The organism is Mycolicibacter terrae, from assembly GCF_010727125.1.
GTDB classification, from domain to species: domain Bacteria; phylum Actinomycetota; class Actinomycetes; order Mycobacteriales; family Mycobacteriaceae; genus Mycobacterium; species Mycobacterium terrae.
The window spans coordinates 286,869-402,211 of record NZ_AP022564.1 but is presented as its reverse complement, the minus strand read 5'-3'; the positions used below and the strand labels follow the sequence as shown (position 1 = coordinate 402,211).

Sequence of the window (115,343 nt, the reverse complement as noted above, 5' to 3'; positions counted from 1 at the left end):
GGCAACGTGGTGAGCAGTGCGTTGAACGTGTCCGCGATCGGGAGCAGGGTTGCGTAGTCGTTCGACACGTTGGCGATGAGGGCGTTGAAGATGTCTATGGGTGGGGAATCAATCGTCACACCCGAAATCGATCCCGGCACAGCGTTGTTGAGCAGACTCAACCCCACCTGCACCATGTCACCCCAGGTCGGTGTGGGGTTGCCGACGGTGCCCCCGACAATCCGGTACGCGGTCTCCAGCAGACCCTGCAGCGCCGGGGTGTCGAGGACCGACGTGGGCTGGTAGGTCGCCGGGTCTTGCAGATCCCTGAGGGCATCGGCAATCCCCTGCTGCACGCCGTTGCCCAGTGCGGTGGCGACCTCAGCCCAGTCCAGGTTGGTGGGGAACAGGCCGAAAGTGGTTGGCGCACTGGCATCGGTGACCTCGCACCAGGCGTCGGTGATACAGCCGTAGCCCAAATTCACCAGTACCGAGGTTGCTGGTTCCAAGAGGTCGTAGAGAGGTTTTCCTATCACCGGCAGAAACTGCAGCGGGGCCAGCAGGGGCAGGCTCTCGGCGGGAATCATGTAGTAGTCGGTCAGACTGTCGGCCGCCGCCGGCAGTTGAATCGCATCCTGGATCTGCTCGGCCGTGAGCCCCAGGTACGCACCGTGCGAGAAGCCCATGCCAAGAAAGGCGTTCAGGTCGGCGAGGAAGTTGATCGGGTAACGCGGAAAGTTGGCGAAGCCGTCGTATTCGATCGTGTAGATGTTCGTCGCATAGAGGTCTGCCGGTGTCGCGCCGCTGAACGTAAGTCCGAAGCTGGGAATGGTGGGGCTGACGCCGTCGATCGGCACATTGAAACGCTCCAGGATGCCCCCGTCGGGATTGGCGGGGTTTCCGAGCATGACGAAGTGCACGTAGTCGCTGGGCACCCCTTGTTCGGCGAGCAGTTTCATCGCTTCCGTCTCGACAACAGCGCCCTGGGAGTAGCCGAACACCACGACGGGGTTTGCCGCATCGACTTGTCCGCCGGCGATCTGCTGCGTAATCGCGTTCGCCAGGATCTGTCCGCCCTGGGCGAAGGACTCGTCGGTGGTCAGGTTCTTGACGCCGGTCAGCGGCCACAGCGACTCGGGGGTGACGACCGCCTGCGTGGTCCCGCCGAACCCGCGCGGCGCCAGGTAGTAGGTTTCGGCGGCGTCCACGTAGCCGGCGGGCGGCACGGGCAGGCCGCTGGCGCCCACGATCAACGCGGTGCCGTTGCCGAGTGGCGAATCCGCGGTGTTACCGCTGGTGAGTAGAACCGCGTGCATCTGCAGGTCCAGCGCCGCCGGACACGCCAGCGGGGCGCCGACCAGACCGGCGCCCGCGATCATGAGACCGGTGGTGAGGCAGCTGCCCAATAACCGGATCATCGCGACCTCCTCGCGGGAGCACTTCGCCTACGGATCACCATCGAATAGAACGGCACCGTAGCATTGCGGGCCACGCGAATGCAACGGTGGCGTAAACTTTGGATCCTATGGACTCGACTCGGCAGCGGCGTAAATACGCGCCACGCCTGACGCGGGACGAGCGCCGCGCGCAGGCGCTGGACGCGGCATTGGAGGTCCTGGGCGGATGCGCGCTGCACGAGCTGAGCATGGAGGCGGTCGCCGCCGCCGCCGGCGTCGCAAAACCGGTGCTGTACACAGCATTCAGTACCCGAGCCGAGCTGGTCGAGGCGTTATTGGAACGCGAACGCGAACGCGGCATCGCCGAGGTTCGTGCGGCGATGCCCGACGACCTCAGCACGCTGGGCCCGACCGGCGCCTACACCGCGACTATCGGGGCATTCCTGAAGGCCGTGCTGAACAATCCGACCGGCTGGCGGCTGATCCTCACCGTTCCCGACAGCGCGCCCCGCGACTACCGCGACTCGCTGCGCAGCGCCCGCTCAGCCGTCCTGCGGCAGTCCGAGGAACTCGCCCGTGCCGGGGCCGCCCTCATGCCGCAGTTGGCCCGTCTGGATCCGGTCCTGCTGGGCCACACCATGTTGTCGTTCGCCGAGATGCTGGGACGGCTGACCGCACGCGACCCGCAGACCTACCCGCGCGAACGCCTCGAGGACTTTATCTCCACCATGCTGTCGATGGTGGCCGACGAAGCACCGCGTCCTAGCCCAGGATCAGACCCGAGGTAGGCACCCCGGTGCCGGCGGTGACCAGCACGTGCTCGACGCCCGCTACCTGGTTGACCGAGGTGCCGCGCAGCTGGCGCACCCCCTCGGCGATGCCGTTCATCCCGTGTACATAGGCCTCGCCGAGCTGACCGCCGTGGGTGTTGATCGGCAGCCGGCCACCCAACTCGATGGCGCCCCCGGCGATGAAGTCCTTGGCTTCGCCCTTGCCGCAGAACCCCAACTCCTCCAACTGGATCAGCGTGTAGGGGGTGAAGTGGTCGTAGAGCACCGCGGTCTGGATGTCGGCCGGCGTCAGGCCGGACTGCGCCCACAACTGCTTGCCCACCAAACCCATCTCGGGCAGCCCGAGTTCCTCGCGGTAGTAGGAGTACATGGTGAACTGGTCGGCCCCGGCTCCTTGGGCCGCCGCTTCGATGACCGCCGGCCGATGCTTGAGGTCGCGAGCCCGCTCGGGTGTGGTGACCACGATCGCCACCCCGCCGTCGGTCTCCTGACAGCAGTCCAGCAGCCGCAACGGCTCGGCGATCCACCGCGAGTTCTGGTGATCCTCGATGGTGATCGGCTTGCCGTAGAAATGCGCCTTGGGGTTGGTCGCCGCATGCTTGCGATCGGCCACCGACACCACCCCGAAATCGGCGCTGGTGGCGCCATATTCATGCATGTAGCGCTGGGCGATCATCGCCACCGACGCGGCCGGGGTGCTCAGGCCGTGCGGGTAGGACCAGCTGTACTCCACACCGCGGGAATCAGCGTTGACCGTCAGCGCGGTCATCACCTGGCCGAACCGGAACTCCGAGCGCTCGTTGAAGGCCCGGTACGCCACCACCACTTCGGCCACCCCGGTCGCCACCGCCAGGGCCGCCTGCTGCACCGTCGCCGCGGCGGCGCCTCCGCCGTAACCGATCTGGGAGAAGAACTTCAGCTCACCGATGCCGGTGGCACGCGCGACGGCGGTCTCCAGGTTGGAATCCATGGTGAAGGTGACCAGACCGTCGACGTCGGCCGGGGTCAGGCCCGCATCGTCGAGGGCGTCGAGCACCGCTTCGGCGGCCAGGCGCAGTTCGCTGCGCCCGGATTCCTTGGAGAAGTCGGTCGCGCCGATTCCGGCGATCGCCGCCTTACCGGACAGCATCATGCCTCCCCGAGGGTGAGAGTGGCGGTGGCGATGACGTGGTCGCCAAGACTGTTGTTGCCCACGACTTTCACGGTGACCAGGCCATCTTCCACCGCCGTCACTTCACCGGAGAAGGTGACGGTGTCGTAGGCATACCACGGGACGCCCAGTCGTAGTGCGATCGAGCCGATCACCGCGTTGGAACCCGCCCAGTCGGTCAGGTAGCGCTGAACCAGGCCGGTGTCGGTGAGGATATTGACGAAGATGTCCTTGGACCCCTTGGCCTGGGCCTTGTCCCGGTCGTGGTGCACGTCCTGGTAATCGCGGGTGGCGATCGCCGTGGAGACGATGAATGTCGGATCACCGTAGATCTTCAGCTCGGGCAGTTTGCTGCCCACTTGCACGGTCGGAGCGCTCATGCCCCGCCTCCTTCCACAGGCTCCCACGCGTACAAGCTCCACGCCGGACCGGCGTCGCTGGCGGGAAAGTCGAGATAGGTTGCTCGGACCGGCATTCCGATCTGCACCGTAGCGGAGTCGATGCCGCGCAGTTCACCGAGCATCCGCACGCCCTCTTCGAGCTCAACCAACGCGATGACGAACGGACATGCGCGGCCGGGAACTTTGGGGGCATGGTGAACCACGTAGCTGAATACCGTTCCCCTACCGCTGGAAACGACGTAGTCGGTGGTCTCGGTCTTGTCCTTCCAGACCGCTGGCACCGGGGGATGCTGCAGGCTGCCGTCCGGGCGGCGCTGGATGCGCAGTTCGTGCGAGGCCACCCCGTCCCAGAAGTACGCCGAATCCCGCGACCACGACGGGCGCATCATCTTGTCGGGGTCGAGATCCTCGGGCACTGCAGCCGGGGCCGGGCCTTGACTTCCCTTTTCGCCGGGCAGGAACTTCAGGATGCGCCAGATCATGTCGGCGACGTTCTCTTCGCCTACCCACCAACGGATCTTCTGGGTGATGAAGTATCCCTCCCCCAGGCCGGTCTGCTTGGGGCCGACGATGTCGGTCACCTCGGCGGTGACGCTGACGTCCTCGCCAGGGCGCAGGTAGCGGTGGTAGGTCTGCTCACAGTTGGTGGCCACTACGCCCACATAGCCTGCGCCGTCGAACAATTCCATGACCTTGCCGAGCGGGTCGTCGGCGGGACGCTCCCCACCCAGCCCCATCATCGTCCACACCTGGATCATCGCCGGAGGAGCGACAATCCCCGGGTGCCCCGCCGCACGCGCGGCCGCCTCGTCCACATAGATCGGGTTGGCGTCGCCGATCGCATCGACCCAGTGCCGAATCATCGGCTGGTTCACCGGATCCCGGCCGGTCCGCGGCTTGCTTCGGCCCGACGCCAGTATCTGCTCGATACCGGAGGAAATGTCGCTCATCTGTCTCCTCGACTCATCGTGGCACCCGCGGAACCTTCAGGCCGGAGGCGGCGATCATCTCGCGCATCACCTCGTTGACGCCGCCGCCGAAGGTGATGACCAGGTTGCGCTTGGTCTGCACGTCCAGCCAGCGCAGCAGCTCGGCGGTGGCCGGGTCGGCCGGGTTGCCGTAGCAGCCCACGATCTCCTCGGCCAACCGCCCGGCGTACTGGATCCGTTCAGTACCGAAGACCTTGGTGGCCGCGGCGTCGGCCACGTCGATGATCTCGCCGGCCGCGGCGACCTGCCAGTTGAGCAGCTCGTTGATCCGGAACATGGCGTGGATCTCGCCCAGCCCGCGCTTGACCGCGTCATGGCTGATCGGTGACACCCCGTCGCCGCCGGGCTTGGTAGCCCAGGCATACACCTTGTCGTAGATGGCGCCGAACCGGCCGGCCGGCCCCAGCATCACCCGCTCGTTGTTGAGCTGAGTGGTGATCAGCCGCCAGCCGCCGTTCTCCTCGCCCACCAGCATGTCGACGGGCACCCGAACATCGTTGTAGTAGGTCGCGTTGGTGTGGTGCGCACCGTCGGACAGGATCATCGGAGTCCACGAGTAACCCGGGTCCTTGGTGTCGACAATCAGGATCGAGATCCCCTTGTGCTTCACCGCGGTCGGGTCGGTGCGCACCGCCAGCCAGATGTAGTCGGCGTCATGCGCGCCGGTGGTGAACACCTTCTGGCCGTTCACGATGTAATGGTCGCCATCACGAACCGCGGTGGTGCGCAACGACGCCAGGTCGGTACCGGCTTCGGGCTCGGTGTAGCCGATCGCGAAATGCACTTCGCCGGCCAGGATCGCGGGCAGGAACTTCTGCTTCTGCGCCTCGTTGCCGTACACCTGCAGGGTCGGGCCGACCGTCTGCAGCGTCACGGCGGGAAGTGGGATGTCGGCGCGCTGCGCCTCGTTGACGAAGATCTGCTGCTCGATCGGGCCGAAGCCCAGGCCGCCGAACTCCTTGGGCCAACCGACACCGAGTTTGCCGTCGCGGCCCATCCGGCGGATCACGTCACGGTAGGCGTGGTTGTGCCGGTCGGCGGCCATCGCCTTTTCCTCGTCGGGGGTGATCAGGTTGGCGAAGTACTCCCGCAGTTCGCTCTGCAGCTTGCGCTGCTCCGGGGTCAGATCGACGAACATTGCGCTCCAAGGGTCTCGAGGCGATTCGACCGTCCGCCCAGCAGGCGGTTGAGGTCCTTGATCGTGGAGTAGTAGCGGTCCATCGGGTAGTCGACGTCCATGCCCATCCCGCCGTGCAGGTGATGGCAGAGTTGCATCACCGGGGGCGCCTGCGAGGTGATCCAGTATCCGAGCACCCCGAGGTCGTCGGTGGCGTCGAGGCCGTTGGCCAGCCGCCAGACCACCGACGTCGCCGCCAGGGTGATGGTGCGCGAGACGATGTAGACCTCGGAGAGCTGGGCCGCCACCGTCTGAAAGGTCGACAGCGGCCGGCCGAATTGTTCACGGCTGCCGACGTAGTCGGCGGTCAGCCGCAGCGCACCGGCCACCAGTCCCGACGCGTAGGCGCCGATCATGGCCAGCACCAATTGATTCACTCGGTGAACCGAAGCACCGTCCAGCACGGCGTCGACCTCGGCGCCGTCGAAGACGACTACGTATTCGTCGCTGTGATTGGCGGTCGGGGTCGTAATCAGCTGCACCCCGGCCGCCTTCGGCGAGATCACCGCGACACCGGCATCAGCGGTGACCACCATCCACTCGGCACGATCGGCGAAGGGCACACCGATCTTGGTGCCGGACAACCGGTTACCGGCCAGCGTGACCCCGGGTTGCTCCGGCAGAGCGGCGGCCGGCTCGCTGAGCGCGGCGGTCAACACCGCACCCTTGGCCACACCGGCCAGGTAGCGGTCCTGCTGGGCCTCGGCCGCCAGATCCAGCAACGGCACCAAGCCGAACCCGAGCGTGGACAGTGCGGGGCTGACGTTCCCGTGCCGACCGATCTCGGTGAGCGCCGTGGCCACTTCCGACAGGCCGACACCGTCACCGCCGAGCCGCTCCGGCACTGCCAGCGCCGTCACGCCACCTGCGGCCAGCGCCTCCCAGGTGTTCTCCCGGTCGAGCACCGACGTGACGACGTCGGCGACCGCCTGCTGTTCCGGATCTGGACTGAAGTCCACCCGAATCTCCTTAAAACTAGTGGGCCACCGGACATTTGCCGGTGTAGTCCATCTGCCAATGCTTGATGCCGTTCAGCCACCCCGACCGCAGCCGTTCCGGCTCGGTCAGCGGCGCGAGGTCCGGCACGTGGTCGGCTACCGCGTTGAAGATCAGGTCGATCGTCAGTCGGGCCAAGTGGGTGCCGATGCAGTAGTGCGCCCCGGTGCCGCCGAACCCGACGTGCGGGTTGGGATCACGCAGGATGTTGAAGCTGAACGGGTCGTCGAAGGCGTCCTCGTCGAAGTTGGCCGAGCGGTAGAACATCACCACCCGCTGTCCCTTCTTGATCTGCGCTCCGGACAATTCGTAATCCTCCAACGCGGTGCGCTGGAAGCAGATCACCGGGGAGGCCCACCGCACGATCTCGTCGGCGGTGGTTGCCGGGCGTTCCTTCTTGAACAACTCCCACTGCTCGGGGTGCTCAGAGAACGCGATCATGCCGTGGGTGATCGAGTTGCGGGTGGTCTCGTTGCCGGCCACCGCCAGCATCACCACGAAGAAGCCGAACTCGTCATCGGAAAGCTTTTCGCCATCGATCTCAGCGTTGATCAACGTGGTGACGATGTCTTCGCCCGGGTTTTCCGCCTTGACCGCAGCCAGTTGCATGGCGTATTGGATCAACTCGACCGACGAGGCCTGCGAGTCGATGTCGGCGTATTCCGGGTCCTCGCCACCGGTCATCTCATTGGACCAGCGGAACAGCTTGTCGCGGTCCTCCTGCGGCACCCCGAGCAGACCGGCGATCGCCTGTAGCGGCAGTTCGCAGGAGACCTGTTCGACGAAGTCCCCGGAGCCGGCCTCGGCGGCAGCTTTGACGATCGCCTGCGCCCGTTCGTGGAGTTCGTCGCGCAGCCGCCCGATCGTGCGCGGTGTAAAGCCTCGGGAGATGATCCGGCGCAGCCGGGTGTGATGCGGTGCATCCATGTTGAGCATCACGAACCGCTGAACCTCGATGTTCTCCCGCTGCATGTCGTTGGGGAAGCGCGGGATCACACAGTTCTCGAAGCTGGAGAAGACGTCGCTGCGCAGCGACACCTCTTTGACGTCCTCGAGCTTGGTGACCGCCCAGTACCCGCCGTCGTTGAAGCCGCCGCCCTTGCCGGGGGCCTGCTCGATCCAACAGACCGGCGCCGTCTTGCGTAGGTGCGCGAATTCCTCCTCGGGTATGCCCTTGACGATGACGTCGGGGTCGAGGAAGTCGAATCCAGGGGGAAGTGTGGACATGGTGGAACTAGCCTCCAGTGTTGGTTGGGTGGTTCAGGCAGACTTGCCGGTGTAGTCGACCTGCCAGTGCTTGATCCCGTTGAGCCAGCCCGAACGCAGGCGTTCCGGAGCCGCCAGCGGCTTGAGGTCGGGGATCTGGTCGGCGATGGCGTTGAACATCAGGTTCACCGACATTCGGGCCAGATGGGTGCCGATGCAGTAGTGCGCACCGGTGCCGCCGAACCCGACGTGCGGGTTGGGGTCACGCAGGATGTTGAACTGGTACGGGTTGTCGAAGACCTCGGGGTCGAAGTTCGCGGAGCGGTAGAACATCACCACCCGCTGACCTTCCTTGATCTTCACCCCGGACAGCTCGTAATCGCGAGTGGCGGTGCGCTGGAACGACGTCACCGGGGTGGCCCAGCGCACCACCTCGTCGGCGGTGGTCTCCGGGCGTTCGGACTTGAACAGCTCCCACTGCTCGGGGAATTCGGTGAACGCCATCATGCCCTGGGTGATCGAGTTACGCGTCGTCTCGCTACCGGCCACCGCCAACAGGATGATGAAGAACCCGAGCTCGTCGTCGTTGAGCTTCTCGCCGTCGATGTCGGCCTCGATCAGCGTGGTCACGATGTCGTTGCCCGGGTTCTGCCGCTTCATCTCGGCCAGTTGCAGCCCGTAGGAGATGATCTCCATCGACGAGGTGGCCGGGTCGAAGTGCGAGTACTCGGGGTCGTCGTACGAGGTCATCTGGTTGGTCCAGTTGAACAGCTTGCCGCGGTCCTCCTGGGGAACGCCCATCAGGCCGGCGATCGCCTGCAGCGGCAGTTCGGAGGCCACTTCCACCACGAAGTCGCCGGTGCCCTTGGCGGCAGCCTCCTTGGCGATACCCTGGGCGCGCTGTTGCAGCTCGTCGTGCAGCGGCAGGATGTGGCGCGGGGTGAAGCCCCGCGAGACGATCCGGCGCAGCCGGGTGTGCCGCGGCGCATCCTGGTTCAGCATCAGCAGCCGGCCGACGTCGATGTTCTCTCGCTCGATGTCATCGTTGTAGCGCGGGATGGCCCCGTTGATCTCGCTGGAGAAGACATCGTCGAGCCGGGACACCTCTTTGACGTCGTGGTGGCTGGTGATCGCCCAGTAGCCGCCGTCTTTGAAACCGCCACTCTTGTCGTCCGGCTGGTCGATCCAGGTGATCGGTGCGCCGGCCCGCAATTCGGCGAACTCCGCGTCCGGGAGTCGCTCGGCGTAGATCGCCGGGTCGGTGAGGTCGAACCCGGGCGGCAGTTTGACACTCGACATCGGCAGACTCCTAATTGCAACGCGTTCTAGTAGCAGTAAAACATGGCCTCACCATAGAACAAAGGGGTCTTCACATCGTCGCTTGTCAGACTAATGAAACGTGTTCTAGCCTGGCCCCATGGGTAAACCTGTCATCGTCGAAGCCACTCGCAGCCCCATCGGTAAACGTAACGGCTGGCTGTCCGGCCTGCACGCCACCGAACTTCTCGGCGCGGTCCAGAAGGCACTGATCACCAAAGCCGGGATTGACGCGGGCAGCGTCGAGCAGGTCATCGGCGGCTGTGTCACCCAGTTCGGCGAGCAGGGCAACAACGTCACCCGGCAGTCCTGGCTGGTGGCCGGGCTGCCCGAGCACGTCGGCGCCACCAGCATCGACTGCCAGTGCGGCAGCGCGCAGCAGGCCAACCACCTGGTCGCCGGCCTCATCGCCACCGGCGCCATCGACATCGGCATCGCCTGCGGCATCGAGGCGATGAGCCGGGTGCCGCTCGGCGCCAACGGCGGCGGCGCCCGCGCAGCATCGTGGGACATCGACCTGCCCAACCAGTTCGAGGCCGCCGAACGGATCGCCAAGCGCCGGGGCATCACCCGCGCCGGCGTCGACGCATTCGGGCTGCGCTCCCAGCAGCGTGCCAAGCAGGCCTGGACCGAGGGCCGGTTCGACCGGGAGATCTCCCCGATCGAGGCCCCGGTCATCGACGAGAACAAGCAGCCCACCTCCGAGTGGAACACCGTCAGCCGCGACCAGGGCCTGCGCGACACCACGGCCGAAGGCCTTGCGGCACTGAACCCCGTCATAGAGGGCGGTATCCACACCGCCGGCACCTCGTCGCAGATTTCCGACGGCGCCGCCGCGGTGCTGTGGATGGACGAAGACAAGGCCAAGGCCTTGGGCCTCAAGCCGCGGGCCCGGATCATCAGCCAGGCCAACGTCGGCGCCGAGACCTACTACCACCTGGACGGCCCGGTGCAGTCCACCGCGAAGGTGCTGGAGAAGGCCGGGATGAAGATGGGCGACATCGACCTGGTCGAGATCAACGAGGCCTTCGCCTCGGTGGTGCTGTCCTGGGCTGCGGTGCACAGCCCCGACATGGACCGGGTCAACGTCAACGGCGGGGCGATCGCGCTGGGTCACCCGGTGGGCTCCACCGGCAGTCGGCTGATCACCACCGCGCTGCACGAGCTGGAGCGCACCGACTCCTCGACCGCGTTGATCACCATGTGCGCCGGCGGTGCGCTGTCCACCGGCACCATCATCGAGCGGATTTAGTGGCCCTGGTGGCGAAGCCTGTTTCGGAAGCCGACCGCATCGCGGCGGCCCAGGCCTACATCGACGCGCTGGTCAGCCACGACGCCTCGGCGGTCCGGTTCTCCCCCGACTGTGTCCGCATCGAAGTCGGACTCAAGACCGGGTTCTCCGGAAAACACTTGCGGCGCAGCTTGAATCGGGGGCCGCAGTTCCGGTTGATCTCGGGCGCCACCCTGCCGAAGTACGCCGTCGACGGCGACGAGGTGCGGGCGGTCTTCGACATCATCACCAAGCCGTCGCTGTTCGGCCGGCGGGTCTGCGCCCACGTCGACGAGGTTTTCGTCATTCCCGCCGACAGCCCGGACGGCACCGCGACGATCCACCACATCCGGGCCGGGATCAAGCCGTTCATTCAGTAGGGTTGCGGACGTGAGCACACCGGAGAAGCCGAAGTCACTGGACTCGCCCGTCACCGGCACCATCATCAAGTGGATGTCGCGGGCCAACACGCTTGCCTACAAGGCGACCGGCGGCCGGGTCGGCGGCAAGTGGCGGCTGGGCACCAAACATTTCGGGGAGGTCCCCGAAGTCGGGATCCTGACCACCACCGGGCGCAAAACCGGTCAGCCGCGCGAATCCCCGTTGCTGTTCCTGCGCGAAGGCGACCGGGTGATCCTGGTGGCGTCCCAGGGCGGTCGCGCCACCAACCCGATGTGGTACCTGAATCTGAAGGCCAATCCGCAGGTGTCGTTCCGGATCCGTAACGAGGTGTTGAGCTTGCGGGCCCGCGACGCCAGCGAGTCGGAGCGGGCCGCCTACTGGCCGAAGCTCGACGCGATGTATCCCGACTTCGTCAACTACCGCGCCTGGACCGAGCGGGAGATCCCGATCGTCATCTGCGAGTCTTGACCGCGTAGCTCAAGGGGTTCCGCTTTCACGCGGGCCCCGTCATCGCGTGTCCGGGAACACCAAGCTGATATCCCGGATGGGAACGCCACGACTCGTCGGCACTACATCCCAGATGGCTGAGTGGCCGCCGGCTTCAAAGCCGACGGCCACTCAGCCATCTTGCTGACCTGGACGGCGTTATCCGACGTTGGCGCCGGGTGTTCCGTCGACGCCATTGACACCGTTGGGCTGCCCGTCGGTGCCGTCCGTTCCGTTGCCGCCGACGTTACCGACCCCGGTACCGTTTCCGCCGGCGCCGCCATCACCGCCTGATCCGGAATCGGCCCCGCCGGTGGCATAACCAATGACGTTGCCGCCGTTGCCGCCGTTACCGCCGGTACCCCCGGCTGCGCCGGTGCCGCCGTCGCCGCCGTTGCCGCCGCTACCTGTCCCGTTATTGCCTCCGGAACTCAAACCGCCACGGCCACCGTCTCCACCAGTGCTGCCGGCGCCGATACCGTCACCGCCGTTGCCCCCGCTACCACCATGAGCGCCGACGTCGAGCCCGTTGCTGCCGTGACCGCCGTTGCCTCCTACGCCACCGTCGATGCCGTCGCCACCGATGCCGCCGTTCCCGGCGATTCCAAAGGTGGCTGCGCCGCCACCGCCACCGCCACCGCCGATGCCGCCGCCAGTGCTGGTACCGCCGGCAGCACCCAGGCCACCGATGCCGCCGGCCCCGATGAGGGTGTCCCCGCCGTCCCCACCGTGGCCACCGGTGCTACCAGAGCCGCCGTTACCTCCCAAGCCACTGTTCGAGCCACCGCTACCGCCATCACCGCCATTGCCACCGGTGCCGGCAGTGCCGGTGCCAGACAGGGACAGACCGCCGTTGCCACCGTTGCCGCCGCCGCCGCCGTTAGAACTGAAGGAGCCGCTAGCAGTACTCGTGGCGTTTCCACCGGTTCCACCGTTACCGCCGTCTCCGCCGTTACCGGAGATGGTGCCACCGTTACCACCAGCGCCGCCGCTACCGGCACCCCCGCCTTGTGTGGTTCCGTTTGTTCCGCTGCCGCCGTTGCCGCCGTTACCGCCGTTGCCCAGTGCGCTGCCGTTACCGCCGGCACCACCACTTCCGGCGGAAGTGCTCGCGGGGGCCCCCGGGATACCGGCGGGGTTATACCCGTCGCCGCCGTTACCGCCGTTACCCTGGGCGCCCAGGACCGTCGAATCGTTGCCGGCTGTTCCAGTGGTACCCGTAGTCAATCCAGTACCCCCGGTCCCGGCGACGCCACCGGTGCCCAGAGCGCCACCGTCACCGCCCCTGCCACCGTTCGGATTGGCAGCGGTGCCAGCAGCGCCCGCGCCACCGTCACCAGCCTTAGCGGCGTTACCGCCGTTGCCGCCGTTGCCCCCGGTGCCTTCAGTACCCGCCGTACCGACGGTGTTGTTCAGCGCACCCGCGGCCCCGCCAGTGCCACCATTGCCGCCCGCACCACCGTTGCCGGCGGCACCACCGTCGCCGCCGGCACTGTTGACCCCCGCCACACCGGCCGTGCCGGTGGCGCCATTGCCGCCGTTGCCGCCGTCGGCACCGTTGCCGGCATTTCCGCCGTTGCCGGCATTTCCACCCAGGCTGCCGCTGCTCCCGCCGGCACCGCCGTTACCGCCGGAGCCGCCGGTACCACCACTGCCGCCGTTCTCACCGGAGTCCGCGGCACCGTCAGCGCCGTCGCCTCCGAACACCCCGCTGCCGCCGGCCCCGCCGTTGCCGCCGTTGCCGTACTCCCCGCCGTTACCACCGGCGCCACCGCTGCCGCCGATCGCACCGGCCAACGCGTTGGCATCGGCGGCCGCGTCATACCCGTCACCGCCGTCACCGCCGTTACCGCCACCAACGAGGGCGCCGGCCACGCCGTTGCCGCTGCCGCCGGTACCGCCCTGACCACCGGTGCCCGGGGCCGCACCATTGCCACCCGCGCCGCCGTTGATGTTCACAGCAGTGCCGGTCGCTCCCGCACCGCCGTTGCCGGCCACACCGCCTGCGCCACCGTTGCCGCCGATACCCAGGATCGACGAGCCGGCGCCACCGTTGCCGCCGTTACCGCCGTTGGTGCCGTTGGTGCCGGCGCCGTCGCCGCCGTTGACGAACGACCCGGCTACCCCATTCCAGCCCGCGCCACCGACACCGCCGTCACCGCCGTTACCGAGCGCGCCCATCCCGAAGAAGTCCTGCGCCTGACCCGAGGACCCACCATTGCCACCGTTACCGGCAGCCAGCGTCGCCGTGGCCGCACCGCCGGCGCCACCATCGCCGCCGTTGCCCCACATCTCCCCGCCATGACCACCATTGCCGCCATCTGCACCCAGGCCACCGATACCACCGTCGCCGCCATTGCCGATACCACCGGCATGCCCACCGCTACCGCCGGCCACACCCTCGATGGTCGAGGCCCAACCGTCACCACCATCGCCGAACCACAGCCCACCGCTACCACCGTCGGGGTCGGCCTCGGTGCCATCGACACCGTTACAGATCACCCCGCAAAAGCCCTCGGTGAACGGCGCGAACATCTGGTTGATCACACCATCGACCTGCTGGCCGAAGTCAGAATTGATCCAGCCCTGCAAACTGTCATGCAACGGCATGTAGAAAGAGGTGTCCCACATCTGCGCGATATCAGGCGCATCGGCCGAACCCGGCACATCCCAATTCGACGCACTGAAAAGGCCGTCGAAGTCATTCGACAAGTTCCCCCATGCCGAGGGGTCGAACAGATCAGTCAGCAAATCGTCGAAATCAGCATTGGCCGCCGGCGCCGACGCCAACGGCGCCAACCCGAACGCCAAAAACGCCGCCACCGCGCTACCCGCACCGGTGATCCTCCTCCGCGGCGCCGCGCCTCCCGAGCGGGTCGACTTAGCACCCGTGTGACGACGATTCATTTCAGATCCTCTCCCCGTGCAACCCGTTACAAAACACGCCAACCGCCGGCACCGGTATGCCAACGGTCGGCAGGCCACTCTCGACCCGCCGACCCGAGCGTCGGACACAACCTGGTCTGAGCGCATCGGCGGAAATACGTAAGTACACTTATGGTGATTCACAGCCACTCAGTGGAAACTCCCAGACGCCAGGTGGCGATTTGACCTTTGACCAGCAGCGCAGCGACTCGTCACCACCGTCGATGGTGGCCACGGTGGGCCCAAAAACAGCGGTCGTAGCTGAGAGCGGGCGGCCTGCTGCACTACGGCCGATCGCCCCAGTGTGGCCGTTGACTGCCGTGACGAGTCCTCATCCCCGCCACCAGGCCGCGCCGACCCAAACGGCAGAGGCCCCGGAGAGGCTCGACGAGTGGGAACACCCACGCAGGGATCGCCACCTTCCCGTCATCCCACCAACCCAACGTGACCGTCCCGGGTTTGATCCACACTCGGCAACTGGCGTAAATGGAGGTAAAGGGTGGTTCACGCCGGTGGAGTCGCGACAGAAGACAGGCCCGAATCCGGCTTCTCGTTTCGCGCTTCCATCCTGCCCACTGCAGAGCATCGGTGAATTACCTGAATCCTGTTAACGTGCACGTGATAATGGTGGTGAAAGTACCTAAGGGAGGGGCAATTTGGTGCAGGTTCGCACGGCTGGGGAAACCCCCAAATTTGACGGTCAGAGGCCGCACAATGCAGTTCCCCCACAATGGATGCACCAATGCTGACGCCGGTCGACGGCACCCGGCTGCCGGTGTCGCTGACCAGTTTCGTGGGCCGCACTAAGGAGCTAGCCGCCCTGCGAAGGCTCGTCGACGAGCACCGGATGGTGACGTTGACCGGGACCGGCGGCGTGGGAAAGACTCGGCTGGCACAACAGCTCGCCGGCGAGACCGCCAGCCGTTTCGACGGCGGGACATGGTGGGTGGACCTGGCCTCGACCACCGACCCACACCTGGTTGCCGATCGAGTCGCGCACGCGCTGGGGTTGCCCGACCAACTCTGCCGCCCGACCGCCGGCACACTGGTCGGCTTCCTCGCCGAGCGCCGGGCGCTGTTGGTTCTGGACAACTGCGAGCAACTGCTGGGCGGATGCCCGTGCTGTGCGGAGTTGTTAGCCGAGCTGTTGACCGGCTGCCCAGAGCTGCGCATTGTGGTAACCAGCCGAGAACCGATCAGGGTGAGCGGCGAAGTGAGCTGGCCGACTCCCCCGCTCTCGCTCGACGATGAGGCTGTGGAGTTGTTCATCCAGCGGGTCCGGCTGGTCCGCCCCACGTTCGGCGGTACCGGCGACGACGCCGCACTGGTGGCGGAGATCTGTGCGCGCCTGGACGGGGTACCGCTCGCGATCGAACTCGCGGCGACCCGAGTACGGGCGCTATCACTGGCCGAAATCGCCAACGGTCTGGGCGCGGGCCTGCACCTGTTAAGCGATGGCGTCCATGCGGCCGACTCACGCCAGCGGACCCTGCGCGCCTCGATGGACTGGTCGCACAACCTGCTGAGCGAACCCCAGCAGGTGATGTTTCGGCGATTGGCGGTATTTTTGCGCGGATTCGACCTGGCTGCCGCCCACGCGGTTGCCGGCAGCACCGCCGCCGCTGCCGCAGTGCCCGGCGACCCCGTGCTAGACACCCTGACTCAATTGGTGGACAAGTCACTGCTGATCGCCGACAGTACTGGGCAAAGCACGCGGTATCGGATGCTCGAAACCGTGCAGCACTACGCACTCGAGAAACTCGATGAGTCCGGCGAAACCGCCACGGTATGCAGCGCCCACCGCGACCACTACGCGTCCGCGTTCAAACGCGCCGGTTCGACCCTTTCCGGCCGGCAAGTCGCACAAGCCGAAATCGAGATCGACAACCTGCGTACCGCTTTTGCCTGGAGTCGAGAGCATGGACAGGCCGAGGTCGCCGCCAGCCTGGCATCGTCGTTGCTACCGTTGTGGATTCACCGCCGGCCCCGCGAAGGGCTGGCCTGGCTGGAGTCCGTCCACGGTGCCGACATTGCTCCGGCCACCCGGGCGGCTAAGTTGGCCGACGAGGTCATCCTCGCCGGTTTGATCGGAGATCATTCTCGGCTGGATCAGGCCGACGAAGCACTGACCATCGCCCGCGATCTCAACAACCCGGGTCTGCTGGCTTGGGCGCTGACCGCCGCCGGCTTCGCCCGCAGCTTCCGCCCGCCGGCCGGCGCACCGTACTTTCGGGAGGCACTCAACCTGGCTTCCACGTTCGACGACGATTGGCGCTTGTGCCAGATCTACAACGTGCAGGCCCATTCCGCCTATATCTCCGGAGATCCGACTACGCTTCGTGAGTCCGCCGAAGAAGGGCTGGCCCTCGCCCGCGCGCTCGGCGACCGCCTGACGCAGCGGCAGTGCAGCTATTATCTCGGGATAGCGCACCTGTTGCGCGGCGACCTCGCGGCGGCAGCGGCGCAGGGTGCAGCGATAACAACCGAGGCCACTGCCGCACACGACCTCCTGTTCATCGCGAGAGGCTCGCTGATCACGGCCGAATGCCTGACCCGCCAAGGCGAAACCGCCCGTGGGTACGCCACAGCTCAAGCGGGGCTCACCGCTATTGCCGGGTTCCCCGACTTCCACCGCTCCATCAGTCTCGTGACCCTGGTGCATGCCGCCTTGGGCACCGGAGACATCGCGACCGCCGCAGCTAGCGCCGCCGCAGCGCACCAAGCATGCCCGCTGCCCCAGTTGTGGGCGATCAACACCAATCCGGTGGCGCGAACCGCATTGGCCGAGGGTAACGTGGCCGGGGCACGCCACTGGATCGATGAATCCCTCACAATGGCAGTCGGCGCTCATCGAATTCCACTGCTGGAGATCAGCATGCGGGTCGCAATCGCCGAGTATCGGACTGAGCGAGCACGGCAAGATGCCATCCAGGCGTTGACGATCGGCGCGGAAACCGGAGCATACCTCTGGATTCCGGACGTAATCGAATGCTTGGCGGCACTGACCACCGAATCCGGTCAGCACCGGGACGCCGCCCTGCTGTTCGGCTCGGCGGCCGGCATTCGGGAACGCACCGGTGCAGTTCGATTTAAAATCTACGATGCTGACCACTTCGCGACGGTCGATAGGTTACGGGACCTGCTGGGGCAGCCCGATTTCGACGACCAGTGGAGTCGAGGCACGGCACTGGCGACGCCGGAGGCGATCGACCACGCGCGCGTCAGCCGTATCGAATGTTACCGCCCGGCAAGCGGATGGGCGTCGCTGACTCCTGCCGAACGCAACGTGGCCCACCTCATCGCGGAGGGACTGCGCAACAAGGACATCGCCGCGAAACTGGTCGTCTCGACACGAACCGTGGAATCACACCTGAGCCACATCTACACAAAACTCGACCTATCTTCGCGGGTGCAATTGGCCCAGGAGGCGGTGCGCAACAGCTGAGGCCGCAAGGCCGCGGAGGGCGGTCCAGTCGTGTGGGATGGTGACGATGCGTCGCAGCGTTGTTCGCTTCGGTGTCGGGGTCGCGTAGTGCGCCGGGTGCTGATCGTGGGTGATCAACGGGGACCAGCCCCGGCGCAGCATCTGCTGGACCGGACGCAGTCGTCGCAGCGGCGCCTACCCGTCGGCGGATCAGGCCCCGTAGACCGGCACCGGCGTCCGCGCCTGGGCCAACAGGTCGGTGACGACCGGGCCCAATTCGGCCGGATCCCATTGAGCGCCCTTGTCGGCGTGCGGCCCGTGCGGCCAGCCCTCGGCGACGCGGATCTTGCCGCACCGAGTTAACCGGCTCACTCGGCGGCCAGGGTGGCGGTCAGGCTCTCCACACCGGCCTTGGCCGCGGTGCCCGGCGACGGCCGATGGCCGATGGCCGATACCCGTCACGCGCGATGCCGGCGTTGTTGACCAGCACATCCAGCGATTCCCCTTGACAGTCCCGAATCAGCCAAGGCAATCTTTATGTAAGTATGTAGCTACTTACTTCACTTCTTGTCCAGAAAGTACGCAATGAATTTGAAACTCAGCGCCGAGGAGCGCGCCTTCCGCGATGAAATGCGCGCGTTCTTCACTACAGCGGTACCCGCAGAGATTCGGGCACGCGTCGCTAGCGGCGACGAACTGGGCCGCGAAGACTTCGTCACGTCCCAACAGATCCTCAATGCACATGGCTTGGCCGTTCCACGCTGGCCGATGGAATGGGGCGGCAAAGACTGGACGCCGGTGCAAGAGCACATTTGGCGTGACGAGATGCAGTTGGCCTCGGTGCTGGACCCGCTGTCGTTCAACACCGACATGGTCGGACCGGTGATCGCGGCATTCGGCTCGCAAGACCAGAAGCAGCGATTCCTGCCCGCCACCGCGAACCTTGACATCTGGTGGTGCCAAGGCTTTTCCGAGCCGGAAGCCGGTTCCGATCTGGCCTCGCTCAAGACCCGCGCGGACCGCGACGGGCAGGACTACGTCGTCAACGGCCAGAAGACCTGGACCACGTTGGGTCAGCACGCCGACTGGATTTTCTGCCTGGTCCGCACCGACCCGAACGCCCCGAAGCGCCAAGCCGGCATCTCGTTTCTGCTGATCGACATGGACACCCCCGGCATCACCGTGCGCCCGATCAAGTTGGTCGACGGCAGCTACGAGGTCAACGAGGTCTGGTTCGAGGACGTGCGGGTGCCGACCGACAACCTCGTCGGCGAGGAGAACGCCGGATGGAGCTACGCGAAGTTCCTGCTCGGAAACGAGCGCACCGGCGTCAGCCGCGTCAGCACAACCAAAGTATTGGTGTCACAGGCAAAGAAACGCGCCGCCGAAATCCGGATCGGCGGTGGCCGCTTGGTCGACGACCCACTGTTCGCGGCCCGGCTGGCCAGGATGGAGAACGAGCTGCTGGCTTTGGAGTTGACTCAGCTGCGGGTGGTGGCCGGCTCCGCGAACGGGAAGCCCAACCCGGCGTCCTCATTGCTCAAGCTGCGCGGGTCCGAGCTGCAGCAGGCGGCGACGGAGATCCTGATGGAGATCGCCGGCCCCGATGCGCTCCCCTGCCTCGCCGGCGACATCGCTTCACCGACGTGGGCGCAGCGCACCGCTCCCCGCTACCTGAACTATCGCAAGGTGTCGATCTACAGCGGATCCAGCGAAGTCCAGCGCAATATCATCTCCTCCTCGATCCTCGGACTGTGAGCGTCTAGCACCCATGAATTTTGAACTGAACGACGAACGGGCCATGTTGCGCGACACTGTGCGCGAACTTCTTTCTCGCGCCTACGACATCGAGACGCGCAATGCCATCAGCATCACCGCCCGGGGATGGAACCCGGCGGTGTGGAAGCAGTTCGCCGAGCTCGGACTCCTCGGTCTGCCGTTCTCGGAGGCGGACGGCGGGATGGGAGCCGGACCGGTCGAGACCATGACCGTGATGACCGAGATCGGTCGCGCGCTGGCACCGGAGCCCTTCCTGGACACCGTCGTGATCTGCGGCGGACTCATCGCCGACGCCGGCTCCCCGGCGCAGCGCGCCCACTATCTGCCCCGCATAGCCGAAGGCACCACGCTGCTGGCTTTCGCTCACAGCGAGCCCGGCAGTCGCTGGCCCTACCAAGACGTGGCCACCTGCGCCACCCGCACCAGCGAGGGCTGGGTGATCACCGGTACCAAGAACCCGGTGCTACGTGGGGACTGCGCAGATGACCTGATCGTTACTGCCACACTCCCGGACGGTGGGATCGGACTGTTTCTGACTGCCGCCGAGGATGCCGGTGTTTCCCGGCACAGCTACGCGACCCACGATGGATTGGGAGGCGCCGAGATCACCTTCGCAGCCACACCGGCAGTACCGCTCGGAAACGGTGGTGACGCGTCCGCATTGGTCACCGGTGCGCAGGTCCGCGCCCAGACCGGATTGTGCGCTGAGGCGATCGGCGCGATGACCGAGACATTGCGGCTGACAGTCGAATACCTAAAGCAGCGCAGGCAGTTCGGCGTCCCGATCGCCAAGTTCCAGGCCCTCACGCAACGCGCCGCCGACATGTATGTGTCGCTGGAGTTGGCGTCCAGCATGAGCTTCTACGCGACCATGTCGCTGGCCGACGGCGGGGTCGACCCACGCGTCGCCTCGCGCGCCAAGCTGCAGATCAGCGGCGCCGCACAGCACATCGGTCAGGAAGCCATCCAGATGCACGGCGGCATCGGGATCACTGCCGAATATCCGGTGGGCCACTATGTCTCACGCCTCACCGCGATCGGGCACACTTTGGGCGGTGAGGACGACCACCTGCGCTACCTCGCAGCTGATCTCAGCAGCCACGACATGATCACCGTCACCGGGTGATCATTTGCCCCTACCCCGTCGCACTCGATCCCCGGCGCCGCATTCCCCGAATGGCTTGACGCTGCGGGGTAAGCTCATACCTGTGAAGTATTCACTTACCACGCCGCGATCCGATGGCGCCTAAGCCAGCCGGGGGCCGCGCTTCGTACCCGAATCCGCAACCCCGCCTATCCGCAGACCAGCGCAGGGAACAGATCATCGATGCGGCACGCCAGGTCTTTGAGCAATCAGGCTTCGACGGTGCTCGTACCCGCGACCTGGCGGCTGCGGCGGGCGTCAACGAGGCGTTGCTTTACCGCCATTTCGGGTCAAAGGAAGAGTTGTTCGAAGCCGCGGTTGCGGCACCGCTCGAAGAGGCGGTCGGCAAGTTGGTCGAATTGTCAGGTGACCCACCGGAGTCGTTCGACGTCAGTGGCGCCGTGATGTACGAACGCACCTACCAGTTTCTGTACGACTTGCTGGGGGTCATGGACGAGATCGGACCACTGCTGGGGGTGATGCTGTTCGGGCAGGCGGACCGCGCCGGGGAATACTTCCGGAACCGTATCGACCCCTCGCTGAAAGAAGTCGAGCATGTCGTCGAGGCCAACCTTTCGGCGTGGCGGCACAAGGACTTCGACGTCGACCTACTGGTGCGGTCGACAATGGGGATGACGTGGTTTCTCAGTACCGCTGACCGGCTGTGCGGGCAGACCCGCGACCGAGCCGAGACGGCGAGGGCGATCACCTCGATGATCCTCGAGGGCGTGGGCGCAGGTGATGCGTGAACCACGCGCCGGCCGAATACGGCTGGCGCTCCCGGTGAAGGGACCGAACATGAGACAGCAGGTACGACCGGCACGGGCCTGGATTCTCGTTGCGGCTGTGATGTCGGCGCAGCTGTCGCCGGCCTTGTCGGCACGGGCCGACGACCAGGGCTGGGTATTCAACGGTTACCTGACCGCCGAGGAAGCCAACTATCTGGCGCGGCTACGACAAGAGCGAGTCTCAATACCCCTACCCGCCGGAGCGGTGGTGCACGACGGGCAGATGATCTGCGACTCCCTGCATCGCGGCCTCAGCCCCGAAGACACGGCGTACCGCTACCTGCCGTCGAGTCACCTGCCCCAGGTGATTGCCGCCGCGCAGGCCGAACTGTGCCCCGACACGCTAGGTCGAGGTGCGGCCTGAAATCAACTGGGCCAGGCCGACTGACGCCGAACGCTGTCAATTCACCAGTCCGGAAGACAGGACCCATACGCATTACAAGCCTGAGACCGCCGGTCATCCCACCCCTTGAACCAGGTCCCCTGCGGCGTGACCATGAACTTGTTCGCACCGTGCTCGCAATAGGTGTTCCCGCTGGGCGTGACCGCGCAGGTGGTCGACTCGAACGTCACGTAACTGCGGGGTGGCAGCACCCGCACCGCCTGTCCGGCAGGAAACTGCATGGCGGCCGTCCAGCCATGGTGCACCGATCGGTTGCCGTTGAACCACGCGATGTGATTGTCACCCGCAGGCGCGCCAGGGATATCACCTCGGCAGCCGAAGCTTCCCCAAACCCAGATCCCGCAATTGAGTCCATCCGGTGACAGGAACCAGATCCCGGGCCGACCGGCAATGACGAAATCCTCCGCTGCCAAGTGGTCATACCACGCGGTGATGTGCTCGATCTCCGGAAAGGGGCTCGCCAAAGCGTCACCGGCCGGTTCGGCCGGTACGGGTATCGCCGTGCCGAACAGTAGGCCGATCACACCCGCCCCCACCGACCACCACCGAGCCCTGCACATCGCGATCACCGCCATCTCCCCAAGACCTCCCGCCGTCGCTCAGACCCAACAGTCACGATTTAAAGGATGTGCTGCCGTAGCATGCCGCGTTACCGACATCCAAAGTGTTCTCGCAGCGCAGCTGATTTCCGATGTAGATGCGGACCGTGACCCACTTGCCCGGTCGCCACACCGGGGCCGCGATGCTGCTGCGCCAGTCCGCCCGAATCTCTGCGCCGTCCGTGGCCCAGCTACGCGGATTGGCCATGGCCACCTCGGTCCGCCACGGTAGCGGCACACCTTCCAGTGACCTGCGCGTTGTTCCATCGAAGTACTCCAGGTTCGCCGTGGTGACGGAGTCTGAAACGACCTCGTATGTCACGCTGTCGTCGGCGCGTGCGACTGGATTCTGCGCGACGACGGAGATGCCGGCCATCAGCACAGCCACGAGCAAGGGGCTCTGGGCCATTGGTCCTCCTCCAGATCAGCAATGTCGGATCGGCCAACCGATCCGATCGCGTGAAAGTACTAGGGCGCGGCCAAGATCACCGCAGCCAGGTTGTAGCCGGTCCGTTCGTTGTAACGCATGCTCACGCCGAAGTCGGTGTAAGAGCAGTCGTCGAACTTGCCGGCGGCGTATCCCTGCAGCATTGCGGCCTTGATTGCGGATGCGTCGTCGTGGTGGGCACCCTGAATCAGGTATGCCTTGGTGGCGGGATAGCCGAGATCCTTCAGCCCCGGTACGGGGTCCGGAATCGAACCGGGCCGCGTGTCCTTGTTCTGCACTCGGGTTGCGGTGTGATCGAGATAATCGTCCGTCATTCGATTGAAAACCTCGGTTGCCTGCTCAACAGTCGGGTCATACCGCAAAGGCGCGCAGGATGTTTCATTGCGCGCCGATACGACTGCCTCCTTGACGGTCGCCATCGAACCCGCTTGGGCCGGCGGCGCGAGGGCCAGACATACGAAGCAAGCCGTCATCGCGCCCAGCCGACCCGGCCCACGGCATATCGGGGCACGGATACGAGAGGCGCCGGCGTCAGCTGTGCGGGTAAGCAGCACTTTTCTCTCCTGTGTTGGGCTTCCGGTCTAGTCGCACACATGCGAACGGCTGATTCTGGTACCCCAGCGCTTGACCCTGAGGACGGACGGGCCGGTGAACCAGTCGGGTTGATGGGCCTTGATGCCATCGTTCACGTTGGAAAGGTGCTGCCACAGTAGGTAGAAGCTCTCCCCTTCGTAGATCGGGAAATAGGTGTCGCCGGTGGCGTCGTGACTCTGGGTAAGCGCCTGCGCCCGGGGGGCGAGGAACTCGACCGCCTGGTCGATGTTTGCCGTGACGATGTCCACCTGCCGTTGAATGCCGCGGACGCTGTAGTCCCAGTCACTGCCCGAGCCGCTGATGACACCCGGTCCGTTGGGGGTGATCCGATTGAACTGCACCCGGTCGATCTGACGTCTCAGCGTTTCGTACTGGGCGGTGTACCACTGACACATCTCCCGCTGTGCGTTGATGTCGGCGTCGGTGACGTTTCCCCTGGTTTGGTCGTAGGGGAAAGGAAATTTCGGCTGCCATTTCGAGGGCCCGGGGGTGATCACCGGTAGGGGCCGAATGAGTTCGTCATCGGACGGTGGATCAGCATGAGACGTGGGCCCAGCGAGAATCACCACCGCCGACAGCACCGTCGTTGCGCACGCGGCGACGGCCAAGCGAGCCCCCACACTCGTCGGATGGAAACGGCTACGGGGCATCGGCATCTCCCTCGTTCGCGTGCTACGCCAGGCCTACTTCTGCTCCACCACGGTGCCGATCCCGCCGACATCGCTGATCTGCCAGTCATTGTTGCTGTCGATGGTGACGCTGTATGTCGCGGTTGACTGCAACGGTTCCCGACCTTGGACCGTCTTCGTCAGGACACTGACGAAACAGTCGACGACATAGATACCACCGGTGGCCGACCGAACCTTGGCGGCGAGCGGACGCGCCGTCGAGGTCCATTCGAGGGGAGCGAGGATCTGTTCCATTTCCTGACCCGCTTTGGTGAGCTTCTCCTTGAGTTCGGGTCCGGTACGCGCGGTGAGTCTCACCCTCCACGCACCCAGATCTTGGAAATCGATCTCCGCCGCGTCGACGGCGTAGTCGAGAGCGATCTTCTCGGCCTGCGCATGACCCTGAGCCTGGCGAGCCTGAGCATCGAGTTCGCGCTGCGCCCCAACGTATAACCACATCAGTGCGCCAATTGCACCAACCAGCGCAACAATCGCAGCGGCGGACCGCAGGCTACGCACGGAGATTGACAATCGCAGTTGCCGGACCGGTTTCGCATCGGCCGGTGGGTCCGCGATCTCCGCGTTCGCTGGGCCGTCCCCGGACAAGTCTGATTCATCCACGGCGGATTCCCTAACTATCGTCATGGCCCCTTCTCCACTTCCCTCGACAACTTTGTTTCCAGACCGTCCCTCGCGGCCCCGCTAATTCCCCGGAAGATTGACATGCAGGGTGACGGAGCCGTCCTCGGGAACACTGGCCAGGACGTTGGCCAGCATCTGACCGGTGTCGAAGTTCAACAGCGCACCGGCTATGCCCTTGATGTGCGGAAGGAATCTATCGCCTATCACCTGGAAGTCGCCGCCGTTGTCGTCCAACATCTTCTGAATGCGCGCGAGGAACGCATTGAACTTCACGAGCGGCTCGGGGGCGCCGACCGCGATAAGCGGTGGAACGGTGCTGAACAATGTTCGGAGGTGGGGGCTGTAGCTGTCGATCTGAAAGGTGAGGTCAGCGAGCACCGGACCGAGCCACCCGGAATTACCCAGCAGTGTCTGGAAGTTGGCAAGCAGTTCACGTCCGCGGCCGTTCATGTCTGCCGCGGTGTTCCTCAGCAGCCTGCTCGTGCGTGACAGATTGGGCAACACCGCGTTGGTATCGGGCAGTGCGGTATCGACCTCACCGATGATGCGTTCGAGCGCACCGGGATCCAGTTGGTTGAGAACCCGCACAACACTTGTCGCTAGTTCCGATATCGACGGTGGCGCTGTTATGGATTCCGTAGCGATACGGTGCCCGTTGCGTATCATCGGCCCGTCTTGCGTGCGGGGAACCAGGCTCACGTAGGTCTCCCCCAACGCGGACAGGTTTTCGAGTCGGACATCACTGCCCACCGGAACGTGAAATCCTTCGCCTATGTAGAACCCGACGACGGCCCCGTCCGCAACAGCCTCGATCCGATTGACCGCACCTATCGGCGCGCCCCGGAGCAGGACTTTGGACCCAACAACCAGACCATTGACGTCTGCCACCATCATCGAGACTTCAGTGCGGTCCGAAGGCAGTCCGATCCGGACGCCGAGCGCGCCCATGTAGCTGACACCGAACGCGATCATCGCCCCGAAGGCAATAAACGACAACATGTCTCGGGCTCTCATGGCGCTGCCCCTATGATCCGCAACACGTCTTGCACGTTCCCGGACAGTTCACGCCCGTCGGGACCCAGGATCGACGTGATGTTCATCGCCGGATACTTGTCTTGCGCAAGGAAGCTCTCGTAGAACAGTCGCCGCCATGCCGGCACTTCTGCTTCGAACGCCCGCTTGTCGCGCTGCATCGCGCCCATGGCATCGGCGACCGATTCCAGCAGTGGCACCAGCCAGTAGCCGTTGGCGTAGATGCTGCCGACAGAAGGCAGCAGCTTGCCGACGTATCCAGCAGTGACCGTGAGCCGGTCGAAGCCAGTCATCCCCTTCGGCGAGAACCAGTCCTGAAACGTCGGGATCCGGTTGTGCAGTACCTCAGCGGTCCCGGCCACTCCGGTTAGCCATTGGTCGACCGTGTCGATACCGTTCGATAGGTCGGCGAGGTCAGCGGCAACACGAGAGGCAATCTGGCGCACCGTTTCTGCCCGCGGCGTCACCCGATTGATGCCGATGATCGTGTTCTGCGCCCGCTGGATGGATCCGCTGGACACGAAGTTGGCAAGGCTTGCAATGGTGTCTTCCACCTGTGGTGGCGAGTCGGTCTGAACCAGTGGAACTCTGGAGTCCGGCCCCAACGGAGGTGACGCCGACTGGTCGGTTTGAGGCGGATCGAGCGCGACGTAGATGTCGCCGAGCACCGTGGCCTGCTGCAGTGAGGCGCGGATGTCTGCCGGCACCACTACGCTGGGGTCGATGCGCGCGATGACATCGACGCGATTGCTCTGCAGCGTCACCTTGGTGACGACCCCGACAGTCGTGCCCTCCAACACCACCTTTGCCCGGTCCGGGAGGTTGAGCACGCTTTCGAATTCAAGGACGAGGTTATAACCGTTGCCGTAGGAGGCTCCGGGCTGGGGCAGCGCGTCGACGTTGACGGCCGCACACGACGACACTGCAACAGCACTCGCGGCCAACAGAGCTGCCGCATGAATCCGCCCGTTCATCGGTTCGCCGCCGCATTGAGCACGTACTGGAGCAGCGCAACGTCAACGGCGAACGGCTGCCCCTGGACGTTGGCGCAGCTGCCGGCCATAGACGAGTTCATGATGTTGCACAGGGCAACACCGTCCGGGGTGTGGATGCGATACAGCGGCGGCCGATAGCGCAGAGTGCTGATAGGTCGACTATTGAAATGGTTGGCAGCAGTGTTGATCCACCAGGGAATTGGATTCAGCAGGTTCGCGGTGCGGGGCGCGTGCTCACTCAACTTCCTCAGCGCCACCTCGGTCGCATCGAGGGTGAATTGGATCTCCTGTCCGAGATTGACTTCCAGATCCTCGACAAGCGGGGTGACCCAGACGACTCCTTCGACGATCCGTCGGCCGCCCTCGGAGGCCTCGTCGATGTAAGGCATGGTCTGTACCGCGTCGTGCAAAATCTCCTTCAGCGGCGCCCGGAGGTCCTTGAGTACGGAGGTCAGTTGCCCGAGGTTGGCGATGATCGATCCGATGTCGTTGATCGCTCGGTCCGGACTGTCCAGTACCGCCGACGACGTGGTCAGCAGCGCATTGACACCGACGCCGTTGTTGTGGATCGCTTGGTCGAGCCCGCGCACGATATCGCCGATGTTCGTCGATCCGTTCGGATTGACCGTGTTGATGAAGTTGGTCGCCGAGCCGATAACTTCAGACAGACTCATGGGGGTGGACGCCCGTTGCAGCGGAATGCATTCTCCCGCGCGGAGTCGCGGTCCCGATTCATAGTTGCCGACCAGTTCCAGCGACCGGTCCGCGAGGATCGATGTCGACCTGATGATCGCTCTCACATCGTGCGGAAACAGCCGGCGCTCCGTCACCGTGAAATCGACGCGGACATCGAGGGCGCCGGGGGTGATGGTCTTGATCTTGCCGATCCGATAACCCATCTGCGTCACCGGGTTGTCGGCATACAGTCCCACACTGTCGGGCAAGATCGCGCAATAAGTGGTGTGCTGACTCGCGGGGCGCACAGCGTACGACGCACCGACGGCGGCCAGCGACGCCGCCGCGACGGCGATCGCGGCGGCCTGGTAGACCCGGCGCAGACCCGGCGCGGCCATCAGCACGCACCCCCCGGCACCGGCATGCACAAGTCAGTGGCCAGTAGTTCGGGCGGCGCGGTCTCCGCCTCTAGGACCTGTTCGATCTTCCTGCGCACCAGACGAATCGCCCGAACTATGACACCACTGCGTTCGGCCCAGTACCGCGCTGTTTCTTGATAGTGGCGGACCTTTTCGAGAAAGTCGTCCCGATGGTTCTCGTAGAAGACACCGACCGGTGCCAGCGCATCGAAGACATCGGCGATGCCCTTGAGTGCACTTCCGAAACGCTCGCCGTACAGCACCAGTGTCTGTTCGACAATCGACGCTTTGCGGACGAGCTCCCTGAGGCCCTCACTGAAATTGCTGAGGGACTGAATGTATTCGTCTGACAGGTCGAGAATGGCCGACACCTGGCCGCGTTGTTTGTCGATCGTGGCCATGAGACCGTTCCCGGCATCGACGATTGCCGAGAGTGACTCGAGGTTGCCTCCGGTCAGCGCCTGCTGGACCTGGTCCAGTGACTGGTTGATGGGATCGGGATTCACCTGGTCGGTGATCTTCGGCGCGTCGGCGAGGGTTTGCATCAGGTTGTAGGGCATCGTCACGCGCTCTGCCGGAACGGGCTTATCGCCCAGCGGGGACTCGCCCAGCGACACGAGGTCGACGTAGTAGCCACCGACCACGGTGAGCATGCGGACCTGGATCTGTGATCGGTCTCCGACAAACGCGTCCTTGTCGACCTGCGTCCTGACCCGCACCTGATGGGGCTCCAGGGCCAGGTCCTTCACCTTGCCGACGGTGATTCCGGCGATGCGGACCTGGTCACCGGGGCGGACCGACGCGGCGTCCTCGGTGTAGAAGGTGACGATCTTCTCGCCCGGCGGGTTGACATAGAGCATGGCCGCGACCAGTGCCACAACGGTCGCTAGGCCCAGTGCACCAACACCCCACACCATCGGGTCCCGCAGGAGCTTCATCGATTGCACAGGACCACCTTCTGGCCGTTCACCAGAACATCCATCGGCGTCGGCAGCTCAAAGCGGCCACGCGTGCACGCCAACGGCGCCCCGGACTCCGGCGGCTCCGGGATGCTCTCTGCCACAACTGGAACCAGCTTGAACGCGTCGATGTAGTTGTCGACATTGCTGATCGCACGGTCGAGCGCCAGATCGATGTCACTGGGGGCATCGACTGCGCCTTCGGGTCCGAGCCGCCAACGCGTGGCAGCGTTGAAGACCGGCGGGAACCCCAGGTTCGTCATCAATCGGACCACGGTGTCGGTGAACTCGGGGCCGTACAGCTCGGATTTCCGGAATTCGTCGATGGCGTCGAGGGCTCCGTCCAGCGGCCGATTGATCCAATCCAATATCTGCACCAGGTCCTGTGAATGACCGCCTATGGCACCAGCGACGTCGGACAGGTTGCGCATCAATGCCGCCACCACGTGCTGGCGGTCCGAGACGAACCTCGTCAGCCGGTGGATGCTGTCGAGCATCGGCGCCAGTCCACCGCCATCGCCGGACAGGTATGACACGGCATTACTGGCGAAGGTGTTGATCTCCTCGGGACTGAGCGTCGCGATGACCGGTTGCAACCCATTGAACAATGCGGTGATGTCGAATGACGGCTGGGTCATAGCGGTGGGCACCCGAGCCACGAGATCGGCCGTCGCGTACTCCTCTGCCGGATTGACGACATCGAGATAACGCAATCCGGTCAACGCCTGATACTTGATGGCAAGGCGACTTGCGGGCACGACTCCGTAACGCTTGTCGAGCGTGAACCCAATTACGGCAATGCTGTGCCCGCCCTGCCGCTCGAGTTGAACGGAGCGCACCTTTCCCACCCGTACTCCGCGTACCCGCACGTCGGCATCCAGATGTAGCCCGGATACATCTGTGAACTCGGCAATATACGTGCGTTCCGGCGCGGCTACCGGCTGTCGAATGACATTGACCATCAACAAGAACAGGATGGCCGCGACGACACCACTGATCGCAAGCCGCCACAACGCCGCCGTTGCCGACATCACGGACCCCCCATCGCGTCGAGGGGCGCGGCCACACCGGGAAGACTGTCGAGGACGATCTGGATCTGGACCGTGCGTTGTTCGGGGGTTCCGCCATACATCCGTTCGAACCGGGTCCGCAACTCCGCCAGCATCTCCGCGAAGCCTTCGGGCCTGATCAACGGCGGAACCACGTCGGTCAATGCCTTGACCATGTCAGTTACCGGGAGCAACTGACCCAGGTGGCTCGACTCCAGCTTGCCGATGTCGGCGAAGAGCCCACCGGACGCCAATTCGAGCGTCGGAATGAACAGGTGTTGCCATTCCTCCTCGGTATAGTCCGAGTGCATGCGGCCCTGGATGTTGGCGTCGTCGTGGATGAGATTGTGGCCTGCGCCCATCAGGGCATCGACGGCTGGCGGGAACACCACACTGACCCCCGTCGCGTTGGCAAGAAGCCGCTCGGTGCTCACGGTCTGCACCTGGGCGACGGAATCGGCTGCGATCAGCGCGGTTTCGATCAGCGGATCGAGCGCATCGGTGTAGCGGGTGGCCCGGTCGATCACCTGGATGAGCTGAGGTGTCAGCACTCCGGTGGACACCTCACCAAGGCGCGACAGCAACGCCTGGAGGGTGAAGTTGCCCTCTGGCACCGTGGTCAGCCGCATACCGTCCCGAAGTACTTGACCACCGGCGCCGGCCATGAGGTTGACACCGGTGACACCGAAATAGTTGACGGGCCGGAAGTCGATACGCAGCGCGTCGGTCAACCCCACCACCGGTTTCCGCTGCAGGTCCGCATCGAGCCGGACACCTCCGCCGGGCCGGCTGGTGATGGCCGTAACTTCCCCAACTGTCACCCCGTGCATGACCACCGCGGTACCGCGCACGACGCCCTGACCCGCGTACGTCGTGTCGATCGTCACCGAGATCGTGTCGGCCGGTCGGCCCCCGAACGGATTCGCCACGACCAGAAGACCGGCCACCGCAGCACACAGCATCACCGCCATTCCGGCAGCGGTCAACATTCGCCTCTGGTACTCCGCCGAGCCATGTATCAACACCGTTGCGTACCTACCCCTTGAACACGAAGTCGGGCCGAATGCCCCAGAGCATCACGGTGGTTGCGAAATCCAGGACCATGATCGCGACCAGGCTCGCACGCACCGCGCGTCCCGAGGCCAGGCCGACGCCCACCGGTCCCCCACTGACGAAATACCCGTAATAGCAATGGATCACCGTCGCGGCCACGCAGTACACCGCTACTTTGATCACCGAGTAGGCCAGGTCGGTTGGATTGAGGAACTCGACGAAGTAGTGGCTGTAGGTGCCGCCGGGCACATTGTGGAACACCCGGATCACAACGTCCATGACGTAGAACGTGGTCACCAGGGTTACGAGGTAGCCGGGGACGATACACAGCAACCCGCCGATCAGCCGGGTTCCGACCACGTAGGGTATCGGGCGCAGTCCCATCGATTCGACGGCATCGATCTCATCGGCGATGCGCATGGAGCCGATCTCGGCGGTCATCCGGCACCCGGTCTGGCAGGCGAACGCGATGCCCCCCACCAGCGGTCCGATCACGCGAACCGCCCCCACTCCGGCGACGATCCCCGACAGCGAACCGAAGCCGATGATGTTCAAGACGGCGAACGCCTCTACAGCCAGCGAGGCACCCACCGCGACACCAAGGATCAGCAGCACACTCACGACGCCGCCGTCGACGATCAACGAACCCCGGCCCCAGGCAAGACTGTTCATCTGTTGCAGCGTTTCCCGGCGGTATTTCCGAAGGGTCAGTGGCAGCAGACCGAACGTCTTCCCGATGAATATTGCCCACTGCCCGGCCGTGCGGACTACTTGACCGGTGTGCCGAATGGGCGGTGCCATCCACCGGGTACTGAGGTGCCCTGAGGGCGCTGCCGTCCTGGCGGCGGTCATCAGGCCACCTCCATCGGAAAGAACATGGTCTGCAGCTGCGTGATCGCCAGGTTGGCGAAGACGATGCAGACCACATTGAGCACGACCGACGAGTTCACGGCGTCTGCGACGCCGCGCGGGCCTCCTTTGGCCTCCATGCCGCGAAGCGATGACACGATCGCCACAATCACCGCGAAGACCGCGGTTTTGCCGACGGCAAACCAGATGTCGGTCACCTTCGCGAAGGTGCCGAAGGACTGCCAGAAGCTGCCCGGCGACATTCCGCTCGCCGACACCGCCAGGATGAAGGCGGCGCCGGTCCCGGCCGCAATGATGAAGATGCACAGCATCGGGGCCAACATGAGTAGGCCCAGGAACCGCGGCACCACCAGGCGGCGGACCGGGTCGACCCCCATCACCCGCATTGCCTCGAGTTCCTCTCGAACCGCGCGCGCCCCGAAATCCGAAGCGATGGCCGACGCCGCCGCCCCACCCATCAATAACCCTGCCGTGATCGGGGCCCCCTGCCGCACCACGCCGACGCCGCTCGCCGCACCGAGCAAGGACGTGGCGCCCACCTGATTGACAAGGCCCGACGTCACAACCGTCACCATCGCCCCGAATGGAATCGCCATCAGCAGCCCGGGGATCGCCGTCACTTTGAGCAACGTCCAGGCCTGCACGACGAGCTCGCGAGTAGGGAGCCGCAATGAAAGAGCGTCGGTGACCGTGTAGCGCAGCACGTCCGCGAGCAGTTGCGCGGCGCGCCCGGTCGTGGCGGCGCTACGCCCGGGGATCTTGCCCACGTGCGACATGCTTCGCCGCGCCGTGACGAACGCCCGAGTCGAGACCCCCTGCAATCCCTGCTCGTTGACGCGCGAAGTCATGGTTGACCATCAGACCGAGGCACCAGACCCACCCCCCACTCAGGCAGACACATCCTGTGACCCATGGCACACACCTTACGACAGTAACCACTTACTTTGTCAACCGCTTGTGCGACGCTCCCGACCGATCATGCGGTCCGCAACCCCGGCTTCAATAAGTAGATATATACTTACTATGTTGGGGGTCGGAGCGCAACCAGATCAGCTATGGTCCGCTCGACCGCCGCCGCGGGAGCGCACGGCGGCGCGGACCTCGCGGATGATCGGCTGCCAGAACCCCTCGGGTACCGGATAGGGGGCATAGCAGCCGGTGCGGGTGAAGACATCGCCGTACTTGGCGAGTATCTGCTCGGCGACTCGCCGGGGTGGAGCAACGATCGCGAACTCATGCAACATCTCATCGGTGACGCGACGGCCCATTTCCTGCCAGGCGCCGCGCTTGGAGAGCACGGTCAGTTCGTCGCCCAGGTCACCCCAGCCGTGTGCGTCCAACACCGGCCGGTATGCCGGGGTGGAGGCGTAGAAGGCGATCTGGTTGCGCACCGCCGAGTCGGCCACCCGCACGGCGGCCCGGTCGGCCCCGGTGACGATGAAAGGCAGGCCGCTGACCTCAAATCCGTCGAGGGTGTCGTGGCCGGCGGCCGTGCGTCCCGTGCGCAGCGCGGGGAGGGTCGTCTCACGTAGGTAGCGCGCAGTAGTGAAGGCGTGCACGAAGAATCCGTCGGCGACCTCGCCGGCCACCTCGGTCATCCGCGTACCGACGCCGGCCAGCATGATCGGCGGGTTTCCGTACGGGTTCGGTCCCGGACTGAAGAACGGCGTCATCAGGGTGTGTGTGTAGTAGGCGCCGGTGAACCGCAGCGGCTCTCCGGTTGCCCAGCTGCGCCAGATCGCTCGCACGGCCAGCAGGTACTCCCGCATCCGCGAGGCGGGGGCCGACCACGGCATGGAGAACCGCCTGGTGATGTGCGGCTTGACCTGCGACCCTACGCCGAGCACGAACCGCCCGCCCGAGTACAGCTGCAGATCGTTGGCAATCATCGCCAGAGACATCGGGTTGCGGGCAAAGGCCAGCGCGATCGAGGTGCCCAGCTGCACCGTCTTGGTGCGAGTGGCGGCAACCGCGAGCAGGGGGAACGGGTCATGGGTTACCTCGGGCAGCCACACCCCGTCATAGCCCTGTTGCTCGGCCCATACCGCCCGCTCCCAGTCCCCTGCTTCGCCGCCAACGAAGTAGTCGACCTTCATGCGCAAGTCCCTCCCGCCGCAACGTCGTCGTTGATTCTCAGGGGATCAGCGGCCGAGCCGGCGCCGCCAGTCCCGGGCTTGAAGCAGCCGCGCCACCGCGGACATGATCCTGCCCTTACGCGGAGTGTGGGGATACCAGAACGGCTCCCGCTTCATCGCGACCCGGTCGGCGGCGATGCCCTTGGTGCGGCAGTACTTTCGGATGCCGTGTGCTCCGCCCGCGCGCGAGCCCGGCCCCGAGTCCTTCCAGCCCTGCATCGGCAGCGGGTACTGGAAGACGGACAAGATCGCGTTGTTGATGTTCACCGATCCGGTGTTCATGAGTTTGGCCAATGCCATCCCCTTGGACTTGTCGCGGGTCCACACGCTGCCGGACAAGCCGTAGTTCGAGTCGTTGGCCTTGGTTATCGCTTCCAGCGCGTCGCGCACCTTCATCACCGGCAGGGTCGGCCCGAAGGTCTCCGCACGCATGCAGTCCATATCGTGGTCGACGTCGACCAATACGGTCGGTTCGTAGAACAGCCCGGCGGCGCGAGCCTTGCCGCCGATGAGCACCTTGGCTCCTTTGCTCACCGCGTCGTCGACATGCCCGGCGACGACGGTCAGCTGCGCCTCATTGGCCATGGCCCCGACATCGCACGAATAGTCATGGCCGGCGTCCATGCCCTGCCGCAGGGTGGCTGTCTTGGCCACCAGTTTCTCGACGAATTCGTCGTAGACGGGCTCCTCCACATACACCCGTTCGACCGAGACACACGTCTGGCCGGCGTTGAAGAAGCCGGCCCACGCCGCGCCGTCGACTGCCCGGTCGATGTCGGCGTCCGCGCAGACGATCATGGCATCCTTGCCGCCCAGTTCAAGGCTGCACGGGATCAGCCGTTGCGCGGCGGCGACCGCCACCCGGCGGCCGGTGTTCACCGATCCGGTGAACATCACGTAGTCGACGACATCGGTTACCGCCGAGCCGATGTCGCCGGCACCGAAGACGACGTCCAGCACATCGGGTGCACCGATCTGCTTCCAGCCGAAGGCCGCGGCCCGCCAGGCCAGCGGGGTGACTTCCGATGGTTTGGACAGCACCGCGCAACCGGCCAGCAGTGCCGGCGCGATATCGCTCAGCGGCATCGCCAGCGGATAGTTCCAGGGTGTGATCACCGCGACCAGCGGGTACGGCTCATAGCAGATGGTAAGCCGCTTGGCGATGTTCGCCGGTCCGGCCGGCCGGACATGCTCATCCGCTAGGAAAGCGGCAGCGTGCTCAATCCAATAGTTGACGACATCGGTCGCCATCGTCTCGATGTTCGCATCACCCCAGGACTTACCGGACTCCCGTTGCACCAGTCCCACCAGCTCGTCGGCGTGGTCGAGGATCCAGTCCCGCCACTTGGCCACCCAGCCGGCCCGGGCATCGACTCCCATTGCCTGCCAAGCGGGCTGGCCCGCACGCAATCGGGCGGCGACGGCATCGACCTCGGCTCGCCGGGTGACCGGCACGCTGCCGACCATTTCACCGGTGGCCGGGCAGGTGACGACGATCGCAGGGGCTTCCTGGTCTATCGGTGCCATTGACGCCTCCGAGTCCTGTTGCATGAGAGCACCTCCTGGATGGTGTGGCCGTCAGAACCGGATCACGCCGCGCAGGTTGAGGCCCGCATGCATGTCGGCATAGCCCTGGTTGATGTCCTCCAGCGCGTATTCGCGCGTGATCAACTCATCGAGCTTCAGTTGACCGCTGGAGTACAGACCTAGAATCCGGGATATGTCGTAGTGCGGGTTCGACGAGCCGAAAAGCGAGCCGCGGACCTGCTTCTCGAACAGAATCAAGTCGACGAGCGACATCGCCACGGTGGTGTCGGCGAGGTGCGGTGTCGCGGTCATCACCACCCGGCCACGCTTGCCGATCAGGCTCAGCGCCTGCGCGACATAGCTGCCTTCGGCGCAGTCGGTGGTGACGACGCAGACGTCGGCCATCTGTCCACCGGTGAGCTGCATGACCAGCCCGAAGGCTTCCCCGACGGTGGCCGCAGTGTGGGTGGCACCGAACTCGGGGGCGCGGGTGCGCTTGTATTCGACGGGGTCCAGCGCCACGATGTGACGGGCACCGGCGATCCGGGCGCCCTGCACAGCGTTGATGCCGATGCCACCGACTCCCATCACCACCACGGTGTCGCCGTCGCGGGTCTCACCGGTCCGCACGGCGCTGCCGTAGCCGGTGGTGACCCCGCATCCGACCAGGGCCGCCTTGTCCAGCGGGATCGCCGGATCGATCTTGACCACCGATGACGTGGGGACCACCGTGTACTCGGAAAAGGTTCCGAGCAGGCACATCTGGCCCAGGTTCTGACCGCGGGCATGGAATCGGTGGGTGCCGTCGAGTTGCGGGCCGGCGATGAGTCCAGCCCCCAGCACGCACAAATTGGCCATGCCTTTCGCGCACGGTGTGCAGCGACCGCAGGACGGGACGAAGCTGAACACCACCGGGTCGCCCACGGCGACCTCGGACACCCCCGGGCCGACCTCGACGACGACGCCGGCCCCTTCGTGTCCACCGATCGCGGGTAGCACCAAAGGCATGTCCCCGGTGACGATGTGATCGTCGGAGTGACAGAGCCCGCTGGCAGTGAGTTCAATCATGACCTCGGCCTGCTTAGGACCGTCGAGCTCGACTTCTTCGACTTCCCATTTCTGGTTTCGGTCCCACAACACAGCCGCAGTGGTTCTCATCGTCGGCGCCTTCCGGTTGTTCGGGCTGTCAGCCAGTTCGGCTACGGGGTGGTGTCACTCGGCGCCGGCATCGCGATCGCCTTGCAGGCCGCTGAAGATCAGGGACGTCAGCTGCTTGCCGGCGGCCTCCACGTCGAGCGTTTCGCCACGCATGTTGCTGTCCAGTGCGGTGAACCAGCACATTCCGAACACCGCGACCGTCGTCCGGCGCGGGTCGAACTCGTTGTGCCGCCAGTTGGGCAGGCCGCGATCGATGAGGTTGACGATCCCGCTCAGCGTGGGTTCCAGACGGTCCCGGTAGAAAGTCCGGCCGACTTCACGGTCACCGAACAGCACCGTCCCGAACAGCGGGCCCAACTCGACCATGATCCGCAACACCTCGCGCACGAACTCTTCGGTCGTCCGCTCGTGGATGTTGTCCGCCCCGTTGACCAGCATGCGGGTCTGCTGTTCCGTGCGCGCCAGCAGCTGCTCCAGCGGATACACCACAGCCTCGCTGAAAAGCTCTTCCTTGGAATTGAAGTGCTGGTACATCAGTGCCGTGTTGATTCCGGCAACGTCGGCGATGTCGGCGACACGGGTCGCTCCTACACCGTGGCTGAGGAATGCCTCTCGAGCCGCCTCCAGAATCAGCGCGCGCCGTTCAGCCTTGGGCAGCCGGCGCCGTAGCGGACCTGACATTTCCTTACCACCGATCTTCGCAGTTACGTGATGCCCGTGACTCAACCACGCCCGCCACCGCTGGGCGAGATTGACACCACCCGGAGAGCGTTGTAAGTATATCATTACTTATAACAGTGAGGGAGGTGCGATGTCCGAGCGGGTTGCGTTGGTCACCGGAGCCGGTGCAGGTGTCGGTAGGGCGGTCGCGTTGCGGCTGGCCCGGGACCGGACGGTCGGCACCGTCCTGGTCAACGACATCAACGGCGAGGCGGCGGAGAAGGTGGCCGGCGAGGTGTCGGAACTGGGCTCCCACGGGGTCGCCGCGACGGCCGACGTCACGTCGTGGGATGCGGTTGCCGACCTGGTCGACCGGCACGGCCCCGTCGACGTACTGGTGAACAACGCCGGCGTGCCGCTTGTCGGCGCCGAGCCGATCCCGTTCGTGGCGACCGAGCCGCCGCAGTGGGAGCCGTGGTTGGCACTCAACCTGCAGGCGGTCATGTACTGCACCCGCGCGGTGCTACCCGGGATGTTGGAACGTCGCTCGGGCCGGGTGATCACGGTGGTGTCGGACGCAGCACGCGTCGGCGAGGCCGGCCTGGCTGTCTATTCTGCGGCGAAAGCTGGTGCGGCCGGCTTCATGAGGGCCACGGCCAGGGAGGTGGGGCCCGCGGGGATCACCTGCAACTGTGTTGCGCTCGGCACGATCAAACACGGCCGGGTCGCCGAGTACATCACCGAGGACCTGGAACGCAAAATCGTGCGGGCATACCCGTTGGCGCGCCTCGGCACGCCGGACGACGCCGCGGGGATGATCGTGTTCTTGGCCGGCGCCGACGCCGGCTGGATCACCGGCCAGACCTACCCGGTCAACGGCGGATTCTCGATGGTGGTGTGAACATGTCCGCATCGAGCGAACCGGTCATCGTCACCGAGCACGACCGCACCTTGTACATCCGCCTCAACCGGCCGGCCGCCGGCAATGCCTTGGACTGGGCCACGCTGGAGGGCCTGAACCGGGCTTTCGGGGTGCTCAACGATGACGAGCGACTGTGGGCCGGGGTCTTGACCGCGGCGGGCGACACCACGTTCTGCGCCGGGGCGGATCTGAAAACCCTGCCGCAAGAGGTCGCCGAAAAGCAGAAGCAGGGCATACCGCTACCCCAGACCATCATGCATGGCCTGCGGGTACGCAAGCCCCTGCTGTGCGCCCTCAACGGTGATGCCTACGGCGGCGGGCTGGAACTCGCGCTGGCATGCGACATGCGGGTGTCGTCCGACCACGTCCGGCTCGCGCTGCCGGAAGCCCGCGTCGGCATGATCCCTGCCGGTGGGGCGACGTATCGACTGCCGCAACTGATCGGCAAAGGAAACGCCTTACGCATGATGCTCACAGGTGAGCCCGTCACCGCCGCCCAGGCGTCGGCATGGGGATTGGTGGACCGCGTGGTGCCGAAGGACGAGCTTGCCACAGCCATCGATGAGTGGATCGACATGATTGCGCGCAGCGCACCGTTGGCGGTCCAAGCCATCAAAGAACTCGTGGACGCGTCATCGGCGGCCGACGCCACCGAGGCCATGCAGGCCGAAGCGGTTGCGATCGCCCGCATTCAGCGCACCGCGGACGCCGCGGAGGGCCCGCGCGCATTCCGCGAACGTCGGGCGCCCACTTGGTGTGGCCGATGAATCCGTCGTTTGATCCCGCGATCCTGGTGACCGACGGACCCACCATGCACCTGATTTCGGGCTTATGCCCGGACTGCGGCGCGGTGGCGTTCCCCCGGCGGCGGCACTGCCCACGGTGCAGCGCACCGACCCATGAACACCCGCTGCCGACCGTCGGTGTGGTCCGAAGCTATTGCCGCATTGCCCTTCCGCTGCCGGGCGCCGAGCCGCCGGTGACTCTGGTGCGGGTAGAGCTGAGTCCCCAGTGCACGGTCCAAGGTGTCATGGACGGGGCGGTGGACATCGGTGATCGGGTGGCACTGGTGCCGCGACAGATCGATGGGACGGACAACCACACCGGATTCGGCTTCGCCGGGTGCGCGTCATGAGCGCCCATCCGGCGGCGGCGCGCCGTCCGGTCTATGTCACCGGGATCGGGATGACCCCGTTTGCCCGTACCCATGAGGCCAGGACCGGCGGACTGGGCGCAACCGCCATCCGAGCTGCCTTGGCCGACGCCGAGATCGCTTGGCCGGAAGTCGAACTCCTTGTCGCCGGTGTCGTTGGCGGCGACCTGGGAGCAGCACCGGCGATCGTTCACGAGCTGGGGTACACCGGAGTGCCTGCACACGTGGTGGAGAACGCCTCTGCGACCGGTTCGGCCGCATTCAACAGCGCGTATCACGCCGTGGCCGCGGGGTACGTCGGCTGCGCGGTTGCGGCCGGATGTGGCAGCCTCGCCAACGCCCTCGGGCATGGGGCCGTTTCGCAACAGCGACTCGATCTCGCGGCAGTATCCGGTGCGAACCTTCCACCGACGGCGTTTGCCATGCTCAAACGGCAGCGCATGCACGATTACGGCGAACCCGACGACGCAGCGCTGGCGGTGGTAGCAAAGAATCGGCGAAACGCGAGCCGTAATCCACTGGCACAGCGACGCACTGCGCCGTCGGTGGCCGAACTCAAAGACTCGCCCATGTTCGCCGACCCGCTGCGCAGGAGCGAGTGCTGCCCGATCGGCGACGGCGCCGCCGCCGTCGTGTTGTCCGCCCAACCCCCGCGCAACGGTGGACCGGCGATACGGGTCGCTGCGGCGATCTCGGCAACCGACCAATGGCATCCGGCAGCAGCGTGTGCGCCCGATCCCGGGATAACCCGCCGGGTTGCTGACGCTGCCTATCGGACCGCGGGGATCACCGCTGCCGATCTGGACCTTGTCGAAGTTCACGACGCCTTCAGTGTCGAGGAATTACAGTATCTCGAAGATATCGGCCTGTGTCCGCCCGGACAGGCGGGAAAGCAACTGATCGACGGTCAGTTCGATATCGGCGGCAGGGTCGCAGTCAGCCCGAGCGGCGGGTTGATCGGCCGCGGCCACCCCGGCGGCGCAACCGGTCTGGCCCAGATCGTAGAACTGGCGACGCAGTTGCGGGGTACCGCCGGAGAGCGTCAGCACGCCCAACGACGAAACGCCCTGGCACACATGATCGGTGCCGGCGGTTCCTGTTATATCCAAATTCTCCAGTGTGAGGAGCCGCCCCGGTGACACCCTTCCCCGCCACCCTGCAGAACGAGACATACCCCGCGTTGATCGCGACGTTCGCCGACCGTCCGGCCACCGCGGTGGCAATCCGTGACGAAGAGACGACACTGACCTACCGCAGCCTCTATGGCCGCATCGGGGCACTGGCGGACTGGCTCGCCGAACTCGGAGTGGCGCCCGGCGACACCGTCGCGATCATGGTCGCCAACAGTGCGGATCTGGTCATCACTGAACTCGCCACCCAGGCTGTCGGGGCGGTAGGCGCATTGATCAACACCAATCTCGAGGGGCAGGCGCTGCGCCATGTCGTCGAACTCGCCGGACCCACAACCATTATTGGCGACCCGCAATCCGTGGTGCGGCTGCGAAATGAGTTGCTGATATCTCACAGCACGCACGATCCCGATCTGGCGGCTGCGCTGCGCGGCGACCGCGATCCCACTCACTGGCTGCACCAGCGGGAGTGCTCGGCGCAGGACCCGGCCTTCATCAACTTCACCTCGGGCACCACCGGGTATCCCAAAGGGGTGGTACTGGACCAGCGAACGAGCTCCCGGGCGATGATGCTCGGCGCCGCACTGGGCCTTCGTGACGGCGAGGAATCGTTCTACATCCCCACACCGGCCTACCACGCCATGGGTTTGGTGTGGGCGTCGCTCGGCTTACGGCTGGGCGCAACGCTTATCCTGCGCCGGCACTTCAGCGCCAGTCGCTACTGGCCGGATATCCGGGAAAACCATTGCACGCTGGCGTATTACGTGGGAACCATACCGCGGATGGTCTTCAACCAACCGCCCGATCCGCTGGACGGCGACCACCATCTGAAGGCCTTCCTGGGCGGTGGAATGCCGGCCGACATCTGGGAAGAATTCGCCACCCGATTCGGCGTCACCATCATCGAGTCGTATTCGGGCAGTGACACTATCGGCACCATCGTCAACTTCGGCAACGCCCCCGCCGGTTCGATCGGACGGCCCAGCCCCGATATCGAAGCGCGGCTCGTCGGCGCCGACGGCGCTGAGGTCGCGGTCGGGGTGCCCGGCGAACTACTCGTCCGGCCGAGGCAGCCCACCGAGAGTCCCGCGGTAGTCTACTACGGCGACCCGGAAGCGACCGCAGCCAAGAACGAAGGCGGCTGGGTGCACACCGGTGACCTACTGCGGGCCGACGCCGACGGCAATTACTACTTTGTCGACCGGCTGCGCCACATGATTCGCCGCCGCGGAGTCAACATCGCTTCCGCTGAACTGGAGAACATCCTCTCGACGCACCGTGCCATCGCCGAATGCGCCGCCATCGCGGTACCTGCCCAGCTGGGCGAAGACGACATCAAGCTCGTGGTGCGCCCTGCCGTTCCATCGCTCAGCGAAAGCGAGGTCGCCGAGATCGCAGCCACGTTGCTACCGGAGTATATGTACCCGCGCTACATCGAACTGGTCACCGCGTTGCCACTCACCATTACACAGCGGGTGAAGCAGTTCGAGCTCAAGAAGGACTGGGACAACTCCGGCACGTGGGACGTCAAGCTACAGCGCTACCCGTTCAGACCGGCGGACGCATGAGTGGCGTGCTGTCCCGCGAGCAGTGCCAGCTTCGCGACTCGATCGAGAAGTTCGTTGACACCGAGCTGATCCCGAATGAACGCGAGCCGATGTCCCCCGACGTCGAGAAGCGTATCCACGCTGGGCTACACCGGCTGGGAATCTGGGCCCTCGGCGTACCCGAACACGCCGGCGGGGCGGGCGGCAGCCAGCTCGACCGGATTGTGATGATCGAGCAGTTGTCCCGCTCATTGTTGGGTCCCGACCTGATCGGCCGGATGGGTGAGCCGCTATCCGTACTCTACGCGGCAAACCCTGACCAGCAGCTGCGCTACCTGCATCCCGTCGTCCGAGGCGAGAAGCTGGGCGCATTTGCGCTGACCGAAGCGACCGGCGGCACCGACCCGGTGGGCAATATGGCCACAACGGCGGTGCGCAACGGCAGCGGCTGGACCGTGTCCGGCCGAAAATGCTTTGTCAGTTTGGGCGATATCGCCGACTACGTCGTCGTTTTCGCACGAACCGACCGCAGCGCGGGCGTCAAAGGCATCACCGCATTCATCGTCGACGCCGACACCCCCGGCTTCAGCGTTGTGCGCCGCATCCCGACCATGGGATCGATGGCGCCCGCCGAGATCGACCTTCGAGACTGCTTCGTGCCTGACGGCAACAGACTCGGTGAGCCCGGCCAGGGATTCATGCTGGCACAACAACTGCTCGGTACCGCACGCTTGGAGATCGGCGCACGCGCCGCCGGGGCCTGCGAAAGACTCATCGATCTCGCGATCGACCAGGTGAACAACCGCGAGTCGTTCGGGGCCACTCTCGCCACCCAGCAGGGCGTCCAGTGGATCCTGGCCGATTGCGCACTGGATCTGGAAATCGTTCGCAACCTCACCTACAGCGCCGCCAGTCGCGAAGGCGACGCCGTCGCGGCCCAGCGCATGCGTCACTCGATCACCAAAGTGGTGGCTTCCGAGGCGGTCTGCCGCATCGCCGATCGCGTCTTACAGCTCTTCGGCGGCTGGGGATACAGCACTGATCTTCCAGTCGAACGCTTCTACCGCGAGGCACGGCTGTGGCGCATTGTTGAGGGCCCCAACGAGATACACCGATCTCTGATCGGTCGATTACTGGCTCAGAACGGTGCCCGAGTCCTTCGGCCCTGAGGCCACCGATTCGCAAACATCAACCTGGAGAAGCGGATGCTAGAGGTCCTCGACGTCGGCGAATCGACCGCCACACACGAGACACCGCTGTTGTTCATCCACGGCACCTCCCATGCCGCATGGTGTTGGGATGAGCATTTCCTGCACTACTTCGCCGAACTCGGATACCGCGCCCTCGCGCTGAATCTGCGAGGTCACGGCCGCAGTCCCGTCCAGGGGTCGATACGTAGGGTCACGCTGTCCGCTTTCGCCAAAGACCTGCACACGGCTGTTTGCGCCCTGGAGACCCCGCCGGTTCTGATCGGGCACTCGCTGGGCGGGTTCGTCATCGCGAAGTACCTGGAACGCTACGACGCGAGTGGCGCGGTCCTGGTCGCCTCCGCACCGCCACACGGTTCGTGGGGGACGTTGGCGCGAGCCCTGCGTCACCATCCCGGTGTGATGCTGAGGGGGCTGCTACGCGGAAGGCTGGGGCCGGACTTCGCTGATCCGGGGCTCGCACGAAGTTGGTTCTTTTCGCCGGATATGCCTGAGGAGTTGGTGGTCCGCTACGCGAAGCGTCTGCAACAGGAGAGCGACCGCGCCTTGGTCGATTGCCTGTTTCGCGCTCCGGTGCGGGCGCGAAGTCCCATCCCGATGTTGGTTCTCGCCGCAGAACGCGATTTCGTGTTCAGTGCACGCGCAACCGCTTCCACGGCATGCGCGTACGGCGGCGACTGGCAGCTGATCCCGGACCTCGCACACGACGTGATGCTGGACACGCGATGGCGGGCTGCGGCCGATGCGGTTCGGCTCTGGCTGGAGCGGCAGCAATTCTGAGGTGGCTCAGTGCACCGGCGTGGTGGCCGCGTGACTGATCGGCTCGTACGATTCGACGTCGAAGGTGCGTAACCGCCTGGTCAGCGAGTACATCGTGCCCGGCCAAGGCAATGACACCCGCCGATGACCGTCGGCAAGGTAGTAGCTGTTGCAGCCACCGAGCGCGAATGTCGATTTGTTCAACATCTGGTCGGCTTCGGCGACGAAGCCGTCCTGCGCCACAGCAGTCACGTCGAGGGCGGCCACACCCAGCCGGTTGGCCGCCTGGATGGCGCCGACGATGTATCTGACCTGCGCCTCGGCCATGGTGAACCCGGACAGGGTTCCGACGTTGGGACCGAACATCATGTACGCGTTGGGAAATCCATTGATAGTGGTACCCATGTGAGCTTTGGGATCGCCCTTCCACACTTGGGCGAGAGTCTCACCGGAGCGGCCGCGGACGCGCTCGGTGACCGGATGGTGCTGTAGGGTCTGGAATCCGGTGCCGTAGACGATGGTGTCCGCAGGCAGTTCGCGCCCGTCGGCGGTCACCACGGAATGCTCACGCACTTCGACAGCCGGCGAGGTCACCAGATCGATGTTGGGTTGGGCCAGCGCCCGGTAGTAGTCGTTGGAGAAACACAAGCGCTTGCAAGTCGGTGCGTACTGCGGTGTCAGCGCTCGCCGCCGCCACGCGTCCTTGATGTGCCGGCGGATGTGCAGTCGACCGAGCAGGCCCATCGCCCGGGCGAACCGCGGCGAACGGACCGCGGCAGTCAGGAACGTGTCCATGATCAACCAGGTGACTGCCCGGAGCACCTTCATCAAGATCGGCATTCTCGCCATGAGCCGCTTCGACGTCTCGGTGATGTCCCAGTCGGGCTTGGGCAGTACCCACGACGGCGTGCGTTGCACCACGGTCAGCCGGGCCACCTGCGGTTGGACCGCCGGAACGAACTGGATGGCCGAAGCACCGGTTCCGATCGCCACGACGTTGCGTCCGGTGAGGTCGAGGTCGGAGGGCCAAAGCGAAGAGTGAAACGCCTCACCTTGGAAACTGTCTCGCCCAGGTAGTTCGGGAATGATCGGCTCGTGCAGCGGACCGGCAGCGATCACGAAGAACCGCGCCGATACGACACCGCGATCGGTGGTGATCCGCCAGCGGCAGGCATCGGCGTCCCACTGCGCATCGAGTAGTTCCGTGTGGGTGCGCACCATGGAGCGCACCCCGAAGTCATCGACCACACTCGCGATGTACTCCTCGAGCTCGGCCTGTTTCCCGTAGACGCGTGACCAGTCGGGCTTGAGCGCGAAGGAGAATGAATACACGTGAGACGGGATGTCGACGGCACACCCCGGATAGGTGTTGTGATGCCAGGTCCCGCCGACGTCGTCTGAACGCTCGACGATGACGACATCGTCGATTCCGGCCTGTTTCAGTCCGATCGCGGCAGCAACGCCACACAATCCTGCGCCGAGGATCAGTACCTCGACGCGCTCAATGCCAGCTCCGGCGTCCGTCTCTGCCATCCCTGCCCCTGCCGTTGCGAAATGTGACCTGGACAACTACCGTAGCGAGTACTTACTTACCTAGCAAGTACTTACTTAGATTGCGAGGAACCCGCCGTGAAGATTCCCCCGGCAGTCCTTCGGGTCGGACTTCGGTCACTGCGACCGGTGTTCAACTCCGGTCGTATGTCGATGACCCGCAAGCGAAAGGTCGTCGACCTCATCGCCGGGGCTTCGAAGACTCCCGCCGGCGTCGCCGCGGAAAGCGATTCGCTGGACGGGGTAGCCGTCGAGCGTCTGACGCCACGGGCCGTGCGTTCCGCCGGCGTGATCCTGTTCCTGCACGGCGGCGGCTACGCATCGGGCAGCGCCCGCGGCTATCGGGGTCTTGCCGGCGCTCTGGCCGCCGCGAGCGGTATGCAGATCGTCGTCGCCGACTACCGGCTGGCGCCCGAGCATCCGTTCCCGGCCGCGCTGGACGACGCGCTGAGTGTCTATCGCGCGCTGCTCGACCAAGGTGCCGCGATCGCCGTGGCCGGCGACTCGGCCGGTGGCGGACTGACCCTCGCGCTGGCCCAGCGCATTCGGGATATGTCGCTGCCCGCCCCGGATGCGCTCGGATTGATCTGCCCGTGGCTCGATCTGGCAATCGACCGGGCAGCAGCAAGACCGCCTGCAAAAGATCCGCTGATCACCCCCTCCCTCACTGCGGAATGGTGCACGTTCTATGCAGGGACACACGATGCCCGCGAGTTCGGCATCTCACCCATCTACGGGAACCTTGCGTCGCTGCCACCGATCGTCATGCACTCGGCCGGTGACGATCCACTGGCCATCGACGCAGACAAGCTCGAACGTGAGCTGGCCCTCCAGTCCAGCGACGGACTGCTGATCCATCGCCGATTCACCAAGCGCTGGCATGACTTTCACCTGCAGGTGGGCTTTCTCGTCGACGCCGACGATGCCGTGGCGCTGTTCGGCGCGCAACTCGCCGGACTGATCACACAACAGACCGACAAGGGGCGGACGAAGTGAAGCTGACCGACGAACAGACCGGACTGCGGGAGCTGGCCCGATCCTGGGTGGACCGCGAGGTGGTTCCGTACGCCACCGAATGGGACCGGATCGAACTGGTGGATCGCGATATCGTCGGCAAACTCGGCGCAGTCGGGTTTCTCGGCATGGGCATCGATGAGACCCACGGCGGTTCCGGGGGGGACACCTTGAGCTACTGCCTGATGATGGAGGAACTCGGCCGAGGCGACACCGCGATCCGCGGCATCGTGTCAGTCTCACTGGGCCTGGTCGCCAAAACCCTTGCGGCGCACGCATCCGATGAGCTCCAGGCGACTTATCTGCCCGACCTGTGCTCGGGCGCCAAACTGGCGTGCTTCGCCCTGACCGAACCGGACAGCGGATCCGACGCCGCATCGCTTCGCACCGCGGCGGTCCGCGACGGCGACGATTGGATCCTCACCGGCTCAAAGGTGTTCATCACCAACGGCACCTGGGCCGATGTCGCCCTGGTGTTCGCCCGCACCGGCGGGCCCGGCCCGAAAGGCATCACCGCCTTCCTCGTCCCCACCGGCCTGCCCGGCTTCACCAGCCGCGAGATTCACGGCAAACTCGGACTGCGCGGCCAGGCCACCGCAGAATTGTTTCTCGACGAGGTCCGAATACCCGACACGCTGCGCATCGGCGACGAGGGTGCGGGTTTCAAAATCGCGATGACGGCGTTGAACAAGGGCCGGGTGTCGGTGGCGGCCGGCTGCGTGGGGCTGGCGCGCGCCTGCCTGGAGGCCAGTCTCACCCACGCCGCCGACCGCAAACAGTTCGGCCGGCCCATCGCGGGCTTCCAACTGATCCAAGAACTCTTGGCCGACATGGCCGTCGACACCGACGCGGCGCGGCTGCTGGTCTGGCGGTGCGCGGAGCTCATCGACGCCGGGCAGTCGTTCGCCACCGAGGCTTCGATGGCCAAGCTGTTCGCCAGCGAGGCCGCCGTAAAGGCCGCCAACAGCGCCATCCAGATCTTCGGCGGCTACGGCTACATCGACGAATACCCGGTCGGCAAATACCTGCGGGACGCCCGGGTCACGACACTCTACGAAGGCACCAGCCAGATCCAGCGCCTGCTCATCGGCCGTGCACTGACCGGCGTCAACGCGTTCTCCTGAGCTGATCGGCGGATCAGGCCCCGTAGACCGGCACCGGCGTCCGCGCCTGGGCCAACAGGTCGGTGACGACCGGGCCCAACTCGGCCGGGTCCCAACGCGCGCCCTTGTCGGCCTGCGGCCCGTGCGCCCAGCCCTCGGCGACGCGGATCTTGCCGCCCTCGACCTCGAAGACCTTGCCGGTCACGTCTTTGGATTCCACGCTGCCCAGCCACACCACCAGCGGGCTGACATTCTCCGGAGCCATCGCGTCGAAGGCCTGGTCCTGGGTGTTCATCATGTCGGCGAACACGGTCTCGGTCATCCGGGTGCGCGCCGACGGGGCGATCGCGTTGACGGTGACGCCGTAGCGGCCCATCTCGGCGGAGGCGACCAGCGTCATCGCGGCGATGCCGGCCTTGGCCGCCGAGTAGTTGGCCTGCCCGACGCTGCCCTGCAGGCCGGCCCCTGAGCTGGTGTTGATGATCCGCGCATCCACGGTCTCGCCGGCCTTGGACTTGGCGCGCCAGTACGCCGCGGCGTGACGCATGGTGGCGAAGTGCCCCTTGAGGTGCACGGCGATGACGGCGTCGAATTCTTCTTCGCTGGTGTTGGCGAACATCCGGTCGCGAACGATTCCGGCGTTGTTGACCAAGACGTCGAGCCCGCCGAAGGTGTCAACCGCGGTCTGGATCAGTGCGGCGGCGGCATCCCAGTCGGCCACGTTGGAGCCGTTGGCGACGGCCTCCCCGCCGGCGGCGACGATCTCATCGACCACGGCCTGGGCAGCGCTGCCCCCGCCGGCCGGTGAGCCGTCCAGTCCGACGCCGATGTCGTTGACCACCACTCGGGCGCCCTCGGCGGCGAAGGCCAGCGCGTGCGCCCGCCCGATTCCGCCGCCGGCTCCGGTGACGATGACCACGCGGCCGTCGAGAAGTCCCATGTGCGTTGCTCTCCTTTATTTGTTGGCGCTGGATGCGTCGAGGTAGACCGGCGGCTCGCCACCGCCGTGGGTTTCCAGGCTGGCGCCGCTGATGTAGGACGCGGCGTCGGAAGCCAGAAATGCTGCCGCCCAGCCGACATCAGCGGGTTTGGCGAGCCGGCCCAGCGGCACGGTGGCGGAGATGGCGGCGATCGACTCGGCGTCGCCGTAGAACAGCTCGGACTGTTCGGTCTCGACCATGCCGACCACCACCGAGTTCACCCGGACCTTGGGCGCCCACTCGACGGCCAGGGTGGCGGTCAGGTTGTCCACGCCGGCCTTGGCAGCGCTGTAGGCCGCGGAGCCCGGCGACGGGCGATGCCCGCTGACGCTGGTGATGTTGACGATCGACCCGCCACCGTCCTGGGTCTGCATGACAGCGTTGGCGTGCCGGGCGACCTGCAGCGGCGCGATCAGGTTGAGCTCGATGATTTTGCGGCTGAAGTTGGCCGAGGCCTCGGCGGTCAGCGCGTGCGGTGAGCCGCCGGCGTTGTTGACCACCACGTCCAGGCGACCGTGGCGGCCGATCACAGCGTCGATCAGTCCCTTGACCGCGTCGTCGTCGCGGACGTCGCAGGAATGGAACTCATACGGCAGGCCCTCCACCGGCCGCCGGGCGCAGGTCACCACCGTCGCACCCTGATCGGCGAAGACGGCGCTGATACCGGCGCCGACACCGCGAACCCCGCCGGTCACCAGGACCACCTTGCCGGTCAATCCGAGGTTGATAGCGGCAGCCGCAGAGCTAGACATTGTGCTAGCGTACCAAGCAAGTGCTTGCTTAGGTAGCTCAGGTACCCCCGCCCCGACGACAGGGAAGTCCGCCCATGCCGATCACATCCACCACCGTCGAACCCGGGATCGTCGCGGTCACCGTCGACTACCCCCCGGTCAACGCCATTCCGTCCCGCGGCTGGTTCGAGCTGGGTGAGGTCATCACCGCCGCCGGCAACGACATGGCCACCCATGTCGTGATCCTGCGGGCCGAGGGCCGCGGCTTCAACGCCGGCGTGGACATCAAGGAGATGCAGAACACCGAGGGCTTCACCGCGCTCATCGACGCCAACCGGGGCTGCTTCGCGGCCTTCAAAGCGGTCTACGAGTGCGCGGTGCCGGTGATCGCCGCGGTCAACGGGTTCTGCGTCGGCGGCGGAATCGGCCTGGTCGGCAACGCCGACGTCATCGTGGCCTCCGACGACGCCAAGTTCGGCCTCCCGGAGGTCGAGCGCGGCGCACTCGGCGCGGCCACCCACCTGTCCCGGCTGGTGCCGCAGCACATGATGCGCCGGTTGTTCTACACCGCAGCCACCGTCGATGCCGCCACCTTGCACCAGTACGGCTCGGTGCACGAGGTGGTGCCGCGCGCGGAGCTCGACGAGGCAGCGCTGCGGGTGGCCCGCGACATCGCGTCGAAGGACACCCGGGTGATCCGGGCCGCCAAAGAAGCGCTCAACCTCATCGACGTTCAGAAGGTCAACTCCAGCTACCGGATGGAGCAGGGCTTCACCTTCGAGCTCAACCTCGCCGGGGTCGCCGACGAGCACCGCGACGCTTTCGCCGGCACCGAGAAGGGGAAGAAGTGACGACCAAGGTAACCACCCTCGACGCGGCCGTCGCCGAGCTGCGTGACGGCATGACGATCGGCATCGGCGGTTGGGGTTCGCGGCGTAAGCCGATGGCGTTCGTTCGGGCCATCCTGCGCACGGGAGTCAAAGATCTGACCGTGGTGAGCTACGGCGGCCCGGACCTGGGGCTGCTGTGCTCGGCGGGCAAGGTGCGCCGGGCCTACTACGGATTCGTCTCGCTGGACTCCCCGCCGTTCTACGACCCGTGGTTCTCGCGCGCCCGCACCACAGGTGCGATCGAGGCTCGCGAGATGGACGAGGGCATGCTGCGCTGCGGGTTGCAGGCCGCCGCCCAGCGGCTGCCGTTCCTGCCGACCCGGGCCGGCCTGGGCAGCTCGGTGATCGACTTCTGGGAAGGGGAGCTCAAGACCGTCACCTCGCCGTACCCCGTCTCGGCTGCAGAAGGGGGTGGTCACGAGACCCTGATCGCGATGCCGGCGTTGAACCTCGACGCCGCGTTCGTGCACATGAATCTCGGTGACGAGCGCGGCAATGCCGCCTACACCGGCATCGACCCGTACTTCGACGACCTGTTCTTGATGTCGGCGCAGCGCCGCTTCCTGTCGGTGGAGAAGATCGTTCCCACCGAGGAGCTGATCGCCACCACGTCCCCGCAGACCCAGGTGATCAACCGGATGATGGTGGACAAGGTGGTGCAAGCCCCGGGTGGTGCCCACTTCACCATCGGCGCAGCCGATTACGGCCGCGACGAGAAGTTCCAGCGGCATTACGCCGAAGCCGCCAAGTCCGACGAGACCTGGGCGGAGTTCAAGGCCACCTACCTGTCCGGCAGCGAAGACGACTACCAGGCGGCGGTTAAGGCATTCGGAGCGGAGGCCCAAGCATGACCGACTCACCCACCCGCGCAGAGATCTGCGCGATCGCCTGCGCCGAACTGTTCCGCGACGCCGGAGAGATCATGGCCAGTCCGATGGCCACGGTGCCGTCGATCGGCGCCCGGCTCGCCCGGCTCACCTTCTCCCCCGACCTGGTGCTCACCGACGGGGAGGCCCGCATCCTGGCCGACACGCCGGCGATCGGCAAGGTCGGGGCGCTGGAAGGCTGGATGCCGTTCAACCGGGTCTTCGAGACCCTGTCATGGGGGCGGCGCCATGTGATCATGGGTGCCAACCAGATCGACCGCTACGGCAACCAGAACCTGTCGGCATTCGGTCCGCTGCAGCACCCCACCCGGCAGATGTTCGGGGTGCGCGGGGCGCCCGGCAACACCATCAACCACACCACCAGCTACTGGGTCGGCGGCCACTCGGCCCGGGTGTTCTGCGAAACGGTCGACGTGGTCTCGGGTATCGGCTACGACAAGGTGGACCCGGACAACCCGGCGTTCCGTTTCTTCAACCTGGGCGGGGTGGTGACCAACCTGGGAGTGTTCGACTTCAACGGCCCCGAGCACCAGATGCGCGCGGTCTCCCTGCACCCGGGTGTGACCGCCGACGAGGTCGCCGAGAACACCTCGTTCGAAGTACACGGCCTGGCCGATGCGGTTACGACCCGGCTGCCGGAGGTCGAGGAGCTGCGACTGATCCGTGAAGTCATCGACCCGAAATCGCTCCGGGACAAAGAGGTAAGGGCGTGAGCCGCCTCAAGACCCCGCTGACCGATCTGGTCGGCATCGAACATCCCGTCGTACAGACCGGGATGGGCTGGGTGGCCGGGGCTCGGCTGGTCTCGGCGACCGCCAATGCCGGCGGGTTGGGCATCCTGGCGTCGGCGACCATGACGATCGACGAGCTGGCCACCGCGATCGGAAAGGTGAAGTCGGCGACCGACAAGCCGTTCGGCGTCAACATCCGCGCCGACGCCTCCGACGCCGGTGACCGGGTGGACCTGATGATCCGCGAGGGCGTGAAGGTGGCGTCCTTCGCGCTGGCGCCCAAACAGGAACTGATCGCCAAGCTCAAAGAGGCGGGTTCGGTGGTGATCCCGTCGGTCGGTGCGGCCAAGCACGCCAAGAAGGTTGCGTCCTGGGGCGCCGATGCGGTGATCGTGCAGGGCGGCGAGGGCGGCGGGCACACCGGCCCGGTCGCCACCACCCTTTTGCTGCCGTCGGTACTCGACGCTGTCGCCGGCACCGGCGTTCAGGTGATCGCCGCCGGCGGCTTCTTCGACGGCCGCGGCCTGGCCGCCGCGCTGTCCTACGGGGCGACCGGCGTGGCAATGGGTACCCGATTCCTGTTGACCAGCGATTCCACGGTTCCCGACTCCGTCAAGCAGCGCTACCTGAGCGCCGGACTGGACGGCACCGTCGTCTCGACCCGGGTCGACGGTATGCCGCACCGGGTGCTGCGTACCGAACTGGTAGAGAAGCTTGAAAGCGGCTCGCGGGCGCGTGGTTTCAGCGCGGCGATCCGCAACGCCGCGAAGTTCAAGAAGATGTCGCAGATGAGCTGGCCGACCATGGTCAAAGACGGTCTGGCGATGCGGCACGGCAAAGAGCTCACCTGGTCGCAGGTGCTGATGTCGGCCAACACCCCGATGTTGCTCAAAGCCGGTCTGGTGGAAGGCAACACCGAGGCCGGTGTGCTGGCCTCGGGTCAGGTGGCCGGCATCCTCGAAGACCTGCCGTCGTGCGCGGAGCTGATCACCTCGATCGTCGACGAGGCGGTCGAGCACCTGCACACGGCGTCGGCCTTCGTCCGGTAACGGCGGCATGGCGGCGGTCATCCGCTGATGTCACAGGGCGCGTAGCACCGCAGCGCGCAGCCAATGGCATAACAGCAGAGCGAATTCCACCTCGAGCCGGTCGTTGCTGATCGGCCGGCCGCGGCGTTCCTCGGCACGCTGGATGCGATATTTCACGGAGTTGAAATGCAAGTTCAGCTCCGCGGCAGCCGCCTTGTAGCTCGAACCGGCGCGCAGGAACACCCGCACCGTCTCCCGGAGCCGTTCGTCGGCTTCGGTATCGCAAGCCAGCGGGCCGAGCACCTCCGCGACCCAGATGCGCGCCACGTCGAGTTTGTCGGCGAGCAGCGCCGCGGCGGACAGGCCCGAATCGTTATTGGCGAGGATTCGCTGCGCATCCGGCCCGGCGGCGAGAGCAACCGCGTGTGCGCCCAGCGCCTGACGGTGCGAACGCCGGAAGCCGTCCACGCCGGGCAGTGGGTCGCCGATCGCGAGTGACGGTGCCTGCTTGTCCGCCTCGGCGAAGCGGCGCGTACGACTCACCGCATCTCGAGCGGAGTTGACCGTGAGCGGGATCCACGCCCAGCCGGTCACCCGATCCGCAGCGACGAAAAGCGGACGGCCCTGACTTCCCAGGGTCTCGCCGAGGCCACGGACCAGCCGCTCCATGCGAACCAGTTCGTCGTCTTGATCGGTGTCGGGACACCAGACCACCACGGCGAGGTGCCAACGGTGTAGCGGATATTCGATTGCGAGGCTCACCGCATCGACGTCGGCGGTCTCGGTATCCAGCAGTTCGCGAACGCGTAACGCGCGCGTGCTGTTCTGCGTCTCCAGCCAGCGATCCCGCTCAGTCTCGTAGGCGGCGATGACCTGCTGCGAAATCCTATCGATGTACTTGAACGTGATGCTGGTGAGCTGCCGAAAGACGGCGAGGCTCCGTCGTGGGTCCAGGTCGGCCAGCTGAACTTCGTTGAGGACGAGGTCCAGCATTGTCTGTTGGCCGAGCCGATACGCGCGCGCAAGGGCGTTTGCCGGCACTCCGCGCTGAGCCAGCCGCCGCGCATGTTCGAGCGCCGCGGTCGGCGGCTCGACATGCTCGATCGGGATGTTGTGATGGATCGCCGAGAAGACGGTGTCGATGTTTCGCTCGGCGCTGGCGCGAAGGAGCTCCAGTAGCTGGGTCTCGCCGCGCAGCTCGGCGATTTCTGCCAGCAGGTGCTGCACGACCACATCGGTCACCTCGTCCAGCCGGCCTTCGAGCCCTGCGATTACCGCCGCCGACTCGGAGACGACCGTCGAGTCGTCGCCGCTCCGCTCCAGCATCCACAAATCTTATGCGGTTCTGTTGGAGAACTGTTCAGATCGGGCAGGTCGGGTTGTTTCCGCGAAACAAATCGGGCGCGCCACGCTGTTGCCTGGTAACGGTGTGCGCCGACACATTCCACCCTAGGTTCAGACGCTGATGACCACGGACCCGAGAGCGGCCATGCACCTAGGGGCGCTGCCCGATCTCCGCGCCGAACTATCACCGGCGGCGCCAGCGGTTGCCGACGATCAAACCGAGCTGAACAACACGCAGTTGCTGGCCGCGGTGCAGCGGGCGGCGAGCGCACTGGGTGGGAACGGGGTGTCGGCGGGCGACGTGGTGGCGATCATGCTGCCGAACACGGCCGACTTCGTCATCGCCCTGTTCGCCGCGTGGCGCCTCGGCGCCACCGTCACCCCGGTCAACCCGTCGTTGTTGCCCGCCGAAGTCACCCACCAGGTCCAGGACGCAGCAGCGAAGGTGCTCATCGTCGAGCAGATGCTCGACTGCGCCCCGGCGCCGGTGATGTTGACCGCGCGTGAACTGACCACCGGCGGGCCGGCCCCCGACCACGCGCCGGCGAAGCATGCGGACGACGCCCTGGCACTGCTGGTCTACACCAGCGGCACCACCGGCCGCCCCAAGGGCGTGATGCTCGACCACGCCAATCTGAATGTCATGTGCCGCATGGTGATCGACGCGTTCTGCTTGACCAGCGCCGACCGCAGCCTGCTGGTCCTGCCACTGTTCCACGTCAACGGCATCGTCGTGGGCACCCTGGCGCCGCTCATCGCTGGCGGCAGCACCGTCATCGCCGGGCGGTTCAGCCCGACGACATTCTTCGACCGCGTCGAGCGCAGCCGACCCACCTATTTCTCCGCAGTGCCGACCATTTACACCATGCTGTCCGATCTGCCCCCCGAGGTGCAGCCGGACACATCCTCGTTCCGGTTCGCCGTCTGCGGTGCGGCACCGGCCAGTGTCGAACTGCTCGACAGATTCGAGTCCCGCTACCGGATCCCGATCATCGAGGGCTACGGCCTTTCCGAAGGAACGTGCGCCAGCACCGGCAACCCGCTCGGCGGTGTGCGCAAGGCCGGCACGGTCGGAGTTGCGCTGCCCGGCCAACAGATTCGGATCGCCGACGCGGACGGGAACGCCCTCCCGGCGGGGCAAACCGGCGAGGTGCTGGTGAAGGGCCCCAACGTCATGCGCGGTTATCTCAACCGCCCGGAGGAGACCGCGAAGACGATCGTCGACGGTTGGCTGCGCACCGGGGATGTCGGTCGTCTCGACGAGGACGGCTACCTCATCCTGGTCGACCGGGCCAAGGACATGATCATCCGCGGTGGCGAGAACATCTATCCCAAGGAGATCGAGAACGTCGTCTATCAGCTGCCCGAGATCGCCGAAGCTGCCGTGATCGGCCGGGGAAGCCCGAAATACGGCGAAGAGCCCGTGCTGTTCGTCTCGTTCAACTCAGGCATGGCTAGCAGTGCCGATACGATCAGCGAGCACCTTCGCCGCTCGCTTTCGAAATACAAACAGCCGGTGGCGATCACCATTCTCGACAACCTTCCGAAGAATCCGGTCGGCAAGATCGACAAGCCGGCGCTACGCAAGCACTACGCCGCAACCGACTAGTCGCCGCACCTGAAGGAGCGAAAACATGGGTTTCATCCAGCCGAATCTGCCGCAGGTCGACCCGGACGAGTTTCTGCAGAAGCCCCTGATGGAACGGGTCCACATCCTCGCCCTGAACTGGGTGGACAACGGATTCGGCACGCCCAGGATGGTTCACGCCATCTACCTCACGAAGTTGGTCTTCTTCTTCGTCCTGGGTGGCATCACCCTTGCGACGGTGACATCGGGATTGCCGGCGTTCTGGCACGTTGCACAATGGTGGAACCAACCCATCGTCTACCAAAAAGTGATCCTGTGGGTGGTGCTGCTCGAAGTCGTCGGCGTGGCGGGCTCCTGGGGCCCGCTCGCCGGCAAGGTCAAGCCCATGACCGGCGGCATCCTGTTCTGGGCCAGGCCGGGCACGATCCGGCTCCGGCCGTGGAAATGGATGCCGTTCACCGACGGTGACCGCCGCACCTGGTTCGATGTGACGGTCTACCTTGCGCTGCTGGTGAGCCTGGCCGTCGCGTTGTCCGCACCCGGAGTGCACAGCGAGTCACTGTCAGAAGCTCTCCCGGACAACACTTCTGGGCTCGTCGCGCCGGCGTTGCTGATCGCACCCATCGTGCTGCTGGTGCTCATCGGCCTACGGGACAAGACGATCTTTCTGGCCGCCCGCGGGGAGCAGTATCTGCCGGCGCTGTTCTTCTTCGCGGTCCTGCCGTTCTGGAATTTCACCAACATGATCATCGCGTTGAAACTGTTGATCGTGATCGTCTGGCTGGGTGCGGGCATCTCGAAGTTCGGTAAGCACTTCTCCAACGTCATTCCTCCGATGATCAGCAACACCCCGCTGGTCCCCTTCAAGCACCTGCGGCGTGCGCAGTATCGCGACTTCCCGCGGGACCTGCGCCCGTCGCGGACCGCGGACCTCATGGCGCATGCCCTCGGCACCACCGTCGAACTGGTCACTCCGCTGGTCTTGCTGTTCTCCACGAACATGCGGTTGACGGTGGTGGCCGCATTGCTGATGGTCTGCTTCCACCTGTTCATCATCATGACGTTCCCGCTGGCCGTGCCGCTGGAATGGAATGTGGTGTTCGGCTACGCCACCGTCTTCCTGTTCCTCGGCTTCCCCGCCTGGGACGGCTACGCGGTCACCGAGATGTCCTCGTCGTGGCTGACGTTGGCGATCGTGGCCGGGCTGTGCTTCTTCCCGGTCCTGGGCAATCTCCGTCCGGACAAGGTGTCGTTCCTGCCATCGATGCGGCAGTATGCCGGCAACTGGGCATCGGCGGTCTGGGCGTTCGCGCCCGGCGCCGAAGCGAAGCTGGACAAGGTCACTCGCTCGGCGCGCAACCAGGTCGACCAGTTCGTCGAGTTCGGTTACGAGCCGAAGTGGGCCGAGATCACCACGCAGCAGGCAATCGCCTGGCGGTGTATGCACAGCCAGGGGCGCGGCCTGCTCTCGGTGCTGCTGAAGAACCTGCCCGACATCGACAACCGGACAGTTCGCGAGGCAGAGTTCGCCTGCAACACCTTGATCGGGTTCAATTTCGGAGACGGGCATCTGCACGACGAGGACATGATCGCTGCCGTGCAACGACAGGCAGGTTTCGAGCCCGGTGAGCTCATCATCGTCTGGGTGGAGTCGCAGGCCAAGGACAGCAGCGTCCAGCACTACAAGGTGATCGACGCCGCACTGGGCGTCACGGAGCGCGGCAGCTGGAGGGTCGCCGACGCGGTAGCCGAGCAGCCGTGGCTGCCCAATGGACCGATCCCGATCCAGGTCAGCTGGCCGCTCGCTACGGCCGGCCCCTCCGTCGGCCGACAGCGCCAGCACAGCGCGCGACGGTGAGGGCGCCCATCCTCACGATCGTCCAGCCCAGTGGGCTGAGATGGCGTCGGACGACTTCCGCTCGGCGCGGTGCTCAGACCTCCGCAACCATCAGGGTGTGCCCGGTCGGGTCGCGAAACCAGAACAACGGCGGAACCGGCGCGCCCATCCGGGACACGTCGTCGACGTCGACCCCGAGTTCCTGCAAGGCCGCGTGGGTTGCGTCGATGTCGCTGGTGGTCAACGTGATTCCGGTGACGGTCGGCACCACGTCCCCACCTTCCGGCGGCGGCGGTGCCAGCGCGATACCGGTCGTACCGCTGGGCGGGTAGACCTCGATCCACCGGTAGCCGCCGCCGAACTCTTCATCGGTGCGCTTCTCGAATCCGAGCGACTCGTAGAACGCAACCGCCTTGTCCTGCTCTGGTGTCGGTAAGCACACGAGGCTGATCGTCGTCAGGCCGGTGTTGGTTGGGGTCATCATGCTCCTTACCTTGTTGGGATCAATCGGCGCCGTATGCCTGGGCGATCTCCGGGGAGCTCGCCCAGCGGCTGTAGGTGGGGTACTGCGGCCAGCCGTCCGGAGATTCCTGCCATACCTCCTGACGCCCATAGGGAAGGACATCAAGCAATCCGAACATGTGGCTGAGCTGTTCGCAGCCACGACGGTTCGTGTACCAGGTGCGGTAAACCGTATCTCCGTGACGCAGAAAGACATTGATCGCGAACTGGCCGCCCGCCGGGACGCCGACGTCGGCTCCGAACGGGCTTCCGGCGGTGCTGTACCAGTCCATCCGGTTGCCCACCCGCCGCTTGTAGGCGATCGCTTCGTCAATCGGGCCCTGGGTGACGATGACGAACCGCGCGTCGTAGCCGGCCAGAAACTCCAGCCGGGTGAACTGCGAGGTGAACCCGGTACATCCCGGGCACTGCCACTCCTGGCCGGGAAACCACATGTGGTGGTAGACGATCAGCTGTCGTTTGCCGTCGAACACGTCGACCAGTCGCACCGGCCCGTTCTCACCCTCGAGCACATACTCGGGCATGGCGACCATCGGCAGCCGGCGACGTTGCGCGGCGATCGCGTCGAGTTCGCGGGTGGCCGCCTTCTCCCGTACGCGAAGGGCGTCCAGCTCACGCTGCCACGTTGATGGATCTACCACGGGCGGCAATCCCAAGGTCGTCGACATGAAATCCTCCCGTTGTCATGTGTACGGCGTCCACATTGAGTATGTTGACACCGTACACTTTGACTCGAGGGGGCTGTCAAGAGGTGGCTGGAACAAAGGCCGGGTATCACCACGGCGATCTGTGCGCAGCCCTGATCGACGCCGGGTTGCAGCTCACCCGGACCGGCGGCCCGGAGGCACTGACCATCCGGGAGGTGACCCGGCGCGTCGGGGTCTCCCCCAACGCCGCCTACCGGCACTTCGCCGACCGCGAGGCGCTGCTGGGCGCGGTCTCGATAGCGATCCAGGACCGGATGGCCGCACGCATGCTCAAACCGGTGAACCGGCGCGGTTCGGCGCAGACCAGGGCGCACAATCAGCTGCGCGCAGTCGGTCTGGGCTACATCGAGTTCGCCCTGGACGAACCGGGGTGGTTCGCCGTGGCGTTCTTCGGCGGTTCAGCGAGGCTCGACGGAGGAGAGGCGAAGCTGGGACCGCCGCATCAGCCGAGCGGTTCAGCGAGGCTCGACGGAGGAGAGGCGAAGCTGGGACCGCCGCATCAGCCGAGCGGTTCAGCGAGGCTCGACGGAGGAGAGGCGAAGCTGGGACCGCCGCATCAGCCGAGCGGTTCAGCGAGGCTCGACGGAGAAGAGGACCGGGTCCCGCCACCGTTTCGCGCACTGGTGGACGCGCTCGATGCGATGACGAACGCCGGTGTGCTTCAACCGAACCGGCGCGCCGGCGCGGAGTGGCCCTGTTGGTCCGCGGCACACGGTTTCGCCGAGCTGGCCCTGCACGGACCGCTGCGCGGCACCAGCCGTCGCGAACTGGAGGCGCTGGCCAGGCGCACGGTCGACGACGTCATCTCCGGGCTGGTGGGCTGACGTCGTTACCGGGTGGGCAGGTGGATCCCGTTACCGACTGCGAGCAGGAATGAGGTCAGGTCGCGGGTGAGGTCGTCGATCGACCGCGGCGGATCGGTCTCATGCAGGAAATCCACGACCGTCTCAAACAGGCCCCCGACGGTGGCGACCGCCATCGCCCGGTAATCGATGTCCTCACCCGGCTTTGCCTTGCTGCGCCAGAACGACTCGACGAAGTCGGCGGCCCATTTACGATTCTTCCGCCGTTGCGCCTCGACCCGGGGCGAGATGCCGGTGGACTCCCGGAACGTCACCACCGCCACTCGCGGATCGTCGACCAGCGCGTGCGCGAAGGCGGCGAGAACCCGGCGCACAGTCGCCTCTTCCGCCTCGTCGGGGTCGGACCGTCCCAGCTCATCGGCGACCTGCCGCTCGATGCGTTCACCGATCTCGTTCATCAACGCGAGGTAGCAGTCTTCTTTGCTGTCGAACAGTTCATAGAACGCCTTGTTACCGACATAGGCGGTCTGACAGATCTGCTCGATGGAGGTGTTGACGTAGCCGTCCTGCGCGAACAGATCAAATGCCGCGGTCAGGAGCTGATCGCGGCGCTGTGCGCGGCGCTGTTCGGCGTCAAGCCCGCGGATCTTTCGTCCCGCGGGCGCCGGAGTCGTTATCGCTCCCATGAGACAGAAGTTTAGCCGTCAAGCCGCTCGATGATGGTGACGTTTGCCGTACCGCCGCCCTCACACATGGTTTGCAACCCGTACCGGCCGCCGGTCCGCTCCAGCTCGTGCAGCATCGTGGTGAACAGTTTGGCCCCGGTGGCCCCCAGCGGATGCCCGAGCGCGATCGCCCCGCCATTGGGGTTGACCTTGGCCGGGTCGATCGGGAACTCCTTCATCCAGGCCTGCACCACCGGAGCAAACGCCTCGTTGATCTCCACGACGTCGATGTCGTCGATGCTCAGGCCGGTCTTCTCCAGCGCGTAGCGAGTGGCCGGAATCGGGCCGGTCAGCATGATCACCGGGTCGTCACCACGGGCGCTGATGTGGTGGATGCGGGCGCGGGGCTTCAGGCCGTGCGTCTGCACTGCGCTTTCGGAGGCGAGCAGCACCGCGGCCGACCCGTCACAGATCTGGCTGGAGACCGCGGCGGTCAGCCGGCCGCCCTCGACCAGTGGCTTGAGGCCGGCCATCTTCTCCAAGGTGGACTCGCGCGGGCACTCGTCCACCCGGAAACCGTCGACATCGATGATCTCGTTGTCGAAGCGACCCTCGGCGATCGCGGTGAACGCACGCTGGTGGCTCTGCAATGCGAAACGCTCCATGTCCTCGCGGGAGATGTCCCAGCGCTCGGCGATCATCTCTGCACCGCGGAACTGGGAGACTTCTTCGTCGCCGTAGCGCTCCAGCCACTTCTTCGACTCGTTGGTCGGCGAGGTGAAGCCGAACTGCTCGCCGACGACCATTGCCGACGAGATCGGGATCCAGCTCATGTTCTGCACGCCGCCGGCCACGATCAGGTCCGCGGTGCGCGACATGATCGCCTGCGCGCCGAAGGAGATGGCCTGCTGGGACGAACCGCACTGACGGTCGACGGTGACCCCGGGCACCCCTTCGGGGAAGCCGGCCGCCAGCCACGCCAGCCGGCCGATATTGCCGGCCTGGCCGCCGATGGCGTCCACGCAGCCGGTGATCACATCGTCGACAGCAGCCGGGTCGACACCGACCCGGTCCAGCAGGCCGCTAAACGCCAACGCGCCCAAGTCGATCGGGTGGACACCGGCCAGCGACCCGTTGCGCTTGCCGACGGCGGTGCGAACGGCGTCGATGACGTACGCCTCAGAGACTTGTGCGGCCATTTCAGACTCCTTCTTTGGTGATGCCACCCAGGACGATGGCGAGGTATTGTCTGCCGACTTGTTCGGCGGTCAGTGGGCCACCGGGCTGGTACCAGCGCACCGATACCCAGGTGGTGTCGCGGATGAAGCGATAGACCAGGTCGACGTCGAGGTCGGGCCGGAAAATTCCCGCCTCGATGCCCTGCTGCAGCACGTCAAGCCACATCTTACGTTGCTGACGGTTGCGTTCGTCGACGTAGGAGAACCGCTCGTGAGACGACAGCCGCTTGGCTTCATCCTGGTAGATGACGACTTGGGCGTGCCGGTGCTCGATCGCGTCGAACGAAGCCAGGAACAGTCCCTTGAGGCGCTCAAGCGGATCGGTTTCGTGATCGACGATCTGTTGGTAACGGGCGAACAGCCAATCCAGAAAGTCGCGCAGTACCTCGTCGACCATCTCCTCCTTGGAGGAGAAGTGGTGGTACAGACTGCCGGACAGGATCCCGGCGGCGTCGGCGATGTCGCGCACGGTCGTGGCGCGCAGGCCACGCTCGGCGATCATCGCCGCAGCCAGGTTCAGGAGTTCGTCACGGCGTGTCATGGCGTCAGGCGCGCTGGCTGGAAACCGAGATGACTTCGCCGGTCAGGTAGCTGGAGTAGTCGCTGGCCAAAAACGCGATGGTGGTGGCGATCTCCCACGGTTCGGCGGCCCGCCCGAATGCCTCGCCGTCGGCGAGCCGGTCGAGCAGCTCGGCCGAACTGGTCTTCTCCAGGAACTTGTGCCGGGCGATCGACGGCGACACGGCGTTGATCCGCACCCCGTACTCGACCGCCTCGATCGCGCTGCAGCGGGTCAGGGCCATCACCCCGGCCTTGGCCGCGGCGTAGTGCGACTGGGAATGCTGGGCGCGCCAACCCAGCACGCTGGCGTTGTTGACGATCACACCGCCATGGGAGACGCCCCGGAAGTAGCGCAGCGCCGCGCGGGTCGCGCGCATCACCGAGGTGAGGGTCACGTTCAGGACGCGGTCCCATTCGTCGTCGGTCATGTCGATCACCGGGGTCTGACCTCCCAGCCCGGCGTTGTTGACCAGCACGTCGAGCCGGCCCATCCTCGCCACGGCGGCCTCGAACAGCGCGTCCACCGCGGCCGTCGAGGTCACGTCGCAGACCACCGCCTCCACCCGGCCCAGCCCGAGGGCGGCCAGTTCGTCCCGGGTCTCGGAAAGTCGGCGCTCGTGGTAATCGGAGACCACGACGTCGGCGCCCTCCACCAAGGCACGGCGCGCGGTGGTGGAGCCGATCCCGGTGCCGGCCGCCGCGGTCACCAGCACCGTCTTGCCCGCCAATAGGCCATGGCCGGCGATCTCTTCCGGCGCCTTGGACAGATCCGAAGTCAGGCTCATCCCTTTGCCTCCCGGGGTAGGCCGAGAACCCGCTCGGCGATGATGTTGCGCTGAATCTCGTTCGACCCGCCGTAGATGGTGTCGCTGCGAGTGAACAAATAGAGCCGCTGCCACTCGTCGAAGTCGCCGTCGGCGAGCACCATCGAATCGGGCCCGATGACGTCCATGGCGAGCTCGCCCAGATCGCGATGCCAGTTGGCCCACAGCAGTTTCGAAACGTTGTCTTGGCCAGGCTGCTCGGCGTCCATGGTCGCCAGCGCGTAGGACCGCATCGACCGCAGGCCGACCCAGGAACGGGTGAGCCGCTCGCGGATCAGCGGGTCCTCCGCGGCGCCGTTGCGCTGCGCGACTTCGACCAGCGCGGAAAGCTCACGCGCATAACGGATCTGCTGCCCCAGCGTCGATACGCCGCGCTCGAAGGTGAGCGTGCCCATCGCCACCTTCCAGCCGTCGCCGGGCTCGCCGACCACCAGGTCGGCGTCGGTGACCGCGTCGTCGAAGAACACCTCGTTGAACTCCGAGGTGCCGGTGAGCTGCACGATCGGGCGGATCTGGACCCCCGGCTGATCCAACGGCACCAGCAGATACGACAGCCCGTTGTGCCGCTTGGAGCCCTTCTCGGTGCGGGCCACCACGAAGCACCACTGCGACAGGTGGGCCAGTGACGTCCACACCTTCTGGCCATTAATGCGCCACTGCTGACCCTCGCCGTCGAGGACGGCCGTGGTGGCCACGTTGGCCAGGTCGCTGCCCGCGCCCGGTTCCGAGTAGCCCTGGCACCACAGTTCGGTGACATTGCGGATGCCGGGCAGGAAGCGCTGCTGCTGCTCGGGCGTGCCGAAGGCGATCAGGGTCGGCCCCAGCAGCTCTTCGCCCAGGTGGTTGACCTTGTCGGGCGCGTCGGCGCGGGCGTACTCCTCATAGAACGCCACCCGGTGCGCGACCGACAGGCCGCGCCCGCCGTGTTCCACCGGCCAGCCCAGGCAGGTCAGTCCGGCGTCGGCCAGATGGCGGTTCCATGCCATCCGCTCGTCGAACGCCTCATGCTCGCGTCCCGGGCCGCCGAGGCCCTTGAGCTCGGCGAACTCCCCGACCAGGTTGTCGGCCAGCCATGCACGGACCTCAGCCCGGAACTCCTCGACTGCTTGCACCCTTGTAGGCTAACCTACCAAGCACTTGCTCGGCTACGAGCCGTCGAGCCCAGGGAGCCCGCGCTGACGGCATGCAGAGTTCAGCGACGGGGAGGAGCAGCGCCTATGAGTACCGAACCGCAGACCACGCCTGCGGCCCTGGACCACATCGCGCGCGCGCTGCCCGACCATGATGCCCTGGTCACCGAGGAAAACCGCTTCACCTACGCGAGCCTGCGCGACGAGGTGCGACGGGCCGCCGCGGCTCTGGTCGCCCTGGGCGTGCAGCCCGGCGACCGGGTTGGGCTCTGGTCGCCCAACACCTGGCACTGGGTGATCACCTGCCTGGGCACCCACTACGCCGGCGGCGTGCTGGTGCCGCTGAATACCCGCTACACCGCCGCGGAGGCCACCGACATCCTGGCCCGCAGTAAGGCCAAGGTGCTGGTCGGCATGGGCCGGTTCCTCAAGACCGACCGGCTCACCGAACTCGACCGAGACCAGCTACCCGATCTGCAGCACGTGGTCCGCGTGCCCGTCCAAGAAGACGATGCGAGCGCGGCGGCCTCCTGGGACGAGTTCATCGCCGCGGGTGCGGCGGTGCCGGCCGCCGACGTCGATGCGCGCGCCGCCGCGGTCGAACCCGATGATCTGTCCGACATCCTGTTCACCTCCGGAACCACCGGCCGCAGCAAAGGCGTGCTCTGCGCCCACCGGCAGTCGCTGGCCGGCCCGGCGGCATGGGCGGAATGCGGGCAGATGACCGCGCAGGACCGCTACCTGTGCATCAACCCGTTCTTCCACAACTTCGGCTACAAGGCCGGGATCCTGGCCTGCCTGCAGACCGGGGCCACCCTGATCCCACAGCTGACCTTCGACCCGGCCGGCGCGCTGCGCGCCATCGAGTCCCACCGGATCACCGTGCTGCCCGGGCCGCCGACGATCTATCAGACCCTGCTGGATCACCCCGATCGCGACCGCTATGACCTGAGCTCGCTGCGATTCGCGGTCACCGGAGCGGCCACCGTACCGGTGGTGCTGATCGAGCGGATGCAGACCGAACTCGACATCGACATCGTGCTCACCGCCTACGGGCTGACCGAGTCCGGCGGGTTCGCCACCATGTGCCGCGCTGACGATGACGCCGTCACCGTCGCCACCACCTGCGGGCGTCCGATCGCCGACTTCGAGCTGCGCATCGGCGAATCCGGGGAGGTGCTGTTGCGCAGCGCCAACATCATGCTCGGCTACCTCGACGACCCGGAGGCCACCGCCGCCGCGATCGACGCGGCGGGCTGGCTGCACACCGGCGACATCGGGACCGTGGACGCCGCCGGGAACCTGCGGATCACCGACCGGCTCAAGGACATGTACATCTGCGGCGGTTTCAACGTCTACCCGGCCGAGATCGAGCAGGTGCTGGCCCGGCTCGAGGGGGTGGCCGACGTGGCGGTGATCGGGGTGCCCGACGAACGCCTCGGCGAGGTGGGCCGCGCCTTCATCGTGCGCCGGCCCGACTCAGAGCTGGACGAGACGGCCGTGATCAGTTATGCCCGTGAGCATCTGGCGAATTTCAAGGCGCCACGATCGGTGACGTTCGCTGACTCCCTGCCGCGTAATCCCGGCGGCAAGGTGGTCAAGCATGAGTTGAGAGAGTGGGCCTAGATGGACCTGAATTTCGATGACGAGACCGAGGCCTTTCGCGCCGAGGTCCGCGGCTTCCTGGCGGCGAACTCCGACAAGTTCCCGACTGAGTCCTACGACACCGCCGAGGGTTTCGAGCAGCACCGTCGCTGGGACAAGGTGCTCTTCGACGCCGGCCTGTCGGTGATCGCCTGGCCCAAGAAATACGGCGGGCGCGACGCCAGCCTGCTGCAGTGGGTGGTGTACGAGGAGGAGTACTTCCGCGCCGGCGCACCGGGGCGCGCCAGCGCCAACGGCACCTCGATGCTGGCGCCGACGCTGTTCGCGCACGGCACGCAAGAGCAGCTGGACCGCATCCTGCCGAAGATGGCCAGCGGCGAGGAGATCTGGGCGCAGGCGTGGTCAGAGCCGGAGTCCGGCAGCGACCTGGCGTCACTGCGCTCGACGGCGACCAAGGTCGACGGCGGCTGGAAGCTCAACGGGCAGAAGATCTGGAGCTCGCGGGCCCCATTCGGCGAGCGCGGTTTCGGACTGTTCCGCTCCGACCCGGAGGCCCAGCGCCACCACGGCCTGACCTACTTCATGTTCGACCTCAAGGCCGACGGGATCACGGTTCGTGCCATCGAACAGCTCGGCGGGGAGACCGGCTTCGGCGAGATCTTCCTCGACGACGTCTTCGTGCCGGACAACGACGTGATCGGTGTGCCGAACGAAGGCTGGCGCGCCGCGATGAGCACGTCGAGCAACGAGCGCGGCATGAGCCTGCGCAGCCCGGCCCGGTTTGTGGTGGGCGCCGAGAAGCTGGCGGCCATGTGGAGACAGCACGGCAGCGATCCGGTGTTCACCGACCGCGTCGCCGACGCCTGGATCAAGGCGCAGGCCTACCGATTACAGACATTTGGCACCGTGACCCGGCTGGCCGCCGGCGGTGAGCTGGGCGCGGAGTCCTCGGTGACCAAGGTGTTCTGGTCGGACCTGGACGTCGCGCTGCACCAGACCGGCCTGGACATCCGCGGCGCCGACGGCGAGCTGGCCGACGCCTGGACCCACGGCTACCTGTTCGCACTCGGCGGCCCCATCTACGCCGGCACCAACGAGATTCAGCGCAATATCATCGCCGAGCGGCTGCTGGGCCTGCCCCGGGAGAAGAAGTGAAATTCGATCTAGACCAAGAACAGCGCGACTTCGCGGCCAGCATCGACGCCGCCCTCGCTGCGGCCGACGTGCCCGGCGCGGTGCGCGCCTGGGGGCAGGGCAACCCCGAGCCGGGCCGACGGGTGTGGAGCCGGCTCGCCGAACTCGGCGTCACCGCATTGGCCGTACCGGAGGAGTTCGACGGCATCGGCGCCCACCCGGTCGATCTGGTTCTGGCCATGGAAGCGCTCGGCCGCTGGTGCGTACCGGGGCCGGTGGCGGAGTCCATTGCGGTGGCGCCGGTGCTGCTGGCCGGCGCACCGGACGCCGGTGAGCGGCTGGCCGCATTGGCTGGCGGTGAGTTGATCGCCACCGTGGCGCTGCCGCCGCACACCCCGCGGGCCGTGGACGCCGAGGCCGCCGACCTCGTTCTGCTGGCCGAGGGCGGCAAGGTCAACCAGGCCCAGACCGGTACCCGACACGCCTCGGTGGACCCGAGCCGCGGCGTCTTCGATGTCACCGCGACCGGCGAATCCTGGGACGCCGACACCGTCCGCGCCTACGAGGTGGGGGCACTGGCCACCGCGGCACAGCTGATCGGCGCCGGGCAGGCCATGCTCAATACGGCCGTCGACTACGCCAAGCAGCGCACCCAGTTCGGCCGGGTGATCGGCGGCTACCAGGCGATCAAGCACAAGCTGGCCGACGTGCACATCGCCCTGGAGCTGGCCCGCCCGTTGGTATACGGGGCCGCGCTCTCGCTAGCTGATGACTCCGCCGACACCGCCCGGGACGTGAGCGCGGCCAAGGTGGCCGCCTCCGATGCGGCCCTGCTGGCCGCGCACTCGGCGCTGCAGACCCACGGCGCGATCGGCTTCACCAGTGAATGCGACCTGTCGCTGTGGCTGCTGCGGGTGCAGGCCCTGCGTCCCGCGTGGGGTGACCCGACCGCTCACCGGCGGCGAGTGTTGGAGGCGATCTAAGTGGCCCACAACGAAGAACGTGACCTGCTGCGCCAGACCGTCGCCGCGCTGGTCGACAAGCACGCCACACCCGAAGCCGTCCGCGCCGCGATGGAGTCCGAGCGGGGCTACGACGAGACGCTGTGGCGGCTGCTGTGTGAGCAGGTCGGTGCCGCCGCCCTGGTGGTGCCCGAGGAGCTCGGCGGCGCCGGTGGTCAGTTGGGTGATGTCGCGGTCGTTCTCGAGGAGCTGGGCAAGGCGCTGGTGCCCACGCCGCTGCTGGGTACCGTCCTGGCCGAGCTGGCGTTGCTGGCCGCCGAGCGGCCCGACACGCAGGCCCTCGAACAGCTGGTGGAAGGCGCCGCTATCGGGGCGGTCGTCTTCGATGCCGACTACGCGGTCAACGGTGACATCGCGGACGTCGTCGTGGGCTCCGACGGCAGCCGGCTCAACCGCTGGATCACTTTCAACACCGAGCCGGTGGCCACCATGGACCCCACCCGCCGGCTGGGCCGGATCACCGCCGAGCAGACTCAGGAGATCGGGACCGACCCCGGCATCGCCGACTGCGCGGCAATCCTGCTGGCCGCAGAGCAGGTCGGCGCGGCCACCCGCTGCCTGGACCTGACCGTGCAGTACACCAAGGACCGGGTGCAGTTCGGCCGGCCGATCGGCAGCTTCCAGGCCCTCAAGCACCGGATGGCCGACCTGTATGTGTCGGTCTCGACTGCGCGCGCCGTCGTCGACGACGCACTCTCCGAGCCGTCGCCGACGTCGGCCGCACTCGCCAGAGTCGTTGCCAGCGAGGCGTTCTCCACAGTGGCCGGCGAGGCGGTTCAGCTGCACGGCGGCATTGCGATCACCTGGGAAAGCGATATCCAGCTGTATTTCAAACGCGCGCACGGCGGTTCGCAGCTGCTGGGTCAGCCGGCCGAACACCTGCGCCGGTTACAGGCCGAGGTGTTCTAAAGGTCCCGTACGGTAGACGCATGTGTACCCGATTGGTTTATCTGGGACCGAACGGCAACATCATCACCGGGCGGTCGATGGACTGGAAGCTGGATCTGGCGACCAATCTCTGGGCGCTGCCACGCGGCGTGCGGAGGACGGGGCAGGCCGGGGCGAACTCTGTTGAGTGGACGGCGAAATACGGCAGCGTCGTGGCCACCGGGTACGACATCTGCACCACCGACGGCCTGAACGAGGAGGGACTGTCCGCCAACCTGCTGTGGCTGGCCGAATCGGAGTACCCCGGCTATGACGGTTCCCGGCCCGGGCTGTCCGTCGCGCTTTGGGCTCAGTACGTACTCGACAACTTCGCCACCGTGGCCGAGGCCGTCGCCGCCTTGAACACCGAACCGTTCGTCGTGGTCACCGACGGCGTACCCGGCGAGGATCGCCTGGCGACCCTACATCTGTCGATGTCGGACGCGAGCGGAGACAGTGCGATCGTGGAATACATTGGTGGCAGACAGGTTATCCACCACAGCCGCGACTATCAGGTGATGACGAACTCCCCGAGTTTTGATCAGCAGCTCGCGGTCAACGCCTATTGGGAGCAGCTCGGAGGCACCGTCATGCTGCCCGGTACCAACCGGGCAGCCGACCGGTTCGCGCGGGCCTCGTTCTACGTCAACGCGATACCCAAATCCGAGCACCCGAAGATCGCGCTCGCATCGGTGCTCAGCGTGGTGCGCAACGTGTCTGTGCCGTTCGGCATCTCCACGCCCGGCGAGCCCAACATCGCCTCGACACGGTGGCGCACCGTCGCCCACCACGGCCACAAGCTGTACTGTTTCGAATCCGCGCTGACACCCAACGTGTTCTGGGTTGATCTGAAGAAACTCGACTTCACGCAGGGCGCCGCGGTACGCAAACTCGCACTCGGCGACGACGACTCCAACACCTTCGCCGGTGAGACGTCGTCGCAGTTCGCCGTCGCCGAACCGTTCACCTTCCTGGCCGTCGGCACATGACGGGCCGTCTGGACCGCGCGGCACTGCGCGCCGGCATCCCACCGTTTCACGTGATGGATGTGTGGCTGGCCGCCGCCGAACGCCAGCGCAGCCACGGCGACCTGGTCAACCTGTCCGCCGGGCAGCCCAGCGTCGGTGCGCCCGAGCCGGTTCGCGCGGCGGCCGCTGCGGCCCTACAGACCGACCAGCTCGGCTACACCGTTGCGCTGGGGATCCCGGAGCTGCGCTCGGCTATCGCCGGTTCCTACGCAAGTCGTTACGGATTGGCCGTAGATCCCGACGACGTGGTGGTCACCACCGGCTCGTCGGGCGGTTTCCTGCTGGCGTTCCTGGCCTGCTTCGACGTCGGCGACCGGGTGGCGATCGCCAGCCCCGGCTACCCGTGTTACCGCAATATCCTGACCGCGCTGGGCTGTGAGGTGATCGAGATCCCGTGCGGGCCGGCGACCCGCTTCCAGCCCACCGCGGCGGCGCTGGCCGAGATTCCCGGGCCGCTGGCCGGGGTGATCGTCGCCAGCCCGGCCAATCCGACCGGCACCGTCCTGGAGCCGGCGGAGCTGGCCGCGATCGCCCGCTGGTGCGACGAGTCGGGCGTGCGGTTGATCAGCGACGAGGTCTACCACGGCCTGGTCTATGACGGCGCCCCACAGACCAGTTGTGCCTGGCAGACCTCCCGCAACGCGGTGGTGGCCAACAGCTTCTCCAAGTACTTCGCGATGACCGGCTGGCGGCTGGGCTGGCTGCTGGTACCGCCGGCGCTGCGGCGCGCGGTGGACTGCCTGACCGGCAATTTCACGATCTGCCCGCCGGTGCTGCCCCAGTACGCGGCGGTCGCCGCCTTCACCCCTGAGGCGATCGCCGAGTCCGATGGCCACCTGCGGCACTACGCGGCCAACCGGGAGTTGCTGCTGGACGGGCTGCGGGGCATGGGCATCGAGAAGTTGGCGCCCACCGACGGGGCGTTCTACGTCTACGCCGACGTAGCGGAGTACACCGACGATTCGCTGGCGTTCTGCGCGCGACTGCTCGCCGACACCGGCGTCGCCGTGGCGCCGGGTGTCGACTTCGACCCCGAGCGCGGCAACACCTTCGTCCGGCTGTCGTTCGCCGGACCGACCGCCGACATCTCCGAAGCGTTGCATCGAATCCGCGGGTGGCTGCCGCTCCGGTAGGTTTGTTCACAATCTCGACTTACCTGATCGAAGGGACCACAGCAATGCGCACAACCACTACTCGCCTGGCGATCGGCGCGGCAGCCGTCGGCATCCTCGGTGCGGTGGCCGCCTCCGCCTCCGGGACCACCGCGCCGGCCGATGCCGCGCCGGCACCTTGCACAGCTGCCGGCTTGAGCACCACCGCCAGCGGCGTGCTGGGCCAGGCCGGTGGATTCCTCAACGACCACCCGGAGGCCAACGACGTGCTGACCGCCGCGGCGACCATGCCCGCGGACCAGGCCAAGTCCTCGGTGCAGGGCTACTTCGTCGGCCACCTCGACCAGCTGTCGGCGCTGCAGGGCATCGCCGCGCCGCTGACCGACCTGAAGAACCAGTGCGGCATCGCGGTCTCCCCGACCCAGTTGGCCATGCTGCTGGAGACCGTCAGCAAGTAGATCCGCCATGGCCCTGGCGATCAGCGACCACGAACGGGCCGCGCTGGCGCAGGCGGCCGGGTTCGGCCTGTTCGCCGCGATCACCGGACGCCGGTCCCGGCGGTTCCCGGTCGGCGGTGCCATTCCGGCCGGCGCCCTGGCCTACACCAGCCGCCGGCCCGTGCAGCCCCTCTCCGAGGTCGAACGGGCGCTGCTGCTCTCCCTGATGGCCGGGGTCACCGGTTGGCATGACGGCATCGCGCACCATCCCGGATACGCCCCGGCGCTGCCCAACTACCCGGGCAGCGCCACCGGCCGTGCGATGCCGTCGGCGGCGGGCTTTCACACCAGTCAGCTGTTCTTCACCGACGACACCGGCTGCTATCTGCTGCCCACCCGCGACCAGCAACCGCTGCAGCTCGACACCATCGAGGATTGGATCAGCCACACTGCGGATTCCTATGTGCGGCTGTCGGATTCACGCTTGGAACTACCCCGTGAAGAGCCCTACATGGAGGGCCACAACACCTGGATCGGCAACCACCCGGGCAGTCTGCTGGCGTTCGCCGCGGCCGATCTGGCGGAGCATCTGCTGGAGAACCTCTGGTTCTTCGCAGCCAACGGCTACCGCGTCACCGACGACATCAACGGCCGCGATATCCCAGGCCTGCAAGGGTTTTCGCATCTGGCGCACGCCGATGACCCGATCCCGCTGTCGTTCGTGGAGCAGTACACCCTGACCGAGGCCAGTGCCGAACTGTCGATCGCCGCCCACAACGGGGCGCTGGGGCTGCAGGCGATGGGCTTGGGCGGCTGGATCTTCGATGGTCTGGATCGGCTGTCGGTGCTGGGCGGTACCGGTGACCCGCGGGCGCCCGGGCTGGGTTTCGTCGCCGATGCCGATGCGCGCTGGCCCTTCCCGAATGTCACCGGGCTGCCCGGCTATTTCGAGACGCTCAGCCCGCCGCATGTGGCGTCGGTGGCCGAGGGGGTACAGAAACTGGTGGCCCGCAAGTTCGGTCCCGGCGGGCCGTCACACGCCGCTACCCCGGGCCCCTGGTCGGCAAGCCCGGCCGTGCGCGGCTCGGCGCTGCCACCGGACGGTATCGCCGAGCTGGTCACACTGCAGGCGTCCTACATCTACGACACGTTCGGCAAGTTGCCCGGCACCGTACCGACCGTGCATGTCCTGATGTACCTGCAGGCGCAGCACCTCGACACCGACTTCTACGACGAGTTCTATCGCCCGGGGGCGTACCTGCGCACGCACGCCGAACACCAGCAACGCTGGCACTGAGACGCCCGCACCGCACTCGCGAAAGCCTTTGAAATCCGGGCGATTCAGGAGTTTTCGTGACTGCTCGCGGGGAAGCGAAACTACAGCCAGGTGTCGTCGGTGGTGGCGGTGAGGAACGCCTCCAGGTCGTCGCGCCATTGCGCGGGCGTGGTCTTCTCCGGCTCGATACCGGTGTAATCACCGCGGTAGAACAGCAGCGGTCGGGGCTTCACTTCGGGCACATCGGAAAGTGATTGCACCGCACCGAAAACCACGAAGTGGTCGCCGCCGTCGTGCACCGAGGCCACCGTGCAGTCGATGTGGGCCAGCGACCGGGCCAGTATCGGCGACCCCAGCGGGGAGGGCTCCCAGTCGACCCCGGCGAACTTATCCGGTTCGCGAGAGCCGAATCGGGCGCAGACCTCTTTCTGCTCTTCGGCCAGGATGTTGACGCAGAACGTTCCGCTGGCCTCGATGGCCTGCCAGGACCGCGACACCTTGGTCGGGCAGAACAGCACCAGCGGCGGGTCCAGCGACAACGCGGCGAACGATTGGCAGGCGAACCCGGTCGGCGTGCCGTCGTGCACGGTGGTGATGATGGTGATGCCCGTACAGAACTGACCGAGTACGTTGCGAAACGCGCGCGGGTCGATCGGAAGGTCGTCTTTCGTCGATTCGGAGCTCACTGCTATGTCTCGATGCCCACCGTGAAGTCATGCCCCCACAGACTGACCGCGGTGCTCTCCCGGGCCACCCAGTCGTCGTCGTCGACTTCCAGTCCCTCGCAACCGAATTCGATCTGGAACCCGCTGGGAGACTTCATGTAGAACGACAGCATCTTGTCGTTGACGTGCCGGCCCAGGGTGGCGGCCATCGGCACCTTGCGGCGGTAGGCCCGGTCCAGGCAGAGCCCGACATCGTCGGCCTCGCCCACCTCGACCATGAGGTGCACGATGCCGGTCGGGGTGGGCATCGGCAAAAACGCCAGGCTGTGGTGGCGCGGGTTGCAGCCGAAGAACCGCAGCCACGCCGGGTCGCCGTCGGCCGGGCGGCCTACCATCTGCGGGGGCAGCCGCATCGAGTCACGCAGCCGGAAGCCGAGCACGTCGCGGTAGAAGTGCAGCGCCTCGGCGTCGTCGGCAGTCGACAACACCACATGGCCCAGACCCTGTTCCTCGGTGACGAACCGGTGCCCATACGGGCTGACCACCCGACGGTGCTGCAGCGCGACACCGTGGAACACCTCCAGGGTGTTGCCGGACGGGTCGTCGAAGGTGATCATCTCGACGACGCTGCGCTCGGCCAGTTCGGCCGCGGTGCCCTCCTTGTAGGGCGTGCCCTCGGCCTCCAGGCGCTGCCGGATCTCGGTCAGCCCCGCGGCGTTGGCGCACTCCCAGCCTGACGACAGCAGCCGGTCGGTGTCGCCGGGCACGATCACCAGCCGGGCGGGGAAGTCGTCCATCCGCAGATACAGCGCACCTTCGGTCGCGCCCTGGCCCTCGACCATGCCGAGAACTTTCAGGCCGAACTCCCGCCACGCCGCCATGTCGGTGGCCTGGATCCGCAAATACCCCAGCGAACGGATACTCATCGCGATACCTCCCGCAAAGCTCGTCTATGTCCCGGGCCGGCGCCCGATCAGACCATTGTGTCGCCGGGCGGCAACCCGAATTCGTGGTTGCCGAAGATCATGTAGGCCCGTTCCGGGTCATTGGCGGCGTGTACCCGGCCCGCATGCGCGTCACGCCAGAATCGCTGGACCGGCGCGTCGTTGGACAGCGCGGTGGCACCGGCCGCCTCGAAAAGCCGGTCGATGGAGGCGATGGCCCGGCCGGTGGCACGAACCTGGTCGCGGCGGGCGCGGGCCCGCAGGTCGAACGGAATCTCCTTGCCGGCCGCCAGCAGGGCGTATTCGTCGGCGACGTTGCCGATCAGCTGCCGCCAACCGGCGTCGATGTCACTGGCCGCCTCGGCGATCCGAACCTTGGCGAACGGGTCGTCTTTGGCCTTCTCCCCGGCGAAAGCCGCCCGGACCCGCTTGCCCTGGTGCTCTACGTGCGCCGCGTAGGCGCCGTAGGCCATGCCCATGATCGGGGCCGAGATCGTGGTCGGGTGCATGGTGCCCCACGGCATCTTGTAGACCGGCGCGGTATTGGTGGCGTAACCACCGGCGCTCTGGTCGTTCATCGCCTTGTAGGACAGGAAGCGGTGCCGCGGGACGAAGACGTCCTTGACCACCACGGTGTTGCTGCCGGTGCCGCGAAGCCCCACCACGTGCCAGACGTCGTCGATCGTGTACTCGGCGCGCGGGATCAGGAAGCTGCCGAAGTCCACCGGCTTGCCGTCCTTGATCACCGGGCCGCCCAGGAACGCCCAGGTGGCGTGGTCGCAGCCGGACGACCAGTTCCAGGAGCCGTTGACGATGTAGCCGTCGGCTTTCTCGGTCACCACACCGGCGCCCATCGGGGCGTAGGAGGACGAGACCCGCACGTTGGCGTCCTCGCCCCAGACCTCGACCTGGGCCTGCTGATCGAACAGCGCCAGGTGCCAGTTGTGCACGCCGATGATCGAAGCCACCCAGCCGGTCGAGCCACACGCGCTGGCGATACGGCGGACCGCCTCGTAGAACACCGCGGGGTCGCATTGCAGGCCGCCCCACTGCTCGGGCTGCAACAGCTTGAAGAAGCCGATCTCCTCGAGCGCGTTGATGTTGGCGTCGGGAATCTTGCGCAGGTCCTCGGTCTCCTGAGCGCGCTCGCGCAACTGCGGAAGTAGATCGTCGATGGCTGCAAGCACCGACTGCGCGTCACGCTGTTGAATGGACGTCACTAGATTGCCTCCCAGGAGTGAGCAGGTTAGCGGCCCGGTTTTTCAACCCGCCTAGAGTGAGATTAGAACACGTTCCGATTTGTGTCGAGCGGGGTGTTCCTGCGGCTGGTAGCGATACCGGACCGGTTTTCTGTAACCTGTTCTAGTTATGACCGACGATGAGGGGCGGGCTGTGGCGGAGACCATTCCGGACGAACCATTGGGTAGCCACGTCCTGGAATTGCAGATCGCGCAAGTCATCGCCGAGACCGACGACGCCTGCTCGCTGGTCTTCGGGGTCCCGGACGGGCCCGCCGATCCGGAGATCACCGCGCAGCGGCTGAAGTACTCGCCGGGCCAGTTCCTGACGCTGCGGATCCCCAGCGACCGCACCGGCTCGGTGGCCCGCTGCTACTCGCTGTGCAGTTCCCCGTTCACCGACGACTCGCTGACCGTGACCGTGAAACGGACCACCGACGGCTACGCGTCGAACTGGCTGTGCGACCACGCCCGCCCCGGGATGCGGGTCCACGTGCTGGCGCCGTCGGGCACCTTCGTACCCAAGTCGCTGGACTCCGATTTCCTGCTGCTGGCCGCCGGCAGCGGAATCACCCCGATGATGGCGATCTGCAAGTCGGCGCTGTCGCAGGGCAACGGCAAGGTGACGCTGGTCTACGCCAATCGCGATGAGCGATCGGTGATCTTCGGCGCCGCGCTGCGCGAACTGGCCGCCAAGTACCCCGATCGGCTGACCGTCGTGCACTGGCTGGAGTCGGTGCAGGGCTTGCCGAGCGCCGCCGCGCTGGCCCAGCTGAGCGCCCCCTTCACCGACCGTCAGGCCTTCATCTGCGGCCCGGGTCCGTTCATGCAGGCGTCGCGGGACGCCCTGGAGGCCTTGAACGTCCCGGCCCAGCAGATCCATCTCGAGGTGTTCAAGTCGCTGGACAGCGACCCGTTCGCCGCGGTCAAGATCACCGAGGCGCCGGAGGGCTCGGAGGAGACCGCGCCGGCCACCGTCGCGGTCGAACTGGACGGCGAGACCCACACCGTTGAATGGCCCCGCCACGTCAAGCTGCTGGACCTGCTGCTCGACAAGGGCCTCGATGCCCCGTTCTCCTGCCGGGAGGGGCACTGTGGCGCCTGCGCCTGCGTATTGAAGAACGGCAAGGTCACCATGGAGGTCAACGATGTGTTGGAGCCTCAGGATCTCGCCGAGGGGCTGATCCTGGCCTGTCAGGCCCATCCCGAGACGGATTCGGTCGAAGTAACCTACGACGAGTGATCCCGGGTCTAGGTTGGTGCGACATGAAGCGGTTGCTGATGATGCCGGCAGCGTTGACGCTGTTGGCCGCGCTGATCCCGCCCGCGATCTCCTCGGCGGCGAGTGATACCAAGACCACGTTGGTACCGGTCAACGACGCCGACCAGTTGCAGACTCACAGCTGGGTCGACTGCGCCGGCCCGCCACTGTGCCGGTTCACCGTCGGGGTGCGGCTGCAGACCCCGGAGGGATTGGCCGGCTTCCCGCCCGACCTGTGGGCCCGGCAGAGCACCGAAATCCGTTCGTCGAAGCGGACGGCCTATCTCGACGTGCACACCGACGGCGGCGAGGGCTGGTTCAAGGACCGCGGCGGGCCGGGAACGAAGGTGTTCAAGGACGGCACCGGGGCGGTGATCCAATCGATGTATTACGGCGAGGGACCGCCGGACAAATACCAGACCAACGGCAGCATCGACGTTTTGGAATACTCCACCGGCCAGCCCAAGACCGACGCCAACGTGATCGTCTGCACCCACGTGCAGGTGGTCTACAGCGGGGTCAACATCACCACGCCGTCCACCTGCGCGCAGACGGTGTTCTAAGCCCGCAGCACTGCGAACGACTGCCCCGGCAGTTGTGTGGTGTGGTTCTCGAATGCCGGCGATCCCCAGGCCAGGACCGGCTCGCCGTGCACCGGCACACTCACCGCGGTCTCACCCAGATTGCAGACGAGCAGCAGCCGGCCACGGCGCATGGCGATCCACCGATTGTCCTCGTCGTAGTCGACCGCGAGGTGACCCAACCAGGGATCGGCCAGATCCGCCTCGGCGCGCAGCCTGATCAGCGATTTGTAGACGCCCAGCAGCGGCAGATGACCTTGGCCGTGAACCTCTTGCCAGTCCAGCTTCGACCGCTGGAAGGTCGCCGGGTCCTGCGGGTCCGGGATATCGTCGGCGTCCCAACCGTGCTCGGCGAACTCGGCTTTGCGGCCTTCTGCGGTGGCCCGGGCCACCTGCGGGTCCTCATGCGAGGTGAAGAACTGGAATGGGGTCAGCGCACCCCATTCCTCCCCCATGAAAAGCATTGCGGTGTAAGGCGAGAAAAGTACCAGTGCGGCTTTGACCGCGAGCTGCCCGGCGGTCAGGTTCTGCGACGGGCGGTCACCGAGCGCCCGGTTGCCGACCTGATCATGCGTGCAGGTGTACGCCAGCAGCCGGGTAGCCGGAATCATCGAGGTGGGCAGCGGACGCCCGTGACGCCGGCGGCGGAACGACGAATACGTTCCCGCGTGGAAAAAGCCGTCGCGCAGGGTGGTCGCCAGCGTGGCGATGCTGCCGAAGTCGGCGTAGTAGCCTTGCCGTTCTCCGGATACCGCGGTGTGAATGGCGTGATGTAGGTCGTCATCCCATTGCGCGGTGATCCCGTAGCCACCGTCTTCACGGCGGGAGACAATCCGTGGATCGTTGCGGTCGCTCTCGGCGATGAGCGCTAACGGACGGCCCAATTGTGCGGCGAGCGCGTCGGTTTCAGCGGCCAGCTCCTCGAGAATATGGATCGCCGTGGTGTCCACCAGCGCGTGCACGGCATCCAGACGCAGCCCGTCGGCATGGAAGACACGCATCCAGCGCAGCGCGCAGTCGATGATGTAGCGGCGTACCTCATCGGAGTCGGCGCCGTCGATATTGACGGCATTGCCCCAGGGATTAGTTGTTTCCGACAGGTACGGCCCGAAGCGGGGCAGGTAATTTCCGGACGGGCCGAGGTGGTTGAAAACGGCATCGATCAGCACACCCAGGCCGCGACCGTGACAGGCGTCGACGAAGCGCACCAGCCCATCCGGGCCGCCATAGGGCTCATGCACCGCATACCAGAGCACACCGTCGTACCCCCAGCCGTGCGTACCGGAAAAGGCGTTGACCGGCATCAGTTCCACGAAGTCGACACCGAGATCGACCAGGTGATCCAGCTTCTCGATGGCCGATTCGAAGGTGCCCGCCGCGGTGAATGTGCCGATGTGCAGCTCGTAGATCACCGCACCTTCGACATCTCGCCCCGCCCAGTCGTCGTCGGTCCAGGTCGCACTGGTTTCATCCCACAGCGCCGAGCGTGCGTGCACACCGTCGGGCTGACGGGCCGACCGCGGATCCGGAAGAACCTGCGGGTCGTCATCGATCAGATACCCATAGCGGGCGTCGGGGGCCACCTCGAGCGTCGTGCGCCACCAGCCTCCCCCTGCACTGGTCATCGGGTGGGACACCCCGTCGACATCGAGGCCGACGACTGCGGGGGCCGGCGCCCAGACGGCGAAGTCAGTCATCGACACGCTCCAACAGAGCGACCGGCAGCGTCGCGAACAATTCGGCAGCCGGCACCGGTCCATTGTGTTCGGCGCCGGAGAGGGTGTCGGCCCAGGTACCGGGAGGTAGTGCGACGACGGTGTCGCGCCATCCGCCGTCGGGCAGGCGCACCGTCCAACGGCTTACCGCAACCGCCACGTCCTGGCCCCGGCGAAACGCAACGACATGCTCTGCGGCCGGGCCGGATGCCAGCACCGGGTGATAGCTGCCGTTCAGGAAGGTGTCGGGACGGCCACGGCGTATTCGCAGCGCCGCAGCGACCACCCGCATCTTCGGGTGGTGGCCAGACCGGAGCGCCTCGCGCCGCGCGACGTAGTCGACCGCTCGCCGGTTGTCGGGGTCGACCAGGCTGTCGTCGCAGAGCTCGGTGCCCTGATACACGTCCGGGATGCCGGGAACGGTCAGCGCCAGGAGTTTCTGGCCCAGGATGTCGTTTTCGATGTGCGGTGCGAGCTCGCTGACGAGTTCGGTCAGCTGCTGTGCAATGGGTCCGTCGAGGATGTCGTCGAGCCAACGGTGCAGTGCGCCCTCGAACTCGGTCTCGGGGTCGTGCCATGAGGTGCGCCGGGCTGCTTCGCGAACCGCCTTCTCGGCATAGGCGTGCAACCGCTCGCGCAGTGCGGTACTCACAAGGCCGTCGGCCGGCCATACGCCGAAGATGTTCTGCCACAGGAAGAGTCCGGTCGCCAGGTCAGGCGATGGGGTACTGGCCTCCCAACGGGCGACGAATTCGGCCCACAACGACGGCACCTGCGACAGCACGCCGATCCGGGCCCGCACGTCCTCACCGCGTTTGGTGTCGTGCGTGGACAGTGTGGACATGGTGTGCGGCCAGCGTCGAGCCCTGATAGCGGCCCGCTGATGAAACTCCGCCGCCCCCACCCCGAAACGTTGCGGGTCTCCGCCGACTTCGTTGAGCGACACCAGCCGCGCATCACGGTAGAACTGGCAGTCCTCGGTCGCCTTGGCCGTTACCGCCCCGCACAGCTGCTGCAGCCGCACCGCAGATTCTCGATCGTCGGCGATCGCGGCCGCGACCAGCTGAAGAGGTTCACCCAGTTCCGGCTTCTCCGCTTGTATTTCGGCGAGCGCCACCGGCAGAGTCGACGCCAGCCCCGGGTAGTCGCTGCGATACACGCCCACCTGCCCGAGCAGCCCCCCGATGGCCTCGGCCAGCAGCGGATGGTCGGCTCCGGTGGCGCTCACCACGCAACGCCGCAGCCGAGCCAGCTCGCTCCCCAGCGTCTCGGACGCCTCGATCTCCTTCTGTTCGGCCAATAACATCGGCATCGCGCGATAGTCGACACCGGCGGTTTCGAACAGCTCGGTCAGCGCCGGTTCCCCGTTCGGGTCGATGAACAGCCCGCCGATCTCCCGAAGAACGTCGTAGCCGGTCGAGCCGGCCACCGGCAGGCTCGGATCGAGCGACTCGTCGGCGGCGAGAATTTTCTCGACGACGATCCAGGCGCCCGGTCCGACCAGCGCGCGCAGCCGTTCCAGATACTCACCGGGATCCGACAGCCCGTCCGGGTGATCGACCCGCACGCCGTCGACGAGACCCGCGTCGAACCAGCGCGACAGCTCGGCGTGCCAGGCGTCGAATACCGTCCGATCCTCTTGACGCAGACCCGCCAGCGACGTGATCGAAAAGAAGCGACGGTATCCACACGTGCCGTTACGCCACCCGACCAGCCGATAATGCTGGCGGTCGTGGACCTGCGCGCCGCTGCCGGTGCCGGTTCCGGGCGCGACCGGAAACACCAGATCACCCAACCGCAGCACGTCGCCGTCGACGGCCAGATCGGCGACGTCGCCGTCAGACCCCAATACCGGCAGGATGATTCGGCCGTCACCGAGTTCCCAATCGATGTCGAAGAATACGGCGTACCTCGAGGATCGGCCATGCTTGAGCACGTCCCACCACCATGGGTTCTGCTCCGGGCGTGCCACGCCGACGTGATTGGGCACGATGTCGACGACCAGACCGATTCCGCGCGCCTGCGCTGCCGCTGACAGCCGGGCCAGCCCCTGCGGCCCGCCCAATTCCGCGGACACTGTGGTCGGATCGACGACGTCGTAACCATGCGCCGACCCGCGTACCGCGGTCATCACCGGTGAGAGATACAGGTGCGAGACACCGAGCTCGTCGAAGTAGTCCAGTAGCTGCTCGGCGTCGGCGAAGGTGAACGCGAAACCGCTCTCCGGCCCGCGCAGCTGTAACCGGTAGGTGGACAGCACCGGGCGCGACAACATACCTCAGCGCACTTTCCGCAAGACGAGCAGCGAACGCCCCGGAACGGGCATCTCCTCTCCGGCCCGCACTGGATGATCGGCCGGGGAATCCGGCTGCGCGGTGTCCAGCTCGACGGTCCACTCCTGGGCGTAATCCTCGCCGGGAACAGCGAACTCGACGGTGTCCTCGTGTGCGTTGAAACACAGCAGAAACGAGTCGTCGACCACGCGCTGACCACGCACATCGGGCTCCCGGATCGCCTCACCGTTGAGGAAGACCATGATGCACTTGTCGAAGCCGTTGTCCCAATCGTCTTGGCTCATCTCCTCACCGGCCGGGGTGAACCACGCGATGTCACCGATCTCGTCTTCGTGGCGTACCGGCAGGCCCTCGAAGAACCGGCGGCGACGAAACACCGGGTGTTCCTTTCGAAGCCGTGTCACGCGGCGGGTGAAGTCCAGCAGATCGGAGTTCTTCTCGGCCAGTGACCAATCCATCCAGGCGATTTCGGAGTCCTGACAGTAGGCGTTGTTGTTGCCCTGTTGGGTACGGCCCAGTTCGTCACCGTGCGCGAGCATCGGTGTGCCCTGCGACAGCATCAGGGTGGCCATGATGTTGCGCATCTGCCGGGCCCGCAGCGCCAGGATGTCCGGGTCGTCGGTGGGTCCTTCGACGCCACAGTTCCACGACCGGTTGTGACTCTCGCCGTCGGTGTTGTCGTCGCCGTTGGCCTCGTTGTGTTTTTCGTTGTAGGACACCAGATCGTGCAGCGTGAAACCGTCGTGGGCGACGACGAAGTTGATGCTGGCGCCGGGCCGACGCCCGGTCGCCTCGTAGAGGTCCGACGAACCGGTGAGCCGGGAGGCGAACTCGCCCAGCGTCTCCGGTTCTCCGCGCCAGTAGTCACGCACCGTGTCGCGGTACTTTCCGTTCCACTCGGTCCACAGGCCGGGAAAGTTACCGACCTGGTAGCCGCCTTCACCGACGTCCCACGGCTCGGCGATCAGCTTGACCTGGCTGACCACCGGATCCTGCTGGATCAGGTCGAAGAACGCCGAAAGGCGGTCAACATCGTAGAATTCGCGGGCCAACGTCGATGCCAGGTCGAACCGGAACCCGTCGACGTGCATCTCGGTCACCCAGTACCTCAGTGAATCCATGATCAGCTGCAGCGCGTGCGGGTGGCGCGCGTTGAGGCTGTTTCCGGTGCCGGTGTAGTCCATGTACATACTGCGGTCGTCGTCGACGAGCCGGTAGTAGGCAGCGTTGTCGATTCCCCGGAAGTTGATGGTCGGACCCAGGTGGTTGCCTTCGGCGGTGTGGTTGTAGACCACGTCGAGAATCACCTCGATGCCGGCTTCGTGGAAGGTGCGCACCATGGTCTTGAATTCCGCGACCGCTGCGCCCGGCTGCCGATTGGCGGCGTACTGGCTGTGCGGCGCGAAGAATCCGAAAGTGTTGTAGCCCCAGTAGTTACGCAGGCCCATCTTCAGCAGGCGGTCGTCGTGCATGAACTGGTGGACCGGCATCAGCTCGATCGCCGTGACATTGAGCGCCTCGAGGTGGTCGATGATCACCGGGTGAGCCAATCCCGCATAGGTGCCGCGCAGTTCCTCGGGGATCCCCGGATGGGTCTGCGTCATGCCCTTGACGTGCGTCTCGTAGATGATCGTTTCGTTGTAGGGGGTCTTCGGCGGCCGATCGGTGGCCCAGTCGAAGAACGGGTTGATCACCACGCTGGTCATGGTGTGACCGAGCGAGTCGACCATCGGCAGGGTTTCGGCCCGCGGCGGGTCTTCTCCCGCTGCCATGTCGTAGGAGAACAGCGCCTGACCGAAGTCGAAGTCCCCGGCGAAAGCCCTGCCGTAGGGGTCCAGCAACAGCTTGCTGGAATCACAGCGGTGGCCGGCCGGCGGGTCGAACGGGCCGTGCACCCGGAAGCCGTAATGCTGCCCAGGCGACACCGTCGGCAGGTAGGCGTGCCAGACGTAGCCGTCCACCTCCTCGAGCGGGATGCAGGTCTGTTCACCGTTCTCGTCAATCAAGCACAGATCGACCCGCTCGGCGATCTCGGAGAACAGGGCGAAGTTGGTTCCCCCGCCGTCGTAGCCGGCTCCGAGCGGCGCACTGTTGCCCGGCCAGGTGCTGTGGGACACGTTCTCGGCAGAATCCCCGACAGCGGTGGCCTTCCTCACCGGTTCTCGGGCAATACCCATGTTCACCCAATCTGGTCCAAGACTTCCGATTCCGCGACACCACGGTCGGGGTCTGGCTACCCGCCTGCCTGGCCGTCAAACTATGCCGTCTACGACATTACGGTCAGGCGCGCGAACGTCGCCGCCGTTCGGGCCCGCCGCCGGCCACTGTTGAAAGTCCCCCGGCCCGGGTATAGGTGTTGTCGTGGTGGCTGATGACCTGCGCCGGCTGGCCGGGGCACACGGCGTTGCCACCGCCTACCGCAACGAGCGGCGCGAGTGGGTGCAGGTCGATGACGACGTCGTGATCCGGGTACTGCGCCTGCTTGAGATCGAGGCCGGCAGCGCAACCGACCGCCGGCACGAATTGGTCAGGCTGGACGAGCGCGACCGCGCGGGTGTCACGCCGCCGACGGTGGCGGTGCGGGTGGCCGGACGCCCGCAGCCGTTGCCCGGGGCCGTTGCGCTGGTGGGCGAGGACGGCGAGCACAGCGCTGTGCGGGACGAACTGCCCGCCGACCTGACGCCGGGCTGGTATGAACTTCAGCTTCGCAACGGCCGGCAGGTCGCCCTGGTGGCGGCCCCGGCGCAGATTCCGCCGGCGCCGGCGACGTGGGGGTGGATGCTGCAGTTGTACGCGCTGCGGTCCGCCCGCTCGTGGGGCATCGGCGACCTCGGCGATCTGCGGAATTGGGTGACGTGGACGGCGCCGAGCACGGCGCCGGAGCGGTGCTGCTCAACCCGCTGCACGCACCGGGGCCGACCCATCCGGTGCAGCCGTCGCCGTACACGCCGTCGAGTCGGCGGTTCGCCAATCCGCTGGCACTGTCCATCTTCGACCTCGACACCTATCGGCGCGCCGACCCGGACACCCGCGCGGAAGTCGATGCGCTGCGGGTCGCTGCGGACACTTCGCGAATCGACTACGACCTGGTGTGGGCGGCTAAACGCGCGGCGTTGGAGTTGCTGTGGCGAGCTGACGGTCGCCCCTGCCCGCCGGAGTCGGACGACACGGCGTTGCGGGACTGGGCGACCTACTGCGCGCTGGCCGAACGCCATGGCGGTCGCTGGTCGACATGGCCGGCGCCGCTGCACGACGCGGCCGGCGCCGCGGTGGCAGCGGCGCGGCGGGACCTCGCGCCGCGGATCGCGTTTCATAGCTGGGTGCAGCAGCGCTGCGCCGAGCAGCTGGCGGCGGTCCGGGGCGCCGCAAGGGACTCGGGCATGGCGCTGGGGGTGTTGCACGACCTGGCGGTCGGCGTCGACCCCGACGGCGCCGACGCCTGGGCGCTGGCCGACGTGCTGGCCGGTGAAGCCAGGATCGGGGCGCCCCCGGACACGTTCAGCCCGCACGGCCAGGATTGGCAACTACCGCCCTGGCGGCCGGACCGGCTGGCAACCACCGGCTACCGCGCGGTGCGTGACATGCTGCGGGCCGTCCTCGCCCACGCGGACGGGTTGCGTATCGATCACGTGGCCGGCTTGTGGCGGCTGTGGTGGATCCCGCCCGGGGAGGGCCCGGATCGCGGTACCTACGTCCACTACGACGCCGATGTCATGCTCGCGGTATTGGCACTGGAAGCGCATCGCGGCAACGCCGTCGTCATCGGCGAGGACCTGGGAACCGTCGAACCGGAAGTCACCCGGGCACTGGCCGACAACGGGATGCTGGGGTGTGCGGTCTCCTGGTTCACCCGCGACGAGTCGGCGCCCGGCCAGCCGTTGCTTCCGCCGGCCAGGTGGCCCGCTCGGGTGGTCGCCAGCATCTCCACCCACGACCTGCCCACCGCAGCCGGATTCTTGCGGGCTGAGCACGTGCGGGCTCGCGCCGAGCGGGGTCTGCTCGACGACGTGGCGGCCGCGCAGGCCGCCGCCGAGCAAGAACGAGCCGAATGGCTCGCCCTGCTGCGGTCCGAAGGCCTTTTCGAGCGGGACGAGACGGCTCCGGAAGAGCCACAGATCATCGATGCCCTGCACCGCTTTCTTGCCGCCACCCCGAGCCGGCTGAAACTCGTCTCCCCCTACGACGTGCTGGCCGAACCCTGTCAGCCCAACCTGCCCGGCACCGTCGATGAATATCCGAACTGGCGGCTGCCGCTGTCCGAGCCTCTCGAGCGACTGCGCACCGACCCGAGGATCGCCCGCATCGCGGCGTTGTTCTCGCACGCTCGACATCACCGAACATCGGGCCGGTAATCGCTTCGAGATTGGGGTACAAGTCGAGATATGGTCGCCGACGTTGACAGCGAGTTTGGGCAGGACCTACCAGACCCCGCAGCGGGTAGCCATGTCGAGGACGGCGTCGTGGAGCATCCGACCGCCGACGACTTCGGCGATGCCGCGGCCCCGCCCGCGGATCCTGTCTGGTTCAAACGCGCGGTCTTCTATGAGGTGCTGGTCCGGGCGTTCTACGACTCCAACGGCGACGGCATCGGCGACCTGCGTGGCCTGACCGAGCGACTGGACTACCTGGAGTGGCTCGGAGTCGATTGTCTGTGGCTGCCGCCGTTCTACGATTCGCCGCTGCGCGATGGCGGCTACGACATCCGGGACTTCTACAAGGTGTTGCCCGAGTTCGGCACCGTCGACGATTTCGTCGAACTGATCGACGCCGCGCACCGGCGCGGCATCCGGGTCATCACCGATCTGGTGATGAACCACACCTCCGACAGCCACCCCTGGTTTCAGCAGTCGCGCCACGACCCCGACGGTCCTTACGGCGACTACTACGTGTGGAGCGACACCAGCGAGCGCTACGCCGATGCCCGGATCATCTTCGTCGACACCGAGGAGTCCAACTGGACGTTCGACGCAGTGCGCAAGCAGTTCTATTGGCACCGGTTCTTCTCCCACCAACCCGACCTGAACTATGAGAATCCGGCGGTCCAGGAAGCGATGATCGACGTGCTCCGATTCTGGCTGAACCTAGGCATCGACGGGTTTCGGTTGGATGCGGTGCCGTACCTGTTCGAGAGGGAAGGGACCAACTGCGAAAACCTGCCCGAGACCCACGATTTCCTCAAGCGCTGCCGCAAGGTGGTCGACGACGAATTCCCGGGCAGGGTGCTGCTGGCGGAGGCCAATCAATGGCCCGCCGACGTCGTCGAATATTTCGGTGACCCCGAGACCGGGGGCGACGAGTGCCACATGGCATTCCACTTCCCGTTGATGCCACGCATCTTCATGGCGGTGCGCCGCGAGTCGCGCTTCCCGATTTCGGAGATCCTGGCGCAGACACCGCAGATCCCCCACCTTGCGCAGTGGGGCATCTTTTTGCGCAACCACGACGAGCTGACACTGGAGATGGTCACCGACGACGAGCGCGACTACATGTACGCCGAATACGCGAAAGATCCGAGGATGAAGGCGAATGTGGGGATCCGGCGCCGGCTGGCCCCGCTGCTGGACAAGGACCGCAACCAGATCGAGTTGTTCACCGCACTGTTGCTGTCGTTACCCGGCTCCCCCATCCTCTACTACGGTGACGAGATCGGAATGGGCGACATCATCTGGCTGGGCGACCGCGACGCGGTGCGCACCCCGATGCAGTGGACACCGGACCGCAACGCCGGTTTCTCCACCGCGAATCCGGGCCGCCTGTATCTGCCGCCCATTCAAGACGCGGTTTATGGCCATCAGTCGGTCAATGTCGAAGCACAACGCGACACTTCGACGTCCCTGCTCAACTGGACCCGCACCATGCTCGCTGTCCGGCGCCGTTATGACGCATTCGCCCTCGGCGAGTTCCGAGAGCTGGGCGGGTCCAATCCATCGGTGCTGGCGTACGTGCGGGAGATGTCGGTCGACGACGGGGATACGGTCTTGTGCGTGAACAACCTGTCGCGGTTTCCGCAGCCGATCGAGTTGAATCTGCAGCACTGGGATGGTCACACGCCGGTGGAACTGACCGGGTCCGTGGAGTTTCCGCGGATCGGAAAGCTCCCCTATCTGCTGACTCTGCCCGGGTACGGCTTCTACTGGTTTCAGCTGTGCGGGCCGAAGGAGGACATCTCATGACTGATGGCACCGGCGAACCAGCGGGCCTGCCGTGGGCGGAATGGCTGCCGACTCGACGCTGGTATGCGGGGCGTAATCGGCAGTTGGCCGGCGCCGATCCCGTTCTGGTGGTGGAATTGGGCGACGGACTGGATCTGGTACTGATCGACGTCAGCTACACCGAGGGCGCTGCCGAGCGCTACCAGGTACTGGTCGGCTGGGACGTCGATCTGCCACCGGAGTACGCCCAGATCGCGTTGATCGGAACCCATCGTGGACATACCGCCCACGACGCCCTGTATGACGCTGCGGCAACCCGGCTTTTGTTGTCGCTGATCGACTCGTCGGCCAACCGTGGCCAGGTCACGTTCACACCGGAGCCGGGGGTGGCGCTGCCGGTCGGGGCGGACTCTCGGGTATCGGAAGCCGAGCAGAGCAACACCAGCGTGATCGTCGACGAGGAAGTGGTCCTCAAGGTGTTCCGCCGCCTGAAAGAAGGCGTCAATCCCGATATCGAGTTGAACGCGGCGCTGGGTCAGGCGGCCAATCCACACGTACCGCGACTGTTGGGCTCCTACCAGATCGAGTTGTCCGGCGACTCCGGCGTTTCGCCGTATGCGTTGGGCATGGTCAGCGAGTACGCGGTGAACTCGGCCGAGGGTTGGGCGATGGCTACCGCCAGTGTGCGTGACCTGTTCGCCGAGGCCGATCTGTACGCCTACGAGGTGGGTGGCGACTTCGCCGGCGAGTCGTACCGACTCGGTGAGGCGGTCGCCTCGGTGCACCGGACGCTGGCCGACAGCCTGGGGACCTCCGAAGCGGAATTCCCGGCGCAGGCACTGCTGTCGCGGTTGTCGGCGACGGCGGCGACGGTGCCGGAGGTGCGCCCGCACGTCGCCGCCGTCGAACAGCGGTTCCAGGAGCTGGCCGGGGAGAAGATCACGGTGCAACGAGTCCACGGCGACCTGCATCTGGGCCAGGTGCTGCGCACGCCGAGCGGTTGGCTGCTGATCGATTTCGAAGGCGAACCGGGTGCTCCGTTGTCGGAGCGCCGGAAGCCGGATTCGCCGTTGCGGGACGTCGCGGGTGTGCTGCGTTCCTATGAGTACGCCGCATACGGGAAATTGGCCGACTTGTCGCGGGACGGGCAAGACCGGCAGTTGGCCATCCGTGCGCGCGAATGGCTGGACCGCTGTCGCAGCGCGTTCTGCGACGGCTACGCATCCGAATCCGGTTCCGACCCGCGCGATTCCGCAGCACTGCTCGCCGCCTACGAAGTCGACAAGGCGGTCTATGAGGCCGGCTATGAAGCCCGGCACCGGCCGGCGTGGCTGCCGATTCCGCTAGGGGCACTGACCCGGCTGACCGCGGCCTGAGCGGCCGGGTATCACTCGGCAGGTTCCAGCCATAGGGCCGACAGCGGCGGCAGCACCAGCACGGCGGAGGCCGGGCGCCCGTGGCGGGGCTCGTCTACGGCGTCGACGCCACCGAGGTTGCCGGCGCCGCCACCGCCGTATTCGACGGCGTCGGTGTTGAGCACCTCGCGCCACCGGCCGACCGACGGCAGGCCGAGGTGATAGTCGGCGTGCGCCACACCGGAGAAGTTGAACACGGCGGCCAGCACCGATCCGTCCGTTCCGTAGCGCAGGAAGCTCAGCACGTTGTTGGCCGAGTCGTTGGCGTCGATCCAGGAATAGCCGGCCGGGCTGATGTCCTCACTCCACAACGCGGGATGGTTGCGGTAGACGGCGTTGAGATCGCGTGTCAGGCGCAGGATTCCGGCGGAGAACCCGGCCGCCTCATGTTCCGGGTCGAGCTGGAACCAGTCCAGCCCGCGTTCCTCGGACCATTCGGCGCGCTGGCCGAACTCCTGGCCCATGAACAGCAGCTGCTTACCGGGGTGGGCCCACTGGTAGGCCAGCAGACTGCGAACCCCCGCGGCCTTGGCGTGATCGCCCCCGGGCATGCGGCTCCACAGCGTGCCCTTGCCGTGTACCACTTCATCATGGCTGATGGGCAGCACGAAGTTCTCGGTGTAGGCGTAGAGCATCGAGAACGTCATCTCGTGGTGATGGTAGGAGCGGTGCACCGGGTCGTGTCCGAGATAGGCGAGCGTGTCATGCATCCAGCCCATGTTCCATTTCATCGAAAAGCCCAGGCCGCCCAGGCTGGTCGGTCTGGACACCCCCGGCCACGAGGTCGATTCCTCGGCAATGGTCGCGATGCCCGGGGCCGACTTGTGTGCGGTCGCGTTCATCTCCTGCAGAAACTGCACCGCCTCCAGATTCTCCCGGCCGCCGTGGATGTTGGGCGTCCAGCCGCCCTCGGGTCGCGAGTAGTCCAGATAGAGCATCGAAGCCACCGCATCGACTCGTAGGCCGTCGATGTGGAACTCGATGAGCCAGTACAGCGCGTTGGCCACCAGGAAATTGCGCACCTCGGGGCGTCCGAAGTCGAAGACATATGTGCCCCAGTCGAGTTGCTCGCCGCGGTGCGGGTCGGCATGCTCGTAGAGCGCGGTGCCGTCGAAGCGGCCCAATGCCCAGGCATCTTTCGGGAAATGCGCCGGCACCCAGTCCACGATGACGCCGATACCGGCGCGGTGCAGTGCGTCGACCAACGCGCGAAAATCGTCGGGAGAGCCGAACCGGGCCGTCGGCGCATAGTACGAGGTGACCTGATAGCCCCATGATCCGCCGAACGGATGCTCAGCAACCGGCAGGAGTTCGACGTGGGTGAACCCCTGTTCCACAACGTAATCCGTCAGCTCGGTGGCGAGCTGGCGATAACTGCGGCCGGGACGCCAGGACCCGAGGTGGACCTCGTAGACGCTCATCGCTTCGAACGCCGGATTTCCGGTGGCGCGCTGACTCATCCAGTCGTCGTCGCTCCAGCTATGACCGCTGACGGTCACCCGGGAGGCCGTCTGCGGCGGAGTTTCGGCGGCGAACGCCATCGGGTCGGCCCGCTCGGTGACGACATCGTCGGCGCCGTGAATCCGGAACTTGTACAGGCCGCCGATCGGGAACCCCGGCCAGAACAGTTCCCACACCCCGGAAGAGCCCAGTGCCCGCATCGGTGCACCGATGCCGTCCCAGCCGGTGGCGTCGCTGATCAGACCGACGCCCTTGGCGTTGGGCGCCCACACCGCGAACGACACCCCGGTCACCGTCCCGTCCGGGGTGGTGAACGTGCGAGGATGGGCGCCGAGCACCTCCCACAGCCGTTCGTGTCGTCCCTCGCCGAACAGATGCAGGTCGATCTCGCCCAGCGTGGGCAGGAAACGATATCCGTCGGCGACGATCTGCGGTTGTCCGGCGCCGGGGTAGTCGAGCTGCAGCCGATAGTCGATCAACGCGGCGAACGGCAACGTCGCGACGAACAGACCGTTCTGCAGATGTTGCATCGGCAACCGGTCGCCGCCCACCAGGACCGTCGCGGCAACCGCGCCCGGGCGCAGGGTTCGGATCACCGTGCGTTCATCGTCCTCGTGTGCCCCGAGGATCGCGTGTGGATCGTGATGCACACCCGAGAGCAACCGGTCGACGTCCTCGGGCGTCACCGCCGGCCCGGGGTGGGGCGTACGTTTGCTTCGCGTCATCGGCTGTTCACCTCCGATGCAACCGTGCACGCGCGTCGGCGTTCATCACCGGCATATTGACGATATGGGCGACCGCTCGACTCGGCTCGAGTCGAACGTAATTGTCCTGCCCCCACTGGTATTCCTCCCCGCTGATCTCGTCACGCACCCAGAACCGCTCGTAGGGCTCCATACCCAGCGCCGTCATGTCCAGCGACAACGTCGCGTCCTCGGCAGCGAACGGGTTCAACGTCACCACCACCAGCACCGTGTCGCCGCTGACCGGGTCGAATTTGCTATAGGCCAACAGCGCATCGTTGTCGACGGGGTGGACATGCAGGGTGCGCAGTTGCTGCAGGGCCGGGTGTTGACGGCGAATGGCATTGAGGCGGGCGATGAACGGCTCCAACGATCTGCCCTCGTTCACCGCGCCGGCGAAGTCACGTGGACGCAATTCGTACTTCTCCGAATGAAGGTATTCTTCGCTTCCCTCGTGAATCGCCTGATGTTCGAACAACTCGTAGCCGGAGTACACCCCCCACGCGGGACTCATCGTCGCCGCCAGCACCGCCCGGATCGCGAACATGCCGGGGCCGTGATGCTGCAGGCTGGCATGCAGGATGTCCGGCGTGTTGACGAACAGATTCGGGCGGCGAAAATCGGCGAGCTCGGCGATCTCTTCGGCGAACTCGACGAGTTCGGCCTTGGAAGTGCGCCAGGTGAAGTAGGTGTAGGACTGGGTGAAGCCGAGCTTGGCCAGGCCGTACTGGCGTACCGGCGGGGTGAACGCCTCGGACAGGAACAACACGTCGGGATCGGCTGACTTGATCTTCGCGATCAGCCACGCCCAGAACCCCGGTGGTTTGGTGTGTGGATTGTCGACCCGAAAGACCTTGACCCCGTGGTCGATCCAGAGTTGCACCACCCTGAGCACCTCGGCATACAACCCGGCGGGGTCGTTGTCGAAGTTCAACGGGTAGATGTCCTGGTATTTCTTCGGCGGGTTCTCCGCGTAGGCGATCGTCCCGTCCGGCAACTCGGTGAACCACTGACGGTGCCGGCTGACCCAGGGGTGGTCGGGAGCGCACTGCAAGGCCAGGTCCAGGGCGACCTCCAAACCGAGTTCGCCTGCGCGGCCGACGAAACGGTCGAAATCGTCGAACGTTCCCAGATCGGGATGCACAGCGTCATGGCCCCCCTCTTCGCTGCCGATCGCCCACGGCGAGCCGACGTCGCCCGGCTCGGCGACGACGCTGTTGTTGCGGCCCTTTCGATGCACCCGTCCGATCGGGTGGATCGGCGGCAGATACACCACGTCGAATCCCATCCCGGCGATACGCGGCAGCTCCGACTCCGCGGTGGCGAACGTGCCGTGCACCGGGGTACCGGCAGAATCCCGCCCGCCGGTGGAGCGGGGGAACATCTCGTACCAGGCGCCGTAGCGGGCCAGCGGCCGATCCACCCAGACCCGAAACTGCCGGCCGCGAGTGAGCTGGTCACGCACCGGATGGCAGGCGAGCAGCTCGGAGATCTGATCCGACAACGCCGGCGCCGACCGGGTCACCGGGTCTCCCGGTTCGCGCAACGCCGCGGCAGCAGCCAGTAGGGGCGCCCGCTTGCCGCGCGGCATCCCCAGGGCCGCACGGTCGAACAGTTCGGCACCGATCAACAGGTCGTTGGACAACTCGGCCTCGCCCTGACCGGCGTCCAGTTTCGCCACCACCGCATCGCGCCAGGTCCGGACGGAATCGGTCCAGCCGTCGACCCGGAAAACCCACAACCCGATCCGATCCGGAACGAACTGGCCGTGAAACACGTAAGGCTCGGCGCCGGTGCTCATCGGAAGCAGCAGCGGCTTGCCCCGGCACGACGCAGCGGCAACGGCGTCCGAGTCGTCCGCATGCATCCCGGCCGGCAGCGGGTAATCAGGTCCGAGATAGCGCACGGCCAAGGTCGCCGCGACGGCCTCGTGGCCGTCCCGCCAGACCTCGGCGACGACCGGTACCAACTCCCCGACCACCGCCTTGGCGGGTTGCCTACCGCAGGACACAACCGGCGAAACGCCATCGACCTCGATTCGCCCCGGCACCCACCCCTCCGTTCGTCGGCTGCGATTCCGACAGTGGGTACCCGCGGCGAGGAGAAGCTACGCGAACCGGCGTCACGCGCTCGCCGGGCAACGGCAGGCGATCCAGACCGCACGGCGGATCGCCGCTGGTAGAGGTTCCTGCCGGCGGCAGCGGCGAGCCTCCGAATCCCGCTGGGCGACTTCGGTATCGCCCGCGGTTCGGGGCGGCCGGAGTGCACCGACCGCGACCAAGCGAGGGTCAGCTCGGCGGGGCACCGAACCAGCGAACTACCCGCGCGGCAGCCCGAGCAGCCGTTCAGCGGCCAGGGTCAGCAGGATCTGCTCGGTACCGCCGGCGATCGACAGGCACCGGGTATTGAGGAAATCGTGCACCTCGCGCCCGGCGACCGCTCCGGCCCCCTCGGTCACGTCCATCCGGAACTCGGCCAGGTCCTGGCGGTAGCGCACCCCGATCAGCTTGCGCACCGAGGACTCCGAGCCGGGGTCCCGGCCGCCGACGGCGAGTTGGGCGATGCGTTGATCCAGCAGTGCGCCCGCCTGGGCGGCGATGATCAGCCGGGCCAGCCGCTCGGCGGTGGCGGTGTCCGGTTCTCGATCTGCCAGGGTTTTCAGCAGTTCTTCCATCGGGTTGCCCAGCGCGGTACCACCGGCGATCGCGACCCGCTCGTTGGCCAGGGTGGTGCGGGCCAGCCGCCAGCCGTCGTTGACGCCGCCGACGACCAGCTCGTCCGGCACGAACACGTCGTCGAGAAAGACCTCGTTGAACAGGGCCTCGCCGGTGATCTCCCGCAGCGGCCGGATGTCGATGCCCGCGGCGGCCATGTCGACCAGGAAGTACGTGATGCCCTTGTGCTTCGGCGCCTCGGGGTCGGTTCTGGCCAGGCAGACGCCCCACTGCGAGTCATGGGCCCGCGAGGTCCACACCTTCTGACCGGTCAATCGCCAGCCTCCGTCGACCTTGACCGCCTTGGTGCGCAGCGCCGCCAGGTCCGAGCCGGCGCCAGGCTCGGAGAACAACTGGCACCAGAAGATCTCGCCGGTAAGGGTGGCCGGGATGAAGCGCTCGATCTGCTCCGGGGTGCCGTGTTCGAGAATGGTCGGCGCCGCCCACCACCCCACCACCAGGTCGGGGCGCTGAACACCGGCCGCGGCGAGTTCCTGGTCGATCACCAGCTGCTCGGCGGGACCGGCCGCGCGGCCATACGGCGCGGGCCAGTGCGGCGCCAGCAGGCCCGACTCGGCCAGCGCCACCTGGCGCTGCTCGTCGGGCAGTGCGGCGATCCGGGCCGCTTCGGCGGCGATCTCGGGGCGGATGTCGGTCACCGCGTTGTCCTGGCCGAGGTCGATCTCCAGCCGGCGCCGCACCCCGGCCCGGGTCAGCGCGGCGGTGTGCCGCAGCCAGCGCTCCGATCCGCCCAGCGCCTGCCCGATTCCGTAGGCCCGGCGCAGGTACAGATGCGCATCGTGCTCCCAGGTGATGCCGATCCCGCCGAGCACCTGGATGCAGTCCTTGGCATTGGCCTTGGCGGCGTCGATGCAGATGGCGGCGGCGACCGCGGCCGCGATCGCAAACTGCTGCTCATCGGAGTCGGAGGCGGCGCGCGCGACGTCGCTGGCGGCCACCGCGGCCTGATCGGCCCGACACAACATCTCCGCGCACAGGTGCTTGACGGCCTGGAAGCTGCCGATCGGCTTGCCGAATTGCTCGCGCACCTTCGCGTACTCCACGGCGGTGTCCAGCGCCCAGCGGGCGACGCCGGCCGCCTCGGCGGCCAGCACCGTGACCACCAGGTTCTCCACCCGGCTGCCGGCCTCGAGCACCACCGCCGGCGCGGCGGTCAACGTCACCTTTGCCAGCGGCCGGGAGAAGTCGGTGGCGGTCAGCGACTCGACCTGCACCCCGTCGGCGCGGGCGTCCACCAGCACCCAGGTCCCGCCGTCCGTGCCGTCTTTTCCGGCCGGCAGCAGCAGCAGCCCGTCGACGGTTGCGCCCAGCACCCGCGCGGCCGTGCCGGACACCTGGGCGGCCGCGGCGTCGAGATGCAGGTCCGCATCGATCGAGACCCCGGCGACACGTTCACCGCCCGCCAGGGCCTCGGCCAGCTGCGGATCGGTGACCACCAATGTGGCCAGGGCGGTGGTCGCGACCGGACCCGGAACCAGTGCCCTGGCGGCCTCGTCGACCATCGCGCACAGGTCTTCGAGCCGCCCGCCGGCGCCGCCGCACTCCTCGGGGACGGCCACCCCGAACAAGCCCAGGTCGGCCAGCCGAGCGAAAACCGGCTTCCAGGCGTCGATTTGGCCCAGTTCGACGGCTCGGATCGCCTCGGCGGTGCCTGCTGCGGCGGCCCAGTCGCGGACCAGCTCACGAGCGGCGAGCTGTTCGTCGTTGATGGTCACGGACACGCGGGGCTCCTCGGGGTGATAACGGTGTTGAACCTCGGCGAGCGAGGAAGTCCACCCGGTTGACTAGAACGTGTTCTAATAGTGCCAGCGCCCGAGCGTCAAGTCGAACCGTTGTGGCAGGACACGTCCCGTCCCGTCGGTGTTGGGAGTGAGAGATTCAGCTACGCGATGCGTATCGTTACTGGCGAGTAGGCCGACTGAAGGAGCTACCCACCACATGTCGTCACCAGCCGACAGCAATCCGGCCCGCGGAGCGAGCATCCAGCCCCGGGAGGTCACCAGCGTGGCTGTGCTGACCGAATCCGACCTCGGCTCCGAGGCGCAACGGGAACGCCGCAAACGCATCCTGGATGCGACGCTGGCGATCGCGTCCAAAGGCGGCTACGACGCGGTGCAGATGCGCGCGGTGGCCGACCGGGCCGACGTGGCCGTCGGCACCCTCTACCGGTACTTCCCGTCGAAGGTCCATCTGCTGGTCTCGGCGATGGGCCGCGAGATCGCCCGTGTGGAGACCAAGACCGACCCGGCCACGTACGCCGAAATGACCCGGCACCAGCGGCTCAACCTGGTGGTCAACAAGCTCAACCGCGCCATGCAGCGCAACCCGCTGCTCACCGAAGCCATGACCCGGGCTTACGTCTTCGCCGACGCGTCGGCCGCCGGCGAGGTCGACCACGTCCAGAAGCTGATCGACTCGATGTTCGCCGGGGCGATGAGCGACGGCGAGCCGACCGAGGAGCAGTACCACATCTCCCGGGTGATCTCCGACGTGTGGCTGTCCAACCTGCTCGCCTGGCTGACCCGGCGTGCGTCGGCCACCGACTTCACCACGCGGCTGGACCTGGCGGTCCGGCTGCTGATCGGCGACGACGACCGTCCCAAGGTCTGACCGAACCCCCGATGCGCCTCAAGCTCGGCCGCCCCGATCTGGGCGAGTATGCGCACCGGTTCACCGTCCCGGCCGCGGCGCCGGACGCACCGCTGCGGGTGACCTGGCTCGGGGTGTCGACACTGCTGATCGACGACGGATCGTCGGCCCTGCTGACCGACGGCTATTTCTCCCGGCCCGGCCTGGCGCGCTTGCAGTTCGGCAAGGTGGCGCCGGTGCCGGCCCGCGTCGACGGCTGCCTGGCGCGCGCCGGGGTGCGAGGCCTGGCTGCGGTCATCGCGGTGCACACCCACATCGACCACGTTCTGGATTCGGCATTGGTCGCCGAACGGACCGGCGCGGTGCTGGTCGGCGGTGAATCGGCCGCCAACGTCGGGCGCGGCCACGGGTTGGCCGAAGACCGCCTGATCGTCGCCACCCCGGATCAGCCGATCACGTTGGGTTCCTACGACGTCACGCTGGTCGAGTCGCGGCACTGCCCGCCGGACCGCTTCCCGGGGCAGATCAGCGCCCCGGTCACTCCTCCGGTGCGGATGGGGGCCTACCGATGTGGTGAGGCATGGTCGGCGGTGGTGGCCCACCGCCCGTCTGGCCGGCGGCTGCTGATCGTCGGCAGCGCCGGGTTTCACCCCGGCGCCCTGGCCGCCCACCGCGCCGATGTGGTGTATCTGGGTGTGGGCCAACTCGGTTTGCAGCCCCGCCGGTACCTGGACGACTACTGGGCGGAGACGGTGCGCGCGGTCGGCGCTAAGACCGTCGTGTTGATCCACTGGGACGACTTCTTCCGGCCGCTGTCAAAGCCGTTGCGCGCCTTGCCCTATGCCGGTGATGACCTGGACGTATCGATGCGGGTTCTCAGCGAGCTGGCCGATGCCGACGGCGTCGCCCTGCACCTGCCCACGGTGTGGCGCCACGAAGACCCGTGGACCTGAAGCCGGCTCTTTCGCTGCTGCTGCTCGCCGTGGTGCTGGGCTTCGCGGTGGCCCGCCCGCGGGGCTGGCCCGAGGTGTTCGCGGCGGTTCCGGCCGCGGCCGTGTTGGTCGCGACCGGCGCGATCTCGATGCACGACGCGGCCGCCGAGGCGGCCACCCTGCTGCGTGTCGTCGCGTTCCTGGGCGCGGTGCTGGTGCTGGCGCAACTCTGCGACGACGAGGGCCTGTTCGAGGCCGCCGGCGCGGCGATGGCACGGGCCGATGTCGGGCCGCCTCAGCATCTGCTGCGCCGGGTCTTCGTCATCGCGGCCTGCCTGACCGCGGTCTTGAGCCTGGACGCGACGGTGGTGCTGCTGACCCCGGTGGTGCTGATGATGGCCCGCCGCCGTCACGCACCGATACGCCCGCACGCCTACGCGACCGCGCACCTGGCCAACACCGCGTCGCTGCTGCTGCCGGTGTCCAACCTGACCAACCTGCTGGCGTTCCAGGAGGCCGGTTTGTCCTTCGTGAGGTTCACCGCGCTGATGGCGGCGCCATGGCTCGCCGCGACGGCGGTCGTCTACCTGATCTTCCGGTGGTTCTTCCGCAATGATCTGCGCGCGACACCGGAGCACCGCCACGCCGGCCCGCCGCCCCCGGTCCCGGTGTTCGCGCTGGCGGTGCTGGGACTGACGCTGGCCGGGTTCGTGATCGCAGAGACGTTCGGTGTCGCTCCCGCGTGGGCGGCCGTCGCCGGTGCCACCGTGCTGGCCGGGCGCGGTCTGGCGCTTCGGCGCAGCACACCGGCCGGCATCCTGCGGGCCGCCAATGTCGGTTTCCTGGTGTTCGTGCTGGCCCTGGGAGTGGTGGTGCGCGCCGTCGTCGACAACGGGCTCGGTGATCGGATGAGCACAGTGCTGCCGGCGGGTTCGGGGCTGGTGACGCTGCTGACGATCGCGGCGGTGGCCGCGGTGCTGGCCAACGTGGTCAACAATCTGCCGGCGACGCTAGTGCTGGTGCCGCTGGTGGCATCGGCCGGCCCGGTGGCGGTGCTGGCGGTGTTGATCGGGGTCAACATCGGCCCCAACCTGACCTACGCCGGTTCGCTGTCGAACCTGCTGTGGCGCCGGGTGCTGCGCAGGTATCACGTTCCCGCCGGCGTCGGTGAGTACACCCGGCTGGGGTTGTGCACGGTTCCGCCGACATTGCTGGCGGCGGTGCTGGCCCTGTGGGCTGGTGCGCGGCTGTTGGGCGTCTAGCGGTGATCGCCGGCGCGGCGGAGCCGGGCGCGGCGGGTCACCGCCACCGGATCAGCCTCGCCGATAGGCCGGCGGCAGCGGCATGCCGAACTCGGCCATCACCACACGCGCCCGCTGCGGGTAGTCGGTGATGAGTCCGTCGACGCCCGAGGCGATCTGCTCGCTCATCGCAGCGGCGTCGTTGACCGTCCACGGAATGACCTTGAGTCCGGCGCGGTGGGCGCGGTCGACGAACCCCCGATCCACCACCGAGTAGTCCGGGGACACGATGTCGGCGCCGGCCGCGACCGCGCCGGCGATCGGATCCGGTCCCTGATCCCACAGCGCGGCAAGGGGAATGGCCGGCTCGGCGGCGCGCACCAGCGGCAGGATGCGCCAGTCGAAGCTCTGGATCTCGACGGCATCCAGTTTGCCGCCGGCCCGCACCGCCGCCAGGACCACGTCGACGATCTGCTGGGGGCTCTGCGCGTCGACCTTGGTCTCGATGTTGTAGCGCACCGCAGCGTGGTACGAGTCGGCAAGGGCGAACACCTCCGGCAGCGTCGCGATCACGTTGCCGGGCACCACTTCCGCATCGGGGAACTCCGGCAGCGGTTGTCCGCAGTCCAGGGTGCGGATCTGCACGAGGGCGAGGTCGGCCACCCGCTTGCCCACATACGGGTACTGCGTGTCGCCGGCAACGGCCGGCCCGGTATCGGCGCACTTGGACGGCTCTATCACCGGATCGTGCCATACCAGCGGTTGGCCGTCGCGGGTCAGGACGATATCCAATTCCAGTGTGTTGACACCTGATTCAATCGACTTGGCGAATCCGCGCAGCGACCCCTCGGTGGTCTCGCCCCGCCCGCCGCGATGCGCCTGCAGATCGAACGCGCCCGGCTGCGCTGCGACCGACGGCACCGCCACCAGCGCCGAGCAGACACAGACTCGCACGATGCGAGCCAGATTCATGCGATTGTGTGACTGCTCGCGGCGGGGATGCTCCGCGGCGCGGCGGATCACCGCCGCTGACGGGCGATCTCGGCCAGCACCACCCCGGCGGCCACCGACGCGTTGAGCGACTCGGTGGGACCGGCCATCGGAACGGACACGATCGCATCGCAGTTCTGCCGGACCAGCCGGGACAGGCCCTTGCCCTCGGAGCCGACGACCAGCACCATCGGGCCGGTACCGTCCAACTCGTCGACCACGGTGTCGCCGCCGGCGTCCAAACCGACCACCTGCAGCCCGCGACTCGCCCATCCCTTCAGTGTCTGGGTCAGATTGGACGCGCGGGCGACCGGAATACGAGCTGCCGCACCGGCACTGGTACGCCACGCCACCGCCGTGACCGACGCGGAGCGGCGCTGCGGGATGAGCACGCCGTGGCCGCCGAATGCCGCCACCGACCGCACGATGGCACCGAGGTTGCGCGGATCAGAGATGTTGTCCAAGGCGACCAGCAGCGGGGGCGCGACCTCTTCCCGCGCGGCTGCCAACAGATCGTCGGGATGGGCGTAGTTGTACGGCGGAACCTGCAGGGCGATGCCCTGGTGCAGGCCGTTGGTGGTCATCTTGTCCAGGTCTGACCGAGGTACCTCGAGAATCGGCAACCCGGAATCGGCAGCCCGGCTCACTGATTCGGTCAAGCGCTCGTCGGCTTCGGCGCCGAGCGCCACATAGAGAGCGGTCGCCGGGATCCCCGCGCGCAGGCATTCCAGCACCGGATTGCGGCCCAGCACGGTCTCGCTGTCGTCGGTGCGCTTGCTGGTCCGGTAGGCCCGCTGCTTGGCGGCGCGCTTGGCGGCCTTTGCCGCCGGGTGGTATTCCCGCTGGTGTGCCGGCGGGGTGGCACCACGGCCCTCGAGCCCGCGGCGACGCTGCCCGCCGGAGCCGACCGTCGGCCCCTTCTTGGTCCCGGGTTTGCGCACCGCGCCTTTGCGTCTGGAATTGCCGGCCATCTAGCCCGCCCCGTCTACCAGCAGCGACCACTGCGGGCCGTCGCCGGTGTCGGTGACGTCGATGCCGGCGTCCTTGAGCCTGCCGCGGATCTCGTCGGCCAGCTGCCAATCCCGTTCGGCGCGAGCGGTTTCGCGGCGCTGCAGTTCGGCACGCACCAGCACGTCCACCGCCGCCAGCGCCGCCGAGGTCTCATCCCGTGATTCCCAGCGTTCGTCGAGCGGGTCACAGCCCAGCACGCCCATCATCGCCCGGATGGCGCCGGCGGCCGCCAGCGCACCCTCGTGATCGCCGGCGTCGAGGGCCCGGTTGCCCTCTGCGCGGGTCCGGTGCACCTCGGCCAGCGCGATCGGCACCGACAGGTCGTCGTCGAGCGCGGCGGCGAACCGGGGCGTCCAGCTGCCCGGAACCACCGCGCCCACCCGACTGCGCACCCGGTGCAGGAAGTCCTCGATGCCGACGTAGGCGTTGACGGCGTCCTGCAGGGCGGTCTCGGAGAACTCCAGCATGGAACGGTAGTGCGCGCTGCCCAGGTAGTAGCGCAGTTCGGCGGGCCGGACCCGTTGCAGCACCGCCGACATCGACAGCACATTGCCCAGCGACTTGCTCATCTTCTCGCCACCCAGGGTGACCCAGCCGTTGTGCAGCCAGTAGTTGGCGAACCCGTCACCGGCGGCCCGACTCTGGGCGATCTCGTTCTCGTGGTGGGGGAAGATGAGATCCATTCCGCCGCAGTGAATGTCGAATTCAGGCCCGAGGTAGGAACGCGCCATGGCGGAACACTCCAGATGCCAGCCCGGGCGGCCCGGCCCCCACGGTGTCGGCCAGCTGGGTTCACCGGGTTTGGCGCCCTTCCAGAGCGTGAAGTCCCGCGGATCACGTTTTCCGGTGGCCACCCCCTCCCCCTGGTGCACGTCGTCGATCTTGTGGCCGGACAACTGGCCGTACTCGGGGTAGCTCAGCACGTCGAAGTACACGTCGCCGCCGCCGGTATAGGCGTGCCCGGACGCGATCAGGCGTTCGATCAACTCGACCATCTGGGTGATGTGGCCGGTGGCGCGCGGCTCGACCGAGGGCGGCAGCACGCCCAGCGCCTCGTAGGCGGCGGTGAACTCGCGCTCGTGAGTGGCGGACCACTCCCACCAGGGCCGGCCGGCCGCGGCGGCCTTGGTGAGGATCTTGTCGTCGATGTCGGTCACGTTGCGCACGAAGGCGACGTCGTAGCCGCGCGCGGTCAGCCACCGGCGCAGCACATCGAACGCCACACCACTGCGAACGTGACCGATGTGCGGCGGGGCCTGGACGGTCGCACCGCACAAGTAAATCGACGCATGGCCGGGCCGCAGCGGAACGAATTCACGCACGGCGCCGGTTGCCGTGTCGTGCAGCCGCAGGCTGGGGCGATCGGTCACGACGGGCCAGCTTACCGGGCGGGCCGAGCGCTACCGTCACACCCGCCGCTAGCAGGGATTTGCCAGGAACGGACACTCCTTGCCGCATCGGTGGACAGGCGGTTACGGGTGGCATATATTGCGGCAGTGAGTAAACGTCTGGCGGCAGTCTCTGGAGCGCTCCTGGCTGCGGTCACAATTGCCGCCACGGCGACGGCGTACGCCGACGAGCCCAACGATCAAAACCCGCAGCCCCCGACCCAGTCGGTTCCCGGGGCGAACCTGACCGGCGCGGTACAGCAGGCCGAGCCCGGCGGAGCGGGCCCGGCCGATGCCGGCACGATCGGCCCGGTCGGCCCGGTCGGCGCAGGCGGGGCGCACCCGGCCGGCGATGGCACCACGAACCCGGCTCACGACGGCACGGCAAGGCCGGACGATGAGGCGGCACACCCGGCCGACGACGGTATGGCGGCCGCTCCTGCTGCGGGCGGAATGAACAACATGGGCGCCTCCATCGGCAGCTCGATGGCGATGATGGCTCCGATGATGGCGATGTACGTGCCGATGTTGGGCGCACCGCTGCTGATGTCCGGCCTGGGCAGTCTCGGCGCCGCCCCGGCTACCGGCGCGGACGCCGCCACGGCCGCTTCGGCCGCGGCTACAGATCTTGCCGGTTCCGCCGCGGCGACCGACGCTTTCGGGCTGGCAGCACCGGTAGCCGCCGACCTGTCCAACCTGGACCTGACCCCGGCCCTCGACCCTGACCTCCTGACCGGCGCGCTCACCGACACCACCACCGCGCTGACGGCCGACGCCGCCACCGAGGCCGCCAATGCGGCGGCCGACGCCGCCGGCCAGGCGGCCGCCGATGCCGCCGGCGGTGTTGCCGCCGAGGTGCCGGGAATGGCCCTGGACACCACTGGGGACCTCGCCGGCGCGGGTGTCAGTGTCGGTGGCGATGTCGCCTGCGGTGTGCTCGGCCTCTTCGGCTGGTGCTAGAAACCACCGAGCGAACTACCCCGGCGTCACCAACGCGGTAGCGACTGCGGCCAGCCCCTCGCCCCGACCGGTCAGCCCCAGCCCGTCGGTGGTCGTCGCCGACACCGACACCGGTGCACCCAACAGGTCGGACAGCAGTTGCTGCGCCTCGACGCGGCGCGGTCCCACCTTCGGCCGGTTCCCGATGACCTGCACCGCGGCATTGCCGACCGTGAAACGGTTGTCGCGAAGTAGGCCGCGGACGTGGCCCAGCATCACAGCACCGGTTACCCGTGCCCAGCGTGGATCGTCGACGCCGAACACCGCGCCCAGGTCCCCCAAGCCTGCCGCCGACAACAGCGCGTCACACAGCGCGTGTACGGCGACGTCGCCGTCGGAGTGCCCAGCGCAGCCATCGGCGTCGGGAAACAGCAACCCGAGCAGCCAGCAGGGCCGCCCCGGCTCGATCGGATGCACATCGGTGCCCAATCCGACGCGGGGCAGCGCGCTCACCGGCGCACCACCGCCTCAGCGAGCACCGCGTCCAGTTTGGTGGTGATCTTGAAGGCCAGCGGGTCGCCGTCGACGGTCTGGACCTGGCCGCCAATGTGCTCGACCATCGAGGCATCGTCGGTGAACTGTGCCCGATCAACGGCCTGCTGATAGGCACGCAGCAGCAGTTCGGCGGCGAACCCCTGCGGTGTCTGGACCGCCCGCAGACCTTCCCGCTCCGGTGTGCCCAGCACCACCCCGTTGGCGTCGACCGCCTTGATGGTGTCCGAGACCGGCAGGGTGGGCACCACCGCGCGGTGCCCGTCACGCAACGCCTCGACCACCCGGACCACCAGGTCCGGTGGCGTCAACGGACGTGCGGCATCGTGGACCAGAACGAAATCGGGTTCTCCGGCGCTCTCCAGCGCCAGCCGGACCGAATCGATACGGTGCGCGCCACCGGCCACTACCGTGGCCGTTCGCCCGAGGATCAGTTTGGCCTCATCGGTGCGATCGGGTGGGACCGCGACCACCACCTGGTCGATGACGCCGGACTCCCGCAGACCCGCCACGGCGCGCTCGACCAGGGTCTGCCCGCCGAGCAGGAAGAACGCCTTCGGGACGCCAGCCCCCAGTCGCACGCCCGAACCCGCGGCTGGGACCACGGCTACTGTGCTTACCACCGAGTACCCCCGGCGGCTCAGGACGCCGCGGCCAGCACCTCGTCGAGGATGGTCTCCGCCTTGGCATCGTCGGTGTTCTCGGCCAGCGCCAGTTCACCGACCAGAATCTGACGGGCCTTGGCCAGCATCCGCTTCTCGCCGGCGGACAGGCCGCGCTCCTGGTCGCGGCGCCAGAGGTCACGGACGACCTCGGCTACCTTGTGCACGTCGCCGGAGGCGAGCTTCTCGAGGTTGGCCTTGTAACGGCGCGACCAGTTGGTCGGCTCCTCGGTGTGCGGGGCGCGCAGTACCTGGAAGACCTTGTCCAGACCTTCCTGGCCCACTACGTCACGCACGCCGACATATTCGGCATTCTCCGCGGGAACTCGAACGGTGAGGTCGCCCTGCGCCACCTTGAGAACCAGATAGTCCTTCGGCTCGCCTTTGATGGTCCGGGTTTCAATCGCCTCGATTAACGCTGCACCGTGGTGTGGATATACGACGGTGTCTCCGACCTTAAAGATCATCTGATTTGAGCCCCTTTCGCTACCCCATCCTAACACGTCGGCCAGACACCGGACGATCAACGGTGCAGGTCAGGGGCATCGCGGCCCCGGGCGGGGGCTTGACAGCAACGATAAAGCGTGCATGACGTGGGCCACCGCGGGCCGGTTCCGGGAGCTCGATCACGCTCTGAGGCAAGGCCTAACCCTGAGCTACCGCCGCTGTGAGCGTGCTACTACAGTGCATAGTCACAAACCGCAGCGCCGAGCAGGAGGCCTCCAGTGAACCGGTTCAACAGGGTCATTACCGCGTTGGCCTTCGCCGCGGCACTCGCCGGTTGCGGTACCGGCCAGATCTCCCAGACCGCCGACCAGGCTTCCGCGGTCAACGGCGCCTCCGCCACCGTGGGCGACCTGGCGCTGCGTGACGTGCGCATCCAGGCGGTGCAGGCCGGCGATGCGCTGGAGGCCGGCCAGACGGTGGACTTGGTCTTCGTCGCCAGCAACCAGTCGACCGACACCGGCGATGAGCTCACCGGGATCACCAGCTCGGTCGGCAAGGTGTCGGTGACGGGCGGCAAGTCGGTTCCCGCCGGCGGCGTCCTGGTGGTCAGCGCCCCGGCCGGCCCGGACCTGCCGACCGCACCCGCCTCCAGGGCACTGCCTGAGGTCTCCAACGCCAGCACCGCAGCGGCCCTCGTGACCCTGGACAAGGCGATCTCCAACGGGCTGACCTACGACTTCACCTTCGACTTCAAGAAGGCGGGCCCGATCCGCGTTGCCGTGCCGATCTCAGCCGGAGCACTTTCGCACCACTGACTCCCCGCGTCGGCCGCGGTTTCTGTCCGACCCACCGGATAGCGTCAGCGGGTGGCTAAAACGTCCAGGGCTCGATCGCTGTATCGCTGTTCGGAGTGCGGGAACACCTGCGCGAAATGGCTGGGCCGATGCCCGGAGTGCGGTAGCTGGGGCGGCATCGACCCGGTGGCGGAGTCGGTCGCGCCGTCGAACGGACTGCGGCCGGCGGCACCGGCCCGGCCGGCGGTTCCGATCAGCTCCATCGCGCTCGGCTCTGCCCGCCCCCAGCAGACCGGCGTGTCCGAGCTGGACCGGGTGCTGGGCGGCGGGGTGGTTCCCGGCTCGGTCACACTGCTGGCCGGCGATCCCGGCGTCGGCAAGTCCACGTTGCTGCTCGAGGTGGCCCACCGGTGGGCGCTGGAGGGGCGCCGGGCACTCTATGTCTCGGGAGAGGAGTCCGGCGGGCAGATCCGGCTGCGCGCCGAACGCACCGGGTGCAGCCATGACGAGATCTACCTGGCCGCCGAATCCGACCTGCAGACCGTGCTGGGCCATATCGAGGCGGTCCGGCCGACGATGGTGGTGGTGGACTCGGTGCAGACGATCACCGCCGCCGACACCGACGGTGTGGCCGGCGGGGTCACCCAGGTGCGTGCCGTCACCGCCGCCCTGACCGCAGCCGCCAAGGGGGCCGACGTGGCGCTGATCCTGGTCGGCCATGTGACCAAGGACGGTGCGATCGCCGGCCCGCGTTCACTGGAACACCTCGTCGACGTCGTGCTGCATTTCGACGGCGACCGCAACTCGGTGCTGCGGATGGTGCGCGCGGTCAAGAACCGCTTCGGCGCCACCGATGAAGTGGGCTGTTTCCTGTTGCGCGACAGCGGAATCGAAGGGATCACCGACCCGTCCGGGCTTTTCCTGGAACAGCGCAGCGAACCGGTCCCGGGCACCGCGATCACCGTCGCGCTGGACGGCAAACGCCCGTTGATCGGCGAAGTGCAGGCACTGCTGGCCGACCCGGTGGGCGGGTCGCCGCGTCGAGCGGTCAGCGGCATCGACCATGCCCGGGCCGCCATGATCACCGCGGTGCTCGGCAAGCACGCGAACCTGCCGATCGCGGCAGCCGACATCTACCTGTCCACCGTGGGCGGTATGCGGTTGACCGATCCGTCTACGGATCTGGCCGTCGCCATCGCCCTGGCATCGGCGTATTCGGGTCTGCCGCTGTCGGCGACCACGGTGGTGGTGGGCGAAGTGGGGCTGGCCGGCGACCTGCGCCCGGTCAGCGGCATGGACCGCCGACTGGCCGAGGCGGCCCGGCTCGGGTTCACCACCGCGCTGACACCGCCGGGAGCCCCGGCCACGGTGGGCGGGCTGCGCACGGTGGCGGCGGCCAATATCGGCGCGGCGCTGCGCAGCCTGGTCGACATCGCCGATCATCGCGCCGGCAGAGCGGTTCCGCCGCAGCTGCTGGATCGCGGCTAGCCGGTCAGTTGCCGGGCAGGGGGGCGTCCGGCGCCGGGAAGTTCTCCGGCGGCGGCAGGGCGTCCGGGGCGGGCTCGGTCAGCATGAACGGCACCGTCGCCGAGCGCAGATTGCCCAGTTGGACCACCAGGTTGTAGGTGCCCGGCCCGATCGGCTGTCGCGGTAGCGGGCATTGCGGCGCCGAACCCATTCCGGTCCAGGTCACCGTGGTGGTCACCTGTTCGCCGGGATCGAAGGTCTTCACCAGGGTCTCGTTCGACGGCGCGCAGTCCAGGTTCGACCACAGCCGCTGGTTGTCCAGTGAGTAGACGTAGGCCGCCAGCACTGCCGCTCCCACGTCCCGCTTGCAGGCGACCAGCCCGATGTTGGTCACCACCATGGTGAACTGGGGCTGCTCGCCCACCACGTACTGCGGACCGGTGATGCCCTTGACCGCAAGCGTCGAGTCGGGGCAGTCGTCGCCCTCCTTGAGCACCGGCGGCGGGATCACCGCCGCGGTCGGGGTCGCAGAGGGCGGTGGCGCCTGCTCGGCGGGCGGCACCACGGGCGTCTTGGCCTCTTCGGGTGCGGCGCCTTGCGGGTTGGCGTGCTGCGCGGCGGTCGTCTTCTTCCCGTCAGCGTTGTCGGCGCCCGCGCTGCCGTCCACGACAGCGAAGACGATGGCCGCCACCAGCCCGACCACGGCGACCCCGATGCCCAGTGCGAGGCCGCGGCGTCGCCAGTAGATCTGCGAAGGCAGCGGACCCTGCGGTTCTAAATCGAGCACGTTCTCACGGTAGGACGTGCTCACCGAGAGTTGTCCGACCCGTCTCGGCGTGTCGTTGCCGCGTTGTGACCTTCGGCGACTATTCGCCGATATCGCCCAGATACTCGCGGGTCTGCACCCGCCCGTCAGACAGGTGGTAGGTGGCGCCGACGATCGCCAGCGTCCCGGCCTCGATCTGCTCGGCGATGACGGTCGATCGAGTCGCCAGTTGCCGCACGGTCTCGTTGACGTGGCAGGTCTCGAACTCATCGATGCTGCGAAGACCTTCGCGCCGGCCGACCAGGATCGACGAGGCCACCCGTTCGGCGATGTCACGCAGGTAGCCGCCTGGTACGGCACCGTCGTCGAGAGCCGCCAGGGCGGCCTTGACCGCCCCGCAGCTGTCGTGACCCAGGACGACGATCAGCGGCACGTCGAGCACCGCCACCCCGAACTCGATCGAACCCAGCACCGCTGCATCGATGACATGGCCGGCGGTGCGGACCACGAACATGTCGCCCAGACCCTGATCGAAGATGATCTCGGCCGCGACCCTGCTGTCGCCGCAACCGAACACCACCGCGGTCGGTTTCTGGCCGTTGGCCAGCTCGGCGCGGCGCGCGACATCCTGGCTCGGATGGCTGGGCTTGCCGGCGACGAAGCGCTCGTTACCCTCCTTGAGTGCCTTCCACGCGGATATCGGGTTCGAGTTCGGCATACCCGACATTGTGCACGGCCGGGCGATGAGCATCCACGCCGGCGAGCTGCTCGGCTGGTTCGACGTCGCCGAACGCGACCTGCCCTGGCGGGCGGACGGCGTGACCCCGTGGCAGATCCTGGTCAGCGAGTTCATGCTGCAGCAAACCCCGGTGGCGCGGGTGCTGCCGATCTGGTCGGACTGGGTGGCCCGCTGGCCGACCCCGTCGGCGACAGCGGCCGCGACCCCCGCCGAGGTGCTGCGGGCCTGGGGAAAGCTGGGCTACCCGCGACGGGCCAAACGGCTCCATGAATGCGCGACGGTGATCGCCCGCGACTTCGCCGACGTGGTGCCCGACGACGTCGAGACGTTGGAACAACTGCCGGGGATCGGCAGCTACACCGCGCGGGCGGTGGCCTGTTTTGCCTACCGCAAACCGGTTCCGGTGGTCGACACCAATGTCCGCCGGGTCGTGGCCCGCGCCGTGCACGGGCTCGCCGACGCCGCAGCCCCATCTGCGAAACGCGATCACGCCGATGTCGGTGCTCTCCTAGCTCTATTACCCAAAGCCGCTCAGGCCGCTCGTTTTTCGGCGGCGTTGATGGAGTTGGGCGCCACGGTGTGCACGGCCCGGACGCCACGCTGCGCCGCATGCCCGTTGCGTGCCTGCGCATGGCGAGACCGCGGATTCCCGCCCGGCAGCACAGTGCGGCGGCCCGCCCAACGCTATGCCGGCACCGACCGGCAGGTGCGCGGACGCCTGCTGGATGTGTTGCGGGACAATGTGTTACCCGTCACGAAGGCCGAGCTCGACGTGGCATGGCCGGTCGATCCGGTCCAGCGTGAACGCGCCTTGGCCTCCCTGTTGGACGATGGTCTTGTCGAACGGCTCGCCGACGACCGCTTCGTGCTGCCCGGTCAGGACAGAAACGACTCGACGGCCTCGCGGTAGACCTGCGGCGCCTCGTCGTGCACCAGGTGACCGGCGTCGGGTACGTGCAGGTAGGTGCTGGCCGAGGCGATGCGGTGCATCTCGAGCATCTGGCCCGGGGGTGTCACCGAGTTGCCGGCTTCGATGAGCAGCGTCGGCGCCTGCACGGCGCGCCACTCATCCCAATAGTCACGGGTGCCCCACTCGGCGGCGATCTGAACCCAGCGCGCGGGTTGCCCGTGCAGCCGCCAGCCGGTCTCGGTGCGGTCGAAGGCTTCCAGGAAGTACCGTCCGGCGATTTCGCCGAATTCTGCGACCACCTGCTCTGCCCGGGCGAACTCGACCGGCAGGGCATGCACCCACGGTTCCCACGGCCCGGTGGTGCGGCCCCGGAAGTCCGGCGCCATGTCCTCAACCACCAGCGCGGAGACCAGCTCCGGATGGCGGGCCGCCAGGCACCACGAATGCAGCGCCCCCATCGAGTGGCCCACCAGGCGCACCGGAGCCGGCAACTGCTGCACGGCGGCGGTCAGGTCGGCCACGAAGCATTCGGTGGCGATCGGATGCGGGTCGACGACGTCGCGGCCACGGTGCCACGGCGCGTCGTAGGTGTAAACCGCGCCGAGCCGGGTCAGCCACGGCAGTTGCCGCGGCCAGGTGCTGCCCCGGCCCATCAGCCCGTGCACCAGGACCATCGGCACCCCGTGCCCACCGTGATAGGTCAGCAGCTCACTCGACGCGGTGTCCACCCCGGGCACGGTAGCCTAGGCCCATGTCAGTGGTGAAGATCAATGCAATCGAGGTTCCCGCCGACGCCGGGCCCGAGCTGGAGAATCGGTTTGCCCATCGCGCCCACGCGGTGGAGAACCAGCCCGGCTTTCTTGGCTTCCAGCTGCTGCGCCCGATCAAGGGCGAGGACCGCTACTTCGTGGTGACGCACTGGGAGTCCGACGAAGCGTTCCAGGCGTGGGCTCAGGGGCCCGCCATCGAAGCCCATGCCGGACACCGGGCCAACCCGGTGGCGACCGGCGCATCGCTGCTGGAGTTCGAGGTCGTGCTGGACGTCGCCGGAACCGCCGCACAGGCGTAGGCCCGTGCGGCGTCACCTGGCGGTATGGACAGCCACAATAAGCCTGGCGGCTAGCGCCGCCGCGTCAGCCGCCGGGTGTGCGCCCTCCCCTGCATCACCTTCGGACGCGGACGCCGGCGGAGTGACGATCTCCACCAAGACCCCACCCGGCCTGCGCGCCAAGCAGACCATGGACATGCTGAACTCCGATTGGCCGATCGGCCCGGTCGGGGTGGCCACCCTGGCCGCACCGGACAAGGTCGATCAGGTCGTCACCATCATGGAATCGCTGTGGTGGGACCGACCGTTCCGACTCGACGGCGTCGACATCCGCGCTGGCGCGGCCACCCTGCACCTGACGACCTCCTACGGCGCCCGCCAGGACATCAGGCTCCGCACCGACGACCACGGGATGGTGGATCTGTTCAAGCCGACCACCGAGGCACCGCCCATCCGTTCCTGGCATGACGTCGACGCGGTGCTGAGCCGGACCGGTGCCCGCTACTCCTACCAGGCCGCCCGCATCGAGGGCGGTGTGTGCAAACCGGTCGCCGCCACCAACGCCCGCCAGTCCCTGCCGCTGGCCTCGATCTTCAAGCTGTATGTGCTACTGGCCGTCGCCAACGAGGTGAAGGCCGGGACGGTGTCCTGGGACGACCCGCTGACCATCACCGGCCGGGCCAAGGTGGTCGGGTCATCCGGGCTCGAAGAGCTGCCCGAGGGTGCCCACGTATCGGTGCGCAAGGCGGCCGAGAAGATGATCGCCACCAGCGACAACATGGCGACCGATCTGCTGATCGACCGCGTCGGCACCCGCGCCGTCGAGCGGGCCCTGGTCGCGGCCGGGCACCACGACCCGGCCAGCATGACGCCGTTTCCCACCATGTACGAACTGTTCTCCGTCGGCTGGGGGAAACCGGACCTGCGCGAACAGTGGCAGCACGGCTCACCCCAGGAGCGGGCGAAGCTGCTTCAGCAGGCCGACTCCCGGCCCTACGAGCCGGATCCGATCCGCGCGCACATTCCGGCGTCCGCCTACGGTGCCGAGTGGTATGGCAGCGCCGAGGACATCTGCCGGGTGCATGTCGCGCTGCAGTCGGGAGCGGTCGGCAAGGCCGCACCGGTCAAAGAGATCCTCTCCGCGGTCCGCGGCATCGACCTGAGCCGCGCCGACTGGCCCTACATCGGCGCCAAAGCCGGCGGCCTGCCCGGCGATTTGACCTTCAGCTGGTACGCCGTCGACCGGGGCGGCCAGCCATGGGTGGTCAGCTTCCAGCTCAACTGGCCGCGTGACCACGGCAAGAGCGTCGGCAGCTGGATGCTGCAGATCGCCAAGCAGGCCTTCGGCCTGCTGCCGGTTGCGCGCTGAGCGGGGCGAGCAGTCGCGAAAGCCCCCAATTCCTCACGGAAAAGGGGGCTTTCGCGTGCTTGCGGGGATGCCCGGTGGTTAATCCGCGGGCGCACCCGCCTGAGCGAGGTCGGCCTCAGCCGGCTTCTGGCTGCCGGCGAAGGTGAACACCGCATTCTCGTGCGCGCCCTCGCCGTCCCAGTTCTCGACGTCGACGGTGACCAGCTGGCCGGGACCGATCTCCTCGAACAGGATCTTCTCGGAGAGCTGGTCCTCGATCTCGCGCTGGATGGTGCGCCGCAGCGGACGCGCGCCCAGCACCGGGTCGAAACCGCGCTTGGCCAACAACGACTTCGCCTTGTCGGTCATCGCGATGTCCATGTCCTTGGCCCGCAGCTGCTTGGCCACCCGCCCGATCATCAGATCGACCATCTGGATGATCTCTTCCTTGCTGAGCTGGTGGAAGACGATGATGTCGTCGATGCGGTTGAGGAACTCCGGGCGGAAGTGCTTCTTGAGCTCGTCGTTGACCTTGAGCTTCATCCGCTCGTAGTTGTTCTCCCCACCGCCCCGGGTGAAGCCCAGCCCGACGGCCTTGGAGATGTCGGAGGTGCCCAGGTTGGAGGTGAAGATCAGCACGCAGTTCTTGAAGTCCACCGTGCGGCCTTGACCGTCGGTGAGCCGGCCGTCCTCCAGCACCTGCAACAGGCTGTTGTAGATCTCCTGGTGCGCCTTCTCGATCTCGTCGAACAGCACCACCGAGAACGGCTTGCGCCGCACCTTCTCGGTCAGCTGGCCGCCCTCCTCGTAGCCGACGTAGCCCGGAGGGGCGCCGAACAGCCGCGATGCGGTGAACCGGTCGTGGAACTCGCCCATGTCGATCTGGATGAGCGCGTCGTCGTCGCCGAAGAGGAACTCCGCCAGCGCCTTGGACAGCTCGGTCTTACCGACACCGGACGGCCCGGCGAAGATGAACGAGCCGGACGGGCGCTTGGGGTCCTTGAGCCCGGCGCGGGTGCGACGGATGGCCTTGGAGACCGCAGCGACGGCATCCTTCTGCCCGATGATCCGCTTGTGCAGCTCGTCTTCCATCCGCAGCAGGCGGGTGGTCTCGGCCTCGGTCAGCTTGAACACCGGAATACCGGTCCAGTTGCCCAGAACCTCGGCGATCTGCTCGTCGTCGACTTCCGCGACCACGTCCAAATCACCGGAGCGCCACTGCTTCTCACGCTCCGCACGCTGCGCGACGAGTTGCTTCTCCCGATCCCGCAGGCTGGCGGCCTTCTCGAAGTCCTGCGCGTCGATCGCGGACTCCTTCTCACGGCGCGCGTCGGCGATCTTCTCGTCGAACTCGCGCAGGTCCGGCGGCGCGGTCATCCGGCGAATCCGCATCCGGGCACCGGCCTCGTCGATCAGGTCGATCGCCTTGTCGGGCAGGAACCGGTCGTTGATGTAGCGGTCGGCCAGGGTGGCTGCCGCCACGATCGCCGAATCGCTGATCGAGACCCGGTGGTGGGCTTCGTAGCGGTCCCGCAGGCCCTTGAGGATCTCGATGGTGTGCTCCACGGTGGGCTCACCGACCTGCACCGGCTGGAACCGGCGCTCCAGGGCGGCGTCCTTCTCGATGTACTTGCGGTACTCGTCGAGAGTGGTGGCGCCGATGGTCTGGAGTTCACCGCGAGCCAGCTTCGGCTTGAGGATCGAGGCCGCGTCGATGGCGCCCTCGGCCGCACCGGCACCGACCAGGGTGTGCAGCTCGTCGATGAACAAAATGATGTCGCCGCGGGTGTTGATCTCCTTGAGGACCTTCTTCAGCCGCTCCTCGAAGTCACCGCGGTACCGGCTGCCGGCCACCAGCGAACCCAGGTCCAGGGTGTAGAGCTGCTTGTCCTTCAGCGTCTCGGGGACCTCGCCGGCCACAATCGCCTGCGCCAGGCCCTCCACGACGGCCGTCTTGCCGACGCCGGGCTCACCGATCAGCACCGGGTTGTTCTTGGTGCGCCGGCTCAGCACCTGCATGACCCGCTCGATTTCCTTCTCCCGGCCGATCACCGGGTCGAGCTTGCCCTCCATCGCCGCGGCGGTGAGATTTCGGCCGAACTGGTCGAGCACCAATGAGGTGGACGGCGAGCCGGACTCCCCGCCCCGCCCGCCGGTGCCGGCCTCGGCGGCCTCCTTGCCCTGGTAGCCACTCAGCAGCTGGATGACCTGCTGGCGCACCCGGGTCAGGTCGGCGCCCAACTTGACCAGCACCTGGGCGGCGACGCCCTCGCCCTCCCGGATCAGGCCGAGCAGGATGTGCTCGGTGCCGATGTAGTTGTGGCCGAGCTGCAGCGCCTCACGCAGGCTCAGCTCGAGCACCTTTTTGGCACGGGGAGTGAAGGGGATGTGCCCGGACGGCGCCTGCTGGCCCTGGCCGATGATCTCCTCGACCTGGCTGCGCACCCCTTCCAGGGAGATGCCCAGCGACTCCAGCGACTTGGCGGCCACGCCTTCGCCCTCGTGGATCAGACCGAGCAGAATGTGCTCGGTCCCGATGTAGTTGTGGTTGAGCATCCGCGCCTCTTCCTGCGCGAGGACGACAACCCTGCGGGCCCGGTCGGTAAATCTTTCGAACATCGGCGGCTACCTGCTCTCCCTCACCATCGGCACTTGGTCGGCCTCGGCTCGGCCTCGCGTACCTGCCGTCCACTGTAGTGGGCGGCCGAGCGCGCTGTGACCTGCCGGGCAATGCGTACCGAATCGAACGCTTGCGGTGGCAGACCTCGAAAGGCCTGGCACCTGATGCAAGAGAGCAACGCCGCGACCCCGGATTACGTTCCGAGGAGTCATCCGATTCGCCAGGAGCGAAACGCCGGACCCCTGCGACGGTCCCGGCTTCGCCTCTCCTCCGTCGAGTCTCGCTGAACCGCCCGGCTGATGCGGCGCTGAACCGCCAGGTCAGGTGGCAGCGTGAAATGCGTCGATGATATCGGCCGGGATACGACCCCGGGTCGACACGTTGTGGCCGTTGCGCCGAGCCCATTCGCGGATCGCCGCGCTCTGTTCACGGTCGATCGCCCCGCGGCGACCGCCACCGGAGCGGCCGCGCCGACGCCCACCGACCCGACGGCCCGCATCGGCCCACTTCTTCAACTCACCGCGCAGTTTCGCGGCATTCTTGCTCGAAAGGTCGATCTCATAGGTGACCCCGTCCAGCCCGAATTCGACTGTTTCGTCGGCGGCACCCTCACCATCGAAATCATCGATCAAGGTGACGGTCACTTTTTTCGCCATTGGTAGCCCCTCGGTAGCTTTCCCGCGCGCAAACTGTGCGCAAAGCCGTATTCGACCTCGCGGACCAATGTGCCATAAAAATACGCTTGCTTCAACACAACAGGCCTAGCCCTCGCAGGCGCGGTTCAGTTGCCGTGGC

Annotated in this window: 104 protein-coding genes and 2 pseudogenes (2 of these 106 cut by a window edge); 47 read left to right on the top strand and 59 right to left on the bottom strand. The window is 66.8% G+C overall.

From position 1 onward, the window contains the following. A protein-coding gene (locus tag G6N23_RS01935) for a PE-PPE domain-containing protein (protein WP_085261524.1) crosses the window boundary here: on the bottom strand, window positions 1-1,397 show its 5' portion. Its footprint begins 223 nt before the window's first position; 1,397 of the gene's 1,620 nt are visible here — the first part of the coding sequence; it begins with the start codon at window positions 1,395-1,397; its stop codon lies beyond the left edge, outside the window. Window positions 1,398-1,504: 107 nt separating this feature from the next. On the opposite strand from G6N23_RS01935, the gene G6N23_RS01930 reads away from it, so the two are divergent. Further along, entirely contained in the window at window positions 1,505-2,164 is a 660-nt protein-coding gene (locus G6N23_RS01930) for a TetR/AcrR family transcriptional regulator (protein ID WP_085261523.1), read from the top strand. On the opposite strand, the gene G6N23_RS01925 is transcribed toward G6N23_RS01930, so the two are convergent. From G6N23_RS01925 to G6N23_RS01895, 7 genes are read right to left on the bottom strand one after another with little or no spacing between them, the layout of a single operon-like run. Beyond that, a complete protein-coding gene (locus G6N23_RS01925) occupies window positions 2,139-3,296 on the bottom strand; it encodes a 17-hydroxy-3-oxo-4-pregnene-20-carboxyl-CoA lyase (RefSeq protein ID WP_085261522.1) in 1,158 nt (385 codons plus the stop codon). The two genes, G6N23_RS01930 and G6N23_RS01925, sit on opposite strands and share 26 nt — an antisense overlap. Then, window positions 3,296-3,697 (bottom strand): MaoC family dehydratase, encoded by a 402-nt coding sequence (locus G6N23_RS01920; RefSeq protein ID WP_085261521.1) that lies wholly within the window; start codon window positions 3,695-3,697, stop codon window positions 3,296-3,298. The genes G6N23_RS01925 and G6N23_RS01920 overlap by 1 nt, the downstream gene beginning before the upstream one ends. Continuing rightward, complete coding sequence (locus G6N23_RS01915) at window positions 3,694-4,668, bottom strand: bifunctional MaoC family dehydratase N-terminal/OB-fold nucleic acid binding domain-containing protein (RefSeq protein ID WP_085261520.1); 975 nt, start codon at window positions 4,666-4,668, stop codon at window positions 3,694-3,696. Before G6N23_RS01915 ends, G6N23_RS01920 begins: the two co-directional genes overlap by 4 nt. A 13-nt stretch (window positions 4,669-4,681) precedes the next feature. Next, the gene (gene fadE29, locus G6N23_RS01910) at window positions 4,682-5,845 is read right to left on the bottom strand and encodes an acyl-CoA dehydrogenase FadE29 (protein ID WP_085261519.1); all 1,164 of its coding nucleotides are present in this window, start codon (window positions 5,843-5,845) and stop codon (window positions 4,682-4,684) included. After that, window positions 5,830-6,843, bottom strand: a complete 1,014-nt coding sequence (locus G6N23_RS01905; RefSeq protein ID WP_085261518.1) for an acyl-CoA dehydrogenase family protein — start codon at window positions 6,841-6,843, stop codon at window positions 5,830-5,832. Before G6N23_RS01905 ends, fadE29 begins: the two co-directional genes overlap by 16 nt. Before the next feature lie 16 nt (window positions 6,844-6,859). Then, complete coding sequence (locus tag G6N23_RS01900) at window positions 6,860-8,107, bottom strand: cytochrome P450 (RefSeq protein ID WP_085261517.1); 1,248 nt, start codon at window positions 8,105-8,107, stop codon at window positions 6,860-6,862. 33 nt (window positions 8,108-8,140) lie between these two features. Continuing rightward, window positions 8,141-9,385: a cytochrome P450 gene (locus G6N23_RS01895; RefSeq protein ID WP_085261516.1), complete on the bottom strand. Its 1,245-nt coding sequence runs from the start codon at window positions 9,383-9,385 to the stop codon at window positions 8,141-8,143. 118 nt (window positions 9,386-9,503) lie between these two features. On the opposite strand from G6N23_RS01895, the gene G6N23_RS01890 reads away from it, so the two are divergent. Genes G6N23_RS01890 through G6N23_RS01880 form a run of 3 tightly spaced genes read left to right on the top strand, consistent with a single transcriptional unit; the run spans window position 9,504 to window position 11,543 of the window. Beyond that, window positions 9,504-10,655 (top strand): steroid 3-ketoacyl-CoA thiolase, encoded by a 1,152-nt coding sequence (locus tag G6N23_RS01890; protein ID WP_085261515.1) that lies wholly within the window; start codon window positions 9,504-9,506, stop codon window positions 10,653-10,655. A gap of 8 nt (window positions 10,656-10,663) precedes the next feature. After that, complete coding sequence (locus G6N23_RS01885; RefSeq protein ID WP_234808656.1) at window positions 10,664-11,053, top strand: DUF8021 domain-containing protein; 390 nt, start codon at window positions 10,664-10,666, stop codon at window positions 11,051-11,053. A gap of 10 nt (window positions 11,054-11,063) precedes the next feature. Next, window positions 11,064-11,543: a nitroreductase family deazaflavin-dependent oxidoreductase gene (locus G6N23_RS01880; protein WP_085261513.1), complete on the top strand. Its 480-nt coding sequence runs from the start codon at window positions 11,064-11,066 to the stop codon at window positions 11,541-11,543. Between the two features lie 177 nt (window positions 11,544-11,720). Here the strand turns inward: G6N23_RS01880 and G6N23_RS22540 are convergent, their stop codons facing one another. Further along, window positions 11,721-14,468, bottom strand: a complete 2,748-nt coding sequence (locus tag G6N23_RS22540) for a PGRS repeat-containing protein (RefSeq protein ID WP_157997547.1) — start codon at window positions 14,466-14,468, stop codon at window positions 11,721-11,723. Window positions 14,469-15,216: 748 nt separating this feature from the next. Here G6N23_RS22540 and G6N23_RS01870 point away from each other — a divergent pair. Then, entirely contained in the window at window positions 15,217-17,931 is a 2,715-nt protein-coding gene (locus tag G6N23_RS01870) for a helix-turn-helix transcriptional regulator (protein WP_085261512.1), read from the top strand. A gap of 189 nt (window positions 17,932-18,120) precedes the next feature. On the opposite strand, the pseudogene G6N23_RS01865 reads toward G6N23_RS01870, so the two are convergent. Beyond that, window positions 18,121-18,261: pseudogene (locus tag G6N23_RS01865) on the bottom strand (short-chain dehydrogenase); the annotation flags it as partial. 234 nt (window positions 18,262-18,495) lie between these two features. Between G6N23_RS01865 and G6N23_RS01860 the strand changes: the two are divergent. The 4 genes from G6N23_RS01860 (at window position 18,496) to G6N23_RS01845 (ending at window position 21,985) form a co-directional block, all read left to right on the top strand. Continuing rightward, window positions 18,496-19,668: an acyl-CoA dehydrogenase family protein gene (locus tag G6N23_RS01860; protein ID WP_085261511.1), complete on the top strand. Its 1,173-nt coding sequence runs from the start codon at window positions 18,496-18,498 to the stop codon at window positions 19,666-19,668. Between the two features lie 13 nt (window positions 19,669-19,681). After that, window positions 19,682-20,815 carry an acyl-CoA dehydrogenase family protein gene (locus G6N23_RS01855; RefSeq protein WP_085261510.1) on the top strand — a complete coding sequence of 378 codons (1,134 nt, stop codon included), beginning with the start codon at window positions 19,682-19,684 and terminating at the stop codon, window positions 20,813-20,815. Between the two features lie 113 nt (window positions 20,816-20,928). Next, window positions 20,929-21,582: a TetR/AcrR family transcriptional regulator gene (locus G6N23_RS01850; protein ID WP_085261509.1), complete on the top strand. Its 654-nt coding sequence runs from the start codon at window positions 20,929-20,931 to the stop codon at window positions 21,580-21,582. 49 nt (window positions 21,583-21,631) lie between these two features. Beyond that, window positions 21,632-21,985: a DUF732 domain-containing protein gene (locus G6N23_RS01845; RefSeq protein WP_157997548.1), complete on the top strand. Its 354-nt coding sequence runs from the start codon at window positions 21,632-21,634 to the stop codon at window positions 21,983-21,985. 41 nt (window positions 21,986-22,026) lie between these two features. Here G6N23_RS01845 and G6N23_RS01840 read toward each other — a convergent pair whose 3' ends face one another. The 17 genes from G6N23_RS01840 to G6N23_RS01760 all read right to left on the bottom strand — a co-directional run bounded on the left by G6N23_RS01840 (window position 22,027) and on the right by G6N23_RS01760 (window position 37,528). After that, on the bottom strand, window positions 22,027-22,599 hold the full coding sequence (locus tag G6N23_RS01840; RefSeq protein ID WP_085261507.1) for a hypothetical protein: 573 nt from the start codon (window positions 22,597-22,599) through the stop codon (window positions 22,027-22,029). 37 nt (window positions 22,600-22,636) lie between these two features. Next, on the bottom strand, window positions 22,637-23,032 hold the full coding sequence (locus G6N23_RS01835; RefSeq protein ID WP_308214924.1) for a hypothetical protein: 396 nt from the start codon (window positions 23,030-23,032) through the stop codon (window positions 22,637-22,639). A gap of 59 nt (window positions 23,033-23,091) precedes the next feature. Further along, window positions 23,092-23,490 (bottom strand): hypothetical protein, encoded by a 399-nt coding sequence (locus G6N23_RS01830; RefSeq protein WP_085261506.1) that lies wholly within the window; start codon window positions 23,488-23,490, stop codon window positions 23,092-23,094. Between the two features lie 162 nt (window positions 23,491-23,652). Then, window positions 23,653-24,273, bottom strand: a complete 621-nt coding sequence (locus G6N23_RS01825; protein WP_275991266.1) for a hypothetical protein — start codon at window positions 24,271-24,273, stop codon at window positions 23,653-23,655. A gap of 75 nt (window positions 24,274-24,348) precedes the next feature. Then, entirely contained in the window at window positions 24,349-24,978 is a 630-nt protein-coding gene (locus G6N23_RS01820; protein WP_085261505.1) for a hypothetical protein, read from the bottom strand. 57 nt (window positions 24,979-25,035) lie between these two features. Beyond that, entirely contained in the window at window positions 25,036-25,974 is a 939-nt protein-coding gene (locus G6N23_RS01815) for an MlaD family protein (protein WP_372508902.1), read from the bottom strand. A gap of 11 nt (window positions 25,975-25,985) precedes the next feature. Then, window positions 25,986-26,981: an MlaD family protein gene (locus G6N23_RS01810; protein ID WP_085261503.1), complete on the bottom strand. Its 996-nt coding sequence runs from the start codon at window positions 26,979-26,981 to the stop codon at window positions 25,986-25,988. Next, window positions 26,978-28,075: an MlaD family protein gene (locus G6N23_RS01805; RefSeq protein ID WP_085261838.1), complete on the bottom strand. Its 1,098-nt coding sequence runs from the start codon at window positions 28,073-28,075 to the stop codon at window positions 26,978-26,980. Before G6N23_RS01805 ends, G6N23_RS01810 begins: the two co-directional genes overlap by 4 nt. Further along, the gene (locus G6N23_RS01800; protein ID WP_085261502.1) at window positions 28,075-29,034 is read right to left on the bottom strand and encodes an MlaD family protein; all 960 of its coding nucleotides are present in this window, start codon (window positions 29,032-29,034) and stop codon (window positions 28,075-28,077) included. The genes G6N23_RS01805 and G6N23_RS01800 overlap by 1 nt, the downstream gene beginning before the upstream one ends. Beyond that, window positions 29,031-30,089 carry an MlaD family protein gene (locus G6N23_RS01795; protein WP_085261501.1) on the bottom strand — a complete coding sequence of 353 codons (1,059 nt, stop codon included), beginning with the start codon at window positions 30,087-30,089 and terminating at the stop codon, window positions 29,031-29,033. The genes G6N23_RS01800 and G6N23_RS01795 overlap by 4 nt, the downstream gene beginning before the upstream one ends. Further along, complete coding sequence (locus G6N23_RS01790) at window positions 30,086-31,093, bottom strand: MlaD family protein (RefSeq protein ID WP_085261500.1); 1,008 nt, start codon at window positions 31,091-31,093, stop codon at window positions 30,086-30,088. Before G6N23_RS01790 ends, G6N23_RS01795 begins: the two co-directional genes overlap by 4 nt. A gap of 46 nt (window positions 31,094-31,139) precedes the next feature. Then, window positions 31,140-31,958, bottom strand: coding sequence for an MlaE family ABC transporter permease (locus G6N23_RS01785; protein WP_234808654.1), 819 nt, complete (start codon window positions 31,956-31,958; stop codon window positions 31,140-31,142). Window positions 31,959-32,008: 50 nt separating this feature from the next. Then, window positions 32,009-32,875, bottom strand: a complete 867-nt coding sequence (locus G6N23_RS01780) for an MlaE family ABC transporter permease (RefSeq protein ID WP_085261498.1) — start codon at window positions 32,873-32,875, stop codon at window positions 32,009-32,011. Window positions 32,876-33,076: 201 nt separating this feature from the next. Next, window positions 33,077-34,123, bottom strand: coding sequence for a TIGR03617 family F420-dependent LLM class oxidoreductase (locus G6N23_RS01775; RefSeq protein ID WP_085261497.1), 1,047 nt, complete (start codon window positions 34,121-34,123; stop codon window positions 33,077-33,079). Between the two features lie 45 nt (window positions 34,124-34,168). Next, window positions 34,169-35,713: an aldehyde dehydrogenase family protein gene (locus tag G6N23_RS01770; protein WP_085261496.1), complete on the bottom strand. Its 1,545-nt coding sequence runs from the start codon at window positions 35,711-35,713 to the stop codon at window positions 34,169-34,171. Between the two features lie 27 nt (window positions 35,714-35,740). Next, the gene (locus G6N23_RS01765; protein ID WP_085261495.1) at window positions 35,741-36,847 is read right to left on the bottom strand and encodes an NDMA-dependent alcohol dehydrogenase; all 1,107 of its coding nucleotides are present in this window, start codon (window positions 36,845-36,847) and stop codon (window positions 35,741-35,743) included. Window positions 36,848-36,901: 54 nt separating this feature from the next. Beyond that, complete coding sequence (locus tag G6N23_RS01760; protein WP_157997549.1) at window positions 36,902-37,528, bottom strand: TetR/AcrR family transcriptional regulator; 627 nt, start codon at window positions 37,526-37,528, stop codon at window positions 36,902-36,904. Between the two features lie 130 nt (window positions 37,529-37,658). Between G6N23_RS01760 and G6N23_RS01755 the strand changes: the two genes are divergently transcribed. Genes G6N23_RS01755 through G6N23_RS01725 form a run of 7 tightly spaced genes read left to right on the top strand, consistent with a single transcriptional unit; the run spans window position 37,659 to window position 44,247 of the window. Continuing rightward, a complete protein-coding gene (locus G6N23_RS01755) occupies window positions 37,659-38,408 on the top strand; it encodes an SDR family NAD(P)-dependent oxidoreductase (RefSeq protein WP_085261493.1) in 750 nt (249 codons plus the stop codon). Window positions 38,409-38,410: 2 nt separating this feature from the next. Next, window positions 38,411-39,196, top strand: a complete 786-nt coding sequence (locus tag G6N23_RS01750) for an enoyl-CoA hydratase/isomerase family protein (protein WP_085261492.1) — start codon at window positions 38,411-38,413, stop codon at window positions 39,194-39,196. Continuing rightward, a complete protein-coding gene (locus G6N23_RS01745) occupies window positions 39,193-39,564 on the top strand; it encodes a Zn-ribbon domain-containing OB-fold protein (protein ID WP_085261491.1) in 372 nt (123 codons plus the stop codon). Before G6N23_RS01750 ends, G6N23_RS01745 begins: the two co-directional genes overlap by 4 nt. Continuing rightward, a complete protein-coding gene (locus G6N23_RS01740; protein WP_085261490.1) occupies window positions 39,561-40,721 on the top strand; it encodes a thiolase family protein in 1,161 nt (386 codons plus the stop codon). The genes G6N23_RS01745 and G6N23_RS01740 overlap by 4 nt, the downstream gene beginning before the upstream one ends. Continuing rightward, on the top strand, window positions 40,718-42,280 hold the full coding sequence (locus tag G6N23_RS01735; RefSeq protein ID WP_085261489.1) for an AMP-binding protein: 1,563 nt from the start codon (window positions 40,718-40,720) through the stop codon (window positions 42,278-42,280). Before G6N23_RS01740 ends, G6N23_RS01735 begins: the two co-directional genes overlap by 4 nt. Window positions 42,281-42,285: 5 nt before the next feature. Next, window positions 42,286-43,428 carry an acyl-CoA dehydrogenase family protein gene (locus tag G6N23_RS01730; protein WP_163769691.1) on the top strand — a complete coding sequence of 381 codons (1,143 nt, stop codon included), beginning with the start codon at window positions 42,286-42,288 and terminating at the stop codon, window positions 43,426-43,428. A gap of 36 nt (window positions 43,429-43,464) precedes the next feature. Continuing rightward, window positions 43,465-44,247 (top strand): alpha/beta hydrolase, encoded by a 783-nt coding sequence (locus tag G6N23_RS01725; RefSeq protein ID WP_085261487.1) that lies wholly within the window; start codon window positions 43,465-43,467, stop codon window positions 44,245-44,247. A gap of 6 nt (window positions 44,248-44,253) precedes the next feature. Here the strand turns inward: G6N23_RS01725 and G6N23_RS01720 are convergent, their stop codons facing one another. Then, window positions 44,254-45,759 carry a flavin-containing monooxygenase gene (locus tag G6N23_RS01720; protein ID WP_085261486.1) on the bottom strand — a complete coding sequence of 502 codons (1,506 nt, stop codon included), beginning with the start codon at window positions 45,757-45,759 and terminating at the stop codon, window positions 44,254-44,256. 96 nt (window positions 45,760-45,855) lie between these two features. On the opposite strand from G6N23_RS01720, the gene G6N23_RS01715 reads away from it, so the two are divergent. Beyond that, window positions 45,856-46,773 carry an alpha/beta hydrolase gene (locus G6N23_RS01715; RefSeq protein WP_234808653.1) on the top strand — a complete coding sequence of 306 codons (918 nt, stop codon included), beginning with the start codon at window positions 45,856-45,858 and terminating at the stop codon, window positions 46,771-46,773. After that, complete coding sequence (locus G6N23_RS01710; RefSeq protein WP_085261485.1) at window positions 46,770-47,915, top strand: acyl-CoA dehydrogenase family protein; 1,146 nt, start codon at window positions 46,770-46,772, stop codon at window positions 47,913-47,915. The genes G6N23_RS01715 and G6N23_RS01710 overlap by 4 nt, the downstream gene beginning before the upstream one ends. A 13-nt stretch (window positions 47,916-47,928) precedes the next feature. Here the strand turns inward: G6N23_RS01710 and G6N23_RS01705 are convergent, their stop codons facing one another. Then, entirely contained in the window at window positions 47,929-48,834 is a 906-nt protein-coding gene (locus G6N23_RS01705; protein ID WP_085261484.1) for an SDR family oxidoreductase, read from the bottom strand. Window positions 48,835-48,849: 15 nt separating this feature from the next. Next, the gene (locus tag G6N23_RS01700) at window positions 48,850-49,626 is read right to left on the bottom strand and encodes an SDR family oxidoreductase (RefSeq protein ID WP_085261483.1); all 777 of its coding nucleotides are present in this window, start codon (window positions 49,624-49,626) and stop codon (window positions 48,850-48,852) included. 74 nt (window positions 49,627-49,700) lie between these two features. On the opposite strand from G6N23_RS01700, the gene echA20 reads away from it, so the two are divergent. The 4 genes from echA20 to ipdC are packed head-to-tail and all read left to right on the top strand — an operon-like array spanning window position 49,701 to window position 53,162. Beyond that, window positions 49,701-50,456 carry a (7aS)-7a-methyl-1,5-dioxo-2,3,5,6,7,7a-hexahydro-1H-indene-carboxyl-CoA hydrolase gene (echA20, locus tag G6N23_RS01695; protein WP_085261482.1) on the top strand — a complete coding sequence of 252 codons (756 nt, stop codon included), beginning with the start codon at window positions 49,701-49,703 and terminating at the stop codon, window positions 50,454-50,456. Next, complete coding sequence (locus G6N23_RS01690; protein WP_085261481.1) at window positions 50,453-51,346, top strand: CoA transferase subunit A; 894 nt, start codon at window positions 50,453-50,455, stop codon at window positions 51,344-51,346. The genes echA20 and G6N23_RS01690 overlap by 4 nt, the downstream gene beginning before the upstream one ends. After that, window positions 51,343-52,095 (top strand): cholesterol ring-cleaving hydrolase subunit IpdB, encoded by a 753-nt coding sequence (gene ipdB, locus G6N23_RS01685; protein ID WP_085261480.1) that lies wholly within the window; start codon window positions 51,343-51,345, stop codon window positions 52,093-52,095. Before G6N23_RS01690 ends, ipdB begins: the two co-directional genes overlap by 4 nt. Then, on the top strand, window positions 52,092-53,162 hold the full coding sequence (gene ipdC, locus G6N23_RS01680) for a (3aS,4S,5R,7aS)-5-hydroxy-7a-methyl-1-oxo-octahydro-1H-indene-4-carboxyl-CoA dehydrogenase (RefSeq protein WP_085261479.1): 1,071 nt from the start codon (window positions 52,092-52,094) through the stop codon (window positions 53,160-53,162). The genes ipdB and ipdC overlap by 4 nt, the downstream gene beginning before the upstream one ends. 30 nt (window positions 53,163-53,192) lie before the next feature. Here the strand turns inward: ipdC and G6N23_RS01675 are convergent, their stop codons facing one another. Further along, the gene (locus G6N23_RS01675; protein ID WP_085261478.1) at window positions 53,193-54,467 is read right to left on the bottom strand and encodes a PucR family transcriptional regulator; all 1,275 of its coding nucleotides are present in this window, start codon (window positions 54,465-54,467) and stop codon (window positions 53,193-53,195) included. Window positions 54,468-54,630: 163 nt separating this feature from the next. Between G6N23_RS01675 and G6N23_RS01670 the strand changes: the two genes are divergently transcribed. Together G6N23_RS01670 and G6N23_RS01665 are read left to right on the top strand one after the other, a co-directional pair. Continuing rightward, a complete protein-coding gene (locus G6N23_RS01670) occupies window positions 54,631-56,094 on the top strand; it encodes a class I adenylate-forming enzyme family protein (protein WP_085261477.1) in 1,464 nt (487 codons plus the stop codon). Between the two features lie 25 nt (window positions 56,095-56,119). Then, entirely contained in the window at window positions 56,120-57,931 is a 1,812-nt protein-coding gene (locus tag G6N23_RS01665) for a DUF3556 domain-containing protein (RefSeq protein ID WP_085261476.1), read from the top strand. Between the two features lie 73 nt (window positions 57,932-58,004). On the opposite strand, the gene G6N23_RS01660 is transcribed toward G6N23_RS01665, so the two are convergent. Both G6N23_RS01660 and G6N23_RS01655 read right to left on the bottom strand, forming a co-directional pair. Then, window positions 58,005-58,394: a VOC family protein gene (locus G6N23_RS01660; protein ID WP_085261475.1), complete on the bottom strand. Its 390-nt coding sequence runs from the start codon at window positions 58,392-58,394 to the stop codon at window positions 58,005-58,007. Between the two features lie 19 nt (window positions 58,395-58,413). After that, window positions 58,414-59,100 carry a DUF899 domain-containing protein gene (locus G6N23_RS01655; RefSeq protein WP_085261474.1) on the bottom strand — a complete coding sequence of 229 codons (687 nt, stop codon included), beginning with the start codon at window positions 59,098-59,100 and terminating at the stop codon, window positions 58,414-58,416. 83 nt (window positions 59,101-59,183) lie between these two features. Here G6N23_RS01655 and G6N23_RS21760 point away from each other — a divergent pair, with 83 nt between their 5' ends. After that, entirely contained in the window at window positions 59,184-59,963 is a 780-nt protein-coding gene (locus G6N23_RS21760; protein WP_157997550.1) for a TetR/AcrR family transcriptional regulator, read from the top strand. 5 nt (window positions 59,964-59,968) lie between these two features. Here G6N23_RS21760 and G6N23_RS01645 read toward each other — a convergent pair whose 3' ends face one another. From G6N23_RS01645 to ipdE1, 5 genes are read right to left on the bottom strand one after another with little or no spacing between them, the layout of a single operon-like run. Then, window positions 59,969-60,628, bottom strand: a complete 660-nt coding sequence (locus tag G6N23_RS01645) for a TetR/AcrR family transcriptional regulator (protein WP_085261472.1) — start codon at window positions 60,626-60,628, stop codon at window positions 59,969-59,971. 11 nt (window positions 60,629-60,639) lie between these two features. Further along, window positions 60,640-61,806: a steroid 3-ketoacyl-CoA thiolase FadA6 gene (gene fadA6, locus G6N23_RS01640; protein WP_085261471.1), complete on the bottom strand. Its 1,167-nt coding sequence runs from the start codon at window positions 61,804-61,806 to the stop codon at window positions 60,640-60,642. A 1-nt stretch (window position 61,807) separates the two neighbouring features. Then, complete coding sequence (kstR2, locus tag G6N23_RS01635) at window positions 61,808-62,386, bottom strand: TetR family transcriptional regulator KstR2 (protein ID WP_085261470.1); 579 nt, start codon at window positions 62,384-62,386, stop codon at window positions 61,808-61,810. 4 nt (window positions 62,387-62,390) lie between these two features. After that, window positions 62,391-63,191 carry a (5R,7aS)-5-hydroxy-7a-methyl-1-oxo-2,3,5,6,7,7a-hexahydro-1H-indene-carboxyl-CoA reductase gene (gene ipdF, locus G6N23_RS01630; protein ID WP_085261469.1) on the bottom strand — a complete coding sequence of 267 codons (801 nt, stop codon included), beginning with the start codon at window positions 63,189-63,191 and terminating at the stop codon, window positions 62,391-62,393. Further along, window positions 63,188-64,342, bottom strand: a complete 1,155-nt coding sequence (ipdE1, locus tag G6N23_RS01625; RefSeq protein WP_085261468.1) for an acyl-CoA dehydrogenase IpdE1 — start codon at window positions 64,340-64,342, stop codon at window positions 63,188-63,190. Before ipdE1 ends, ipdF begins: the two co-directional genes overlap by 4 nt. Window positions 64,343-64,447: 105 nt before the next feature. On the opposite strand from ipdE1, the gene fadD3 reads away from it, so the two are divergent. The 8 genes from fadD3 to G6N23_RS01585 are packed head-to-tail and all read left to right on the top strand — an operon-like array spanning window position 64,448 to window position 72,922. Next, window positions 64,448-65,986: a 3-((3aS,4S,7aS)-7a-methyl-1,5-dioxo-octahydro-1H-inden-4-yl)propanoate--CoA ligase FadD3 gene (gene fadD3, locus G6N23_RS01620; RefSeq protein ID WP_085261467.1), complete on the top strand. Its 1,539-nt coding sequence runs from the start codon at window positions 64,448-64,450 to the stop codon at window positions 65,984-65,986. Further along, a complete protein-coding gene (locus G6N23_RS01615; RefSeq protein ID WP_085261466.1) occupies window positions 65,987-67,120 on the top strand; it encodes an acyl-CoA dehydrogenase family protein in 1,134 nt (377 codons plus the stop codon). It abuts the gene before it with no gap. After that, window positions 67,117-68,082 (top strand): acyl-CoA dehydrogenase family protein, encoded by a 966-nt coding sequence (locus tag G6N23_RS01610; protein ID WP_085261465.1) that lies wholly within the window; start codon window positions 67,117-67,119, stop codon window positions 68,080-68,082. Before G6N23_RS01615 ends, G6N23_RS01610 begins: the two co-directional genes overlap by 4 nt. After that, window positions 68,083-69,030 (top strand): acyl-CoA dehydrogenase IpdE2, encoded by a 948-nt coding sequence (gene ipdE2 / locus G6N23_RS01605; protein WP_085261464.1) that lies wholly within the window; start codon window positions 68,083-68,085, stop codon window positions 69,028-69,030. A gap of 20 nt (window positions 69,031-69,050) precedes the next feature. Beyond that, window positions 69,051-70,037, top strand: coding sequence for a bile salt hydrolase (locus G6N23_RS01600; protein WP_085261463.1), 987 nt, complete (start codon window positions 69,051-69,053; stop codon window positions 70,035-70,037). Next, window positions 70,034-71,209 carry a pyridoxal phosphate-dependent aminotransferase gene (locus G6N23_RS01595; protein ID WP_085261462.1) on the top strand — a complete coding sequence of 392 codons (1,176 nt, stop codon included), beginning with the start codon at window positions 70,034-70,036 and terminating at the stop codon, window positions 71,207-71,209. The genes G6N23_RS01600 and G6N23_RS01595 overlap by 4 nt, the downstream gene beginning before the upstream one ends. Before the next feature lie 44 nt (window positions 71,210-71,253). Beyond that, window positions 71,254-71,646, top strand: coding sequence for a heme-binding protein (locus G6N23_RS01590; RefSeq protein WP_085261461.1), 393 nt, complete (start codon window positions 71,254-71,256; stop codon window positions 71,644-71,646). Between the two features lie 7 nt (window positions 71,647-71,653). Further along, window positions 71,654-72,922: a hypothetical protein gene (locus tag G6N23_RS01585; RefSeq protein ID WP_085261460.1), complete on the top strand. Its 1,269-nt coding sequence runs from the start codon at window positions 71,654-71,656 to the stop codon at window positions 72,920-72,922. Window positions 72,923-73,002: 80 nt separating this feature from the next. Here the strand turns inward: G6N23_RS01585 and hsaB are convergent, their stop codons facing one another. From hsaB to hsaA, 3 genes are read right to left on the bottom strand one after another with little or no spacing between them, the layout of a single operon-like run. Continuing rightward, on the bottom strand, window positions 73,003-73,554 hold the full coding sequence (gene hsaB / locus G6N23_RS01580; protein WP_173675086.1) for a 3-hydroxy-9,10-secoandrosta-1,3,5(10)-triene-9,17-dione monooxygenase reductase subunit: 552 nt from the start codon (window positions 73,552-73,554) through the stop codon (window positions 73,003-73,005). Window positions 73,555-73,589: 35 nt separating this feature from the next. Continuing rightward, complete coding sequence (gene hsaC / locus G6N23_RS01575) at window positions 73,590-74,492, bottom strand: iron-dependent extradiol dioxygenase HsaC (RefSeq protein WP_085261458.1); 903 nt, start codon at window positions 74,490-74,492, stop codon at window positions 73,590-73,592. A 47-nt stretch (window positions 74,493-74,539) separates the two neighbouring features. Then, a complete protein-coding gene (hsaA, locus tag G6N23_RS01570; RefSeq protein WP_085261457.1) occupies window positions 74,540-75,730 on the bottom strand; it encodes a 3-hydroxy-9,10-secoandrosta-1,3,5(10)-triene-9,17-dione monooxygenase oxygenase subunit in 1,191 nt (396 codons plus the stop codon). A gap of 172 nt (window positions 75,731-75,902) precedes the next feature. Between hsaA and G6N23_RS01565 the strand changes: the two genes are divergently transcribed. Together G6N23_RS01565 and G6N23_RS01560 are read left to right on the top strand one after the other, a co-directional pair. Next, on the top strand, window positions 75,903-76,991 hold the full coding sequence (locus G6N23_RS01565) for a 2Fe-2S iron-sulfur cluster-binding protein (RefSeq protein ID WP_095174266.1): 1,089 nt from the start codon (window positions 75,903-75,905) through the stop codon (window positions 76,989-76,991). A 23-nt stretch (window positions 76,992-77,014) separates the two neighbouring features. Further along, window positions 77,015-77,572: a hypothetical protein gene (locus tag G6N23_RS01560; RefSeq protein ID WP_085261455.1), complete on the top strand. Its 558-nt coding sequence runs from the start codon at window positions 77,015-77,017 to the stop codon at window positions 77,570-77,572. Here G6N23_RS01560 and treZ read toward each other — a convergent pair. From treZ to glgX, 3 genes are read right to left on the bottom strand one after another with little or no spacing between them, the layout of a single operon-like run. Continuing rightward, on the bottom strand, window positions 77,569-79,287 hold the full coding sequence (gene treZ, locus G6N23_RS01555) for a malto-oligosyltrehalose trehalohydrolase (RefSeq protein ID WP_085261454.1): 1,719 nt from the start codon (window positions 79,285-79,287) through the stop codon (window positions 77,569-77,571). The two genes, G6N23_RS01560 and treZ, sit on opposite strands and share 4 nt — an antisense overlap. After that, on the bottom strand, window positions 79,280-81,580 hold the full coding sequence (gene treY, locus G6N23_RS01550; protein ID WP_085261453.1) for a malto-oligosyltrehalose synthase: 2,301 nt from the start codon (window positions 81,578-81,580) through the stop codon (window positions 79,280-79,282). The genes treZ and treY overlap by 8 nt, the downstream gene beginning before the upstream one ends. 3 nt (window positions 81,581-81,583) lie before the next feature. Beyond that, on the bottom strand, window positions 81,584-83,776 hold the full coding sequence (glgX, locus tag G6N23_RS01545) for a glycogen debranching protein GlgX (protein WP_234808652.1): 2,193 nt from the start codon (window positions 83,774-83,776) through the stop codon (window positions 81,584-81,586). Between the two features lie 184 nt (window positions 83,777-83,960). On the opposite strand from glgX, the pseudogene malQ reads away from it, so the two are divergent. From malQ to G6N23_RS01530, 3 genes and pseudogenes are all read left to right on the top strand, one after another. Continuing rightward, a pseudogene (malQ, locus tag G6N23_RS01540) lies at window positions 83,961-85,951 on the top strand (4-alpha-glucanotransferase). 30 nt (window positions 85,952-85,981) lie between these two features. Next, window positions 85,982-87,772, top strand: a complete 1,791-nt coding sequence (gene treS / locus G6N23_RS01535; protein WP_085261452.1) for a maltose alpha-D-glucosyltransferase — start codon at window positions 85,982-85,984, stop codon at window positions 87,770-87,772. Continuing rightward, window positions 87,769-89,127: a maltokinase N-terminal cap-like domain-containing protein gene (locus tag G6N23_RS01530; RefSeq protein ID WP_085261451.1), complete on the top strand. Its 1,359-nt coding sequence runs from the start codon at window positions 87,769-87,771 to the stop codon at window positions 89,125-89,127. The genes treS and G6N23_RS01530 overlap by 4 nt, the downstream gene beginning before the upstream one ends. An 11-nt stretch (window positions 89,128-89,138) precedes the next feature. Here G6N23_RS01530 and glgB read toward each other — a convergent pair whose 3' ends face one another. From glgB to G6N23_RS01515, 3 genes are all read right to left on the bottom strand, one after another. After that, window positions 89,139-91,352, bottom strand: coding sequence for a 1,4-alpha-glucan branching protein GlgB (glgB, locus tag G6N23_RS01525; RefSeq protein WP_085261835.1), 2,214 nt, complete (start codon window positions 91,350-91,352; stop codon window positions 89,139-89,141). A gap of 7 nt (window positions 91,353-91,359) precedes the next feature. Next, window positions 91,360-93,420 (bottom strand): alpha-1,4-glucan--maltose-1-phosphate maltosyltransferase, encoded by a 2,061-nt coding sequence (locus tag G6N23_RS01520; protein WP_085261450.1) that lies wholly within the window; start codon window positions 93,418-93,420, stop codon window positions 91,360-91,362. A 267-nt stretch (window positions 93,421-93,687) separates the two neighbouring features. Further along, a complete protein-coding gene (locus tag G6N23_RS01515; protein ID WP_085261449.1) occupies window positions 93,688-95,826 on the bottom strand; it encodes an acyl-CoA dehydrogenase family protein in 2,139 nt (712 codons plus the stop codon). Window positions 95,827-96,043: 217 nt separating this feature from the next. Between G6N23_RS01515 and kstR the strand changes: the two genes are divergently transcribed. From kstR to G6N23_RS01500, 3 genes are read left to right on the top strand one after another with little or no spacing between them, the layout of a single operon-like run. Beyond that, the gene (kstR, locus tag G6N23_RS01510) at window positions 96,044-96,715 is read left to right on the top strand and encodes a cholesterol catabolism transcriptional regulator KstR (RefSeq protein ID WP_085261448.1); all 672 of its coding nucleotides are present in this window, start codon (window positions 96,044-96,046) and stop codon (window positions 96,713-96,715) included. A gap of 11 nt (window positions 96,716-96,726) precedes the next feature. Beyond that, on the top strand, window positions 96,727-97,647 hold the full coding sequence (locus G6N23_RS01505; protein ID WP_085261447.1) for an MBL fold metallo-hydrolase: 921 nt from the start codon (window positions 96,727-96,729) through the stop codon (window positions 97,645-97,647). Further along, window positions 97,644-98,888, top strand: a complete 1,245-nt coding sequence (locus G6N23_RS01500) for an SLC13 family permease (RefSeq protein WP_095174269.1) — start codon at window positions 97,644-97,646, stop codon at window positions 98,886-98,888. The genes G6N23_RS01505 and G6N23_RS01500 overlap by 4 nt, the downstream gene beginning before the upstream one ends. Before the next feature lie 51 nt (window positions 98,889-98,939). Here G6N23_RS01500 and G6N23_RS01495 read toward each other — a convergent pair whose 3' ends face one another. Genes G6N23_RS01495 through cysS form a run of 3 tightly spaced genes read right to left on the bottom strand, consistent with a single transcriptional unit; the run spans window position 98,940 to window position 102,238 of the window. After that, a complete protein-coding gene (locus tag G6N23_RS01495; protein WP_085261834.1) occupies window positions 98,940-99,839 on the bottom strand; it encodes a glycerophosphodiester phosphodiesterase family protein in 900 nt (299 codons plus the stop codon). A 47-nt stretch (window positions 99,840-99,886) separates the two neighbouring features. After that, on the bottom strand, window positions 99,887-100,828 hold the full coding sequence (rlmB, locus tag G6N23_RS01490) for a 23S rRNA (guanosine(2251)-2'-O)-methyltransferase RlmB (protein WP_085261445.1): 942 nt from the start codon (window positions 100,826-100,828) through the stop codon (window positions 99,887-99,889). Then, window positions 100,829-102,238, bottom strand: a complete 1,410-nt coding sequence (gene cysS / locus G6N23_RS01485; protein ID WP_085261444.1) for a cysteine--tRNA ligase — start codon at window positions 102,236-102,238, stop codon at window positions 100,829-100,831. Window positions 102,239-102,364: 126 nt separating this feature from the next. Here cysS and G6N23_RS01480 point away from each other — a divergent pair, with 126 nt between their 5' ends. Further along, window positions 102,365-103,216 carry a hypothetical protein gene (locus tag G6N23_RS01480; protein ID WP_085261443.1) on the top strand — a complete coding sequence of 284 codons (852 nt, stop codon included), beginning with the start codon at window positions 102,365-102,367 and terminating at the stop codon, window positions 103,214-103,216. A gap of 15 nt (window positions 103,217-103,231) precedes the next feature. On the opposite strand, the gene ispF is transcribed toward G6N23_RS01480, so the two are convergent. The 3 genes from ispF to carD are packed head-to-tail and all read right to left on the bottom strand — an operon-like array spanning window position 103,232 to window position 104,876. Beyond that, on the bottom strand, window positions 103,232-103,708 hold the full coding sequence (gene ispF, locus G6N23_RS01475) for a 2-C-methyl-D-erythritol 2,4-cyclodiphosphate synthase (protein ID WP_085261442.1): 477 nt from the start codon (window positions 103,706-103,708) through the stop codon (window positions 103,232-103,234). Beyond that, window positions 103,705-104,370 carry a 2-C-methyl-D-erythritol 4-phosphate cytidylyltransferase gene (gene ispD / locus G6N23_RS01470; protein ID WP_095174043.1) on the bottom strand — a complete coding sequence of 222 codons (666 nt, stop codon included), beginning with the start codon at window positions 104,368-104,370 and terminating at the stop codon, window positions 103,705-103,707. The genes ispF and ispD overlap by 4 nt, the downstream gene beginning before the upstream one ends. Window positions 104,371-104,387: 17 nt before the next feature. Next, window positions 104,388-104,876 carry an RNA polymerase-binding transcription factor CarD gene (gene carD / locus G6N23_RS01465; RefSeq protein WP_085261440.1) on the bottom strand — a complete coding sequence of 163 codons (489 nt, stop codon included), beginning with the start codon at window positions 104,874-104,876 and terminating at the stop codon, window positions 104,388-104,390. 258 nt (window positions 104,877-105,134) lie between these two features. On the opposite strand from carD, the gene G6N23_RS01460 reads away from it, so the two are divergent. Further along, entirely contained in the window at window positions 105,135-105,671 is a 537-nt protein-coding gene (locus tag G6N23_RS01460) for a copper chaperone PCu(A)C domain-containing protein (protein ID WP_085261439.1), read from the top strand. Between the two features lie 51 nt (window positions 105,672-105,722). After that, window positions 105,723-107,138 carry a DNA repair protein RadA gene (gene radA, locus G6N23_RS01455; protein ID WP_085261438.1) on the top strand — a complete coding sequence of 472 codons (1,416 nt, stop codon included), beginning with the start codon at window positions 105,723-105,725 and terminating at the stop codon, window positions 107,136-107,138. Window positions 107,139-107,142: 4 nt separating this feature from the next. Here radA and G6N23_RS01450 read toward each other — a convergent pair whose 3' ends face one another. Beyond that, on the bottom strand, window positions 107,143-107,904 hold the full coding sequence (locus tag G6N23_RS01450; protein WP_085261833.1) for a hypothetical protein: 762 nt from the start codon (window positions 107,902-107,904) through the stop codon (window positions 107,143-107,145). A gap of 79 nt (window positions 107,905-107,983) precedes the next feature. Further along, complete coding sequence (locus G6N23_RS01445) at window positions 107,984-108,601, bottom strand: carbonic anhydrase (protein WP_085261832.1); 618 nt, start codon at window positions 108,599-108,601, stop codon at window positions 107,984-107,986. A 25-nt stretch (window positions 108,602-108,626) separates the two neighbouring features. Here G6N23_RS01445 and G6N23_RS01440 point away from each other — a divergent pair, with 25 nt between their 5' ends. Continuing rightward, complete coding sequence (locus tag G6N23_RS01440) at window positions 108,627-109,532, top strand: HhH-GPD family protein (RefSeq protein WP_085261830.1); 906 nt, start codon at window positions 108,627-108,629, stop codon at window positions 109,530-109,532. On the opposite strand, the gene G6N23_RS01435 is transcribed toward G6N23_RS01440, so the two are convergent. Next, window positions 109,499-110,206, bottom strand: coding sequence for an alpha/beta fold hydrolase (locus tag G6N23_RS01435; protein WP_085261831.1), 708 nt, complete (start codon window positions 110,204-110,206; stop codon window positions 109,499-109,501). The two genes, G6N23_RS01440 and G6N23_RS01435, sit on opposite strands and share 34 nt — an antisense overlap. 77 nt (window positions 110,207-110,283) lie before the next feature. Here G6N23_RS01435 and mhuD point away from each other — a divergent pair, with 77 nt between their 5' ends. Both mhuD and G6N23_RS01425 read left to right on the top strand, forming a co-directional pair. Then, window positions 110,284-110,601, top strand: a complete 318-nt coding sequence (gene mhuD / locus G6N23_RS01430) for a mycobilin-forming heme oxygenase MhuD (protein ID WP_085261437.1) — start codon at window positions 110,284-110,286, stop codon at window positions 110,599-110,601. Further along, window positions 110,507-111,949 (top strand): serine hydrolase, encoded by a 1,443-nt coding sequence (locus tag G6N23_RS01425; RefSeq protein ID WP_179961150.1) that lies wholly within the window; start codon window positions 110,507-110,509, stop codon window positions 111,947-111,949. Before mhuD ends, G6N23_RS01425 begins: the two co-directional genes overlap by 95 nt. Before the next feature lie 78 nt (window positions 111,950-112,027). Here G6N23_RS01425 and clpC1 read toward each other — a convergent pair whose 3' ends face one another. The 3 genes from clpC1 to lysS form a co-directional block, all read right to left on the bottom strand. Continuing rightward, the gene (gene clpC1 / locus G6N23_RS01420) at window positions 112,028-114,547 is read right to left on the bottom strand and encodes an ATP-dependent protease ATP-binding subunit ClpC (RefSeq protein ID WP_085261435.1); all 2,520 of its coding nucleotides are present in this window, start codon (window positions 114,545-114,547) and stop codon (window positions 112,028-112,030) included. A 321-nt stretch (window positions 114,548-114,868) separates the two neighbouring features. Next, window positions 114,869-115,204 (bottom strand): histone-like nucleoid-structuring protein Lsr2, encoded by a 336-nt coding sequence (lsr2, locus tag G6N23_RS01415; RefSeq protein WP_085261434.1) that lies wholly within the window; start codon window positions 115,202-115,204, stop codon window positions 114,869-114,871. Window positions 115,205-115,329: 125 nt separating this feature from the next. Beyond that, a protein-coding gene (gene lysS, locus G6N23_RS01410; RefSeq protein ID WP_085261433.1) for a lysine--tRNA ligase crosses the window boundary here: on the bottom strand, window positions 115,330-115,343 show its final stretch. Its footprint extends 1,513 nt past the window's final position; 14 of the gene's 1,527 nt are visible here — the last part of the coding sequence; its start codon lies beyond the right edge, outside the window; the stop codon is at window positions 115,330-115,332.

Coding starts and splice junctions, on each gene's coding strand:
- G6N23_RS01930 (WP_085261523.1), top strand. CDS start 1,505: ATGGACTCGACTCGGCAGCGGCGTAAATACGCGCCACGCCTGACGCGG.
- G6N23_RS01925 (WP_085261522.1), bottom strand. CDS start 3,296: ATGCTGTCCGGTAAGGCGGCGATCGCCGGAATCGGCGCGACCGACTTC.
- G6N23_RS01920 (WP_085261521.1), bottom strand. CDS start 3,697: ATGAGCGCTCCGACCGTGCAAGTGGGCAGCAAACTGCCCGAGCTGAAG.
- G6N23_RS01915 (WP_085261520.1), bottom strand. CDS start 4,668: ATGAGCGACATTTCCTCCGGTATCGAGCAGATACTGGCGTCGGGCCGA.
- fadE29 (WP_085261519.1), bottom strand. CDS start 5,845: ATGTTCGTCGATCTGACCCCGGAGCAGCGCAAGCTGCAGAGCGAACTG.
- G6N23_RS01900 (WP_085261517.1), bottom strand. CDS start 8,107: ATGTCCACACTTCCCCCTGGATTCGACTTCCTCGACCCCGACGTCATC.
- G6N23_RS01895 (WP_085261516.1), bottom strand. CDS start 9,385: ATGTCGAGTGTCAAACTGCCGCCCGGGTTCGACCTCACCGACCCGGCG.
- G6N23_RS01890 (WP_085261515.1), top strand. CDS start 9,504: ATGGGTAAACCTGTCATCGTCGAAGCCACTCGCAGCCCCATCGGTAAA.
- G6N23_RS22540 (WP_157997547.1), bottom strand. CDS start 14,468: ATGAATCGTCGTCACACGGGTGCTAAGTCGACCCGCTCGGGAGGCGCG.
- G6N23_RS01870 (WP_085261512.1), top strand. CDS start 15,217: ATGGATGCACCAATGCTGACGCCGGTCGACGGCACCCGGCTGCCGGTG.
- G6N23_RS01860 (WP_085261511.1), top strand. CDS start 18,496: ATGAATTTGAAACTCAGCGCCGAGGAGCGCGCCTTCCGCGATGAAATG.
- G6N23_RS01855 (WP_085261510.1), top strand. CDS start 19,682: ATGAATTTTGAACTGAACGACGAACGGGCCATGTTGCGCGACACTGTG.
- G6N23_RS01850 (WP_085261509.1), top strand. CDS start 20,929: ATGGCGCCTAAGCCAGCCGGGGGCCGCGCTTCGTACCCGAATCCGCAA.
- G6N23_RS01845 (WP_157997548.1), top strand. CDS start 21,632: ATGAGACAGCAGGTACGACCGGCACGGGCCTGGATTCTCGTTGCGGCT.
- G6N23_RS01840 (WP_085261507.1), bottom strand. CDS start 22,599: ATGGCGGTGATCGCGATGTGCAGGGCTCGGTGGTGGTCGGTGGGGGCG.
- G6N23_RS01835 (WP_308214924.1), bottom strand. CDS start 23,032: ATGGCCCAGAGCCCCTTGCTCGTGGCTGTGCTGATGGCCGGCATCTCC.
- G6N23_RS01830 (WP_085261506.1), bottom strand. CDS start 23,490: ATGGCGACCGTCAAGGAGGCAGTCGTATCGGCGCGCAATGAAACATCC.
- G6N23_RS01820 (WP_085261505.1), bottom strand. CDS start 24,978: ATGACGATAGTTAGGGAATCCGCCGTGGATGAATCAGACTTGTCCGGG.
- G6N23_RS01815 (WP_372508902.1), bottom strand. CDS start 25,974: ATGTTGTCGTTTATTGCCTTCGGGGCGATGATCGCGTTCGGTGTCAGC.
- G6N23_RS01810 (WP_085261503.1), bottom strand. CDS start 26,981: ATGAACGGGCGGATTCATGCGGCAGCTCTGTTGGCCGCGAGTGCTGTT.
- G6N23_RS01805 (WP_085261838.1), bottom strand. CDS start 28,075: ATGGCCGCGCCGGGTCTGCGCCGGGTCTACCAGGCCGCCGCGATCGCC.
- G6N23_RS01800 (WP_085261502.1), bottom strand. CDS start 29,034: ATGAAGCTCCTGCGGGACCCGATGGTGTGGGGTGTTGGTGCACTGGGC.
- G6N23_RS01790 (WP_085261500.1), bottom strand. CDS start 31,093: ATGTTGACCGCTGCCGGAATGGCGGTGATGCTGTGTGCTGCGGTGGCC.
- G6N23_RS01785 (WP_234808654.1), bottom strand. CDS start 31,958: ATGGCACCGCCCATTCGGCACACCGGTCAAGTAGTCCGCACGGCCGGG.
- G6N23_RS01780 (WP_085261498.1), bottom strand. CDS start 32,875: ATGACTTCGCGCGTCAACGAGCAGGGATTGCAGGGGGTCTCGACTCGG.
- G6N23_RS01775 (WP_085261497.1), bottom strand. CDS start 34,123: ATGAAGGTCGACTACTTCGTTGGCGGCGAAGCAGGGGACTGGGAGCGG.
- G6N23_RS01770 (WP_085261496.1), bottom strand. CDS start 35,713: ATGCAACAGGACTCGGAGGCGTCAATGGCACCGATAGACCAGGAAGCC.
- G6N23_RS01765 (WP_085261495.1), bottom strand. CDS start 36,847: ATGAGAACCACTGCGGCTGTGTTGTGGGACCGAAACCAGAAATGGGAA.
- G6N23_RS01760 (WP_157997549.1), bottom strand. CDS start 37,528: ATGTCAGGTCCGCTACGGCGCCGGCTGCCCAAGGCTGAACGGCGCGCG.
- G6N23_RS01755 (WP_085261493.1), top strand. CDS start 37,659: ATGTCCGAGCGGGTTGCGTTGGTCACCGGAGCCGGTGCAGGTGTCGGT.
- G6N23_RS01750 (WP_085261492.1), top strand. CDS start 38,411: ATGTCCGCATCGAGCGAACCGGTCATCGTCACCGAGCACGACCGCACC.
- G6N23_RS01745 (WP_085261491.1), top strand. CDS start 39,193: ATGAATCCGTCGTTTGATCCCGCGATCCTGGTGACCGACGGACCCACC.
- G6N23_RS01740 (WP_085261490.1), top strand. CDS start 39,561: ATGAGCGCCCATCCGGCGGCGGCGCGCCGTCCGGTCTATGTCACCGGG.
- G6N23_RS01725 (WP_085261487.1), top strand. CDS start 43,465: ATGCTAGAGGTCCTCGACGTCGGCGAATCGACCGCCACACACGAGACA.
- G6N23_RS01720 (WP_085261486.1), bottom strand. CDS start 45,759: ATGGCAGAGACGGACGCCGGAGCTGGCATTGAGCGCGTCGAGGTACTG.
- G6N23_RS01705 (WP_085261484.1), bottom strand. CDS start 48,834: ATGGGACTTCTCGACGGCCGCGTGGTCATCGTCACCGGAGCCGGCGGC.
- G6N23_RS01700 (WP_085261483.1), bottom strand. CDS start 49,626: ATGTCTAGCTCTGCGGCTGCCGCTATCAACCTCGGATTGACCGGCAAG.
- echA20 (WP_085261482.1), top strand. CDS start 49,701: ATGCCGATCACATCCACCACCGTCGAACCCGGGATCGTCGCGGTCACC.
- ipdB (WP_085261480.1), top strand. CDS start 51,343: ATGACCGACTCACCCACCCGCGCAGAGATCTGCGCGATCGCCTGCGCC.
- G6N23_RS01675 (WP_085261478.1), bottom strand. CDS start 54,467: ATGCTGGAGCGGAGCGGCGACGACTCGACGGTCGTCTCCGAGTCGGCG.
- G6N23_RS01670 (WP_085261477.1), top strand. CDS start 54,631: ATGCACCTAGGGGCGCTGCCCGATCTCCGCGCCGAACTATCACCGGCG.
- G6N23_RS01665 (WP_085261476.1), top strand. CDS start 56,120: ATGGGTTTCATCCAGCCGAATCTGCCGCAGGTCGACCCGGACGAGTTT.
- G6N23_RS01660 (WP_085261475.1), bottom strand. CDS start 58,394: ATGATGACCCCAACCAACACCGGCCTGACGACGATCAGCCTCGTGTGC.
- G6N23_RS01655 (WP_085261474.1), bottom strand. CDS start 59,100: ATGTCGACGACCTTGGGATTGCCGCCCGTGGTAGATCCATCAACGTGG.
- G6N23_RS01645 (WP_085261472.1), bottom strand. CDS start 60,628: ATGGGAGCGATAACGACTCCGGCGCCCGCGGGACGAAAGATCCGCGGG.
- fadA6 (WP_085261471.1), bottom strand. CDS start 61,806: ATGGCCGCACAAGTCTCTGAGGCGTACGTCATCGACGCCGTTCGCACC.
- kstR2 (WP_085261470.1), bottom strand. CDS start 62,386: ATGACACGCCGTGACGAACTCCTGAACCTGGCTGCGGCGATGATCGCC.
- ipdF (WP_085261469.1), bottom strand. CDS start 63,191: ATGAGCCTGACTTCGGATCTGTCCAAGGCGCCGGAAGAGATCGCCGGC.
- fadD3 (WP_085261467.1), top strand. CDS start 64,448: ATGAGTACCGAACCGCAGACCACGCCTGCGGCCCTGGACCACATCGCG.
- G6N23_RS01615 (WP_085261466.1), top strand. CDS start 65,987: ATGGACCTGAATTTCGATGACGAGACCGAGGCCTTTCGCGCCGAGGTC.
- G6N23_RS01600 (WP_085261463.1), top strand. CDS start 69,051: ATGTGTACCCGATTGGTTTATCTGGGACCGAACGGCAACATCATCACC.
- G6N23_RS01595 (WP_085261462.1), top strand. CDS start 70,034: ATGACGGGCCGTCTGGACCGCGCGGCACTGCGCGCCGGCATCCCACCG.
- G6N23_RS01590 (WP_085261461.1), top strand. CDS start 71,254: ATGCGCACAACCACTACTCGCCTGGCGATCGGCGCGGCAGCCGTCGGC.
- G6N23_RS01585 (WP_085261460.1), top strand. CDS start 71,654: ATGGCCCTGGCGATCAGCGACCACGAACGGGCCGCGCTGGCGCAGGCG.
- hsaC (WP_085261458.1), bottom strand. CDS start 74,492: ATGAGTATCCGTTCGCTGGGGTATTTGCGGATCCAGGCCACCGACATG.
- G6N23_RS01560 (WP_085261455.1), top strand. CDS start 77,015: ATGAAGCGGTTGCTGATGATGCCGGCAGCGTTGACGCTGTTGGCCGCG.
- treZ (WP_085261454.1), bottom strand. CDS start 79,287: ATGACTGACTTCGCCGTCTGGGCGCCGGCCCCCGCAGTCGTCGGCCTC.
- treY (WP_085261453.1), bottom strand. CDS start 81,580: ATGTTGTCGCGCCCGGTGCTGTCCACCTACCGGTTACAGCTGCGCGGG.
- glgX (WP_234808652.1), bottom strand. CDS start 83,776: ATGGGTATTGCCCGAGAACCGGTGAGGAAGGCCACCGCTGTCGGGGAT.
- treS (WP_085261452.1), top strand. CDS start 85,982: ATGGTCGCCGACGTTGACAGCGAGTTTGGGCAGGACCTACCAGACCCC.
- G6N23_RS01530 (WP_085261451.1), top strand. CDS start 87,769: ATGACTGATGGCACCGGCGAACCAGCGGGCCTGCCGTGGGCGGAATGG.
- glgB (WP_085261835.1), bottom strand. CDS start 91,352: ATGACGCGAAGCAAACGTACGCCCCACCCCGGGCCGGCGGTGACGCCC.
- kstR (WP_085261448.1), top strand. CDS start 96,044: ATGTCGTCACCAGCCGACAGCAATCCGGCCCGCGGAGCGAGCATCCAG.
- G6N23_RS01505 (WP_085261447.1), top strand. CDS start 96,727: ATGCGCCTCAAGCTCGGCCGCCCCGATCTGGGCGAGTATGCGCACCGG.
- G6N23_RS01495 (WP_085261834.1), bottom strand. CDS start 99,839: ATGAATCTGGCTCGCATCGTGCGAGTCTGTGTCTGCTCGGCGCTGGTG.
- rlmB (WP_085261445.1), bottom strand. CDS start 100,828: ATGGCCGGCAATTCCAGACGCAAAGGCGCGGTGCGCAAACCCGGGACC.
- carD (WP_085261440.1), bottom strand. CDS start 104,876: ATGATCTTTAAGGTCGGAGACACCGTCGTATATCCACACCACGGTGCA.
- G6N23_RS01445 (WP_085261832.1), bottom strand. CDS start 108,601: ATGCCGAACTCGAACCCGATATCCGCGTGGAAGGCACTCAAGGAGGGT.
- G6N23_RS01440 (WP_085261830.1), top strand. CDS start 108,627: ATGAGCATCCACGCCGGCGAGCTGCTCGGCTGGTTCGACGTCGCCGAA.
- G6N23_RS01435 (WP_085261831.1), bottom strand. CDS start 110,206: ATGGTCCTGGTGCACGGGCTGATGGGCCGGGGCAGCACCTGGCCGCGG.
- mhuD (WP_085261437.1), top strand. CDS start 110,284: ATGTCAGTGGTGAAGATCAATGCAATCGAGGTTCCCGCCGACGCCGGG.
- G6N23_RS01425 (WP_179961150.1), top strand. CDS start 110,507: ATGCCGGACACCGGGCCAACCCGGTGGCGACCGGCGCATCGCTGCTGG.
- clpC1 (WP_085261435.1), bottom strand. CDS start 114,547: ATGTTCGAAAGATTTACCGACCGGGCCCGCAGGGTTGTCGTCCTCGCG.
- lsr2 (WP_085261434.1), bottom strand. CDS start 115,204: ATGGCGAAAAAAGTGACCGTCACCTTGATCGATGATTTCGATGGTGAG.